The organism is Sulfidibacter corallicola (assembly GCF_017498545.1).
Lineage (GTDB): Bacteria > Acidobacteriota > Holophagae > Acanthopleuribacterales > Acanthopleuribacteraceae > Sulfidibacter > Sulfidibacter corallicola.
Window position 1 is genome coordinate 1,730,142 of the sequence record NZ_CP071793.1, and the last position, 115,343, is coordinate 1,845,484.

Annotated in this window: 71 protein-coding genes (2 of these 71 cut by a window edge); 49 read left to right on the forward strand and 22 right to left on the reverse strand. The window is 59.9% G+C overall.

What is annotated here, in order from left to right; translation table 11 throughout:
- The 3 genes in view from J3U87_RS04985 to J3U87_RS04995 are tightly spaced (at most 10 nt apart) and all read left to right on the forward strand, a layout consistent with a single transcriptional unit that may run on beyond the window.
- On the forward strand, positions 1-1,603 hold the 3' portion of the coding sequence (locus tag J3U87_RS04985; protein ID WP_237381931.1) for a prenyltransferase/squalene oxidase repeat-containing protein. It extends 482 nt beyond the left edge of the window; 1,603 of the gene's 2,085 nt are visible here — the last part of the coding sequence; its start codon lies beyond the left edge, outside the window; the stop codon is at positions 1,601-1,603.
- Positions 1,600-2,790, forward strand: coding sequence for a glycosyltransferase (locus tag J3U87_RS04990; protein ID WP_237381932.1), 1,191 nt, complete (start codon positions 1,600-1,602; stop codon positions 2,788-2,790). The genes J3U87_RS04985 and J3U87_RS04990 overlap by 4 nt, the downstream gene beginning before the upstream one ends.
- Positions 2,791-2,800: 10 nt before the next feature.
- A complete protein-coding gene (locus J3U87_RS04995; protein ID WP_237381933.1) occupies positions 2,801-4,069 on the forward strand; it encodes a zinc metalloprotease in 1,269 nt (422 codons plus the stop codon).
- Positions 4,070-4,151: 82 nt separating this feature from the next.
- Here J3U87_RS04995 and J3U87_RS05000 read toward each other — a convergent pair whose 3' ends face one another.
- The 4 genes from J3U87_RS05000 to J3U87_RS05015 all read right to left on the reverse strand — a co-directional run bounded on the left by J3U87_RS05000 (position 4,152) and on the right by J3U87_RS05015 (position 9,530).
- On the reverse strand, positions 4,152-4,700 hold the full coding sequence (locus J3U87_RS05000) for a hypothetical protein (protein WP_237381934.1): 549 nt from the start codon (positions 4,698-4,700) through the stop codon (positions 4,152-4,154).
- 964 nt (positions 4,701-5,664) lie between these two features.
- Positions 5,665-7,425, reverse strand: a complete 1,761-nt coding sequence (locus J3U87_RS05005; RefSeq protein ID WP_237381935.1) for a cytochrome-c peroxidase — start codon at positions 7,423-7,425, stop codon at positions 5,665-5,667.
- A gap of 275 nt (positions 7,426-7,700) precedes the next feature.
- On the reverse strand, positions 7,701-8,162 hold the full coding sequence (locus tag J3U87_RS05010; protein ID WP_337249571.1) for a LamG-like jellyroll fold domain-containing protein: 462 nt from the start codon (positions 8,160-8,162) through the stop codon (positions 7,701-7,703).
- 231 nt (positions 8,163-8,393) lie between these two features.
- Positions 8,394-9,530, reverse strand: a complete 1,137-nt coding sequence (locus tag J3U87_RS05015; RefSeq protein WP_237381936.1) for an IS1634 family transposase — start codon at positions 9,528-9,530, stop codon at positions 8,394-8,396.
- A 26-nt stretch (positions 9,531-9,556) separates the two neighbouring features.
- On the opposite strand from J3U87_RS05015, the gene J3U87_RS05020 reads away from it, so the two are divergent.
- The gene (locus J3U87_RS05020; RefSeq protein WP_237381937.1) at positions 9,557-10,297 is read left to right on the forward strand and encodes an ISL3 family transposase; all 741 of its coding nucleotides are present in this window, start codon (positions 9,557-9,559) and stop codon (positions 10,295-10,297) included.
- A 706-nt stretch (positions 10,298-11,003) separates the two neighbouring features.
- On the opposite strand, the gene J3U87_RS05025 is transcribed toward J3U87_RS05020, so the two are convergent.
- Complete coding sequence (locus tag J3U87_RS05025; RefSeq protein ID WP_237381938.1) at positions 11,004-12,296, reverse strand: hypothetical protein; 1,293 nt, start codon at positions 12,294-12,296, stop codon at positions 11,004-11,006.
- A gap of 900 nt (positions 12,297-13,196) precedes the next feature.
- Here J3U87_RS05025 and tnpA point away from each other — a divergent pair.
- The 3 genes from tnpA to tnpC all read left to right on the forward strand — a co-directional run bounded on the left by tnpA (position 13,197) and on the right by tnpC (position 15,494).
- Positions 13,197-13,475, forward strand: coding sequence for an IS66 family insertion sequence element accessory protein TnpA (gene tnpA / locus J3U87_RS05030; RefSeq protein ID WP_237381939.1), 279 nt, complete (start codon positions 13,197-13,199; stop codon positions 13,473-13,475).
- Positions 13,462-13,803: an IS66 family insertion sequence element accessory protein TnpB gene (gene tnpB / locus J3U87_RS05035; protein WP_237381940.1), complete on the forward strand. Its 342-nt coding sequence runs from the start codon at positions 13,462-13,464 to the stop codon at positions 13,801-13,803. The genes tnpA and tnpB overlap by 14 nt, the downstream gene beginning before the upstream one ends.
- Before the next feature lie 71 nt (positions 13,804-13,874).
- Positions 13,875-15,494: an IS66 family transposase gene (gene tnpC, locus J3U87_RS05040; RefSeq protein WP_237381941.1), complete on the forward strand. Its 1,620-nt coding sequence runs from the start codon at positions 13,875-13,877 to the stop codon at positions 15,492-15,494.
- A 165-nt stretch (positions 15,495-15,659) separates the two neighbouring features.
- Here the strand turns inward: tnpC and J3U87_RS05045 are convergent, their stop codons facing one another.
- Positions 15,660-16,277, reverse strand: a complete 618-nt coding sequence (locus J3U87_RS05045; RefSeq protein WP_237381942.1) for a TetR/AcrR family transcriptional regulator C-terminal domain-containing protein — start codon at positions 16,275-16,277, stop codon at positions 15,660-15,662.
- Between the two features lie 370 nt (positions 16,278-16,647).
- Between J3U87_RS05045 and J3U87_RS05050 the strand changes: the two genes are divergently transcribed.
- From J3U87_RS05050 to J3U87_RS05075, 6 genes are all read left to right on the forward strand, one after another.
- A complete protein-coding gene (locus J3U87_RS05050) occupies positions 16,648-17,733 on the forward strand; it encodes an MBL fold metallo-hydrolase (protein ID WP_237381943.1) in 1,086 nt (361 codons plus the stop codon).
- A gap of 189 nt (positions 17,734-17,922) precedes the next feature.
- Positions 17,923-20,892, forward strand: coding sequence for a sensor histidine kinase (locus tag J3U87_RS05055; RefSeq protein WP_237381944.1), 2,970 nt, complete (start codon positions 17,923-17,925; stop codon positions 20,890-20,892).
- Entirely contained in the window at positions 20,889-21,536 is a 648-nt protein-coding gene (locus J3U87_RS05060) for a response regulator transcription factor (RefSeq protein WP_237381945.1), read from the forward strand. The genes J3U87_RS05055 and J3U87_RS05060 overlap by 4 nt, the downstream gene beginning before the upstream one ends.
- A gap of 92 nt (positions 21,537-21,628) precedes the next feature.
- Positions 21,629-22,435, forward strand: a complete 807-nt coding sequence (locus tag J3U87_RS05065) for a carboxypeptidase-like regulatory domain-containing protein (protein ID WP_237381946.1) — start codon at positions 21,629-21,631, stop codon at positions 22,433-22,435.
- 186 nt (positions 22,436-22,621) lie between these two features.
- Positions 22,622-23,206: a hypothetical protein gene (locus J3U87_RS05070; RefSeq protein ID WP_237381947.1), complete on the forward strand. Its 585-nt coding sequence runs from the start codon at positions 22,622-22,624 to the stop codon at positions 23,204-23,206.
- A gap of 359 nt (positions 23,207-23,565) precedes the next feature.
- Entirely contained in the window at positions 23,566-25,923 is a 2,358-nt protein-coding gene (locus J3U87_RS05075) for an HzsA-related protein (RefSeq protein WP_237381948.1), read from the forward strand.
- 1,520 nt (positions 25,924-27,443) lie between these two features.
- Here J3U87_RS05075 and J3U87_RS05080 read toward each other — a convergent pair.
- From J3U87_RS05080 to J3U87_RS05090, 3 genes are all read right to left on the reverse strand, one after another.
- Positions 27,444-28,313: an ATP-binding cassette domain-containing protein gene (locus J3U87_RS05080; protein ID WP_237381949.1), complete on the reverse strand. Its 870-nt coding sequence runs from the start codon at positions 28,311-28,313 to the stop codon at positions 27,444-27,446.
- Between the two features lie 248 nt (positions 28,314-28,561).
- Positions 28,562-29,887 (reverse strand): hypothetical protein, encoded by a 1,326-nt coding sequence (locus tag J3U87_RS05085; protein WP_237381950.1) that lies wholly within the window; start codon positions 29,885-29,887, stop codon positions 28,562-28,564.
- 781 nt (positions 29,888-30,668) lie between these two features.
- Positions 30,669-32,768 carry a TonB-dependent receptor gene (locus J3U87_RS05090; protein WP_237381951.1) on the reverse strand — a complete coding sequence of 700 codons (2,100 nt, stop codon included), beginning with the start codon at positions 32,766-32,768 and terminating at the stop codon, positions 30,669-30,671.
- 376 nt (positions 32,769-33,144) lie between these two features.
- Here J3U87_RS05090 and J3U87_RS05095 point away from each other — a divergent pair, with 376 nt between their 5' ends.
- The 4 genes from J3U87_RS05095 to J3U87_RS05110 all read left to right on the forward strand — a co-directional run bounded on the left by J3U87_RS05095 (position 33,145) and on the right by J3U87_RS05110 (position 41,011).
- Positions 33,145-33,717, forward strand: a complete 573-nt coding sequence (locus J3U87_RS05095) for a hypothetical protein (RefSeq protein ID WP_237381952.1) — start codon at positions 33,145-33,147, stop codon at positions 33,715-33,717.
- A 512-nt stretch (positions 33,718-34,229) separates the two neighbouring features.
- Positions 34,230-36,494, forward strand: a complete 2,265-nt coding sequence (locus J3U87_RS05100) for a hypothetical protein (protein ID WP_237381953.1) — start codon at positions 34,230-34,232, stop codon at positions 36,492-36,494.
- A gap of 1,005 nt (positions 36,495-37,499) precedes the next feature.
- Positions 37,500-39,485, forward strand: coding sequence for a leucine-rich repeat domain-containing protein (locus J3U87_RS05105; protein ID WP_237381954.1), 1,986 nt, complete (start codon positions 37,500-37,502; stop codon positions 39,483-39,485).
- A gap of 65 nt (positions 39,486-39,550) precedes the next feature.
- The gene (locus tag J3U87_RS05110; RefSeq protein ID WP_237381955.1) at positions 39,551-41,011 is read left to right on the forward strand and encodes a hypothetical protein; all 1,461 of its coding nucleotides are present in this window, start codon (positions 39,551-39,553) and stop codon (positions 41,009-41,011) included.
- Between the two features lie 928 nt (positions 41,012-41,939).
- Here J3U87_RS05110 and J3U87_RS05115 read toward each other — a convergent pair.
- On the reverse strand, positions 41,940-43,319 hold the full coding sequence (locus J3U87_RS05115) for a condensation domain-containing protein (RefSeq protein ID WP_237381956.1): 1,380 nt from the start codon (positions 43,317-43,319) through the stop codon (positions 41,940-41,942).
- 587 nt (positions 43,320-43,906) lie between these two features.
- Here J3U87_RS05115 and J3U87_RS05120 point away from each other — a divergent pair.
- From J3U87_RS05120 to J3U87_RS05190, 16 genes are all read left to right on the forward strand, one after another.
- On the forward strand, positions 43,907-44,488 hold the full coding sequence (locus tag J3U87_RS05120) for a hypothetical protein (RefSeq protein ID WP_237381957.1): 582 nt from the start codon (positions 43,907-43,909) through the stop codon (positions 44,486-44,488).
- 960 nt (positions 44,489-45,448) lie between these two features.
- Positions 45,449-47,791 carry a TonB-dependent receptor gene (locus J3U87_RS05125; protein WP_237381958.1) on the forward strand — a complete coding sequence of 781 codons (2,343 nt, stop codon included), beginning with the start codon at positions 45,449-45,451 and terminating at the stop codon, positions 47,789-47,791.
- Positions 47,792-48,009: 218 nt separating this feature from the next.
- Positions 48,010-49,863, forward strand: a complete 1,854-nt coding sequence (locus J3U87_RS05130) for a sodium:solute symporter family protein (RefSeq protein ID WP_237381959.1) — start codon at positions 48,010-48,012, stop codon at positions 49,861-49,863.
- Positions 49,864-49,894: 31 nt separating this feature from the next.
- Positions 49,895-52,342, forward strand: coding sequence for a glycoside hydrolase family 94 protein (locus J3U87_RS05135; protein ID WP_420038282.1), 2,448 nt, complete (start codon positions 49,895-49,897; stop codon positions 52,340-52,342).
- Positions 52,339-54,111 carry a glycoside hydrolase family 9 protein gene (locus J3U87_RS05140; RefSeq protein ID WP_237381961.1) on the forward strand — a complete coding sequence of 591 codons (1,773 nt, stop codon included), beginning with the start codon at positions 52,339-52,341 and terminating at the stop codon, positions 54,109-54,111. Before J3U87_RS05135 ends, J3U87_RS05140 begins: the two co-directional genes overlap by 4 nt.
- Before the next feature lie 816 nt (positions 54,112-54,927).
- Complete coding sequence (locus tag J3U87_RS35195) at positions 54,928-55,059, forward strand: Ig-like domain-containing protein (protein WP_420038283.1); 132 nt, start codon at positions 54,928-54,930, stop codon at positions 55,057-55,059.
- A complete protein-coding gene (locus J3U87_RS05145; protein ID WP_237381962.1) occupies positions 55,056-55,349 on the forward strand; it encodes a cellulose binding domain-containing protein in 294 nt (97 codons plus the stop codon). Before J3U87_RS35195 ends, J3U87_RS05145 begins: the two co-directional genes overlap by 4 nt.
- Before the next feature lie 1,236 nt (positions 55,350-56,585).
- Positions 56,586-58,292, forward strand: a complete 1,707-nt coding sequence (locus tag J3U87_RS05150) for an ABC transporter substrate-binding protein (protein WP_237381963.1) — start codon at positions 56,586-56,588, stop codon at positions 58,290-58,292.
- A 137-nt stretch (positions 58,293-58,429) separates the two neighbouring features.
- Positions 58,430-59,227 carry a vWA domain-containing protein gene (locus J3U87_RS05155; RefSeq protein ID WP_237381964.1) on the forward strand — a complete coding sequence of 266 codons (798 nt, stop codon included), beginning with the start codon at positions 58,430-58,432 and terminating at the stop codon, positions 59,225-59,227.
- A 98-nt stretch (positions 59,228-59,325) separates the two neighbouring features.
- On the forward strand, positions 59,326-60,864 hold the full coding sequence (locus J3U87_RS05160) for a phosphate ABC transporter substrate-binding/OmpA family protein (RefSeq protein ID WP_237381965.1): 1,539 nt from the start codon (positions 59,326-59,328) through the stop codon (positions 60,862-60,864).
- A 228-nt stretch (positions 60,865-61,092) separates the two neighbouring features.
- Positions 61,093-62,016 carry a hypothetical protein gene (locus J3U87_RS05165; protein WP_237381966.1) on the forward strand — a complete coding sequence of 308 codons (924 nt, stop codon included), beginning with the start codon at positions 61,093-61,095 and terminating at the stop codon, positions 62,014-62,016.
- 150 nt (positions 62,017-62,166) lie between these two features.
- Positions 62,167-62,985 (forward strand): coiled-coil domain-containing protein, encoded by an 819-nt coding sequence (locus J3U87_RS05170; protein ID WP_237381967.1) that lies wholly within the window; start codon positions 62,167-62,169, stop codon positions 62,983-62,985.
- A gap of 232 nt (positions 62,986-63,217) precedes the next feature.
- Positions 63,218-64,291 (forward strand): putative urea ABC transporter substrate-binding protein, encoded by a 1,074-nt coding sequence (locus J3U87_RS05175; RefSeq protein WP_237381968.1) that lies wholly within the window; start codon positions 63,218-63,220, stop codon positions 64,289-64,291.
- A 67-nt stretch (positions 64,292-64,358) separates the two neighbouring features.
- Entirely contained in the window at positions 64,359-65,162 is an 804-nt protein-coding gene (locus J3U87_RS05180) for an ABC transporter permease (RefSeq protein ID WP_237381969.1), read from the forward strand.
- 20 nt (positions 65,163-65,182) lie between these two features.
- Positions 65,183-66,121 carry an ABC transporter ATP-binding protein gene (locus J3U87_RS05185; RefSeq protein WP_237381970.1) on the forward strand — a complete coding sequence of 313 codons (939 nt, stop codon included), beginning with the start codon at positions 65,183-65,185 and terminating at the stop codon, positions 66,119-66,121.
- Complete coding sequence (locus J3U87_RS05190) at positions 66,099-67,826, forward strand: AAA family ATPase (protein WP_237381971.1); 1,728 nt, start codon at positions 66,099-66,101, stop codon at positions 67,824-67,826. Before J3U87_RS05185 ends, J3U87_RS05190 begins: the two co-directional genes overlap by 23 nt.
- Before the next feature lie 75 nt (positions 67,827-67,901).
- Here J3U87_RS05190 and J3U87_RS05195 read toward each other — a convergent pair whose 3' ends face one another.
- The 4 genes from J3U87_RS05195 to J3U87_RS05205 all read right to left on the reverse strand — a co-directional run bounded on the left by J3U87_RS05195 (position 67,902) and on the right by J3U87_RS05205 (position 70,960).
- Complete coding sequence (locus J3U87_RS05195) at positions 67,902-69,095, reverse strand: putative manganese transporter (RefSeq protein WP_237381972.1); 1,194 nt, start codon at positions 69,093-69,095, stop codon at positions 67,902-67,904.
- 60 nt (positions 69,096-69,155) lie between these two features.
- Positions 69,156-69,731 carry a S26 family signal peptidase gene (locus J3U87_RS35200; protein ID WP_420038253.1) on the reverse strand — a complete coding sequence of 192 codons (576 nt, stop codon included), beginning with the start codon at positions 69,729-69,731 and terminating at the stop codon, positions 69,156-69,158.
- A 20-nt stretch (positions 69,732-69,751) separates the two neighbouring features.
- Positions 69,752-69,940, reverse strand: a complete 189-nt coding sequence (locus tag J3U87_RS05200; protein WP_237381973.1) for a hypothetical protein — start codon at positions 69,938-69,940, stop codon at positions 69,752-69,754.
- A gap of 552 nt (positions 69,941-70,492) precedes the next feature.
- Positions 70,493-70,960 (reverse strand): SRPBCC family protein, encoded by a 468-nt coding sequence (locus J3U87_RS05205; RefSeq protein WP_237381974.1) that lies wholly within the window; start codon positions 70,958-70,960, stop codon positions 70,493-70,495.
- Positions 70,961-71,080: 120 nt separating this feature from the next.
- On the opposite strand from J3U87_RS05205, the gene J3U87_RS05210 reads away from it, so the two are divergent.
- Together J3U87_RS05210 and J3U87_RS05215 are read left to right on the forward strand one after the other, a co-directional pair.
- Positions 71,081-71,998 (forward strand): LysR family transcriptional regulator, encoded by a 918-nt coding sequence (locus J3U87_RS05210; RefSeq protein ID WP_237381975.1) that lies wholly within the window; start codon positions 71,081-71,083, stop codon positions 71,996-71,998.
- 1,701 nt (positions 71,999-73,699) lie between these two features.
- Positions 73,700-74,761, forward strand: a complete 1,062-nt coding sequence (locus J3U87_RS05215; protein WP_237377302.1) for an IS110 family RNA-guided transposase — start codon at positions 73,700-73,702, stop codon at positions 74,759-74,761.
- 276 nt (positions 74,762-75,037) lie between these two features.
- Here J3U87_RS05215 and J3U87_RS05220 read toward each other — a convergent pair whose 3' ends face one another.
- Together J3U87_RS05220 and J3U87_RS05225 are read right to left on the reverse strand one after the other, a co-directional pair.
- The gene (locus tag J3U87_RS05220) at positions 75,038-75,427 is read right to left on the reverse strand and encodes a GFA family protein (protein WP_237381976.1); all 390 of its coding nucleotides are present in this window, start codon (positions 75,425-75,427) and stop codon (positions 75,038-75,040) included.
- Between the two features lie 196 nt (positions 75,428-75,623).
- Positions 75,624-76,973, reverse strand: a complete 1,350-nt coding sequence (locus J3U87_RS05225; RefSeq protein WP_237381977.1) for a sialidase family protein — start codon at positions 76,971-76,973, stop codon at positions 75,624-75,626.
- A 383-nt stretch (positions 76,974-77,356) separates the two neighbouring features.
- On the opposite strand from J3U87_RS05225, the gene J3U87_RS05230 reads away from it, so the two are divergent.
- The gene (locus tag J3U87_RS05230; protein ID WP_237381978.1) at positions 77,357-79,645 is read left to right on the forward strand and encodes a diguanylate cyclase; all 2,289 of its coding nucleotides are present in this window, start codon (positions 77,357-77,359) and stop codon (positions 79,643-79,645) included.
- Between the two features lie 75 nt (positions 79,646-79,720).
- Here the strand turns inward: J3U87_RS05230 and J3U87_RS05235 are convergent, their stop codons facing one another.
- A complete protein-coding gene (locus tag J3U87_RS05235; protein ID WP_237381979.1) occupies positions 79,721-82,612 on the reverse strand; it encodes a serine/threonine-protein kinase in 2,892 nt (963 codons plus the stop codon).
- Positions 82,613-83,039: 427 nt separating this feature from the next.
- Between J3U87_RS05235 and J3U87_RS05240 the strand changes: the two genes are divergently transcribed.
- Entirely contained in the window at positions 83,040-83,642 is a 603-nt protein-coding gene (locus J3U87_RS05240) for a sigma-70 family RNA polymerase sigma factor (RefSeq protein ID WP_237381980.1), read from the forward strand.
- Positions 83,643-84,062: 420 nt separating this feature from the next.
- Here J3U87_RS05240 and J3U87_RS05245 read toward each other — a convergent pair whose 3' ends face one another.
- Positions 84,063-85,499, reverse strand: a complete 1,437-nt coding sequence (locus J3U87_RS05245) for a flavin monoamine oxidase family protein (protein ID WP_237381981.1) — start codon at positions 85,497-85,499, stop codon at positions 84,063-84,065.
- 518 nt (positions 85,500-86,017) lie between these two features.
- Here J3U87_RS05245 and J3U87_RS05250 point away from each other — a divergent pair.
- From J3U87_RS05250 to J3U87_RS05275, 6 genes are all read left to right on the forward strand, one after another.
- Positions 86,018-86,872: a hypothetical protein gene (locus J3U87_RS05250; protein WP_237381982.1), complete on the forward strand. Its 855-nt coding sequence runs from the start codon at positions 86,018-86,020 to the stop codon at positions 86,870-86,872.
- Between the two features lie 141 nt (positions 86,873-87,013).
- Positions 87,014-88,417 (forward strand): ArsB/NhaD family transporter, encoded by a 1,404-nt coding sequence (locus J3U87_RS05255; protein WP_237381983.1) that lies wholly within the window; start codon positions 87,014-87,016, stop codon positions 88,415-88,417.
- Between the two features lie 357 nt (positions 88,418-88,774).
- On the forward strand, positions 88,775-89,080 hold the full coding sequence (locus J3U87_RS05260) for an RHS repeat domain-containing protein (RefSeq protein ID WP_237381984.1): 306 nt from the start codon (positions 88,775-88,777) through the stop codon (positions 89,078-89,080).
- Between the two features lie 10 nt (positions 89,081-89,090).
- On the forward strand, positions 89,091-94,271 hold the full coding sequence (locus J3U87_RS05265; protein ID WP_237381985.1) for an RHS repeat domain-containing protein: 5,181 nt from the start codon (positions 89,091-89,093) through the stop codon (positions 94,269-94,271).
- A gap of 156 nt (positions 94,272-94,427) precedes the next feature.
- Positions 94,428-97,478 carry a tetratricopeptide repeat protein gene (locus tag J3U87_RS05270; RefSeq protein ID WP_237381986.1) on the forward strand — a complete coding sequence of 1,017 codons (3,051 nt, stop codon included), beginning with the start codon at positions 94,428-94,430 and terminating at the stop codon, positions 97,476-97,478.
- Positions 97,479-97,763: 285 nt separating this feature from the next.
- Positions 97,764-99,938 carry a metallophosphoesterase gene (locus J3U87_RS05275; RefSeq protein WP_237381987.1) on the forward strand — a complete coding sequence of 725 codons (2,175 nt, stop codon included), beginning with the start codon at positions 97,764-97,766 and terminating at the stop codon, positions 99,936-99,938.
- Between the two features lie 1,574 nt (positions 99,939-101,512).
- Here the strand turns inward: J3U87_RS05275 and J3U87_RS05280 are convergent.
- Positions 101,513-102,124 (reverse strand): glutathione S-transferase family protein, encoded by a 612-nt coding sequence (locus tag J3U87_RS05280; protein WP_237381988.1) that lies wholly within the window; start codon positions 102,122-102,124, stop codon positions 101,513-101,515.
- A 112-nt stretch (positions 102,125-102,236) separates the two neighbouring features.
- Positions 102,237-102,767 carry a GNAT family N-acetyltransferase gene (locus tag J3U87_RS05285; RefSeq protein ID WP_237381989.1) on the reverse strand — a complete coding sequence of 177 codons (531 nt, stop codon included), beginning with the start codon at positions 102,765-102,767 and terminating at the stop codon, positions 102,237-102,239.
- A gap of 283 nt (positions 102,768-103,050) precedes the next feature.
- Between J3U87_RS05285 and J3U87_RS05290 the strand changes: the two genes are divergently transcribed.
- Complete coding sequence (locus tag J3U87_RS05290) at positions 103,051-103,590, forward strand: RNA polymerase sigma factor (RefSeq protein ID WP_237384481.1); 540 nt, start codon at positions 103,051-103,053, stop codon at positions 103,588-103,590.
- Positions 103,587-104,219, forward strand: a complete 633-nt coding sequence (locus tag J3U87_RS05295; protein ID WP_237381990.1) for a hypothetical protein — start codon at positions 103,587-103,589, stop codon at positions 104,217-104,219. Before J3U87_RS05290 ends, J3U87_RS05295 begins: the two co-directional genes overlap by 4 nt.
- A 254-nt stretch (positions 104,220-104,473) precedes the next feature.
- On the opposite strand, the gene J3U87_RS05300 is transcribed toward J3U87_RS05295, so the two are convergent.
- The gene (locus tag J3U87_RS05300) at positions 104,474-105,205 is read right to left on the reverse strand and encodes a hypothetical protein (protein ID WP_237381991.1); all 732 of its coding nucleotides are present in this window, start codon (positions 105,203-105,205) and stop codon (positions 104,474-104,476) included.
- A 426-nt stretch (positions 105,206-105,631) separates the two neighbouring features.
- Here J3U87_RS05300 and J3U87_RS05305 point away from each other — a divergent pair, with 426 nt between their 5' ends.
- The 4 genes from J3U87_RS05305 to J3U87_RS05320 all read left to right on the forward strand — a co-directional run bounded on the left by J3U87_RS05305 (position 105,632) and on the right by J3U87_RS05320 (position 114,585).
- The gene (locus J3U87_RS05305; protein ID WP_237381992.1) at positions 105,632-106,201 is read left to right on the forward strand and encodes an ECF-type sigma factor; all 570 of its coding nucleotides are present in this window, start codon (positions 105,632-105,634) and stop codon (positions 106,199-106,201) included.
- A 466-nt stretch (positions 106,202-106,667) separates the two neighbouring features.
- A complete protein-coding gene (locus J3U87_RS05310) occupies positions 106,668-109,175 on the forward strand; it encodes a serine/threonine-protein kinase (protein ID WP_237381993.1) in 2,508 nt (835 codons plus the stop codon).
- A gap of 925 nt (positions 109,176-110,100) precedes the next feature.
- Positions 110,101-111,099, forward strand: coding sequence for a hypothetical protein (locus J3U87_RS05315; protein ID WP_237381994.1), 999 nt, complete (start codon positions 110,101-110,103; stop codon positions 111,097-111,099).
- Positions 111,100-111,435: 336 nt separating this feature from the next.
- On the forward strand, positions 111,436-114,585 hold the full coding sequence (locus tag J3U87_RS05320; RefSeq protein WP_237381995.1) for a CHAT domain-containing protein: 3,150 nt from the start codon (positions 111,436-111,438) through the stop codon (positions 114,583-114,585).
- A 233-nt stretch (positions 114,586-114,818) separates the two neighbouring features.
- Here the strand turns inward: J3U87_RS05320 and J3U87_RS05325 are convergent, their stop codons facing one another.
- Positions 114,819-115,343, reverse strand: the end of a protein-coding gene (locus tag J3U87_RS05325) for a TlpA family protein disulfide reductase (protein ID WP_237381996.1). It continues 579 nt past the right edge of the window; 525 of the gene's 1,104 nt are visible here — the last part of the coding sequence; the start codon falls outside the window, past its right edge; it ends in the stop codon at positions 114,819-114,821.

Here is a 115,343-nt window from a genome sequence, read left to right on the forward strand (position 1 = left end):
TCGGCGCGTCATCGTCGATTACCTGGGCATGTCCCACATCGGGATCTGGGGATTGGCGGCGCTCACGGACCGCGAGGCGACGGCCGAAGCGGTGGTGGCCTCGGAACGGGCCTACCATCTGGCCCGCCAGCTTTGGGACGACCTGTGTGATTGGAAGCTGGACCTACAGCGCGGTTTTCCGACGATCCTGCTGAAAAGGGTCCTGCCCGAACAGCCCACCTGGCAGGACAAACGCGAACTGCAACGCCTGGTACACCGACTCGCCGGGAAGATCTACTACCAGGGTTACGCCGAAACGGCGATGTTGGAAATCCTGGCCTACCTGGACCAGGCCGAAACGGCCCTCGGCGCTTTGACCGTGCCGGTCTGGCGCGGGCTGATTCAAAAACTGCGCGGTGAGTGCACCCGGTTGCGGCGCGATATGAACCAACTGATCCAAACCAACGTGGACCGCTCCAAGGAAACCAAGGCATTCGATTTCGTGTTGGCCCCGCCGAGGAATCCGCTCGACCACATGATTCAGGCGGCCGCCACGTTCGTGGTCGGCCAATGGCAAAAGGGTTTGGGCGAAGTGCGCCACATCATGCTCCTGGCCGACGATGGCGACGCATCCCGCGGGGAGTCCTATCGTCACGGCGATGTGTTTCAGCGGGCCCTGATCGCCGATGCCCTGCAGGACGCCGATCGGATTTTGGACGGCGGCCTGAAACCGGTCATCGACGAGGAAGTCGTGTACCTTCTTTCACAGAGGCAAACCGAGGGCATGGGCGGCTGGAAATACGTGCCCGACATGGCGGAACTCCCGCCCGATACCGCCAACCTCGCCCAAATGATCCTGGTCCTGGTCGGCGCCGGTCGACGGGACGAGGTCGATCGACTGTGTCGACCCCTGATCGAGGTTCTCTTGCGCGACAACACCCGCGAGGACGGCGGCATCGAGACCTGGATCGTACCGGCTGGAGCGGATCTTTCGAAACAGGCGGATCGGCGCTGGCTCGACGCCTTCAAAGGGGGCGCCGGACCCGACGTCGAGATCGTGGCCAACATGGCCTACGCGCTTCTGCATTACGATCCCGAACACTACGAAGAACCCATCCGCAAGGCCGCACATTTTCTGGAAGGGCGCATCGAAGAGGCGGGCTGCTGGCGTTCGCCTTGGTGTTTCGGTCCCTTCTTTCCCACCTACTTGGCGCTCCGGCTGTTGACGCGGGTCCAGCCCCAATCTCCGGCGATCCTCGAGGCGAGGGACTTCCTGTTGGCGCGCCAACAGGAGGACGGGAGCTGGGGCCAGGGCGGGAAAAACGATCCGCTCGCCACCGCCCACGCGTTGCTCGCCCTCCGGGAACTCGAGGATGATGTGGCGCCGGAGCTGCTGCACACGCGGGTCCGGAACGGCCTGCGGGCGCTTTCGCGGACCCGTCGCTCCCAAAGCGGTTGGCCGGCGGTCCATTTCATCAAGTCCCGGTTTCAGCATCCCTACTCCAGCCAAACCGTCACCACGGCATTCGCCCTCAAGGCCGCCTCCGTCTGGCAGGCCTACTCCATGGACCACGACCAGGTGGTTTCCGGAAAGTGGCGGGCCGCGAAGGGAGAACATCGATGAAGGTACTGTTGACGACACCCGGAACACCGGGCTTCCTGTTTCCGACGATCGGCATCGCGCGGGCACTGGTGGCCAAAGGGCACGAAGTGGCGTTCGCCACCAGCCAAACGGCGGGCGACCTGCTGCGAAGTGCAGGTCTGGAACGCATTCCCCGCACCGAAAAAGACGGACACAGCTTCGAAATCTTCAATTGGTTCCATCCGACCGCGATCGGGCTCCAACTCAAACACATCCACTACGCCACCAAGCACTTCGGGCCGGATCTGTTGTTGGGGCATCCGCTGACCATGGGCACCTACCTGGCCGCCGAGCTGCTCGATTTGCCGCTCGCCGTGATCGGCTCCCCCAATTTCCTGTGGCCCGTGGCGGGTGATCGCGACCCCGAATCGATTCGGCGCCGTAAATGGCGCTGGCGGGACTTTCTCAAGTACTACAACCTGGCGCGTCAGGCGCTGGGCATCGATCGGGTCGATGTGTCCCAGGGCAACCCGTTCCTCGGCGATCTGTATTTGATGCGCAGCCTGGCCGAGGTGGAGCCGGAAGCGGCTCACTTTCCCGAGAAGGTGAAACTAGTCGGTGATTGCTTGTGGGAACCGCCCGAGACCAGCCGTGCCGTGGGCCGGCTGCTGCGGGAAGCCGAGGAAACGGGAAGGGAACTGTGGTTCGTGCAGGTCGGCCGGTCGTTTCAACGGACGTCCTATTTCCACTCCTTGGTGGCGATCGCCGAACGCAGGCATTGGCTGTTGGTGCTGTGCCGCGACCGCATGGATTTGGACCTCGACGGACTGCCGGAAAACATGCGCGTGTTCGATCACCTCCCGTTGGGTCAGCTCGCGCCCAGGCTGGGCGGCATGATCGCGGTGGGCGGGCCGACGGCCGTGCTGAGCGGATGGCGTCACGGCGTGCCCATGCTGATCATTCCAGGCGGCTCGGAGCAATGGGACAGCGCCGATCACGTGGTCGACGCCGGTGTGGGCACCTCGCTCGTGCCCGAGGAAGTGACGCCCGACTTGTTGCTGCGCACCGTGGAGGAGCTGGCGGCGGACGAGGGGATTCGCCGTCGTTGCGGCGAAGTGTCCCAGGTGTTTCGAGCCTTCGACGGTCACCGCTGCGTGGCCGATCACCTGGAAAACTGGGCCGATGAACGCTTGGGCATCGGTCAAATGGGCTATTCTGGAGTCAAATGAGGAAGGCCACATGATGGAAGCCAGCCGGCTGGAGTTCGATTCGGACCAGCCCATCGACAGCGCGGAGCGAAAGCGATCCTACCTGGTCAAGACGCCGGGCGGGAAATACCTCAAGGTGACACCTTCCGCCTACGAACTGCTCCAGTTGGCGCAGGAACACACGGATTACGGCAAGATCGCGGGTTGCCTGACGACCAAGTCCGGCGAGCCGGTGACCGCCGAATGGGTGGAGAAGGCCTACAACCACCTGATGGAAAAAATCGACCGCATCGAGAAGAAGGACAGCACCATCCGCAAGGGATTCTGGATTCGGCAGGAAATCCTGCCCGCCTCCTGGGTCAACCTGATGTCGGCACCCATGACCCTGGCCTTCAGCGCCACGGCGGCCTGGACGTCCCTGGCGCTGCTGGTCGTCACCTTCTTCGTTTCGCGGTCGACCTGGTCCACCTGGACGCTGGACCTGAGCTTCGCCAACCTCGCCTGGGGTTACGTGCTGTTGCTGGTTTCCCTGATCATGCACGAGTTCGGGCACGCCAGCGCCTGTCTTCGCTACGGCGCGGCGCCCAGCGGGATCGGCATCGGGGTCTACATGGTGTATCCCGTCTTCTACAGCGATGTCACCTCGGCCTGGTCGCTGAAGCGCTGGCAGCGGGGCGTGGTCGATCTGGGCGGGATGTACTTTCAGACTGTCTGCGGCTGCCTGTACCTGCTCCTGTTCTCGGCCACCGGCCTGCAGCCCTTTCTGATCGGCGCCATCCTGATCGGCAGCAACCTCATGTTCTCGCTCAATCCCGTGTTTCGGTTCGATGGCTACTGGGTCATTTCCGATTTTCTGGGGATACCCAACCTGAGCCAACAGAAGGAGCGGGTCGCCAAATTCGTGTTCGACTACTTGCGCGGCAAGCCGGTGGAGCCGTTGCCCTGGTCGCGGGGGCTCTCCATCTTCATGATCGCCTACAGCCTGGTGGGCTACCTCTTCTATGCCCTGTTTTTCTTCGTGATTCTGCCGCGCCATTTGGACCGCATCCTGGACTACCCCACCATCGCCGGCGACTTTTTCCGGAAACTGTTTCATCCGGACCAGATGCCCACCCAACCCGAGGTCATGACGTTCCTCGGCACCAGTTTCGGCGTCTTTTTGGCTGGATTCCTGTTGTGGCGATTCGGCAGTGCCTGGGTGCTCAAGGGTTGGCACGCCCTGCGTTCTTCCAAGCTGTTCGGCGCAGGACGAAACCGGCAAGGTGTCCCGAGCGGGCTGTCCCGCGAATCGAAGAAGTAGTCCTCTTGGGCGGCCGCGTGGCCGAGCGATCGGGTGGGGCCAACCGTGCCCATGCCGATGGGGTCACCAGCGGCAGGCACCTTCATTCGGAAGCGTTTCCGTCATCGCCGTTCCCTGATCCTTGCTGCATCTGTGATCGCGCGTATGACAGAAATGCCTCTTCGATCCATAAATCTCCGGGAAAGTAACAGGCCAATTCATCGCCGCCGGCAAACGGCGCGGGCGGGGTTTTCCCCGGCTCCGGCGTGGTGATGCGCCATGCGCAATCGACGATATCCACCCTGGCGTTGATTTCCAAGCGCCTTTGGTTCTCGAAAGTGATGACGATGTCGTCGGTTTCGGTGACGTAGGCATCGGCAATCGGTTGGCGCTTCAAACTGTAAATCATCGCGACTTGTGCGACCTCTTGCGGATCGGCTCCATTCAGAAGAGGGACGGGAGCCTTTGTCAAGAATTGGTTCAATGCTTCTTCTTCGGGAAAGGTGATTGCGTGAAAATTGAGGATGAACCCACCCGAAAACCTCATTTCCCACCAATCGGCGGAGGATGCTTCGACGATGAAATCCTCGACCATGAGGTGCTTCATGATTTTGGAGGCTTGATCGCTGTCGATTTTCGTCATTTGTCTCATGAGAATGCCTCCGACCATGCGGCGTCGCGTTTTTGGGATTTCGTACACCGTGAAAAATAACGGGGCGTGATCTGGTGACGCAAATCCGGTCCTGAAAGTATACCCTTGAAACGGAGGGTGACTCGCGGAGGTCGGTGTCATTCTCTGGATGTGATCCGCGCGAAGAATCCGAGGTCGATGTAGCCTTGGGGTTCGGGGCTTTCTCGAAACAAAGTCGCTCGGAGTTCCCGAATACTGAGAGATTCGTCGTGCCCGGTAGGTTCAGCAGGGGCGGTAAGCCCGCCGGCTGAACGATTCGAAGTGACCCATGCCAGGAGTTCCCTCCTGCTTTGAGGATCGGCATGGTGGTAGGTTGGGCCGCTGGCCCGACACTTCGAAGCGATCAAAGCTGCACGCACACGAAACACCAAAGAGCGGAGCGGATTCGTCGGTCCGCTAGATCTCTCGATGATCGAGTTCGATTTGTGCTTGATCACTTCGATTGATCGAGCAAGCTGGCAGGCCGGCCGTGCTCGACCTGTGGGCTTTACGTCTCTTGCGGGCATGCGGGCTCCCTTGGCCTGCTCACTTCGCGGTGTTTCTTTCTCGAAATCGAGCCGGGTGTGCCCGCTGGTCTGCGGCTCTCTAGAAACAAAATGGTACCTTTAATCTGAGCTGGGTCTTGCCGTCGTCGAACCAATATCGGGAAACCCGAAAAGTTCGCAACCAGGAAAAGCCAGGAAATGGTGTGCCACCAAGTGTCCAACCTTTCCTGGCTTCCGGAATTCCTGGTTACCTGCTTCATTTTTCAGGAGCATGGCCCATGGTCCTTCGCCAGAAACCAAGTGCGAAATTTCTTTCCCGAAATCGAGCGGGTGTGCCCGCTGGTGCGTGGCTCTCCTGAAAAAGCAGAAAGCCGATCCCTTACGAAAGACAGGACAGGTCTCACACGACGAAAGGGCTCGACATGTCACGAGCCAGGCCATCAATCACAGGCGGCCCAGCTCGATATGGCGCGCAACAGATCGACTTGATCCACCGAACCGCTCGCGTTCAAATCGCCGGCACAGGGAACGGGACAGTCGCCGGTTTCATTGACGAGGGTGGCGAAGTCCAACACGCTGGTTCTTAGATCCATATCGATATCGGCTCCGCACCAAGTTTCGTTTGCGGGACGAAACGTGTTGAATCGAAACGCCTTACTGATCGCAATCCCACCCGGAGCGGCTGGGTCCGAAACGTACCAGCGACCATAATAGGGACCGTTCGATGGACTGGCGCTTGGGTCGATCGTCAAGTTTACCGAAGCGTAACCCTGACCCTCGCCGGTACCCTGAAGGGTAACTTCGCGACGGGCGAAACCCGCTTGGGCGGGGATTTGCGCGGTCACGCCCGGATCCTGGTCGTCGACAACCAGGACGGCGGCGGCGCCGCCAAGTCCCTGGGCAATCGCGACCGTAAAGTTGTCACTGCCGGCGATGGGTGGCTCCAATGCGATCGGTCTCGGTTCGAATCCGCCGGAGCCGGCCAACCCGATGCCTTCGATTTGGGGGACCCGGTCCGATTGGCTGTATAGGATGACTGGATCGAACGGGGCCGAACCGGCTTCGACCCGTGGATCGATCAAGGGACGCTTCAGGAAGGCGATCAGTGCGGCCCGCTCTTCCGCGGTCACGTTGTTGCGCGGTCGAATGAACCCGGGCTTGTTCGGTGCGTCGAAATCACCGCCACGCAGGTAGAAATCGACGACGTCTTCGAGGGTTTCGAAGCGACCGGTATGGAAATAAGGTGGTCGCAGGGCTACATTGCGCAGGCTAGGGGTGCGAAACTCGCCCAAATGATCGGGGTTCCCGGTTTCGCCAAATCGGCCGACATCTTCATCCGGAGGACGAATACCGATGAAGCGAAAGCCGTTGTCGGTGAGTGGCCCGCCCTCGTGGCATGCGTGACAGTTGTTTTCCACGAACACCTCCAGGCCCAGTTGTTCCTGGGCGGTAAGCGGGGTGCCGCCCCGTAGGGCCACGTCCAGCGGGGTCTGGTCGGAGTACAGAATACGTTCATAGGTAGCGATGGCCATGGCGATGCGCGCGGAGGTCACTTCGGCGGTGCCGAAGGCTTCCGAGAAGAGTTCCGGATAGGTGCGGTCGCCGATCCATGAATGCAAGGCGGCTGGCACGGCTTCTGCCAACGCCAACGGTCGGGCCGCGGCAATCCGCGTCACCACCTCGCCCCATTCACGGTTGACGTGACCCATTTCCACATCGCTTACCGGAGGGCCCATGACCTGATTTTCCAGGGCGCCATTGCCCCGGATGAGGACTCTGCCGGTATCCGGATCGAAGAACCGGTTCCCGGCCCGTCCGTCCCAGAACAGGCTGTTGGCGTATGCGACATCGATGGACGGTGGTGTTTTTCGACCGGTGACTTGGGGTTCGCAACCGAAATGGGTGATGGTTCCGTAGGTCCCGTCGTCGAAGTGGAGCGAGACCCCGAGTGAGCCCACGACGTCGTCCTCGGTGCCCAAAAGATTGTCGGCGCCAGGATGGAAGGGTTTCGGAACGTCGCCGATCAGACGGGGATCGCAGCCACCCGCGGAGGGCAGGTGACAGGTTCCGCAGGCAACGGTTCCGTTGGAAGAGAGTTGTTCATCCCAAAACAGGGCTTTACCCAAATAGGCCTTGGCCGGCGTAACCGGGTTTTCCTCGGGTTGGGGTGGGGGTGACAGGGGTGCGGGGGGCTCGTTCACGACTTGAGCCCCGAGAAACGATACACAGACATTGAAAAGGAACAAAAACGAAACGGCTCGATGCATACAAGGACACTCCAAAGGAAAAAATGCCTTTCTTCCATGGCAGATCACCAAACACGGGATTTGGTTGAAACGAGAAATGTATCGATGGGCACATTCAACCAAGATTTCCCCGTAACCGACGTGACCGGAAACAAAAAAGCGTATCTTTCAGGAATATTTCGCCCGCGAGGGTCGAGACACTTGCGCGTCCGAAATCCTGTGTTTCGCGTTCAGGCTTGTCCGGGGCGGATCGCCTGTTGGTAGATGCGGACATCGCCGTTGCAGCCTTCGAAAAGGCCCGGCTCGTTCACGGTTTGGTAGCACCCGATTAGCAGATCCCACATATTGCCATCCGCCGGGATGTCGGGGATCTCGACCGTGTCTTTCTGCATGCCGTCGATGTAGAGCGTGTATCGGTTGCCTTCCCGGACGCCCACCTGGTGGTACCAGGTATCGGCCGTCATGCTCGATGCCAGATCGTAGGTGATACCGGACTGGGGGTTGCCACCGACATTGAAGCGGAGTTCCCGGTTCACGAATCCCAGGTATAACTGATCCGTTTGGAAGGGATTCCCCTTGGAGATCACCGCCTGATCCGCCCCGGCGGCGAGTGTGGACGCCGCCGGTTTGATCCGGACCGGTATGGTTATCCGCTTTGGGGTGCAGTTCCGCATCGTGAGCCACGGCGACATAGTCCTGGCCTGCGGCGCCACGGAACTGCCTTCCTTGAACCATTGGTCCGGTGCAGTCGATCGTTGCCAGGTCCCGATCGAAGAAACCTTCCGAGTAGCGACCGTTCAGATCACGAGGACCTCGATCGAGCGCGAGAGGAAGAGCCTGCGTTTTCCCCTTGTAGGCAAACGCATAGATATAAGCGCAATAATTCCTTCAGATTAGAAGAAATCTGAAAAACGCGCGTGTGCCTACAGGTCTGGTGTCGATCGGGCGCACTCTGATATCTTCAAAACCGTTGGGGGTAAACGGGTTGAGAGCTTCTCGAGGAGCTCTTTTACCTCGGGGACCACCCGATTTAATCGAAAAAAACGATGCGTTTTCGTCTCGCACTCAGTGGCTTGGACCTTCTCCAATTTATTCCGGATCTGAAACCAAGACTGGCCACTTTCACACTCGGCAACCCGCTCGATCAGCAGCGCCAGGACACAGATTTTGACGTGGGATTCGATCCGGTTGGGCAGCCAGTGGTAAAGTGGCGAGATTCGGATTTGGGATCGTTTCAACGATCGAAAACAACGCTCTATCGTCAACAGACTCTTGTATCCTTGTGCTGCTTCTTCCATGCTGAGGTGCTGGTCATTGGTCTGCAGGACCCACTTTCCGTCGTATCTCGCAGCTTCCCGGACCGCGCCCTTGTCGATGCGGAGGTTGTTCCGTGCATCGACAATGAGATAACGACCGTAACGTTGGGAAGCCCGCAGTTGGACCGCCCATTTGGCCACCGCGCTTTTGTTCTTGCGACCACCGAGCTTTTCCTCGAGGTCGGCCACCACTTCCGTACGGTGTGCGCGCTGGCGTTCGGCTTCTTTCGGGTTGTAGCAGACGATGTAACGATAATCCTGTATCCCGTCGCCGATCACTATTTCCTTGGCTTGGAGATTCTCGCTGATCACCTTGAACCGGCCGGGATGGGCGAGGACCTTCTTCTTGATTTCGGCGACGTTGGCCATGCGACAGGCCAGCAGGTACCGCCCACAGGCTCGGGCCAGGGTTTTTCGATTCTCCTCGGAGTTCATGCCGGCGTCGGCGACGAGAATCGCGCGACCCAAGTTCCACTGGCGGAGATCGGCTTTGATGGTTTCGAAGGTCGACACATCGGCGGTATTCCCTGGAAACACCCAACTTCGCACCGGGAACCCTTCACGAGTCACCGCAAGTGCCACGACGATCTGCGGGCTCCAATGACCCTCCTTGGACTTGCCGTACTTTGGAAACGCTAGGCTAAAAGGGGGTCTTCCGCAATTTTGGTGAACGGAAGGTAGATGATTCGCCTTCAGCACTTTGGCGTGACTTATGCCTCTATCTACTTTGTTTCTGAATGGCATACAGGTACTTTTGGAAGGTGGTCGTCATGATGCCCTTCTCCATTTTACCCACTGGAACCGATATTCGAGTGCTTTGTCTGTCCTATAGTGTTCGCGGTATCGAGATCCACTGCAAAAGCCCATGCACCGGCGACGCCTGCCCACGCTGCGGACGGGTTTCCCGTCGAATTCACAGTCGCTATGAGCGAATCGTTTGGGATGGTGCCTGGCAAGCCGTGGCAGTGGCGCTCATCCTTAAGGTTCGAAAGTTCTTTTGCGACAATCCCAAGTGCCCACGAATGGTCTTCTCTGATTCTTTTCCCGAAACTGCTCCGCCCTACTGTCGACGAACTCAAAGGTTAACCTCCCAGCTTCTCGACCTCGGTTTGGCCCTCGGTGGTGAAGCGGGATCTCGTCTCGCTCGAAAACTAGGGCTCGATTGGAGTGCAGACACATTGCTTCGTGTCATTCGCCATACTGAAATCCCGCCATTGGACAGGGTCCGCGTTCTTGGGGTCGATGATTTCGCATTTCGACGAGGACAGCGGTACGGTACGATTTTGGTCGACCTCGAACGACACAAACCTGTCGATCTTCTCGAGGATCGGGGAGCTGCCAACCTCAGCGATTGGCTTCAAACCCATCCCGGTGTCGAGATAATAAGCCGCGATCGCTGGCGTCCCTATGCGAACGCCGCCACTACAAGCGCTCCGAAAGCGATTCAAGTCGTCGACCGTTGGCACTTGCGGAAAAATCTTACCGAGTTGCTTGAAAGGCTGGTCCAATGATCGGGACAATCGCTTGCCGATGCTTTTCGGTCAAGAATCGGTCCGGTGTCCGGGTCGAGTCAGGAGCCACAGGGTAAAGACTCAGAGGTCCAATTGATAATGCCATCAAACGAACCAGAGAAGGTCGGCCGGCGCTTTCAAAATACCGAAAGACACTATCGTGACATCCAAGCCCTGAAAGCCAAAGGATTAGGCATCCGAGCAATTTGTCGGACCCAGCGCCTTGGTCGAAACACGGTAAGGAAGTATTTCTACATGGAGAACCCACCTGTGCGATCGGCAACCCGTACAGGGACATCTCTTTTGGACGGTTTCAAGGAGTACTTGTGGCAGCGATGGTTAGAGGGCTGCCACAATGCTTCAGCCCTCTGGAAAGAAATCACGGCCAGGGGCTTTCGTGGGTCTCGTGCAACAGTAAGGGCATATCTCACCCATTATTGAATTGGCGTGGAGCAATGGGCAGACGGAAGGTCAGGTGAATCGTCTGAAGAAAATCAAACGCGATATGTATGGAAGAGCGAAATTTGATTTGTTGCGAATTCGGGTACTGTCTGGCATTTGACCGGCGCAGAAACCACCAGATTCGCCAGGTCAAGGTCTGTCAGAAAATTTCCCCCAGAAGAAGCATGCCTGGGGAGCGTTCACCAAAATTGCGGAAGACCCCACTTAGGGAAGCGTCCACACACAACAGGCAAGTCACCATTTTTCACTTCACTACCTCCAACCCCAAGTACTCCTGAAACTCCTCCTCTGAGTGGGTTTCTATGAACACCAAAAAATTCGCATCCACCACAACAAGCTCGCCATTACTGAAATCGAAAATCAGAGGCTGCAGCTTATGTCGAAATTGAACCTTACCCACTTGATTAAGGGCTTGAAGGACATTATTGTGCTGAAGCGTTTCACTCGATGGATGCATGGCGCGGATACGGTGGAAAAGGTTGTTTGGACGAAGTCCCCGACGAAGTTCCTGAATAGGAGATGTAACTACTGTATAGCAAATCCACTTGTACATCTCTAACTGGGTTACACCTAGCCCTTCGGCAAACTTAGTAAGGAAATTTCGATAACGGGCAGCTTGCTCATCTGCAACTGACCGCAACATCGTTCGCACGTCCTCCTCGGTTCCGATCGATTCGTTCTCTTCCTGAGTTTTCCAGATTTTATGCTTCTCGCACAGGCGATAACAGATTTCTTGAAGCAACCCAATAGTACCTTGGCAACCCTTAACCAAAACCTCCTTCACTGGTTTCGGAAAGGTTACATTTAGCAAAGACTCGCCCTCCTCAATCACTTTGTGAAGGTAGCAAGCCTCCCAATGATCCGCATTAATGGTTGCGATACGCCCAGAAAGGTCTCCGTTGTAAATGGTTAGCTTATTCGTTTCAAGCCACACACCGACGATAATAAAAGTAAAATTAGATACTTCGTGGAATAGTTTGAGGTCAAATGCGATTGCTTGCTGTACGTTTTCATCTAGATAATGAAAGTCTTCGACAACAATGTACCGCTCGAATCCTGCAATTTCTAGTACACGAACCACGTCGTTGGCATCTTCCGGATCAATTTCAAAATCCGTTGTCTCCATTTTATTTTCACGAGTCTTCTCGTGTTCCCCCCCAGCACTCACCGACCCTTTGCTGAAAAAAGGTACTGAAACCCCTGCAGTGAGCTTCGCAAGTAGTTTTCGCTTACCACCAAGAGTGACTGAATTACTCACTTCGCACTTCACACCTGCATGTTTGAGAAGCATTTCATATAATGAGGCTTTCGTAGAATCACGCGATGACTGAATTACAATGTAGTCTTTCTCTTCAAGGTGGTATTTTCTTAAGCAGGTCTTTCCCTGTTTCGATGCACCATGAATAACGATATGTTTGTCACGAGTAATATCATTAAGGAATCGATCATCAATCCCTTCACGCTCGACATAGGTTTTTGGTACTTCCCGAGCCGTTCCAAATACGTTTTTAAGGTCATTGATTTGTTCAGCAGCCATCACTTACCTCCTATTGCACCCTTGACATATTCAGTTCGTACAAATCGTTTCAATCTAAACCTTGAAACAGTAACTTATGGATTCAAGATCGTTCCCATAATCGAAACTTTCTATAGGCTTTTTAGAATAACTGAGTTTCTACCCAAAATAAAGCAATAAATTGGATATGACTGATTATGAACTCTAATAAATATAGATAATCATAGTTATGCCTAACGAAAAACGATCTCGCATAGGTGTTCTCACCAAAGAAATTCCGTCCGGCATCAGGTTGCCAATTGGCCTAATAAAACGTGAGCAAATAAACTCAGACGGAACCATTTGTAGTGACGACCGGCAACCTACCCTACCCAATCGATTCTCAAAATTCACGACAACCACCGAAAAGAGCCACCAAACCAAACACTGGCCACAGTCCGAAGGTGGCTGTGTAGACCATCGAGCTCAGGAAATTTCCCAAGGAAAAAACCATCGATGCACAGAATCCTGGGCTCTCGGATAACTCATGACCTCTTGGATACGAATTGGTATTTCCTGCAGACAGTTTAAGTTTTGGCCCCTCTTCCTTTACTCGAATGGGACCCGACGCGCAGCCTCGTGTGGTGGTGACCGTTCCTGGTCAGTGGTAACTGGGTCGAGCCCCCTACCCTAATGTGAAAACACCTTGATTGCGGCTCAAACGCCCGCGATCGAGGTATTTTCACACTAGGGCGGAGGGTACGTCGTCGCCACCCAGATACGATGGACATCCGCGTAGTCAAAGAGGTCCGACATTGCGTCGTTGAACTCGACATTATTAATCACTTCGCCAAAAGCAAACAGTAAGCGCTTAATCCGTCGCGGGTAGGCACTGTGAAGCGGGATTGAGATAGTGAGGCATCTCAAAACGGAGGTGTTCCCATGCGTAATCTATCTGAAGCTCGTGCCCAGAAACGGGAGCTGTGGCAGGCACGCATTGAAGACTGGCAGGCGTCTGGATTAAATCAGTCGGCCTACTGCCGTCAACAGGGCTTGGCGCTGCCGCAATTTCAATATTGGAAGCGACGCATTTCTGAAACCGAGCCTCGTCGCGGACTTCGGCTCGTCCCCATCAAAATGGGAAAAGAATCCAGCGCCGCCTCGGAGAGTCGAGAACCCATCCGCCTCCACGCTCACGGCTACACCCTTGATACGCACTGACGCTCGCGTGTTTCTGGCGCTGGATGCCGCCGATATGCGCAAAGCGATCAACGGGCTTGCCCTGTTGGTCGAGCAGGAGCTCGGGGGACAGCTCTTTTCCGGTGATCTATTCGTGTTCAGCAACCGCAGTCGCACGCTCGTGAAGATTCTCTACTGGTCGCCCTCTGGCTTTTGCCTGTGGATGAAGCGGCTGGAAGCTCAGCGGTTTCGTTGGCCCGCCAACGAACTCGAGGTCCTTCAAATCGGCCAGCGCGAACTCACCTGGCTGCTGGAGGGTTTGGATATCCACCAGGCCCACGAAACCTTGCAGTATACGACATGCACCTAATCCGGAGATCAAGGCCTTGGATCACCAACGTAGCCTACTGGTTTTTAGTAGGTTGTGCTAGGCTAAGGATCATGAACAATGCCGCCGTATCGCTCGCAGAGCAAAACGAAGCACTCCAACAGGCGCTCGCCCGCAAGGACGCGCAAATCGCGGCGTTGGACCAGCATATCGGACTTCTGGAAGAGCAGCTAAGGTTGTTGAAGGCCAAGGCGTTTGGGCCCAAGAGCGAACGCATGAGCCAGTTGGTCGGCCAGCAGGCGTTGTTCGACCTGGATGCGCTTGAAGCTGACGAGAAGCCCGCCGACGCCGAGTCTGCCTCGGATGATGATGTGCGCGAGACGATCACCTACAAGCGTCGCAAAAAGCGCGGGCCACAACCCTTCCCGGACCACCTGCCGCGGGAAATTCACAAGCACGAACTCCCACCGGAAGACCGGCAGTGCGCCTGCTGCGGCGAAGAAATGACCGTGATCGGCAAGGATGTCACGTGCGAGCTGGAGTACGAGCCTGCGGTCGCCAAAGTCGTCGAACACCATCACTACAGCTATGGCTGTGCGCCCTGCAAGCAGGCCGACGAGGTCCTGGAGGCTCCGATCAGGTCTGCGCCGCGCGCGCCGCGCCTGATTCCCGGCAGTATGGCAGGACCCGGCCTGCTGGCCTTCGTGATCGCCTCCAAATTTGTGGACGGCCTGCCGTTCTACCGGGTGGAACGTCTCATGGGTCGGTTGGGTGTGAAGCTGGGGCGAGCAACCATGTGTAACTGGGCGCGCCATGTAGGCAACCGCTTGGAACGGATGTGGGAACTGCTGCTTGCCCAGGCAAGGCAGCACACCTGGCTCCAAATGGATGAAACCACGGTTCAAGTCCTCAACGAACCCGGCAAAGAGAACACCACGAAGTCGTTCATGTGGGTGATTCGCGGTGGACCACCGGATACACCCATCGTTTTGTTTCATTATGATCCAAGTCGATCGGGCTCAGTGGCGGCCCGATTGCTGGAGGGATTTCAAGGCACGGTCCAAACCGATGGCTATGCCGGCTACGACTTTTTGGGTCGCGCACCTGGGGTGGTGCATGCCGGCGATTGGGACCATGTTCGCCGCAAGTTCGCGGACTTCCGCAAAGCCTTGGGACGAAAAGGCAAAGGTGGGAAAACAGGCAAAGCGGATGAAGCCCTGAAGCTCATTGGCGAGATGTACGAACTCGAACGGGAGGCCAGGGAGAAGGGCTACTCGGCCACAGAGCTGCTGGTCATGCGCGATCAAAAGTTGCGACCGAAGATTGGCGGGTTCAAAGCTTGGTTGGATCATTTAGCAGGCCGCGTCCCACCCAAGAGCCTCCTGGGAAAGGCGATTCATTATGCGCTGGGTCAATGGCACAAACTGGACCTGTTCTTGGACCGCGCGGAGGTCCCCATGAGCACGGCTTTGGTAGAAAACGCCATTCGCCCCTACGTGATTGGCCGAAAAGCGTGGCTATTCAGCGGCAGCCCGGAAGGGGCTCAGGCGAGCTCGCGGATATATAGCATCGTCGAGACGGCAAAATTAAATGGTTGGGAGCCGTACGCCTATTTAAAGCAATTGTTCGAGCGCCTGCCTACCGCCGAAACCGACGCAGATATCGCACGCCTCTTGCCAACATGCGCTCCAGAACCCAACACGAGCCCTGCAGAGCCCGACGCGACGCAATAAGCGCTTACCTTGAAACCCGGTGGCCGGTGTGCCGGACGATCGGCAAACCGACCACCGGCAATCCGTGGTCCGCTTATCCCGGCCCCCGGCCTGGCGGCGACTCAGTGGTAAAAATGGTGTTTCGTCCTCAAAACCATGCCGGGATAAACTCCCAGACCTCAATCCTCAATCTCGGGCGTAGTGCTTCAAAAACATCGCGATCGAATCATCGATGATCGCCTCCACCTTCTCCGGAGCGGGCAGGGGCTCGCCCATCAGGAACTTCGGCCAGAACAGGAACGCCTTCACCAATGCGACCAGTTGGGTGGCGGCGTAGTCGGGATCGACCGGCACGAGGCGCCCGTCGGCGATCGCCGCGCCGATCAAATCCGCGAAGCCCCGGTTGTGGCCTTCGAAGCGTTCGAGGATCGCGTCGGAGATCTCCCCATCCTTCAGGAACTCCGCGACCAGGATCCGCGAGAGCGTCATGTAGGCATCCGAACTGATTTTGGTGAAGTAGGCTTCCAACGCCGCTTTGAGTTGGACCTCGATCGGTACGCCCGCATCGTAGACGATTCGGCCGGCGGTTTGATGCTCGGCGATCGTCAGGTCGATGATCGCGTAGAAAAGTGCTTCCTTGCTTTCGTAGTGCTTGTAAAGCGTTCGTTTCGAGACATGTGCGCGTTCGGCGATGCGGTTGATGCGGGCCCCCGCGAAGCCGGTTTCGCGGAACTCTTCGATGGCCGCCGCCAGGATGTCGGCCTGCTTTCGATCGCGTAACTTGAGCTTGGCTGAAGGGATCACGGGCACTCCAGGAAAAAAAGTAAACAATCTGGTGTACCATCCCGTAGACGGGTGATATGGTAAACATTCTTGTTTACTTTTCTGCCGCGGGTCAAGTGGATTTCTTCGACCTTCATCGCGTGACCCGGCGGGGAAGAGCTTCTACAAGCCTTTCATTTTACTTTGTGACCACCGATGTGCGTCGCAACACCTGTCGAGGTACCGCATGAAAGAGGATCGAGGTCAGGGGCGTCACCCCGTCAACCAGCCAACGCGGAAACGGCGCACGTTTCGTTTTTTGGGATTTTTCCTTTTGGCCATCACGAGTTTGGGAGGTGTCATCGTGTTTCATATGTGGCGAGCAATGGGTTCGAAACCGACGGGGGACAGGTTGGCACGCATCCAACTGTCGCCAAACCACCGAGATGGCGTGTTCCACAACCGTCTCGCCAATCGAGATGACATCGTGGGCGCCATCGGCCAGATGTTTCGCGGCAGCCGCCAGCGCACCCCCGACGCACCGCTCCCCGTGGTGCCTCGTGCCAAACAGGATTTCGACACGCCGCCCGCCGACGGCCTGCGGGTGACCTGGTTCGGTCACAGCAGCATTTTGATCGAAATCGACGGAAAACGATTTCTGACCGATCCCGTTTGGGGTCCGCGCACCTCTCCTTCACCTCACTTCGGACCCAAGCGATTCCACCCCATGCCGCTCTCTCTCGAAGAACTGCCGCCACTGGATGCGGTCCTCATTTCCCACGATCACTACGACCACTTGGATTTTCCCACCATCGAAAAACTGGCCCGCACCCAAGTTCCCTTTTACGTGCCCCTGGGGGTCGGCGCGCACCTGGCCTATTGGGGCATCGAAGAGCACCGCATCGTCGAAATGGACTGGTGGCAGGAAGCGGTGCTCGGCCCGGTGCACCTGGTGCTGACCCCCGCCCGCCACTTTTCCGGCCGCGGCCTCAAACGCGACCAGACCCTGTGGGGTAGCTGGGCCTTGGTGGGCCCGCAACACCGCGTCTATTTCAGCGGCGATTCCGGTATGTTCCCCGGCTTCAAGGAGATCGGCGATCGCCTGGGCCCGTTCGACATCACCCTCATGGAGTCCGGCGCCTACAACGGGTCCTGGCCGGACGTCCACATGGGACCGGAGCAGGCGGTGCAAGCCCACCGCATGGTGCAGGGCCGATTGCTGATTCCCGTACATTGGGGAACCTTCAGTCTGGCGGCCCACTCCTGGACCGAACCGGCCGAGCGGATCCTGGTCGCGGCAGAAAAGAAGGGGGTCGAGGTCTATATCCCCCGTCAGGGCGAGTTCGTGGTGCCAGGGCAGATCCCACCGCAACAGCGTTGGTGGCCCGGCATCGATTGGGAGACCGCGGACCAGGCGCCGGTTCTCTCGACCTCCTTGCCCGAACCCCTGCGCGTGGAACTGGTGTCCGATTTCTCGGCGGGCGCCACCTCCGAGTGAGGGGCCTTTCGCTCGAATCGATCGACCTCACCATTTACAGAAGGATCCGAGCCCTCCGGGAATTCTGGTTTTTCAAGGAGCCCCGCTTGACAAGAAGGACTTCTCCGGCTTTGATCGAGCTGTGTTTATTGAGGTTCTGTTCCTGAGTCCGAGCTGGGGGGATCGCCGATGGTCGGGTGGTGCTTGTGGATGCCGCTGCTGCTTTTTTCCGCCGCACCCGTACCGCTCCACGATCAGCCCGTTACCTTCGAGCACCTCGGTACCAGCAGCGACCGTTTTCCCGACGATCGGATCCACGTTGTTTTGCGCGATGTCTACGGACTGGTCTGGTTGGGCACCGAGCGTGGCCTGATTCGGTTCGACGGCCATCGTGCCCGGTGGTACCGCCACGATCCGACCGACGACGGGAGCATTGCACCAGGATCCGTGACCGCCCTCGCCGAAGACGGACAGGGCACTTTTTGGGTGGGTACGGCCGGTGGGTTGGCCCGCATGGACCGCAAGACCGGCCGGTTCGAGACCTTTTCACTGCCTGGCAGCGATCACGTCTGGAGCCTGGCCGTTGGCGGAGATCGACTTTGGATCGGGACCAGCGACGGGCTGTTCTCCTGGTCCGATCGAGTTCATACCACCGCCGACATGAACGGGATCGGCGTCACCGAGCTGGCGGTGGATTCCCGGGGACGCCTGTGGGCCGGCACCGACCGCAAGGGCTTGTTCGTTCAGGGTCGGGACGGAAGCCTTCGACACCACCCTGCCTTCGATGAAGAGGCCTCCATCGGCTCCCTGTTCGCCGGGCCCGACCAAGTCTGGGCCGGATCGCTCGGTGGCGTGATCGTCGCCCTCGGGAACGAGGAGTTCACGCGTTTCGCAGCACCTGGCGCGGTAACGTCACTGGCCGTCGATGGGAAACGGCGGTTGTGGGTGGGCACCAAGACCGGGCTCTGGCGCCGAGAGGAAGGCACGTTCGAAAGGATCACCGGCGAGGGGCCGGGACGGCTGCGGGGCGAGACGGTGTTCCGCGTCCACGCCGATCGCGCCAACCTGCTTTGGGTCGCCACCGATCACGGCGGCTTGGCCCTGCTCGACATGAACAAGGAGCGTTTCCGTTTTTTCGATTTCGCCGGCAAGGAAGTGCGCACGCTGTTTTTCGACGAGGCGCTTTGGCTGGGGACCAAATACGGGGGACTCGCTCGCATGGACCCGGCCGGTGGCGCACCCGAGTGGTTCTTGCCGGACGAAACGATCCGCGACATCCATCGCCGATCGCGGGCGGACCGGCTCTGGGTGGCGACCGACCGTGGTTTGGTGGCCTTCGACGAGGCGAACGAGCCACGGACCTGGTTTGCCGGTGAGCGCATCTGGCGCGTGACGGGGGAACGGGATCTTTGGTTGGGCACCGACGATGGCGCCGTTCGCTTCGATCCCGAAGGCGATCGTTTCCAGCGTTATCCGGCAGGGGAGGGAACCGGTCACCTTTCCGCACCCATCGTCACCTCGATCGTGGCCGACCACGAGGTATGGCTGGGCACCTATGGCGGCGGGTTGAACCGCATCGATCCAAATGGGGAAGTCCACCGTTACGGCAAGGACGACAGCGGTCTGCACGCCGAGGACCTGTTGCACGTGATGCGGAGCCGCGACGGCGCGCTTTGGATCGGAACCCAAAGCGGTGGCCTGCACCGGTTCGATGCCGAACGCGATCATTGGACCGGCTGGAGCACGCGAGACGGGTTTCCCGACAACAGCGTGTCGGCGATCGTCGAGGACGGCCGCGGCGTGATATGGGCGGCCACCGGCAGTGGGCTGGTTCGACTCCTTCCGGGCGATTCGTCATACCAAACCTATCGCCATGCCGACGGCGTGCTTCTCGGTGCCGCGGTTCCGGGCGCGACCCTGGTTCACGAGCCCAGCGGATTTCTCTATTTCGGCGGGACCAGTGGGCTGATCGCCTTCGACCCGGACATGCAGGAACCCGAGACCCGGTTGCTCTTCACCGGCATCGCGGTGGGCGGCCGCGAAATCCGCCATTTGGCGCTCCCCGGCGACATCGTGCCCCTCCTGCAGGGCGACAACAGTTTTTCCCTTTCCTATACCCTGGCCGATCCACGCGCACCGGAGCGCCAGACCTTTGCCTTTCGGCGACACGGCATCGATCGGGAATGGATGCCGGGCAACGACATGCGCTCGGTGGCCTATACGCGCTACCTGAGCATGAGTGGCGACGCCGCGTTGACCGTGCGGGCGCGCGATGCCCGCGGCCGCGAACGGGAAGCCGAAATCACCGTTTCGATTCCGCCCCCGCTTTGGCTGCAATGGTCCCCGCTTTGGGGACTGCTGTTGGCGCTGGCGCTCGTTTGGTCGATCCACGGCGTGATTTCCCGCCGCGAAACGCGGCGTCGGCTCGCTCTCGAGGAGAAGGCTCGAATCGCCGAGCAGGAACGCGGCCTGGCCCTCGATCGCGCCGAGCTGGCCGAACAGCGCAACGCACTGGCCGAGCGGGCCCGGCAACGGCAGGAAGAACACGCCCGCATCGTTCAAGAGCACTTGGAACAGGTCTCCACCGAGATCGCAGGCGAGCTGCACGACGGGCCCCTGGGCGCCCTCACCGGCGTCATCTACCGGCTGCGCGGATGGGTCGAAGCCCCCGATCCCGTCACCCTGGACGACATCACCCAGCGCCAACTCCCCGACATCTGCGCCGATCTGCGGGGCTTCTGCGGCGACCTGCTGCTGCCCTCGTTCCGTTACGGGTTGATTGCGGAATTGGACGCTTATTGCGACCTGATCGCCGACCAGCATCCGGACCTCGACATCCAACGGCAGTTTCAGGCCGAGGCCGAACCCGACGCATTGGAAACCAGGGCGGGTCTCTACCGAATTTTTCGCACCCTGCTGCGCAACGTGGGGAAACATGCCGAGGCCAGGACGGTGCGGGTCGCGCTCTACCGCGAGCGGGATCTGGTCATGGCGGTCGAGGACGACGGGATCGGTTTCGAAGTCCCCGCGAGCTGGGACACCTTCAAACGCGAAAGACACTACGGCCTCTACATGGCCGCGGCCTTCGCCAAGACCGTCGGCGCCACCATGGCGGTGCGCTCGCGGCCCGGTGAAGGGACCAAGATCGACGTGATCGTCTCCGGGGAGGACAAGGCATGAAGATTCGAATCCTGGTGGTCGAGGATGAATTCTATACACGCCAGGGGATCTGTAGCGAACTGGCCAAGGAACCCGATTTCGAGGTGCTTCCCCCCGCCGACCACGGCGAGGCCGCCCTGGCCCGAGCGGCGGCGGATCGACCCGACGTGTTGCTGCTGGATATCCGAATGCCGGGCATCGATGGCCTGGAGGTGCTGCGGCGGCTGCGGGCCGAAGGCCATCCCGTCAAGGTAATCGCCCTGACCAACGAAAAACGCCTGATCAAAGCGGTCGAGATCGAGGGCGGCGACGGCTATGTTCCCAAGGAAAAGTACGCCCTCCTCGCCACGGTCGTGCGTTGTGTCGTCCAGAGTGGCTCGCCGGTGTTCGTCAACCCGGAAATGGGCGATGCCTATCGGGTTTGTCGTGAGCGGGTGGCCGCGGCGGAACTCAGCGCTTTGGAATTGGATGTCTGGCGCCTGATCGGTTTCAAGAACGAGGAAATCGGGCGACGGCTCCACAAGAGTCCGGGCCATATTCGCAACCTCGTGGCCGAACTCTACTTCAAGTTGGGCATCGTCGACGACGGCAAGGTCAACCAGCGCATGCAGGCCCTGGAGATGGCGCGCCTCTACGGCATCCTGACCGCGGAGGAACCGATCTGACATATGTCACGGAAATCCCTGACGGCGGACAACTGGGCACGCGTGGCGCGGCTGCCTATACTGATCCCATCCAAAGGCGAGAGGGAAGGACGATGAAAGGATTGTGGCTGCTGGCGTTGGGGTGGTGTTTGACGGTACCGGCGCGGAGTGGGGAGATTTCCGGTCAGGTGACCGATACCGAAGGAAAACCGCTCCAGGTGACGGTCTACATGGTTCACGACGAGACCGGCGAGGCGTTCGAGGCGCTCGCGGATGAGTTCGGATATTTCGAGCTCGGCGGTCTCCAGGCGGGGCGGTACCTCGTTTTTCCGGAAGTGCCTATCGGCTACCACGTGGCCGAGCCCGAATGCGGATGGTACTTCATCCCGCTGGCCACGGCCGGTCACGTCTTCGTCAGCTACCGCCTGCGCGAGGGTGGCGTTTCCGTGGATTTCGGCAAGCCCGTGGGCAAACCCGACGATCCTCCCGATCCCTTCGGCGCCGGTATCGGCCCCTCTGGCCGCGGTTTCCACCTGAACGTGTACGCCGCCAATTTCGCCGAGCTCTACCCCGCCTACCCCAATCGCATCACCATTCGCGGGGTGTGGGTCGACGCGATGGGCCCGGTGGATATCGACGTCGCCGATGGATCCATTGCGGGGCTTTACCGGAATCGAGCCTACCTGGAGATCGAACAGGGACCGGGATTTCATACCGAGGCCCGGATTCTCCTGGAAGAGGTGCCCGGATTCTCCCAGAACGGCCTGCTCGCCCGGCTGTGGTTTCAAGTGCCCTGGAACTGGCCCGACAGCCGCCGGCCCACCCTGTGTTTCTGCGCCGAAGTCACGCTCGAAGGTCTCGATGGGGACAGGCTGAAGATCTTGAAACGGGTTTGGTGCGGCGAGCCGGACCTCGACTGAATCGCGGTCGATGAGCGCCGGGCGGAGGTCCCGGCCCGATCGACCGCCAACCAAACGATCAACGACGAGCCGGACCGTGCGGCGGTCCCTGGGATCGCTGTGCCCGGAGCCGGCTCGACCAAACGCGGCCCCGCAGGGGAATCGGTCTGGTGCCGATCGCCGGGCGGTGCCCACATGGAGGAAGTGATGAGAAAGCTGTGTATCTTGATGATGACTCTTCTGGCGGCCGGTCCGCTGTTCGCCGGTCTGAGATGCGAAGGAAGATGGATCCTGGTGCAATCGGGGACCATCACCCTGGCCGATCTCCAAACGGTGCCCCAACAAACGCCGACCGGTGCCTGGCTGAGCACCTGGGACCGCGCCGCCTTGGTTGCCGAAAACATCCGCTTGGCCTACCAAGGCAGTCAGAACATCCTGACCAAGGTCCAGACCAGACCGAGCATGATGCGCGATCCGCTCAACCCCTATAATTGGATTCCCAATCCCGGCGGGCCCTGGACTTACAAGATCCTGCGTTGCTACGGCCGCGGCGAGTTCCCCATGTATCCCCACGAAAAGAGCACCGACTTCGCCCGGGAAGTGATGAAAGGCGCCGTCGGGGCCATTGGCGGCGGCATCGGTCATACCGATGGCCGAGTCGTCAGCGCCGAAGGGATCGAAGGTTCCAAGTTCTACCTCGTCGCCGACCTGGTCGACGAGGGTGGCAACACCAAGGGTTCGATCACGGTGGACATGGAGTTCATGGAAGTCACCGAACTGATCATGGAATGATGCGCGCCTGATCCCTCGAAAGTCCGGAATCCTCGATTCCGGACTTTTTGGCGTGTAGGGGGCGATTCGTTCTGGGAGGTGATCCGCTTTCGCATTACACGAAAAGAAGGTCGATTATGCGGCCGAATGCCGTCCGGCGCTGGTGTGTGATCGTGCGATTCCTTACAGATGCACTGTGACATATGGCTCGGCGACGGATCTTTGCCTGTGTTCAACCACGTCTCGGTAGCGAGCATCACTTTTTTGGCTTCTTGGCGAACCTATAATGTGCCTCGGCTTTTCTCAATCATATTTCCGATCCCTTCCGGGCCTTAACAAGCGTCAAGTACCAAGCAATGTCTATAAAAAGGATCGAACCCATGTTTCGTTTCTCGATGCTCTGCCTTCTGGCGTTCTTTGCCGTGAACGCCGGTGCCGGGACTTCTTCCGAGCCCTCCTCCGAGCGCAAGCGAGGCGGCCTCTCGCTGGAGAACCCCATCCTCTTCGTGACCCAGGTGCCGATACCCGCCGATTTCACGACCATCGGCTCCACTTTCGGCAATCACCTGGCCCGGCTCGCCGTGGCCGGGCGCGGCGGCGACCTCTACATTCGTTATCCCGACGGGACCCTGAAGAACCTCACCCAGGCGGCTGGTTTCGGTCAGGATGGTCATCAGGGTGAAAGTGCTATCGGGGTTCGCGATCCCCACGTGCATTGGGATGGTCAGAAGGCCCTGTTCAGCATGACCGTCGGCGCGCCCGAGCAATTCGAAGTCCAAGAATATTATTGGCAGCTCTACGAGATCACCGGGTTGGGTCCCGACGACACGCCCGTCATCACCAAGGTTCCCAATCAGCCGGATCGCTACAACAACATCCAGCCCATCTACGGATTGGACGACGACATCATTTTCGTGTCCGATCGACCGCGCGACGGCCTGCGCCACCTGTACCCGCTCCTGGACGAATACGAGGAAGCCCCGACCCCTACGGGTCTTTGGCGGCTCGACCCCGCGAACGGGAACCTCCATTTGATGAACCACACGCCGTCCGGCGCCTTCTACCCGTTCATCGACAGTGACGGCCGGGTGGTGTTCACCCGCTGGGACCACCTGCAGCGGGATCAGCAGGCCGACGCGGACGAGACCAGCGACGACGGGCCCGTCTACGGGACCTTCAACTACGCCGACGAGAGCGAAAACGCGGCGCGGTTGGACAACCGCGAGGAGTTTTTTCCCGAACCGCGCAGGGCGCGGACCGACCTGCTCGAGGGCACCAATTTGGAGGGCCACAGTTTCAACCGTTTCTTCATCTGGCAAATCAACACCGACGGCACGGCCGAAGAGGTGTTGAACCACCTGGGTCGCCACGAGATGGTGGGTTACTTCAACCGCGTGTTCAACGACGACGGCAGTCTGAGGGAGTTCATTTCCTCCGTTTCGGGTCGCTTCAACACCAACGACATCCGCAACCTGTTCCGGGCGCGCGAAGACCCTACTCGGCCAGGCACTTTCTTCGCGGTGGACGCGCCCGAATTCCAGTCTCACACCTCGGGGCAGGTCGTGTCGTTTCATGCCCCGGCCGGCCACAATCCCGACCAGACCGGATTCGACTACGTCACCCACCGCGACACCGCCAACGTGAGCGACACGCCATCACCGGACCACTCGGGTCTCTATCGCGACGTGGCGCCGCTGAACGACGGTCAGGTCCTGGTCGTCCACACGGCCGAAACGCGCGCCGACCGCAATGACGGAACGCGGGCCCAACCCACGAGCCGCTACGACTACCGCATCAAGGTCCTGGCCCCAACCGGCCAGCACATGGCCGCCGGCCAACCCATCACGGCGGGCATCGACAAGACCCTGTCCTACTACGATCCCGATGTCCTGGTCAGCTACAGCGGGCCGATGTGGGAGCTGAGTCCGGTTGAGGTCGTCGCCCGGGTCAAACCGCAAGCGCACACCGATCCCGTTCCGGACATCGAGAGCCGCGTCATCGACGAGGAAGGCGTCGACCTCGATGCGCTGCGCCAATGGATGCGGGACCGCGACCTTGCCTTGGTGGTCAGCCGCGACGTGACCACGCGCGACGCCAACGATCGCCAGCAGCCGTTCAATTTGCAGATTTCCGGTTCCCAGACCCAGACGCTAGGCGACGACGGACCCGTCTACGACCTGAAGTACCTGCAGTTTTTCCAGGCCGACCGGATTCGCGGGATCGGCGGGCTGGATTCACCGCGTGCCGGCCGCCGGGTCCTGGCCCAGCCGATGCACGATACTTCGGACGCCAACCCCGCCAATGCCTCGGGTCCTGCCGGGAGTGTGGTGTTGGGTTCGGACGGGTCGATGGCGGCATTCGTTCCCGCACGCCGGGCCATGAGTTGGCAGTTGACCGACGACGGTGGCGTGCCGGTGGTACGCGAGCGTTACTGGGTCACCTTCCAGCCGGGTGAGGTGCGCGTGTGTGCCTCGTGCCACGGGGTCAACACGACCGACCAGGCGGGCAATCCTCCCCCGGAAAACGAGCCGTTGGCGTTGCGCGATCTTCTGGATCACTGGAAAAGCACCCAGAGTTGTACCTCGGGCGAGTCGGACCTCGACGACAGTGGCTCGGTGAACGTGCTCGATGGCATCGTCCTGACCAACGCCTTCGGCACCGACAACGCCGACGCCGACCAAAACTGTGACGGCGTGGTGAACGTCAGCGACATTCGTCGCTGGACCGGGTACTGGTAGAGCCTGCACGGATGGGATCGCCAATCCCATCCGTTTCCGATTTGCAGGTCCTGTATTCGCTTCAGAAACCCAGATAGTCATCCCTTATTCATCGGTGATGGCCAAAAAGATCGTTTTCCATTCCGATCAGCCGTGTTTGTCGGTTTTTTCACCACGGAGTCGTCGCCCAGGCCGGGGGCCGGATTGCCGGTGTTCCGGCACACCGGCCACTGGGTCTTCAAGTGGGTAACTAATCGAAGCGAATCGCTGGGGAGTTCCCGCATTCATGAGAGGGGCGACGTTGCAGTAAGTGCCGGGCCATACCGGCCGTACCCACCCAGGGCGCCGGGCCGACATTTTTCGAAGAACTCCCCGCACATCCGCCTTTTTAGGTTTTTATCTTTATCTTCGAGCTTTACAGAGTTTGTTACATAAAGAGTCCTCGCTCAGGCCGGAGGCCGGTTTGCCGGTGTTCCGGCACACCGGCCACTGGGTTTTCAAGTGGGTAACTAATCGAAGCGAATCGCTGGGGAGTTCCCGCATTCATGAGAGGGGCGACGTTGCAGTAAGTGCCGGGCCCACCCAGGGCGCTGGGCCGACATTTTGGCGAAATTTTCGAGAAATACCCTACCTGGTTTCTGGCGAAGGGCCATGGGTTATTCATTCAAAAAATTAAGCAGGAATTCATGAAGATTGGAAACCAGGAAAGGATCGGCCTTGGTGACATTTTATGGTCCTGCTCTTCCTGACTTCGATCATTCCTGCCTTCCTGATCAAGATTTGACGACGGCAAGATCCAGCTCAGGATGAAGGCACCAATGTGTTTTCAAGAGAGCCCCGGATCAGCGGACAAACCTAGCTCGATTTCGAGAAAGAAACACCGCGATGTGAGCGGGCCAAGGGAGCCCCCATGCCCGCAAGAGGCGTAAAGCCTACAGGTTGAGCACGGCCGGTATGGCAGCTTGTTCAATCAATCGAAGTGATCAAGCACAAATCGAAATCGATCATTGAGAGATCTAGCGGACCGACGAATCCGCTCCGCTCTTTGGTGTTTTGTGTGTGTGCAGCTTTGATCGCTTCGAAGTGTCGGGCCAGCGGCCCAACCTACCACCATGCCGATCATCAAAGCAGGCGGGAACTCCTTACATGGGTTACTTCGAAAAGTTCAGCCGGCGGGCTTACCGCCCCTTGAACCTACCGGGCACGACGAATCTCTCGACTTTAGGGCACTCCAGACGGATTTATTTTAAGAGAGTCGCCGCTCGGGCCTGAGGCCGGAGCTTCAGGTTAGAAGAAAATCGAAGCGATTCGCTTGGGAGTTCCCGCATTCATGAGAGGGGCGACGTTGCAGTAAATGCCGGGCTCGCCCTGGGCGCTTGGCCGACTTTTTCTGTGTGTCCACTGAAACCCTTGGTTGTCTGTTGGGTTTGCCAAAGGCGCTGATATAGGCCTCCAGCTCCAACCAACTGTGCGTGAGTGCCGGTCTCGACCACCTTTCCTCGATCAAGCACGGCGATTTGGGAGGCCCGTTGAATCGTGCGTCAACGGTGGGCGATCACGATGACCGTTTTACCCCTGACCAATTTATCGACCGCGCGCTGGATGGCCGCCTCGGCAGCCGGGTCGACGCTGGCGGTTGCCTCATCGAGCAAGACCACATCGGCTTCCTCGAGGAGTGCCCGTGCGATGGATATGCGTTGCCGCTCACCACCGGAAAGCTTGCCTCCCCCTTCACCGATGGGCGTGTCATAGCCCAATGGCAGCGCCATGATGAATTCGCGGGCCTGAGCGCGTTTGGCGGCGGCGATGACCGCATCGTCCGAGGCATCGGCTTTCCCGATGCGAATATTCTCGGCCACGGTCCCGGAGAACAGCACGACGTCCTGGAAGACCATGGCAATTCGGGTGTGCAAATCGGCCAAGGTCATCTTGCGAATGTCCACACCGCCCAGTTGGATGGAGCCGTCTTCCACATCCCAAAGTCGGGCGATCAAGTGCACGAGGGTGGTTTTGCCGCTCCCGGAGGGGCCGACGATGGCGCTCAGAGATCGCGCGGGCAAGCGCAGGGTGACGCCATCGAGTGCGGGGGAATCGGCAAAAACCCCGAGCAGATGGCGCGCCGATCGGGAGAGGAAACCGAGAGAGAGGCCCAACAGCAAAAAGGCCCACGGCAAGGCGGCCATCATGACCAGTCCCAGGCGGAAATCGATAAACATCAGAAACATGCCCACACAGATCGCTAGGGCGGCACCGCCGGAGAGATACGCGATGAAGTGGCTCCATATTTCGGAGACCATATTGAGGTCGTTGGTGAGAACACCGAGAGTGGACCCGCTGCGCTGTTTGGTGAACCAACCCATCGGCAATTTGCGAATGTGATCCGCGATCCGCAATCGGGCGGCGCCGAACAAGAGCGATTTCAACCATTCGGAGTTTGCCCTGACCCGGACCTTTCAATGGTTCACTCCGGGATTTCAGGGATCGCGGTTGGTCGGGTTCTCGTTTTTCACTTGGCGAAGGTCCCATGTCGGATCGAGGATCGTCATTTCCCGATGCCCGAAACCAAAAACGGCGAGGAAACCGGGGATGGTCTCCTCGCCGTATCGTGCTGTTCGGATGAGGGGTCCTGTACCTCATCCGCATGCGGTGTCGTCGCGAGTCATTCCAGAACGTCGTCGTCGGCGTTCGGGTTTTTCAGGTAGGCCTCGCAGGTACAGATGGCCCGGTTACCGAATCCGTCGATGGCCGTCATGGAGCCGAAGAGGTAGGTCTCCGGTTGGTCATGGCTGAGCCGGAGGGTGAAGTCGTGCGGACCCGAACCGGAACGGAGGGATCGATCGCTGAAGCGCCACTCGTAGCCGACGATAGGGGCGCCACTGCGGCTGTTGGCGCTGCCCGAGAACGAGGTGTTCATGCTCAGGCCGATGCCGAAGTTGGGATAGGCCCCGCATTGGACCTCGGGCGGCAGGGTTTCGATGTAATCATCGATGATGGGATCGCCCACGTTGACCAAGTGGTCGAGCGCTTGATCGATCACCGCCTCGTTTCTGGCGATGCCCACATGGCCCAGGTTGTACCACTGGTGGCGGTACCACCCGAGGTTGACCACCGTGCCACCGATCAGACCGGCTTCCCGGTCGACCATGGCGCGCACCGAACTCTTGATCGTAATGACCTTGGCTCCCGAGATGAAGTTGAAAATGGCCAAGTTGGTTCGTTGGGGGAACAGCTCTTGGAAATCGGCCAGATAGGCGTAGGAGGCACCGTCGAGGGGGTTGGGTACATGGCTGATGCTGGACGCCAGCTCGAGCTGATTGATGTTGGGCACGGCGTCGAACAGGTGCAGAATCACGGGAAGCCCCGGATAGTATTCCTTGAATTTCTTGGCCAAGTGGGTGACCAGGGCGCCGCCGCGGCTGTGGCCGGCGAGATAGATCGAGCGAATGTTGGTTCCGTAGTATTTGGATCGCAACCAGTCGAAATAGGCGTTGACGATTTCGCGCTTGTTTTCGCCAGTGAATCCCCAGTTGAAACGCGCGTCGAAGGCCATGGCGGCGAAGGTGTCACTCGGATCCCGGACCCCCTCCTCGAACATGCGCACCGGCAACGAATCGGCATCGATGGTCTTCCACTCGGCCGCATCGGTATTGGAAAAACTGTCGGCGAATCCCTCCGGTTGACCCGTGACCAGGCTGGCGTGGGGATCGCCGGCGATCTCTTCGCGCTGACCGGCGGAGATAAAGACCAGGTGCGACACGTTCCCGATCTCGGGCTCGTTGTACCGCGTGATGAAGGTGCGCTTCTGCTTCTCCTTCGCCACGTCGTGGTGCTCCCAGTGACGGTATTCGTGGGGGGTGGTCCCGTTGCACCAGCCGATGCCAAAGCGGCAGTAACGTACTTTTTCCAAAAGGACTTGAGTGCCCTGTGCAAAGCCAGCCTGGGTCGCGAGGGACATGAGCGTCAAACAAAAAATCATGCGTTTCATAAAAGAGGTCCTCAAATAAGTTCAGATTCGGAGACCGAGGTTTCCAGCCGTGTGAAAAAACGGCCGACACGCGCACAAACCTCGGAGGTGCCTATTGGTTACTAGGTGAACCGCACTTAGAAAGGGACAGCGTTTTTTCGGTTTTTGGAAAATATCCCGAAGGTGCCACTCTTGGTGCCGCGGCGCACCGCCGGGAGTTGGCCCTGCCGATTCGGTGTGTTTCGCGAAGGGAGATCTCGGGCTCTCTTGAACTTAAAGGGTGCTGGCGACCCGGAATCGGTCTTGCCGTCGTCGAAACGAAATCAGAAAACCTGGAAATGATAAAACCAGGAAAAGAGCCTCGTGGTTTGCAGCTCACGGGGTTCCTTTTCCTGGCTTCCGGGTTCATTTTTCCGGCAATTGGGCCATGACCCTTCGACAGAAACCGGGATGGGTGTTCCTTCCTCGAAATCGAGCGCGGTATGTCTTATGAATCGAATCCGCTTGGTGCCCCCGAATGCCGAGAGATTCGTGGTGCCCGACGCCCCGCTCACGATGCGGGGCCGTGGGCTTTTCAACTTCGTTGGGGCGCGGCGAGAGAGGTGATCGGCACCGCTCTTCAGTGTAACCACCTTTCGCTAAAAGTGTTACTTCCACGCGTCGGCCCGGCGGGCTTACCGCCCTGCTCAACGTACTGGCCTTGTGCCACGCTTTGGATGCGGGACCTGCCGACGGACGCTCTTCGAGAAGTCGGCCCGGCACACCGTCCACTGGCATGCCACCCATGGGCCTGAGCCCCGGCTCATAGCTTCATGTGGAAGCTCAGCTCGAAGGTTCTCGGTGCGCCGATCGCCAATTGGTTCGGGTAAAAAATATCGCCCCACGGGATGTAGTCGGTGTCGAACAGATTGCGGACGTTGAGCGCGATGCGGTACTTCTTCATCTGGTAGGCGGCGAACATGTTGACCAGGGTGTAGGACTTCAGGGTGATGGTGTTGTCGAAGTTGGCGAAGCGATCACCGACGTAACGGAGCCCCACGCCGACATCGACCGGCAGGCCGATCGGCTTGCTGCTGCTCACCCAGGCGCTGGCCACCCACTTGGGCACGTTGTGGGGGCGGTTCCCGGTGGCATTGACCCCGAAATCCGGGTCGACGAACTCGCCGTACTCGGCATCCGTGAAGGCCAGGGTTCCGCCGATGCGATCCGTTTCGCTCAATTGCGCCATGCCGGCCAGCTCGATGCCGCGGGCCGATTGACTGCCCACGTTGCTCACGGTGTTGTTGTGGGTCACCTGCAACAGGATGTCGTCGCGCTGGGAATCGAAGAGCGCGAGGGTGTACTGATAGGTGCCGTCCTTGCCGGCGACCTTCAGGCCGATTTCGGTTTGGGTGATGTCGGTGAGATCGAAATTCTCGTTGGCGTTCACCAACAAGATGTTGGAACCCACCGGATCGTGACCGGTGCTCCAATTCCCGTAGATGGTTCCGCCGGGTGAGAAGCGGTAGACCGAGCCCAGGCGGAAGGAAAACGGGTTGAAGTCGCGCTCGAAGCTGTCCTCGGCCAGGAAAGTGCCTTCCGGATCGAAATTGTCGCGATTCAGGTCGATGTCGTCGTAGCGTGCCCCGAAGAAGAGGCGCCACCGCGCCGAGACCTGCACCGCGTCTTCGAAGATCCCGGCGAGGGTGGTGATTTGGGTGGGGCTGGACCAGCGCACCTGGGGGCCGAACAGCCCGGGTTCGGGCGCCAGCGGATCCACCTGATCCCCGTCGGGAAAGCCACGCACCCTGGAGAAGTCGATGCGGCTGTAATCCAGGCCGAGGACCATTCGGTTTTCCCGGCCGTTCCAATTGGCCACGTGGATCACGTCCAACTGGTTGCCGTAGAGCTCCTGATCGTGAAACACGAAAAAGCGATCCCGGTCGATGCGCGCGACGTCCTCGTCGAAGACGTAGTTTTCCGCGTTTCGCCAGGCGCGATCGGCCTCGAAGTAGAACAGGGTGTTGGTGATGTTCCAGCCGAGCGCGGGAAGCCATTCGGCGGTCGCGCGGGCCCACAGGTGTTCCGACTCGGAAAGCTGATCGGTGACGTTGTAGTTGGTGAACCTCAGGCGTTCGTCCAGCACTCGGCCGTCGTTGGTTTCCACTACGCCGTCGATGGGGTCTTCGGCGAAGGATTCGGAGATCAGCGGCGTGCCCCAGTAGGCCGGCAGGTCGTCGTTCAGGTAATCGGCACTCAGCGTGAGATCCAATTGGTTACCCAGGCGCCAAAGCAGGGAGGCCGTGAGGTTCAGCGATTCCGAATCGGTCTCGTCCACCCAGCCGCTGGATTGGGTGTGGTTCACGTCGATTCGGTAGGCCGCGTCGTCGCCCATGGGTCCCCCGGCGCCGAACCCCACGTCGTAGGTGTCGTAGCGTCCCAAAGAGGCGAAGAGCTCATAGGTTTGCGGTAACTGCAGCACGGGTTTGCGGGTCACCATGTTGATGGCGCCACCGGCGGTGCTGGGTCCGTGGTGCAGCGATCCCGGCCCCTTGTAAATTTCGATGCGTTCCAAGTTGAACACGTTCTGGGGTCTCATCGTCATGGTCGACGGGCCGGCGCGGATACCGTCGCGCAGGATGGCGATCGAATCGCGGGTGTAACCCCGTATCGAGAAGCTGGAGGGTTCGGCCGGCGATTCGCCCGACAACACGCCCACCAGGTTTTCGGCCGCTTCCGTCACGCTCTTCAAACCCCGGGCACGCGTCGTGTCCTTGGCGATGATGTCCACCGAGACCGGCATCTCCATCGCGTTCAAACCCAGTCTGCTGCCCGTTTTCGGGATGTGGTCCAGACCCAACTCGCGCACGGCGACCTCGGTCACCCGTAGCTCCAACAGATCCTGCAGGGAGAGTTCGGTCATGTCCTCTTCCTCGGGAGGTTCTTCGCCGCCCCTGAGCGAAACCATGGCTAACGCGAGAGCCACCACCAGAAAAGTGTACTTGGGCGGGCACACAGGTCCGTTCCCTCCTTCGAGCATCGATTGCTTACCTTGTGAGCAGACGTGTTCATTAAAAGCATTCGGTCGGGTGCGCAAAAAAGTCAAGTACCGAAGTTTTTGGCCCGGATCAAGGAGTCGGCAAGGCGCCAGCCAAAGTTCCCGTGATCGGGAAATCCAAAAAAATCGACCATCTTCCCGGATACCGGCGTGTAAGGGAATGAAACCTATTTTTTTAACGAGGCCCCGTCATTAATGTGGCGAGACCGACGGTGTCACCCAAGACACGAGGAGTATCGATATGCTGAGACCGACCGCGTCGAATGGCGGCAAAGTACAAAAATCCGGTGGGACCGGAGGGGGCGAAGCCTCCAAGGAGGTCTCCGGAAAAAAAAGCGAGGCATTGGGTGTGGTGGCCAAGGCCAAGAAAATGCTCTTTTCCAAGTCCGAGGGCGGCGTCAAAAGTTCCAAGGAGCCTCTGGAGAATCAGCCCAAGACCTTGGAGAAAATGGGCTCCGGCGTCGATCTGGAAACGGAGGAGACGGGCCGCAAGTACTCTTCGGAATCCGAGGGGTGGGACAGCGATCTGGAAGACGGTGCACATCGCTTATTTCGCGTGTTCGGACCAAAACCGGGTGAATCGGTCGAGGAGAGCATGAAGGTCAATTCCCGCAAGCAGGACCCCAGCACTGCGGGCGCAAAAGAGGCGGAATACGCCGAGTTGGCTAAAGAAAAGCCCCAAAAACTGACCGGCATCGCCCGCGAACACATGATTTCTTCCGATGGCAGTCCGCTGATGTCCTTCGTGCTCGATCCCATGACGCCGACATCGTTTGGCGGCTTTGGAGGGGTTTCTCCCGCCATGTTTGCCTGATACCCCGTACCTCTCTCTTCTGGAAGGGAAGATCCGTCGGATGGCGGATCGACCCGTTGGATTGCAACCGGTTCGCCTGGCGTTGTCGCGGCCGGAACGAACCGAGGCCTTGAATGCGATCGATCTCATCGATACCTGGACGGGCGATTCCAGGCCATCCGCGTCACCACTTCGGGCGAACCGACGCCAACGGGTTTCGGTTTCGCCATTTTTTTGCGCCGAGTGCCATGACCGGGTGGCGTGTATGACCCAATGGCCTCGTTCTCCAACATTTTCCAACCGTTCATGTCGGCGAAGAAAAACCTCGATCACCATTTTTTCTCCACGATTGAGCTGCAATATGGGGGAGAGGGCCGTGCGTTCGACGTGCAATTCGCCGCGTTCGAACCGCCATCGATGACGCCCTCGGTCCTGTCGTCGTTCTCGATCGATCGGGTACGCGGCGCCGGTGCGCCACCCACCGCACCTTACGCCGTGAACCTTTTGCACGCCATCATCGCACGGAGGAATTCATGTCGACCAACGTCTCCCAATACAACCGGCAATCCATGCTGAGAACCCAGCAAGTTGGCCATCCCCTCGGCACCCAGCAGAAGGGCCTACAGGGTCAAAAGGGATCGGGAGCTTCGACGCTCGACAAGGATTTGATGACACTGGCCAAATTGAAATCGGCCAATTCCCCGACGGTCGGCAGCGGTCTGGGTGCCCTCAAGCCCCAGGAGCACCATTTGGCCGGCGCCTTGGGTGGTTTCGACACCGAAATTAAGGGCAGCCAAACCAAGAATGTGATGAACGCCAACACGGCGGCCAGCGAGTTCGGCGTCCAGTTGGGCCGAAACCTTCACCAAGACGCCCTGCTCGACCTGATGGCGGGCCGCAAGGAAGCGGCCATCGTGCGGGATTACGAGCAGTCCGGCCAGTCACAGGAGTTTTTGATCAAAAACGTGTCCGACGACCTGTCCAAACCGGAACTGCGGCTGTTCCAGTTGAAACAGGGCCAGGTGGTCGAGGTCGCCAATACCGCCGACATCCCGGTGGACGAACTGTTCGGCAACGGCGGTCGGTTGATTCTGGGCAACAAGGTCGTCAATCCGCAAAGCCCCAGCCCCAAGGATTTCGAGGGGGGCAACACCCTTCACGCGCTCAACAAGTTCCTGGGCGGCAACCAGGTCACCAAGCAGGAACTGGCCGGCAAGGCCGCCGAGCATTACGAACACATGAGCTCCAGCGATCGAACCTTCAGCGGCGTCGCGGACGGCGACGTCTACCAAAAGGGGAAGATGGATCTCAGCCAGGACAAGTGGGTCAGCGATCCCAAGATCGTTCAGAAACTGCTGAGCGATCGGGCCAAGGCCAAAGGATTGCCGGAACCGCGCTTCGATCGCGTGCCCGACGGCGGATCCATGATGGACCGTCAAAAACTCGAGCAACACATCGACAGGCTCGGTCAGAGCTGGGACGGTGCCGACAAACTGCTGATGATGGCCTACAACCAGACCACCAAGCAGTACGAGGCCATCAATTTCTACAAGGACGACAACCAGCAGTGGCACCGCGCCGACGCCAACGGCGATCCACTACAGACGCCGGCCGACTACATGCGCGGTATTTTCGGGCTGCCGGCCAAGGATGCGCCCAAACAGCAGCAGCCCGTCCACAAGGATGTTTCCGAAGTTCATGTCATGTCCCAACAGAAACAGCGTGGCGTCGGCAATTCGGACGTTCATCCCCAGTCACAGCCCCAGCGCAAGGAGTCCCACACCGAAAGCGAACTGTCGTTCGATCCGTCACTTCTTTCCCGTAAAAGCTTTCGCCAACCGAGCTTCGACGAATTCTCTCAACTCAATCGAGAAGACACGGAGCTGTCCATGCTGCGCCGAGAGGATACGGAAAGCCTGGATCTCGACGAATCCCAATACTTCGGCGATTTGGATTTCGAAGACAGTGAACACAACGTGACCGATTTCAGCCGGATGTCCAGTTTCGACGAATTCGACGAATACGAATTCAGCCGTTTGCAGAGCCGGCTGGACCACGAAATGGACAAGATGGAAGTCGCCCAAGATATGATCGATGAGGCGTTCGATGTAGACGATGAGGAAGTCAATCTGGTGATGCGCCAAGTCCTGGGTGATTCACACGGTAAACGAAGCGTGGAATCGTTCGACTTGGATCGTGAGTTCTCGGAGACCTACGATACGTTCTCGGACACGTACGATACCGATTTGGATGATCTCGCCGAATTCGAGAGCGAACTTCGGGATATGGAGACCCAACAGAACCTGGTCGGTGGGGATCACCAGTTGAAACGTGAGCCGCGATTGCGAGGCGACAAACTGCTCGACCCTCAGAACCACAGTTCCGTGGATTCGCATCAATCGAACCCCAAACGGGTTCGGAGCGAGCCCAAGAGAACGGACGTCTCGGGGCTCAATCCACTGAAATCGAAGTATACCCAGCAACAGAAGGACCTCTTCAAAGGGCAGATCAAAGTGTTGGATACCATCATCCAACAAAACGAGATGGGCCGTGACCAAGCTGCCACGAAAATGGAAAAGCTGTCTGCCAAAATTAGGGAATCGAGAAAGAAACGAGGCGCTGGTCAAAACCTCAAGAGGCCCAAATTCAGCCCCCAAATTACCAGCAGGATGAAACAGCAAGAGGTGAAATGGTTCAAGGAGGTCAAGGTTCTTCGCGCCCAAATCCAGCAGTTCGATGTGACGCTGCAACAACAGGATCGGAAGCGTCAATCCTTTCTGAATGCGCTGATGGATTGACCCGTGGTCCATGTCCATCGAGAGGGTCCGCCTTCGTAGATATTCCCGTGTCTGGATGGGCACTCATACCTGTCGGGATTCACCGGGTGCCTCGCGGTTGAGGCCGCCGTCGGCGGATATCGCTCTGAACGCGTACCTGGCTCGAAATTCCCTGTTTCAACCCTCGATCGATGGATTGTTCTCGTTTGGGTCCAACCCATCTTCGAGAACCAGCCCTCTTGAATCCAGTCACTTGACTTCGCTGTACCGCCACACTCTTTCGAGAACGTGGTTCTGGCCCGATCTGCGTCCCGACGGACTCGCCGGCGTGAGTTTCGACCCGGCCGCCGATGTTCCCGCGGCCCTTCGCGCGAAGCACGGCATCCAGGCTTGTTCGACCGCTCGTCGTCGAGACCGACCTGGCGGTGATCGCCGCGATCAGCCGTCCTAACGAGGCGATTCGTCACGAGCCGTCGGCTTCCCGGGAGATCGCGGTGCCCGCGGACATGGGCGTGTTGGAACAGGGTGAACCGTCGTTCGCCCGTCGCTCGGAGTTGTGAGGCGAGAGGTGTCTATCTTTCGGAAGGCCCAGCCGGCATTCGTGGATGGGCCAGGTTTTGGCGCTGGATCGCAAGCGCGTTCAGGAGGCGGCCGCGGCTGCGCGTTCTCGAGTGAAAAAACGTGTGTTTTCGAGATTTTTTGGCGGTTTTCAGCAGTGGATGGGACTGACAAATTGGTTCAGTGATGGGGCGTCGGCGTCTCGCGAGAGGTCATCCTTGCCGCGAACGCGACCGTCCACATTTCTCGATCCATCCACCGGGGGCGCCTAGTCCGCTTTCGGTAACGAGAATCAACAAAGGTGCTTAGATGTGGCGCTCGGAGTATGGGACCGCTTCGGACGGGGTATTGCGGCTCCACGAACGCGCCACGGGAATATCCCTTTTCGCGAACCGATTTCGCGTGTCCTTCACCACCGAGCGATCCTGGATTCGCCAACCACATTTCCATTCAAGAGGAACACGACACATGGATTTCAAGTTATCAGATGCCTTCGGCTTGTCTTCACTCGCCGCTGCCGTTTTGGCTCTGTTTTGCCCGGCCTTCGCCGGGATCGAGGTCGGCACACAAACGCCCTCTCTCTATGCGGACAATCCGCACAATACCGCTTCCTCACTGACGCTGACGGTGACCGGCGACGACTTCGCCGGCGCCAGTGCCGCACAACCGATCTACTTGCGCATCGGACTGGGACAGGGGGCGGTGCTGCAACATACCTTGGTCGATATCGACGATCTGGGGAACGGGCGCGTTCACGAACCGATTTTCTTGCCGATGCGTCTGGTTCGAGGATTTACCGGAGACCGTATCGGCGCGCCTGCCGAAACCCTCGCGATCGTGCGCTGGGTTGCGGGCGAGGGCGCCATCTGGCTGCGCATTCAATCGTCTTCCAGCGCATGGATCGCCTACGACGGCGGAACCGATGCCCCCAGTTCCCTCGGGCCGATCGCGTTCGACTTGGGGCTTCCCGCCTCCACTCATTGGCTGGTGAACGAGACCTATTTCGCCATTTCGCGGGCGAATCTTCAGGCTCCGTTCCGCGACGTCCAAGCCTCCGGTGAGTCCGAATCGTTTTCGACCTTGATCTGCCTCGATCTGCAGGGCGGATCGCTGGCCGTCGACCCGGCACCCACCGGCGAGACCCGCCAAACCGTGGAAATTCTGCCCTACGATCACCAAACGACCGGCATCACCAGCGGTTCCTCCGAGGGCGACATCACCCTGGGAGCCCTGTTGTCCATCGACATCACCGGATCGATGTCCGTGGGTCGGCTGCGTCACGCGACCTCGGCGGGTTCGGTCGGTACCAGCGATGCCAACGGCACCATTACCGAAACCTGCCCCGAAAACCAGGACCCCGACGGCTTGGTTTCGATCGACGCCCAGGCGAACCTGACCTTCGCGGGTTCTGCCGCTTGGGGCTTCCACCGCGACTCCCGCTTGTTGGCCCGCGTTCCCGAGAGCGCGATGTACGGGTTCCGGGTCCTGCTCGACGATCAGGATCAACCTGTCGATGGGGCCTCGGTTTCGGGTCGGGCAGGAACGGTGCTGCTGGCATCCTCGGCATTCGCGTCGGACGCCGATACGTCGCAAGCCTTCGCGCCGGCCGATGCGGTGTTCGACATCCAAGGTGTGCCGTTCAGCCGCAGCGCCGAACTTCGTTACCAAGGTGCCGGCGCCGAAGGCGGGTTCGCCACTTCGGTGAGTGCCCAACTATGGTCGGCGGAGGTGTCCGAAGACACGGCGGCCGAGATCGGGTTCGCGGTTCGTGCCGCGGCTCGCGATGCGTTGCTCGACCCCGATCCCCGCTTTCAAGGCGAACATCAGCACGCCTGGTGCGGGCCTCAAATCGCCAGGGTGGTCGAGGACGCCATGCAGGGTGCCGGCAGTTTCGCGGTCTGCACCAATGTGACGATCGCCGACCCGGTCTTGCGCACCCTTCTCCTGGCCGTCGCCGATCAGAACGAGGACGGCAGCATCGATCAGGATGAGGCCCTGACCGTGACGTCCCTCGATATCAGCGACGCCGGGGTGCGCGACCTCGGGGGGCTTTCGCATTTCGCGAACCTCGAGACGCTGCGCGCCGCGGGGAACGCCATTTCCGATCTCGTTGAGCTTTCCGAGCTCACTTCCTTGAAGGAAGTCGTGCTGACCGGCAATCGGATCGAGAGTCTGGCCGCGTTGGTCGCCAACGGGTTCCTCGGGACCGCCGCCAATCACGCGATAGTCGTCGATGACAACTACCTGACCGCTGAAGTCTGCGCCGATTTGGATGCACTCCAACAACGAACCACCCCTTCGGGCGCCACGCTGACCTTCCTTCACCAGGGCGACCGTCCCTTCATCGCCGCGCTGGCCGGCTGGTCGGAACGGGAGACGAGCGTGCTGGACATGGTCACCCACCAGAACGACGGTGCCTGGCTGAGTCCCGGTTACCAACTGGAGTGTCTTTGATCATGGCTACATCGTTCAAAAACCAACATGGTCCATCATCTACCGCCAAAGGGAGTGCCTCATTCATGACGAACCAGACGATTCGGTTATCCAAATACCTCATGGCCCTGTTTTGTTGCTCGCTGGTCGGCATGCCGAGTGTCTTCGCCAAGATCGACGTGACGACCGACGCTTTTCCGGTTTCCACCTCCGGGAATTGTGAACAGGGTGCCTTGATCTTTCTAGAGATCAGCGGCAACCATTTCCCCATGGCCAGTCCCGAGACGCCGGTCTACCTCAAGCTTCAATTGGACAAGGAAGTGAAGCTGGGAACGACGCTGGTCAACGTGGCCCAGTCCGAGGCTCTGGGTTTGGATCTAGGGCCTATCTTCCTGCCGCTGTACATGCCCGAGAATTCGGGAGCGATATTCGACACCCTGGGCGCGCCCGCGGACACCCTGAGTATCGTTCGCTGGGTGGCTGGCGAGGACAGCATCTGGTTGCGCGTGCAACGGCCCACCACGACCTGGATCGATACAGGCGGGGGTACCGAAGCGCCCACCTCCTCTACACCGGTCCGGACCATGTTCTCCGCGGAGGCAAGCAGGAGTTGGGAGACCCTGAGCGGCTTCCACACGGAAGGGCGCGCCAATCTCCCGTTCTCGACTCGGGATCTATCGGCCGGCGCCAACACCTTCTCGGCCGCCATCTCGACCCTGCTGTGTCTGGATATGCGTGAGTCCGGTGTGCGGCCCCAGCCGGCTCCATCGGACGAGAGCATCGTCAACATCGAACTCACGCTGTGGCGAGGGCCCCTCGATGGATTGACGAGCGAGGCCGATGCGGTCGAGTTCCCCCAAGGCCTGATGGTGCCCGCCACAGTTACCGGCGATACCGAGGTGGCTTCCGTCGTCGATATCCAGTGCAGCGGCAACTGGCCACTGAGGGATCCCGTCGTCACCGGCCCCTCCACCTGCGGCGATCCCGGCGGCTGGGTCGAGCAGACTCAGGAATTTGGCTTCAACGTGTTCTGCGGCTCCAATCGCGGGGTGCACCACGGGTCGCGCTTCATCCTGACATGGCCGGAAGAGGAGCCTCTGTACTTCGAGGTCGCCGTCGATGGCGAAGGCAATCCTATCGACGCCTCGGACGTTTCCGGTCGGGCCGACACGGTTCGCCTGGCCGACGCCGTGTTCGGTGGCACCACGACCAGCGACGGACAGTTCACCGCGCCCTACGCCGAGCGGGATCACCTGCGGCAGGTCAATGGTCGGTGGATGGCCAAAGGGGCTGAAATCATGTACCAGGGTGTCGGTGAATCGGTCGAGATAAGTGCCGACTATTCCTTTACCGTCAGTCATCCGACCAACGGGGAAACCACCGATGTCGTTGGGAACATGCAGGTTCTGGCAACCGGTTGGGACAGCAGCCTGGATACCGATCCGAGGTTTTCGCTACCGCAGCAAGCGATTCGCTGTCCACCGTCCTATATCGAGGCGTTCAACGGCCACACCGGAGACTTGGCCGTCTTCCAAGGCTGTGAGTGAGGTGGTGGCCTGTGGAGGAAGGCCCGCGAGACCTGTTTCGCTGAGGTCTGAATCCTGAAATTCGATGCCGTGCTCATCCAGCCGGGTCACCTCGCAAGTCGCGAGGTTTCCGGCTCTGGATGGGCGCGCCCTACACGTGGGCAAACCCATTGGCTTCGGCCACGATCGGCGGTGGCTTCAGCGGTTCACCACGAAGTCGCCGCTCAGGCCGGGGGCCGGATTGCCGGACCACGGACTGCCGGACCACGGACTGCCGGACCACGGACTGCCGGACCACGGACTGCCGGACCACGGATTGCCAGTGGTTGGATTGCCGATGGTCCGGCATACCCACACACCGGGCACCGGGTTCTCTCGTGGGTAACCAATCGAAGCGAATCGCTAGGACGTTCCCGCATTTTGTGAGCGTGGTATCGTTGCAGTAGGTACCGGGCCATACCGGCCGTACCCGCCCAGGGCTACGGACCGACAATTTTCAGCGAACTCCCCGTGTATCCGTTGTTTAAGGTTTTTGTCTTTATCTTCGAGCTTTGCGAGTATATTCCCATGAAAGCTCAGGACTAACGGGCAAACTTGCTCGATTTCAAGAAAGAAGCAACGCGAAGCGAGCTGGCTCGGGGAGCCCGCACGCGCGTAAGAAACGTAAATCCTGTAGGTTGAGCACGGCGGGTATGGCAGCCTGCCCAACCAATCGAAGCGAGCTGGCAAAGATCGAAATTGATCATCGAGAGATGTGGCGGCTCGACTTATCTGCTTCGCTCTTTTACCACTCGACCTTGCGAAACCTGGGTCGCTCCGAAGTGTCGGGCTGGCAGCCCAACCTACTGCACCGCCGACCCTCCAAGCATGCGGGAACTCCTCACATGGGTCACTTCGACATGTTCATCCGGGGTGCGTTCCGCCTCCTGATGGGCCACCCGACCATTGTTCAATTGGCGCGCTGAAAACCCGCCGGGATCCCTTCCTCCATGCGTTTGCTGGGCAAATCCTCCGCCTGTTCGGTTAGGGGACGGCCTGGTCCTTCCAACGCTCTTTCCAGCAATTCGATGAGGATGTCGTTGATGTCGCGGATGTCGCCCTCGGACAACACCTCGGGGTCGTAGTTGAAAACCAACGAGCGTCCACGTCCATTGTCGATCTCGAGGCAAGCCACTTCCAGCGGATGGGTGAAGTGCTGGAACGGTAGGTATTTGATCGTGGCCTTTTCGCCATCGAAGAGGTAATCGAAGTTCGGCACCATCAAGGCGTTGAAACTGACGTCGAACAACGGGCGATTGCCGGTCTTCCCGTTGTGGCATTCCTCGGCGAGATCGGACAGGACACAGGCTCCGGCGCGGTAGTCACCCCGCAGGTCTCGTCCCATTTCCTTCAAGAGCTCATGCAGCGAAAGGCCGGGTTCATATCGCCAGGGGAAGGGCCGGCAGGAAGCGAATTGACCCGACATGTTTTTTTGTTTTCGATTGACACGATTGCTCGAAGGCAGGCCCATCACCCAATCCCGCTTGCCGAAGTAATGGCTCAGCGCGGTGCCCAACAACGCCTGAACGACGCGCACGGGGTGGTTCTTATTCTCGCGACCGAACGATGCCATCCGCTCGATCATGGCTTCGGACCATTCGAAACAAAACTCCCGGCGTTTCGATGTTCCCTTGCCAGGTAGGGCGTCGAACAGCGATTCCCTCTTTTTCGGAAGCCGGTTACGCCAGTAGAGACTGCCATCTTTCCGTTCGGTAAATTCCCCTTGGCGCGCCCATGCCACAAAGGAGGGGCGCTCGGGTTTGGCGGCTTCTCCGTCGAGCAGACCCCGATAGGTGCGCATCACGTCATTGACGAACAGCGCCATGGACCAACCGTCGCAAACCATGTGATGGCACACAAAGGTCCAGGCCGTGCAGTTCGGTCCCAAAATATAGAGCTTGGAGCGGTAGAGCGGACCGGCGAAAGGGTTCAAGGGGCCATCGGCAAGATGGGTGGCGTCTTGAACCGCCCAATCGTATGGATCGACCGCGCGAGAGCAGTCCCGGATTTCGATGACGGGTACCACGTGCCGTTGTTTTTGACGAACGGTGGCACCGTCGCCGCCTCGAACCATCACCATCGAGAGCGCATCGTGGGCGGCAAGAGAGATGCGATACGCTTGAAAAAACAGCGGCAGTTCCACGGCAGCCGGGATCTTGATCAAGGATCCGATGTTCACGGCCGGCATTTCAGATTTTTCCACCAGGTCAGTCCAAAAAAAGCGTTGATTGGGGACCAGATCGATCGACGTGTTTTTGGGTTCCGCGTACACGGGGAGATTGGCAGACATGCTTGCTCCTTTTCGTAAATGAGCCCACCTGAGAAAGCGAGGCACCATGGTTAAGACGCGTTGCCATGGATTCCTGAAAACGAAGAGCCCCTGCGGAGGCGTTCGCGAAGAAAGAGGTCAACCCCGGGGTGAGCTTCCTGTGGCGCATGCCATTCAACGGAATGGGCTTCAATCAGTCGACGCCTCTCTGTACCGGCCAGGTCCAGCCGATCACGGTTGCTCAGGGAATGTCGGGAATCGCGAAGAGGGGGTTCGAAAAACATGGAAATGCTCTTGTTTCGGTTTTTATCGATGGTGAGAAAAATTTCAAGATCTAGAAACTAGATTGGCAAAATGTGGAGACATTATGGAGATTGTGAAGAAAGTGTGGAGATTAAACTGTTTAATATCAGATAGTTAGAACGAATTCGTTCTGCGATGGGACACAATATACCCAAGTGCTTCCAAAAGGGAAGTAAAATTGGTAACAAAAGTGAGAAAGTCCTCTGGGGGATTGGGAATATTCGTCTTGTCGAAATAGGTGAGAAAAAATGGAAGTGAGGGCGTCGTCAACCGCGTTTCGTCTCGCTCGAAAAGGAGGGGCCGCCGTGCTTCGTCCGATGTTGGTTCTGCTCGTCGTCGCGTCATTGGTCGCATGTTCGCCATCGACCCCGCCGCCCCCGCCTGCCTACACCCCCGCGGTGAGTGGCATCACCCACTACGAATTCGATCCCGCGCCACAAGACGTCAGCCCGAAAATGCACAATTGGATCGTGGTGCTCGACAAGGCCGACAGCGCCGGCGGTGCCTACGAGATCGTTCAGGAAACGGCGCCGCTCTCCGCGGACGGTGAGGTCGGCCCAGTGGTTTCGGAGGTGTTGATCGAGACCAAGTGGATCGCGGTGAATGCGAAGGGGCTCATCCACTTTCGGTTGCACGTCGGCAACGCGGTGCCCACGGCGAACATGCTCGCGCCGGGCAATGCCGGCCATCCGGTGGTGTTTTCGGGCATCGGCACGGGCAAGGGGGCGTCGAGCTGGGTGGTGTTGCCAGGCGGGGAGTTCGAGCGCGTTACGCCGACCACGACCGAAACCGCACTGGTCGGCGGGGCCTGTACCTTCATTCGGTACCTGGTCAAGAACGGGGCGGGGGAGCGGTTCCAGGCCGACGTGGTCCTGCGCCGTAAATGATCCACGAACCGGTCCACGAAATCTGTCCACGAAAACTGTCCACTAAAAACTGTCCACTAAAAACACGAAAAAACACGAAAAAGACACGACTAAGAAAAGGCCCAACTGGGTCGGTTCCTCCCCGCGGTGGATCGCGATCGACATTTTCTGTTTGCCCACGAATCACTCGGATTGACACGGATAGACAGGACCCATGGGTGGCTCACGACAGGTGTTTTGAGAAGAGAATGGGATTAACATTATAAATATCAAGTGTTTATGTGGATTTAGTTGCCGTTTTGAGCCATCGGGTTTGTGTTCGGTCCCGGAAAAAACAACGGGATAGGCCTCGAACGGAATGACAGAGGTCGTATTCGTGTGATCCGTGTGATCCGTGGACAAGTCATCAAATGTCGCGTGTGACGTGTCGCCCACCCAGGAACCGAACCCGTCGGCGTTTTGCGCAGCGTTCTCGATCACAGATCTAACATGCTGGTAAACAAGGGTATGCGTTCCTGAAACCCATCGAAGCAGCGATCGGCTCGCCGAGCAGGCAATGTCGGAAACATCGTTTTCGTGTTTTTTCGTGGATTTCGTGGACAAAAGGAGAAATGTCTATTGACAGCGTTGTCATTTGACGTTAGGTTATCCTCAACAATTCATCCGATCCATGCTCGACGCGGGTTCGCGCCGCTGGGTATCGTCATCTCTCTCCTCGACTTACGCCCGCTTTCGCGACGTACTCGGCCCGCGTCCCCCTGCATCCGACTCCCGTGGAGCACCCGTTCCGGTCTCCTTGTCCTTTTTTGTCGTGGATGCCTCTCCTGGGGCCGTGCATCCACCCATTGCGGCCGGAACCCTTCGCTCTCTCTGTCCTTTGACGTCTTACCGCGCACGCGGAACCAGCCATACCGGGCTCGATCCCGTCGGTTCTCCGATGGGGCGCTCCGCGTGCGCCCATTTTTTCTCAAGGAGGGACATATGACCATCTTCTCCCCCTCGAAACGGTTCTTCAGTCTCGTCTTCCCGTTGCTGGCCGGTCTCCTGCTGGCCCAGAGCGACGCACAGCCGGAAAACGAACGAGACAAAGCCGAAAAGGAATTGGAAACCGTTCAAAGTATTGTCGTTACCGCTCAAAAACGAGAGACCGACCTGCAGAAGACCGCCATCGCCGTGACCGTACTGGACCAGGAACAGGTTTCGATGAAGGGGTCCCAGGACATTCGCGTCCTGGCCGAAACGGTGCCGTTCGTACACGTGGGTGTCCAGGAAGGGAATTTCGAACTGAACATTCGTGGTATCGGCAGCTCCAACAACACCGAGCTGGGCGATCCCGCGGCCGCGCTCCACATGGACGGCGTCTACATCCCGCGACCGCGGGGCTCCGGGGCCATGTTCTTCGACCTGGAACGGGTCGAAGTGCTGCGCGGTCCCCAGGGAACCCTCTACGGCCGCAACGCCACGGCGGGTACCATGAACCTGATCAGCAACAAACCGCGCCTGCAGGAGTTCGAGGCGGGCGTCGAGGTTTCGCTGGGTAACTACAACCATATCAACAGCAAAGCCATGGCCAACATCCCCATCAACCACGCTGCCGCCATTCGCGTTGCCGGCATGATGGACCGCCACGATCCCTATCTGGAAAACAGCGGCAACGCGGTCACCAACATCACCGGAACCGAGGACGCCGACGACCGGGCCGTGCGCGCCCAATGGCTGTGGCAGTTCAACGATCGCGGCACGCTCACGCTGGGCTTCGACCAGGTCCAGCAAAAGGGCAACGGCTATTCGGGGATCAACGAGTTCGGGGGGAGGGCGGAGGACCCACGCGAAACCAATTACTTCGATCAATTGGTTCACGAATCGGAGAACTCCGGTTACTTCGCCACCCTCGAGTGGCGCCTGACGCCGGAGCTCCAGTTGGTGGCGCAATTGGGACATCGCGCCGTGGACTACCTCCAGGAAACCGGGGCCAACAGCGCGACCGCCACCACGCTCGACTATTCGAAAACCTTCTGGGATGCGGCATCCGATTCGGACACGCTGGAAGTTCGCTTGATGGGGCAGTCGGATCGATTGCGCTGGACCTTCGGGGGCTTCGCCTTCGAGGAAGAACAGGACGTGTTTCTCGGCAGCACCGCCGATCGCGCCGTGGTCTTCGCCGGCACGGTGTTCGATCAGCCCGTCGTCGAAACCGACTCGCAGGCCGCCTTCGGCGAGCTCACCTACGCCTTCGACGAGCGCCACTCCCTGACGATCGGGGCGCGCCACACGCGCGATTCCAAGTTCCGCGAGGGAACCGGTCACATCCTGCTGTTCCAGTACAACGACGGTTCGGCCTACGACACCGGCCATCGCTTCGGTACGCCGGGCTTCCGCTGGTCGGGCGACGGGCGTGAAGTGGCCCAATACGGCCAAATGGACACACTGCCAGGCCTGATCGGGGACGACCAATCCAACGACTTCGTCAACTTCGGTGAAGCCGATTGGGACCACACGGATTACAAGGTCTCCTACGAGTTCCAAATGGATGACGCGCACCTGTTCTACATCACCACCCAAACCGGGTACAAGGCCGGCGGTTTCAACGACGGCGACCAGCGCCAAGCCGACAGCGACGTGGTGCAAAACGGCCTGTTCTCCTATGACCCGGAGGAACTCACCTCCTACGAAATCGGTTCCAAGAGCCTGTTCCGCGACCGTCGGCTGCGCGTCAATCTAGCGCTGTTCCGCTACGACTACGAGAACCAACAGTTCTCCACCGTGCGCGAGACGCCAGCGGGCGGGCGCCTCCTGTTGACCACCAACGCGGCCGATGCGGTGACTACCGGTTTCGAGTGGGAAACCACCTGGTTCATGGTGCACGGCTTCCGCGCCGACTTCAGCGGGATCTTCATGAATGCCGAGTTCGATACCTTCGACACCTTCGATACGCGGGTCGGCTTCAACCCCGATGACCTGCCGGAAATCGACCTGGCCGGCAACCAATTGCCGAAGGCCCCCGACTTCACGTCGCGCCTGGGTCTGAGCCAGCGTCAGGTAGATCGAGCCGGCGGTGTATGGAGCTGGCGCTGTTCGGCTTATGCGCGGGATAAGCACTACCTGAACATCTTCAACGATCCCGAGGACGAAGTCGACGGCTACCTGTTGGTGGATGCCGGGCTGGGCTACACCACACCCAACGGCAAGCTCGAGTTCAACCTGTTCGGCGCCAACCTGGCCGACGAAACCTTCCGCACCAGCCTGATCCAAACACCCTCCCTGCTTCTGGGGTTCTACAACGTGCCGCGGACCTACGGCCTGCGGTTGAAGGTCAGCCTGTAATTCACTGGTCCCGTGACCCTCCGTTCCCGGGAAAAGCGAATGCCGCGTTGTCTCCTGGACCTCCTCCCGAACACGAGGCCGACGTCTCCCCCCCAAACCCGCCCGTGTTCGACCCGCGTTTCCTCGATCCGCCGGCACCCTCCGGCGGATCGAGGGGACGAGGGCCAGGAACGGTTCGACACGACGCACCGCCCATCCGACACCGCAAAGGACATCCCATGCAACTAAGTGCCATCGATCTATCCATCATCGCCGCCTACCTTCTCTCCACGGTGGTGATCGGGCTCTGGGTTCGACGTCGCGCCGCAAAGGACCTGGACGCCTATTACCTCGGCGGTCGGACCTTGCCCTGGTACATGCTCAGTCTTTCCAACGCCTCGGGCATGTTCGACATCTCCGGAACCATGTGGTTGGTGACGCTCGGCTTCGTGTACGGCCTGAAGAGTATCTGGATCCCCTGGATCTGGCCGGTCTTCAACCAGGTGTTCCTGATGGTCTACCTCTCGGCCTGGCTGCGGCGCTCCAACGTGTTGACCGGCGCCGAGTGGATCACCACCCGGTTTGGCGACGGGCCGGGTGCCCGCGCCAGTCACATGGTGGTGGTGATCTTCGCCGTCTGCAGCGTGATCGGCTTTCTGACCTACGGCTTCGTGGGCATCGGCAAATTCATCGAGGTCTTCGTTCCCTGGGAGACGGTGGCGCCCTACCTGCCCTTCACCATCGCCGCGGAACACGGACCTCACGTCTACGGGATCCTGTTCACGTCCATCGCCACCTTCTACGTGATGATGGGCGGCATGCTGGGCGTGGTGTGGACGGATCTGATCCAGTTCCTGATCATGACGCTGGCCGCGCTGATCATCGGCCTGATCGCCATGAACAGCGTGCCCGATGCGATGCTCCAGGCGGCCTTGCCCGAAGGTTGGGATTCGCCCTTCTTCGGCTGGCGCCTCGATCTGGATTGGTCGCAGACCATCGCCGAGGTCAACGCCAAGATGGCCAGCGACGGCTACGGGCTGTTTGGTGCGCTGGTCATGATGATGCTGTTCAAGGGCGTCCTCGTCAGCGCCGCCGGACCCGCACCCAACTACGACATGCAGAAAATCCTGGCGACCCGCTCACCGCGCGAGGCGGCCCTCATGAGCGGATTCGTGTCGGTGGTCCTGATGCCCATCCGCTACTTCATGGTGGCCGGGTTTTGCGTGCTGGCCCTGGTCTACTTCGACCGTCTCGACTTGATGGTGGGCGGGACCTTGGACTTCGAGAACATCCTGCCCGCCGCCATCGTGGAATTCGTGCCCCTGGGCGTGACCGGCCTGCTGTTGGCCGGCCTGATCGCGGCCTTCATGTCCACCTTCGCCTCGACCGTCAACGCCGCGCCGGCCTACCTGGTCAACGATCTCTACCGGCGTTACATCAATCCCAACGCGAGCACCAAGCGCTTGATCTACGCCAGTTATGCGGTGTCGGCCGGCGTGGTGCTGCTCAGCACCATGATCGGGCTCTACGTCGAAAGCATCAACAGCGTGCTGCAGTGGCTGGTTTCGGGACTCTGGGGCGGCTATGCGGCCGCCAACGTGCTCAAGTGGTATTGGTGGCGTTTCAACGGCTATGGCTTCTTCGGGGGGATGGCGAGCGGCATCGTCTGCGCGCTGGCCTTTCCGCCGCTGCTGGGCCCGCTGTTCCCCTCGGTGGCTTCCGACATCCTGCCCCTGTACCTGTTTCCGCTGTTGCTCCTGGTCTCCGGGGGGACCAGCATCGCCATCAGCCTGCTCACCGAACCCGACGACCTGGCGACCCTGACCCAGTTCTACAAGACTGTTCGACCTTGGGGCTTTTGGGCGCCGATCCACCGACTGGTGGTGGCGCAGGAGCCCGAATTCCAGCGAAACCAGGCCTTCCGGCGGGACATGATGAACGTCTTGCTCGGCATCATCGCCCAAACCGCGCTGGTCGCGCTTCCCATTTTCATCGTGATCAAGGAGGAATTCTCGGTGGCTCTGACCTTGGTGCTGATTGCACTCTGTCTCGGAGTCCTGAAGAAGACATGGTATGACAAACTCGAATGTTGATTGCTACACCAAACCCGCGGACCTCACCCGCGTGCATTTCGGCCATTTCGACGATCCCGCCCGTGAATACGTCATTCGCACCCCGCGGACACCCTACCCGTGGATCAACTACCTCGGCAACGATCGTTTTCTGGGGCTGATCTCCAACACCGGCGGCGGTTACGCCTTTTATCGCGATGCCAAGCTGCGACGCCTCACGCGCTATCGGTACAACGGGATTCCGCTGGATCAGGGCGGCCGCTACTTCTACCTGCGGGAGGGCGCCGATATCTGGTCGCCGGGCTGGCAACCGGTTCGCGTCGACTTGGACAGTTACACCTGTCGCCATGGCCTGGGCTACACCCGCATCGAGGGCGTGCGCCGCGATATCTCGGCGGAACTGCTGTGCTTCGTGCCCCTGGACGCCTCGGTGGAGATCCAGGCGTTGACCCTGCGCAACCAGAGCGATCGACCACGTCGGCTCCAACTCTTCTCCTTCTTGGAATGGTGCCTCTGGAACGCCTTGGACGACAGCACCAATTTCCAGCGCAACTTCTCGACGGGCGAGGTCTGGGTGGAGGGCTCGATCCTGTGTCACACCACCGAATACCGCGAACGCCGCAACCATTTCGCCTTTTATTCGGTGAATCGCGCCATCGACGGCTTCGACACCGATCGCGATGCTTTTCTGGGCGCCTACGGTGGGCTGGACGCACCGGCCGTGGTCGTTGCCGGCAGCCCGCGCAACTCGATCGCCTGTGGCTGGTCGCCGGTGGCCTCCCACGCCATCACCGTGGAGCTCGAACCCGGCGAGAGTCAGGAGTTGGTCTTCCTGTTGGGGTACGTGGAGAACCCACCCGAGCGCAAATGGACCGCCGAGGGCGAGATCGATTTGAGCGAAGTGCACCGGCTGAAGGCGCGCTACGCCCACAGCGAGGCGGTGGCGGAGGCCTTCGAGGCGTTGCGCCGGCACTGGCAAGCGCAGTTGGGCCGGTTCGAACTGCGGTCCGAAGATTCGCGCCTGAACCGACTGGCCAACACCTGGGCGCCCTACCAATGTGCCGTGACGTTCCACGTTTCCCGCAGTGCCTCGCTGTTCGAATCGGGGATCTCGCGCGGCATCGGGTTTCGCGATTCGAACCAGGACCTCCTGGGTTCGGTTCACGCGGTTCCCGACTTGGCGAGATCGCGCATTTTGGACCTGGCCGCGGTCCAGTTCCGCGACGGCGGCGCCTTTCACCAGTACCAACCGCTGACCAAGCGGGGCAACAGCTCGATCGGCAGCGGTTTCAACGACGATCCGCTCTGGCTGATTCTGTCGACGGCGGCCTACTTGCGCGAAACCGGTGATTTTGCCGTCCTGGAGGCTTCGACGCCCTTCGCGGATGCGCCCGACCAACCGGCGACCCTGTTCGATCACCTCCATGCGTCGTTCCGGCATGTCGTCGAGCATCTGGGGCCGCATGGGTTGCCGCTGATCGGGCGCGCCGATTGGAACGACTGCATGAACCTCAACAGTTTCTCCAAGGACCCGGACGAGTCGTTCCAGACCGGGGCCATTCGCGGGCAGGGCGTCGCCGAGTCGTTGATGATCGCCGGCCTCTTTCTCTACACCGGTCGCGATTTCGTGGAGATGTGCCGGCGCACGGGGCGTTGCGAGCTCGCCGAATGGGCCCGCGGCCGATTGGCCGACATGCGACGTGCGGTGGATCGCCACGGCTGGGACGGGCGTTGGTTCCTCCGCGCCTACCGTCACGACGGCCAGAAGGTGGGTTCGAGTGAAAACCGCGAGGGGCAGATCTTCATCGAACCGCAGGGATGGTGCATCATGGGCGGTATCGGCCTGGAGGACGGCCGCGCCGAACGGGCCCTCGACGCGGTGGGTGCCCTGCTGGACAGCGAGCACGGCATCGTCCTGTTGTATCCGGCCTATTCGCGTTACGACGCGGCGCTCGGCGAAATTTCGTCCTATCCCCAAGGTTACAAGGAAAACGGCGCGGTGTTCTGTCACACCAATCCCTGGATCGTGATCGCCGAGACCCTGCTGGGTCGCGGCGATCGGGCCTACGCGTACTTCTGCAAGACGGCGCCGCCGTGGCGGGAAGCCCACGCCGAGCGCCACAAAACGGAACCCTACGTCTACGCCCAGATGATCGCGGGCAAGGAGGCCGCCAGGGCAGGTGAGGCCAAGAACTCCTGGCTGACGGGGACCGCGGCCTGGAGTTACTACGCCATGACCCAGTTCATTTTGGGGATTCGCCCCGATTTCGACGGCCTGCGCATCGACCCGTGCATTCCGCGAAGGTGGTCCGGATTCCAGGTGACCCGCGAATTCCGCGGTGCCACCTACCACATCGACATCCTCAACCCGTCGCGCGTCAGCAAGGGCGTCGCCGCCATCACGGTGGACGGCGAGTCGGTGTCGGGCAACCTGCTTCCCGTGTTCGCGGCCGGCTCCGTGCACCGGGTCCAGGTCACCATGGGGAGGGACGGGTCATGAGTCCGCGACTCGTCGGTTTGCTGGTGATCCTGGGTTTCGTATCCGGGGTGTCGGTCTTGGGTATGGACCGATCTGGTGGGGGAGATCTTGCACGTATCTTCCTCAATCAAATCGGTTTCCATCCCGAAGGCGAGAAGCGGGCACTCGCGATCGGTGCGGAACGGGAGCCGTTCCGGGTGGTCGATGAATCCGGCCGCGTCGTGTTCGAAGGCATGTTGGGGGCCGCGTCCTTTTGGCCGTACTCCGGGCAACACATGCGTTGCGCCGATTTCAGTGCGGTCACCAAATCGGGTCGCTACCGCCTGAAACTGAAAAGCGGAACCACCTCCCATCCGTTTCGGATCGCTGAGGACATCTTCCGGCCGGTGCTGACCGCGGCCATCAAAGCCTACTACTTCAACCGCAGCGGTACGGCCGTTTCCACCGCGCTCGGCGGTGCCTGGGCTCGGGCCGCGGGTCATCCCGACACCCGCGTGGTGGTTCATGCAAGCGCTGCCGAACCACACCGACCGGCGGGCACGGTCCTGGCCTCGTCAGGTGGTTGGTACGACGCCGGCGATTACAACAAGTACACGGTCAACTCGGCCTTCGCGATGGCGGTCCTGCTGCTGGCGCTGGAACGCGATCCGCACTTCTACGCCGATTTGGAGGTCGCGATTCCCGAGCGTGACAACGAACTGCCCGATCTGCTGGACGAGGTACTGTACAACCTGGATTGGCTTCTGACCATGCAGGATCCGACCGACGGCGGCGTCTACCACAAGCTGAGCGTCACCCATTTCGAAGGCGTCGTGATGCCGCGCGATGCGGTCAAGACCCGTTACCTGTTTGCCAAGAATACGGGCGCGGCGCTCACTTTCGCGGCGGTGACGGCGTTGGCTTCGCGCGTGTTGGCATCCTATCCCGGCGAGGCGACACGGGTTCGGCGATGTCGCGCCGCCGCTCGAGCCGCCTGGCGCTGGGCCCGAACGCATCCCGACCGACCCTTCGTCCAACCGGAGGGCGTCATCACCGGACCTTACATCTACGACCACGAGGATTTTCGCGACGAGTGGGCCTGGGCCGCCGCGGAACTGTTTCTCGCGGAAGGGGATCGCGCCTATCTGGACGCGGTCTCGTGGTCGGAGACCGACGGCGGCGTGCCCTCCTGGGACTACGTGGCACCGCTGGCCTGGTTGTCGCTGGCCTTCGCCGAAGAGGTGCCCTCCGAATTGGCCGCGCTGGCCGCCTCGCGCCTGTTGGCCAGTGGTGAGCGCCTGCGCGATCAGGCGCATCACTCGGCCGCGCGCGTGGCCATGGGTGCCTACGCCTGTCGCTTCGAGGAGGGCGCCGGCGAGGCGGATTTCAGTTGGGGCAGCAACGGCATGGCCGGGGCGCAGGGCATGGTCCTGATGGCCGCGTTGCGCCTGACGGGCGATCCATCCTTTCGCGAGGCCGCGCTGGCCAACCTCGACTACCTCCTGGGCCGCAACTCGCTCGACCTGTGTTTCGTGACCGGGTTCGGCACGCGTTCGCCTCGGCAGATCCATCACCGACCTTCACAGGCCGACGACGTGGAGGCCCCGGTGCCGGGCTTCCTGGTGGGCGGACCCCACGCCGGCCGTCAGGACCTCGTGCATTGCCCGGTACCCTATCCCTCGGCCTTGCCCGCCTTGGCCTATCTGGACCACGAATGCAGCTACGCCACCAACGAGGTCACGATCAACTGGAACGCGACCTTCATTTTCCTCGCGGGTGCGCTGGAGGCCGATCACCGGATGGGTCTTTGATTCGGAGGCCCCCGAGTGACAGTGGGCCTAAAACGTGGTTATTCTCAATGATAGCGTTGTCTTGAGCTGGTAATTTTTCACTATGAGTAGTGTTGGAGTTTGAGCATAGAATGATTGTTGATTGGGGTGAGTTTATTTTTTTCCACAGAGTCGCCGCCCAGGCCGGGGGCCCGGGTTTCAGGTGGGTAACTAATCGAAGCGAATTGTTTGGGAGTTCCCGGATTTGTGAGAGGGGCGTCGTTGCAGTAAGTTGGCCCGCCGGGCCGACATTTTTCGAAGAACTCCCCGCACATCCGCCTTTTTAGGTTTTTATCTTTATCTTCGAGTTTTACAGAGTTTGTTACATAAGAGGGCTCGGAGTTCACGGAGAGCTTAAGAGATTTCCATCGAATGATTGCCTACTTCCTTACCGTAGCTTGGCTATGAGGGGCTGAGTGAGTCATGATCAAATGATCCTGAAGCCTTGAGTACGCATGGCGTATTCAGTTAAAAAAACAGTGATCACAATTCCGACTCGCGCTGCCGCAGAACGCCGCGATCGATTGGGACAACGGCAATGATTACAGCTACGAGGGGATCGCCAGTGGCGGTGGTAACGACGGAGTCAAAACGCCGCGAATCCCGGTCTATCGCGGTGGCGAGAAGATCGCGGGCACCGAGCCAGGCCTTCCCTGTGACGGCAATTGCCCACCCGTGGCAGAGGATCTGGCGGTCACGACCTACGAAGGATTCCCGGTCGCGATCGCGTTGGCCGGCAGCGATCCGGACGGTGCGATCGCCGGATACAGGGTGCTTTCCCAGTAGACCCAAGGTAGCCTGAGCGGCGCCCCACCGGCCATGACCTACACGCCGGCGGCCGATGCCCGCGGTGCGGACGGCTTCACCTACCGCGTGGTCGACGACAGCGGCCTCGAATCCGCGCCGGTGGCGGAAACTGCGCCTACGTGATCCAAGACGTTTGGAACACCGGGTTTGTCGCGAATGTCGAGATCACCAACAATGGCGACACGCCGATCACCGGTTGGTCGGTGAGCTGGCAATTCACACGGGATCGGATCGAGCATGCGTGGAACGCGCAGATCGAGGGCAGTGGCCCTGGAGCCGTCACCGCATCGAACCTGGATTGGAACCGCGTGATTCTGCCAGGCGAGAAGGTGGTCTTCGGCTTCGTGGGTGCTTTGGGCGCGCCCAACGGCGAACCCGAGATGCCCGCGATCACCGGCACGCCCTGCCAGTAGACACTCAGAAGTGCCCGCATGCACGAAAGATGGGCCATGGCGGTAGGTTGGTCAGGGGCGGTAAGCCTGCTAGGCCGACTTTTCGAAGCGAGCCAATCGCGCAGTAGCCGCAAGCCGAGAGGGTCGTCGTGCAGGGCCGGTAAGGCCAGGTAGGTCCATCGGCCCGATTGGGTGCTTTGGGCGCGCCCAACGGCGAACCCGAGATGCCCGCGATCACCGGCACGCCCTGCCAGTAGACACTCAGGAGTGCCCGCATGCACGAAAGAAGGGCCATGGCGGTAGGTTGGCCTGCTAGGCCGACTTTTCGAAGCGAGCCAATCGCGCAGTAACCGCAAGCCGAGAGGGTCGTCGTGCAGGGCCGGTAAGGCCAGGTAGGTCCATCGGCCCGATGGACTTTCCGAAGGGAGCCAATCGCGCAGTAGCCGCAAGCCGAGAGGGTCGTCGTGCAGGGCCGGTAAGGCCAGGTAGGTCCATCGGCCCGATGAACATTTCGAAGGGAGCCAATCGCGCAGTAGCCGCAAGCCGAGAGGGTCGTCGTGCAGGGCCGGTAAGGCCAGGTAGGTCCATCGGCCCGATGGACTTTCCGAAGCCACCCGAACCCACAATGCACATGAACAACAAAACGGAGCCGCTTTTTCCCCAACATCGTTGTAGGGCAAGGATCGGCTCCGTTTTTGGGGTTAATGTTTTTCCTAGCCAAGTCGCTTCGGTAAGTTCAGCGGGCCGGCTTATCGCCACTGCTGAACCTGCCTGGCTGCTCGGCTCTCTCAGATGTCGGGAACGCCAAGTCCGCGTTGCTTCGGCTTGGCGCCCTTCTGCGTCAGAATTAGCTTCGCTCTTTAGATTTATGCTTGATTGCAACTGAGTCGCTTCGAAAAGTCGGCCCAGCGGGCTTACCGCCCCTGACCAACCTACAGCAATGGCAACCCTTGCCAGGATACGGGAACTCCTTGATGACGAGCTTCAATTGACGGTTTGTGTGTCCCGTCGCCGCGATTTTCGCGCCTTATCGATTGAGTGGCTGACATAGGTCGTTCGGGTACCGGCCCCGAGCACGACTCCCGAAGAGCCCGCCGGCATGGACCGCGGGCATAGCGCGCAAGTTGCGCCTCGGGTCATTTCAGAACATCGCCACGACAGGCCGGAACCCAACATGCCCGAGCCGTGACCGCGGAACCGTGCGAGGACTCCGTGCGCGTCCGGCTCGATGACACAGGCTCTGTGAGGAGGCTTTCTTTGTCCAAATATATGATCTCTCTGTTCCTGCTCGTGACGACTTGGACAGTTCACGCCCAATCGCTCCGAACCCAGGAGGCCAAACCCCTGGCGGACGTGATTTCGGCCCGCGTCAAAAAGGTGTCCTCGGGCAAGACCCGGGTGCCCCTGATTACCTGGGGCGGCGATGTGGCCACCATCTATGCCGAACAGAACGGCATCTTTCGCCGCAACGGCCTCGATGTGACCCTGTCTCTCGAGAACCATTTCCCCAGCCAGGTGGCCCGCTGCCTGGAAGGTGACACGCCCTATCTGCGCGGCACCATGGGCATGATCAACGCCGCCGCGGAAGTCTTCGAGAAAAAGGGCGTCGACCTGGTGGTGATCTACCAGTTGACCTGGTCCAACGGAGGCGACGCCTTGGTGGTGCGACCCAACATCAAAACGCCGAAACGGTTGAAGGGCAAGACGATCGCCCTCCAGCTCTACGGGCCCCACATGGACTACCTGCTCAACATTCTGGATACCGCCGGCGTCCCGCCCAACAAGGTGGACCTGAAATGGTTCTCGGAATTGACCCTGCCGACCTTCGATACCAAGGGCGAGATTCTCGATCCGGTCAACGCCTTCCTGGAAGACAAGCACATCGATGCGGCCATGTGCATCATTCCCGATGCACTCAGCCTGACCTCCGGTGGTCGCGGCGGCTCCGGTGCCGCAGGCTCGGTCAAAGGCGCCAAGATCATGCTTTCCACCAAAACCGCGTCGCGCGTCATCGCCGACGTCTACGCCGTGCGCAGCGACTACCTGGAACAGAACCGCGGCAAGGTGGAGGCCTTCGTCAAGTCACTGATGGAAGGCGAGGAAGGCCTGCGCGACCTGATGGCCAACAAGGCCTCGCAACGGTCGCGATACCAACAGACCGTGAGCCGCGCGGCCGATTTGCTGCTGGGTGCGCCCCAAGCGGTGCCCGATGTGGAAGGTCTGCTGGCCGATTGCGAATTCGTGGGTTACGACGGCAACGTGGCGTTCTTCACCGGCAAGGGCACGCGTCGCACCTTGGCGACCCTGACTCGGGAAATCCAGTCCGGCTTCCTTCAAGTGGGGCTGATTCACGGCAAGACCAAGCTTGCCGATGCCGAATGGAATTACGCTGCGCTGGCGAAGAACCTCAAATACGCCAACGCGGTGCCCAAACCCAAGAAGAAGTTCGATACCCAAAAGGTCGTCAAGAAGATCGAAAAACGGATCTCGGTGGAACCCAACGCCTGGGCCGAGGACGGCACCCTGTTCCAAGTGGAAATCAACTTCCAGCCGAATCAGAGCCAGTTCAGTGAATCGCAATACGCCGAAGATTTCTCCAAGGCGCTGGACATTTCGCAAACCTACGGCGGTTCGCTGATCGTGGTCGAAGGCCATTCGGATCCGTTGGGCATCGCGCGTGCCAGACAGAAGGGCACCCCCTCCGTGGAAATCGCGCAAATGGAGCAGCAGGCCAAGAACCTCTCGCTCGAGCGTTCACGCGCGGTGCGTCGCAGCTTCCTGAAGTTCGCCACTGCGCGCGGCATCGAGGTCGATGGCAGCCAATTCATCGCCGTCGGGTTGGGTGTGGCCGCGCCCAAGTTCAACCCGCCCCGCACCAAGCAGGAATGGGCCGCCAACCGCCGCGTGGTGTTTCGCATCAAGCAAGTCGAAGCGGAGTTGAGCGAATTCGTGCCCCTGGATTGAGGGCGGCGCCTTCAAACCCGCTGTTCCTCACCGTTTTACGCCATTCGATCACATCAATCACGCGTACCCATCCAGTCGGGCCGTTTCGGTAGCTTCGATGATCCCGTTGCTGGATGGGCACTCACCAGGAGGCGAACGTGTTCCCATTTTCTTTGCGAAGCCGTGGCTTGCGCACCTCGTTGTGGTTGCTGGCCGCCGTGATCGCCAGCTCCGCCTGTCAGGAGCGGTCCCACGCCAAACGCGCGACCGTACCAACCAATACCAAACCCGCGCCCGTGAAGTCCACGGACAGGGCTTGGGTCGATTTGGACCGGGTCGAAATCCCCATCGAAGCCCGGGACGGGGCGGAAGTGGCCCTGACCCGCAATTTCTATTTCATTTTCGACGGCTCGGGCAGCATGAACGAAAAGGTCAGCGGCGCCTGCGGCCCGAGCGATCGCTTTTCGTCGAAGCTGGACGGTGCGGTATGGGCCGTCGAACAGTTCATGACCTCGGTGCCGGAAAGCGTCAACCTCGGCCTCTACACCTTCGATGCGAGCGGTCAGGGGGAGCGGTTGGCCCTGCGCAGTGGCCAGAAGGCGAGGTTCCTGGACAAGGTCCGGATGATCCGAGCCGGCGGAAAAACTCCGCTGGCCGAAGCGATCGGCATTGCGACCGATCGCCTGGTATCCCAGTACAAACACCAATTGGGCTACGGCGAGTTCCGCATCGTGGTGGTCACCGATGGTGAGGCCGAGGACCTGGACCGCGCCGCCAAATATGCGGCCGCCTACGGCATCCCCATCTACACGATCGGGCTCTGTGTCGGTGCGTCCCATCCGCTGCGGCAGTACTCGGTATCGTACCGTTCCGCGGACAACTTCGAGGATCTGAAACGCGGGCTGGAAGCGACCCTGGCCGAATTGCCGGACTTCGATGTGGCCGCGTTCGAATGAACCCGCCGTCGGGGTTCGATGCCCCTACGACCGAAGGCCGCCGGCACGAACCGCCATCGCGTGCTGTCGGTGCGAACTCGTTGTGATTGGAGTGATTTATGAAAAAGTCTACGATTGGTTTCGTGCTCCTTCTCCTTGTGGGAGGCGCCGCGATCTTCGCCTGGAAGTACGTCGACGAGTTGTTGGCGCGCCAGACTTCGGTGCGGGTCAGCCGCAGCCTGCGCATCGGTGGCGACAATTACCTGGGCTATTGGTTCATCAACTCGCCGGAGATGCGCAAGCAGAGCGTTCAGAAGGATTTCAGCGTCGAGTTCCACGACGACGGCGGCGCCTACGGGGAACGCCTGGCGAAATTCGCGGCCGGTGAGTACGACTGCATCGTGCTGCCCGTCAACACCTACCTCGAACAGGGACGCCAGCACGACTATCCCGGCGTGGTGGTGGCCGCAATCAGTGAATCCAAGGGGGCCGACGGCATCGTCGCTCGCGCCGATCGGCTCGACGGCGACAAGATCAACGCGCTCGACGATCCCGGTTTGAACGTGGTCTACACCGCGGACTCGCCTAGCTCCTTCCTGCTCGATCTGACCATCGCCGATTTCGATCTGGCCAGGCTGCGGGACAGCGACGGATGGCGCCAACGGGCCGGCAGTTCCGAGGAAGTGCTGGAACGGGCTCGCAAGGGCGACGGCGATGTCTTTGTCCTGTGGGAGCCGGATCTCTCCAAAGCGCTGGCCTTGGACGGGATGAACTACCTCTGGGGCTCCGACGACTTTTCCGGCTACATCGTGGACGTCTTCGTGTTCCACCGCGATGTGCTGCGCCGCGACCGCAAGTTGGTCCACGATTTCCTGGCCACCTATTTCCAGACCCAGGCGGTCTATGCCAACGACCGCGAACGGATGGTCGCGGAAATGGCGCGCTCGGCGGGTCTCAAGAAACCGGTCGTCGCCGAAATGATCCCGAAGATCGACTGGCTCGACCTGCGCGAGAACTGTAGCGATCAATTCGGGATCGCTGGCGACCGGGCCGACGCCCAGAGCACCGAGGGCTTGGTCAATACCATCATCGCCTGCACCGACGTCTTGCTGCGCACCAAACAATTGGACAGGGATCCGCTGGAAGGCAACCCCTACCAGATCACCAATCGCAGCTTCCTGGAGGAACTGGCGCGCGACGATGTCCTTGCCTCCCGCGCCGCCACGGCCCGACCGCCCAAGTCCGGCTACGCGGCCCTGGACGCCGAGGCCTGGTCCGAATTGCGTGTCGTCGGGACCTTCCGACTGGAGCCGATCACCTTCCAGAGCTGGAACAACCTGTTGGCCGAGGAGGGCAAGGCGCGCGTCGACCGAATCGCCGCCACCCTGACCAACAACTATCCCCAATACCGCATCATCATCCGTGGCCACACCGGGCCGGGCGGCGACGAGGCCGAGAATCGCAAACTCTCGCTCGAACGGGCCCAGGTCGTGCGCCAATACCTGCTGGCCGTCCACGGTATGGACGCCAATCGCCTGCTCGCCCAGGGAATCGGCTCCAGCCAACCGCTGCCACGCAAAGCGAACGAGTCCCAGCGCGCCTGGCGTTACCGTCTGCCGCGCGTGGAGTTCGTGGCCGTCGAAGGGAATGTACTCTGACTCGTGCCCATCCAGGAACGGAATGGTCGCCACGCCCCGGGTGGTCTGGCTGGATGGGCACGGTATCAGGTATCAGGAATCAGGAATCAGGTATCAGGTATCAGCAAGGTCCTTGTTCGTAGGTAATGAGCTGACACCTGAGACCTGACTGCTGATACCAGTTGGCGTTGGCAACCCTGCCGATTCAGAGGCGCATTTTCGGAAAAACCCTGTTTCTGGATGGATACTATGGCACATCGTGAATCTCGAGATGAATGGAACGCGGGCAAGGTCGCCCGGGCGGTCTTTTGGGAGGCCGTCCAGCATCCGACCACGCTCTATCCGGCGGCGGTTTCGGTGTTGTGCGGCGTCTACATGAGCGCCTTCGGCGTGTCGGCGGGGCCGATCAAAGGTGCGCTGGCCGGGGCTTTCGCGTCTTTGGGTTCCTGGGTCTTCCACTACTTCGTTCGCGGCGAGAAGCTGGCGGCCCGCATGGTCCAAAAGCAGTTGGCCGCGCGGGAGGATCGGGCCACCAAGGATTTCGAGGCCGAGTTGGCGCGTTTCGCGTCGATCGGATTCGCGGAGGGTCGCCAGGCCCTGCTGGAACTTCGCGAGGCCTTCGAAAAGTTGGACGGGTACCTGCGCCGTCAGGGGGCCAACCGCGACCACGGCACCATCGTACGCTTCCAGATGTTGGCCGCCGACTGTTACCGCGAGGGCCAGGTCCTGTTGCGCCAGGCGCGCGATATCCAAACCGCGTTGGTCCACGTCGATGCAGCCAAGCTCGTCGGCGAGATCACGAGCTGGGAACGCCAGCTCCAACGTCGTACCGCGGACGATGCCGCCGCCGGCGCCTTGCGCACGCGGATCGAGAGCCATCGGCGCCGTCTCGAGCAGGTCCGCCAACGCCAAGGCGCCGTCGCCGAGCTGCTGGCCGAGGTGGAAATCCTGGAGGCCGCGCTGGAAACCGCCTATTTGGAAGTCGTTGACCTTGTTGGCGGCAAATTCACGCCTGTAAGGACAGGAGAACACACGGCCGCGAGTTTGGAAAACGCGGTCAGCGCGGCTCGCCGAGTGGAAGACCGACTCCGCGGTTTGGAGCGGGGTCCGGACGAGGCCGCGGATGAAGCATATCTAGCCGCGGGGAAACACCAATCCCCACGGGACGGATGAGGCGCACGCGCCGGCACCGTCGACCCAAGGGGGCGATCTCGAATCGCCGGCGATCGGCACCGCTGTGTTCGAATGTGCCGCGGCGCTTGGGACGGGTGTCCGCGCGGCCCGCGAAAGAGAACAAAGAGCCAAGAGAGGTGGAGGACTGACATGTCGACCGAGCAAGTAGGAATCTTTCGAGCGATTTTTCGATACTTCAGATACTGGAACTGGAAGAAGGCCCGCGGCATCATCGACGCCGCCGACAAGCAGTTCACCGGTTCGGTGGACGGCATCGGCGCCGCATTCGACATGCACCAGGACAAGGTGGTGCGCCAGTATCAGGAGCTGCGCGACGCGATTTCCGAGGTCGAGGCGGTCTTGGAAGACAAACGCCATCGGCTGGAGCAACTGAACCACGAAGAGGAAGACCTGTTGCAGAAGCGCGACGGGGCCCTGAACCTCGCCGAGCGGGCTCAGGCCAGCGGTGACGACAAGGGATATGACCAACACGCCAGCGCCTTCGAGCGGTTCCAGGTGCGCATCGAGGAAATCGAGCAGACCCAGGAGCGGTTGAAGCAGGAAGTCGGCGAAACCTCGAAGACGATGGATCGCTACATGTTGCGGCTCCAAGACATGCAGAACGAAATCCAGAAGTTGCCGACGCAGAAGGCCGAGGCGGTCGCCGAGTTCGTGTCCGCCCAGCGGATCGTGGAACTCAACGACCGGCTGCAGGGTCTCGAGAGCAGCATCGACCGCGGACCGATTTCGGCCGTGCTGGAAGCCAACCGCAACCTGACCGCCAAGGCCCGCATTTCGGAGAAACTGGCGGGCACGGACATTCGCGTTCAGGACCGCGCCTACGAGAGTGCGGGCCGGGTATCGACCGCGCGTTCGAAGATGGAAGAAATGATGGCCGCGCGCAGGGCCGAGAAGCAGGCCGCGGTGGCGGAGCCCGGCGTCGAGCAACAGGAGCGACCGCGAATCTGACGACCCGACACCCGAAAGGGGATGTGCCGGTCAGGCGACCGAACCGCGGGGGCCGGCACCGACGGCGTGGGGCGGGCCTCGCGCCCGCGAATCCTGGGCGCAGGTCGCAGTGGGTTTTCCTTCGCCGTGACGAGAACGCCGGCCGCCGCGGTGGCGCGGCCCGGCATTCCTGCGCGATCCCGCCGGTCGGGATCGCCAATCGCAATCGAACACAATCGAAAAGGAGAATGGTATGTTTGCCAATCGTGGCTTATATGGTTTTGCCAAATGTTTGACACTGCTGGTCTTGGGTTCCTTGGCCCTGACTCCGGCCATGGCCCGTGAAAAGTACGAGGTCGCCTGGTCGATCTACGTGGGCTGGATGCCCTGGCCCTATGCCGAGGAGTCCGGCATTCTGAAAAAGTGGGCCGACAAGTACGACATCGAAATCGAACTGGTCCAGATGGATTACGTGGCCTCGATCGAAGCCTACGTGGCCGGTCAGGTCGATGCCTGCGTCATGACCAACATGGAATGCCTCAACATGCCGGCCGCATCCGGCATCGACAGCACGGCCTTGATCATCGGCGACTACTCCAACGGCAACGACGCCATTCTGGTACGCGACAACATCGACGCCAAGTCCATCAAGGGCCGGGAAATCAGCCTGGTGGAATTGACCGTGTCGCATTATCTGCTGAACCGCTACCTGGAGAAGCAGGGCATGTCCGAGCGCGACGTGCGCATCCTGAACACCTCCGACAGCGACATCGGCCCCATCTTCCTGGCCGACAAGAGCCAGAAAGTGGTGGTGACCTGGAACCCGATCGTCATGCAGATCGAGCAACATCCCGGCATTTCCAAACTGTTCACCTCGGCCGACATTCCCGGCGAGATCATCGACATGATGGTGGTCAACACCAAGACCTTGAGCGAGAACCCCGCGTTGGGCAAGGCGCTCACGGGTGCCTGGTACGAAGTGATGCAGGTCATGTCGCAGCGCGGCGCCGCCGCCAACAAGGCCCTGGCCCAGATGGCCGGGCGCGCCGAGTGCTCGCCGATCGAGTTCAAGAACCAGCTCAAGACGACCGCCATGTTCTATACCCCCAAGGCCGCCATCGACTACGCGGGTGGCGAGGAGATCAAACGCAACATGGACTACGTGCGCGACTTCTGTTTCCAGCAGGGTCTTTTGGGTGAGGACGCACCGTCGGCCGACGTGGTAGGCATTCGCTTCCCGGACGGTTCGGTGCGCGGCGACAAGGGCAACGTCAAGTTCCGCTTCGACACGACCTATTTGAAAATGGCGGCTGCCGGCAAGCTGTAAACCCCGCGAAGCCCAGTGTTTCGCCACGCCCGCCACACCCAAGCGACCAATCAAAGGAAATCACGCCATGTTCAATATGTATTGGAAGCCGAGTCCGCTTCAGTCGGCGCTGCTCTCGTCCGCCTTGTTCCTGATCTGTATCGGGGCCTACCTCTTCGTGTCGCACCAGCGCCACCAGGAGAATCCCAGCGACAAGATCATGCCCACCGTTTCGAAGATCGCGGACGGCGTGCAACGCACCGCCTTCGAGACCGACCGCAAAGGCGAGTACCGCCTTTGGATCGATACCTGGGCGAGCTTCAAGCGGTTCGGCATCAGTCTGGGCTTGATGGGGTTCGCCATTCTGTTGGGTCTGTATATGGGGCTGTTTCCCGTCGTCGAGGCCCTGTTCTATCGCTTCATGCTGTTCTTCGACAAGGTGCCGGCCCTGGCGTTGCTGCCGATCCTGTTCATCGTGTTCGGGTTGGGCGAGGTCTCGAAGGTCAGCCTGATCGTGCTGGGCGTGTTCCCCACCATCGCGCTGGACACCTACCTGCGAGCCAAGGCGGTGCCCGGCGAGCAATTGATCAAGGCGCGCACGCTGGGGGCCTCCAACCTGGGCATCACCTTTCGGGTCGTCTTGCCGCAAATCATGCCGGACGTCTTGAACACGATTCGGTTGAATTTCAAGGCGATGGTGTTGTTCCTGATCGCCGGCGAGTCCCTGGCCGCCTCGGTCGGCCTGGGCTACCGCATCTTCGTGGTGCGGCGCTACATCGCGATGGACATCATCATCCCCTACGTGTTGTGGATGAGCCTGCTGGCGTTCACCGCCGATCTGCTGGTACGGCTTTGGATCAAGAAGGGTTACGCGTGGCATCGCGCGCATTGAACGAGGGGAGGGAAGTGCCGATGAGTGGCAAGACCATGCTTCACATGGAAGATGTGTACGTCAGTTACCAAGACCGCCAGAAACGCGAGAACCTGATCCTCAACGACATCGATTTCAAGGTCAGCGAGGGCGAGTTCATCACCGTCGTCGGCCCCAGCGGCTGCGGTAAGTCCACCTTGCTGCGCTTGATCCTGGGCGCCGAACGGCCCACCCGCGGCAAGGTCCTGCTGGACGATCGCGAGATCGAAACGCCCGACCGGCATCGCGGTATCGTGTTTCAGAAGTACTCGCTGTTTCCCCACCTGACCGTGCTGGAGAACATCGTTTTCGGCCTGAATGCACGGGATCCGAGCTTGCTGCGGCGCTTCTGGCGGCCGTTCAGGTTTCGGGAGCGACGGGCCCGCCACCTGGACGAGGCGCGCAGCTATCTGGATCGCATCGGCCTCGCCGGTTCGGCCCACAAGTTCCCGCACGAACTGTCGGGTGGTATGCGGCAACGGGTGGCGATCGCCCAATCGCTGATCATGAAGCCGCGCATCCTGTTGATGGACGAGCCTTTCGGTGCGCTGGACCACGCGACGCGAATGGAAATGCAGCTCTTCATTCTGGAGCAATGGGAAGCCCACGGCATGACGATCTTCTTCGTGACGCACGACTTGGAGGAAGCCTGTTTCCTGGGCTCCCGGGTGGTGGTCCTGAGCCAGTACTATCAGACCGATGCGGGACCGGGGCAGGGCGCCAAGATCGTCGGTGACCTCGCGGTGCCGGGCGCCCATCCCAAACCCACCGATTTCCTCTACTCACCCGAGATGGGACAACTGGTGGCCCGCATTCGCGAAGAAGGTCTCGATCCCGATTATCTCCAGCACATTCGCGATTTCAATCTCACCCATCGCGACGCGTTTCGAACCGTGAACGAAAGGGAGTGGAAGCAAGATGCCTGTGAAAAACCAGCCTAAGTCGGGCCGACCGGCCTTTCTCGATCGCTTGAACGAGGCCTACGGTTTCCGCCGCAAGAACCTGGTGGTCCTGACCGGCGATACCTACGGCCTGTTCTGGAGCCCCGCGCGTCAGGCCTTCGTCTCGTTGGAACAGTTGGTGTTCGCCGAACTGGGATCCAAGTTCAACGCGGTTCGAATGGACATCGCTTCCGGTTTGAGTTTTCCCGACAAACGCACCGAGGCCGAAGTCTTTAGGGTCTGCGAATCCAAGGACGGGGTCTTCATTCCCTCCCATCGCATCAAATCCCTGCGCCGGATGCTGGAGAGCAGCACCCACAACCCCCTGCAGGCACTGGTGTTGTTGCAGGGCATCGGCGAGGCGTTTCAGCGCGTGCGCAGCCTGGAACCGGAGCTTCGGCCACTCTGTGCCGTGCTTCAGTTCAGTGGCGCCCTGTTTCCGACCGGAAACTTCGATCGGCTTTCGGAGCTGGATCGCCAGCGCCTGGTCTACTTTCTCAATTGGATGTCCGGTCCCGACTTTCAGGGCAGTCCCGAGCTGGTGCTTCTGGTGAACCACACCAAAGCCGAGATCAACCCCAAGATTTTGGCGCTGCCCAACGTGGCCCACCTCGAGATCAGCCTGCCGACCCGTGCCGAACGGGCCCACTTCGTCGATCACTTCGTCAAGAACCACACGACGCCGCGCATTGCCGGGGGACGTAAGGCGTTCGTCGAGGATACGGCGGGCCTGACCTTGAGCGACCTCGACGACCTGTTGCGCGTGGCCGAGGCGACGGGCAAGCGCATTACCCGCGATCAGGTGGTCGGCGAGGTGAACCGCATCGTGCAAACCCAGCTCGGCGAGATCGTGCGGGTCAAGTACCCGACCCAAACGCGCGCCGACATCATCGGCAATCACGAGACCACCCGCATTTTCGGCGAGTTGTTCCAGCGATGCGAGGATGTGGAAACGGCGGTGCCGGCATTCATCGTGTCCGGCCCCAACGGATCCGGCAAGACCTTCCAATTGGAGTGTTTCGCGGCCGATTCGGGTCGGGTGGTGATCGAGCTGTCGGGCATTCGGGGCTCCTACTTCGGCGAAACGGATCGCTTTTTCGAGCTGTTGCGGTGGCACCTGCTGACGCTGGGCAAGATTCTGATCCTGGTGGACGAGGCCCACACGGCCTTCGGGTCGATCCACGGCGGAAGCACCCACCAGACCGAAAAGCGGTTGGCGGGCAACGTGATCAAGATGATGAGCGACTCGCGGTTCTTCGGCAAGGTGGTTTGGGGCCTGATGACCTCGCGTCCCGACCTGCTGGATCCCGACATCAAGAGCCGGGCCCCCGTTCAGGTACCGATCTTCGATCCCGAAGGCGAGGTGCGCCAGGCCTTTCTGGCCGAGATGCTGGATCGCAAGAACATCGCGGTGCCGGAATCGCAGTGGCCGGACCTCATGGCGCGAACCGCCTACTACTCCGCTCGCGATTACCGCAACCTGACCACCGAGATCCTGGCCCAGCGACGGCATCGTCCGGAGCTGACACCGCTTGATGTGCTGAGTGGATGGAGCGCCAGCCGCAGCATCACCAAGCAGCGCGAACTGCAGTCCTTGATCGCGGCGCGGCACTGCAGCTATCCAGCGCTGCTTCCGGAACGTTACCGAAGCCTGGGCGATGCCGAGATGGTCCAGCGCATCGAGGCCATGCGGCACCTGCACTGACGGAGCTCTCCGGCTTCGTGCTCATCCGGAAAGGATCGCTTTGCAGCCGGAACTGGTTGCAAGCTTGGCGCTGGTCTAGTAACCCATCGAAAGGGCGCCGTAGCCGATGAGAAATGCGGGGATCGCGCTGTAGATGGTCGCTTTGATGGCGACTCGGGGCGCGAGGGCAATGGCCGGAAACAGTGCATCTCCGTCGTTGCTGATGGCATTGGCGAGCTGAGCCGACAGCGGAACGACACCGTTGATGTATAGGGTTGTCACCACGATCTGTGGACCACATCCCGGGATGAAGCCAATCACGATGGCCAGTAAAATACCGTATTGTCCGAGTTCCACGAAGTGGGCGTGTAAATCGAGGCCGGTAAAATACACCAGAAATTCATAAGATAAAAAACCAAATATGACCCACACCGACACGAAGCTCGTTTCGGCTACGATGGTTTCCTTGAGGTACTTTATTTCAGAATGATCGGCAAATCGTGCGGACCACGAGTCCAAAGGTTGGCAGATCCAGACGATGATACACAACAAGGCACCGAAGAATCCCAACCACTTCACGGGCTCCAGGTGAGCCCAAGTTCCGAATAGTGGGTTCAGATCGAATTGACAGGCCTCGAGGATACCGATCAAACTGGCGGGGGCCAACAATGCGAGAAAGGACATCACCATCCACGAGGTGAGACGTGGAAAGTCTTTCGGGCCATCGCCAAGGGAGCAAGGCTCCGATTTCATGTAGTCGCGGCCGTGCAACCAGTTGATGGCGATCCCGAAAACAATGCCGGCAGCCAAACTGATACCGTATACCAACAGGGCAATGTCGGGTTTTCTGGAGATTAACAAAAAGGCCGCATCACCCATCGTGGAAATCAGTACCGCGACCAGTGCCCCAAAACTCAATCCCCCATTCACGAACTGGGTTACTACGATAATCGCGCCACCGCACCCGGGTAACGCACCCAAAAACGCGGCCAAGGGTACCTGGACCGCACTGGAACCGTTCAAAAACCGGGTCAGATCCGACTTCAAATAGCGATCCAACGAATAAAAACCGGCCAGGGTAAGGGCGACGAAAATACTGACACCTATATATGCGTCACTCAAGGTGTTCACGATCATGTTGAACATGGCCGGGTCATAGCGCTGGACGAAGAACAATAGGACCAACAGCACACAAAAAAGGGAAATGCCGTTGGGATAGGATTCCGGCACGGTGTCCAGTATGGGAAAGGCTTTGGACGCGTTTATTTTTCTCAATATCCAGGTGGTCATTGAGTGATTGTCCTTTTCGCTCCGAATGTCGATCGAACTCTTTGGCCCAAGCCGAACCCGTTACCTCTCTGCGTCTTCGACCGCGTCCGACACGAGGTCTACCTGACCCAGCGTCGTCATGTGTCTGTCGAACCCATCATCCGCGAGATCGCGACGTGTTGGCGTCACATCGGGCCTACCGTGGCGTAACCCGCAAATAGTGAACCCGTGGCCCGGAGCAATTCGCCCGCGGGTCTTCTGTCGTTTGATAGTAGGACTTGGTTTGGAGAATATCATTGTGATGCCACTATGAAAAAGACAGCGGGCGGTGATGGCACTTCGGACAATCAGCCCCATGTCGCAGAGGGCCCTGGATAGTTTTCCATCACCGCCAATTAGAACCGTGTCCCCGTTTTTCGCGACTATGCGTTTTAGGAATTGCCCATAAACTCGATGTGTCGAAATAACGATACTGGCTTTTTGAGGAGCGGAATGGTTGGAGATTTTTTGGGCGCATACGAGTTGGTCATCTCGCAATATCGGGGGCATGTTGTGCCCTCGAACGCGATAAAACTTGAGGCCTAACAGGTTACTACAGCGGATACACCACTCCCAAAGATTGTGGATAGGGACACTCGCCCTGTTTCGTCTGAACATTCTTGGTTGCCCAAATGTTTTCAAGAGAATTGGTTGAGTGATTTAGCCCCAAAAAACGCGGCCACGACCGCCAGGATCGCCACGGAGAGAATGACGAAACCAACATTGTGGTGTGGGCTTCCTTGTGGATCATGTCCTGGATGAGCCAAAACCTCAGTTGCAAAGAAAAACACAGATGCCAACGCACTTAGATAGTGTGTAAAACGCATAGGGCCTCCTTTAATTTTTCCAAACTTCTCATAAACACCAGAAGCTGTCAATGATTTTGAGACGCTGTATCAAAAAGATCTGGAGCGCCTACCCGAGGCATGTGCCCTGGCCGCCTGGCAGGTTTCGAAAAATATTGGTAAGATGTTATAAATGAGTTACTTGTGAGGTTTTGGTGTCGCCCCGGTTGAGTGAGTCCAGCAAACCTTCGGGCAGGTGCGAATCCGGAATTTGACGAAACATGCAGGTCAACATCTTGGATGCGCGGCGAACGAAAGTACCATCGGTCATTCGAGAAATCGGGAATACGGGATCCGAGGACGGTTCAACCATTCGTGTCAATCTGTGTGATCCGTGGACAGACTTTATAGCCAAAGATGAGCCAGAAAGGGATGGCTTCTTGGAAGTGAACCACGGCGATGCTTATCCTGGCTTCCGGAATTCCTGTTTTCCCGATTTCTTTTGCGACGGCAAGGCCGATCCCGGGTTGAAACACCACTATGTTTCGAGGTCGAGATGCTCTCCGAGATGACGGCCGGCAGGGAGCCATGGGGTCAAGCGACGGGCTCGGAACTGTTTTCGTGCCTGGCCTTTAGGCGTTGCAGCGCGGTTTCGGCGCGTGCACTCATGACCGGTCCGAACAGGTTCACCATCCTGTCGCGGATCTCGGGATCGGTGGCCCGGGTTTCCATGGCCCAGGTCAACCGCACGGTTTCGGGAGTGACGGGTTCCAGTTCGATGGTCATTCTGGGCCGCAAGGGCTCGAAGGCGCCCTCGGTCGTGAAGGACTGGTTCAGTTCACAGCGCACAACTTCGATTACGATGTCCGCGGTTTCGGACGGCGGCACCCGGACCGTTTCCAGGTAGGTTTTGCCCACGTCGCCGTGGTTCCGATCGTTGTGGGAACGGATGGTGACCACTTCGGGAAACCACTCACCGAAGTGCTCCATGTTGATCACGTAGGTGAACAGGGGGGCGATAGGGCATTGTATTTCGATGCTTTGGCGGGCAAGTAGGGACATGTGGCGAACACCTCGAAGAGTGGAATGCCGGAGGCCGCGTGAGCTCCCGGTGGGCCTTCATGTTACTTAATTGAAAAAAGTAGAAAAATGATCTGTAAATGAAATGATTCTTCAAATAATATGAAGAATATGGATGTGATCAAGTCGATGAGGGTCTTCCGCGAGGTGGTGCGCCAAGGAAGCATGACCGGCGCCGCCCATGCGCTGAACCTGGTGCCCTCGGCGGTGAGCCGGCACGTTCAGGAATTGGAGGCCCGCTACGGCCGGCAACTCCTGTTGCGGACCACGCGGTCGATGAGCCTCACCGAGGCCGGGCGCCGATTTGCCGACGAGTGCGATGCGATTCTTGCCCGTATCGAGGCGCTGGACCGGGAGACCGCCAATCGGAACGACGAGATCACGGGTCAACTCCGGGTGACGACGCCGGTCGTGTTGGGGCGTCACTACCTGGCCCCACTTTTCGGGCGTTTCCTACGACGCCATCCCGGGCTGAAGCTGTCCTGGCTGTTGGTCGACCGCTACGTGAACCTGGTCGAGGAAGGTTTCGACCTTTCGGTTCGGGTGGGCAGCCTGACCGATTCAAGCCTGCGGTCGCGCCGATTGGGCGAGATGCGGGTGAGGGTCGTGGCAAACCCGACGTACCTCGAAAACCAGGATGGGCCCAAACATCCCAAGGGTTTGCGGGAGCACGTCTGCATTTCCAAGAGTTCCACGCGCAGTCCCCGGCGCTGGGCCTTCCAGGGACCGGAAGGCGTCTTTCACGTCACCATCCAACCGGCATTGGAAGCCAACGACGGCCAGACGGTGTGCGACTTGGCACGTGCGGGAACGGGGATCGCCCGCTTGCCGGATTTTCTGGCGGACGAGCACCTCGCAAGCGGCGAGTTGGTGGCGTTGCTGGAGGACTTCGAGATCAAACCCCAACCCATTGCGCTGGTGTACCCCCACGACCGTTTCATCACGCCGGCCCTGAGTGCCTTCATCGAGCACCTGGCCGCGCATTTCCCGGATCGCGGAAACCCCGACCGAAAGCGGTGAACCCGCTCCGTTGCCAACCCGGCTTCGTGGGGAATCAGCGGATTTTTCTCTTGTGAAACGAAGTTGCACGGAGTGCCCGAATGCAGAGAGATTCGTCGTGCTCGGTAGGTTCATCCGCCGGATGAACTTTTCGAAGCGAGCCAATCGCGCAGTAACCGCAAGCCGAGAGGGTCGTCGTGCAGGGCCGGTAAGGCCAGGTAGGTCCATCGGCCGGATGAACTTTTCGAAGTGACCCATGTGAGGAGTTCCGGCATGCTTTGAGGGTCGGCGCAGCGGTAAGTTGGGCACGGCCGGTAGGGCACGGCCGGTAGGGCCGCTGGCCCGACACTTCGAAGCGATCAAGGCTTCGCAAGGTCAAGTGGTAAAAGAGCGAAGCAGATAAGTGGGGCGTCTAGATCTCCCGATGATCGATTTTGATCTGTGTTAGGTCGCTTCGATTGGTGGAGCAGGGCCTTACGCCCCTCTCACGTTGCGGCGACTGTGGAATTTGTGACTTCGGATTGGGCCCGTGGGGGAGATTCGGTGCTCCGCTCTTTGGCGTAATTGGTTGTTGTTGCTTGGGTTGCTTCGACGCGTCGGCCCAGCGGGCCAACCTACAGGCACGACGCCTCTCTCACGATGCGGGAACTGGCTACCGAACCCCTCCGATGTGTTGGCCAGCCTGGTCGGACGGAAGCATGCAGTTCCCGTATTTTCGTAAGTGGTTCCAGGCCTGTAGGTTGAGCAGCCTGCTCAACCATTCGAAGCGACTTGTTTTCGGCGCGAGGCTAGAATCGAGGGAGTTGGGTTCTTCGTTAAGGTTTGCTCGCTTGAGTGGGTCGCTACGCTCTTTTGCTCGATTTCAGCTCGGAACTGCCGTCGCTTCGATTGGTGGAGCAAGCTGTTCCACCTACAGGCACCTCGACTCCCTCTCAATGCGGGGACTGCCTACCGAACCCCTCCGATGTGTTGGCCAGCCTGGTCGGACGGAAGCATGCAGTTCCCGTATTTTCGTAAGTGGTTCCAGGCCTGTAGGTTGAGCAGCCTGCTCAACCATTCGAAGCGACTTGCTTTCGCCGCGAGGCTAGAATCGAGGGGGTTGGGTTCTTCGTTAAGGCTTGCTCGCTTGAGTGGGTCGCTACGCTCTTTTGCTCGATTTCAGCTCGGAACTGCCGTCGCTTCGATTGGTGGCGCAAGCTGGCCTGAGCGGCCCTCTCCTCCTACAGGCACGACGCCTCTCTCACGATGCGGGGACTGTGGAATTTGTGACTTCGGATTTGGCCCGTGGGGGAGATTCGGTGCTTCGTTCTTTGGCGTAATACACTTCCGTTTCAAGGGTTGCTTCGACGTGTCGGCCCAGCGGGCCAACCTGTACCATAGAGTTCAAGCTCTATGGTTAATATTCAGTTCGTCACAGCCGTAGCCTTTTTCTTTTTTTGCTTCTTTTTTTCTTTTTGTGGAAACTGTGAATCTTGTGGAAAACTTTTTAGGTAGACGGTTAGGCGACTCCGGCCGGCCGACCAGAGTCGCCGGGTGAGATGAAGCCTTCGACCAACCTGAGCGCCCTGGTGGGTAGCTCGTCTGTAGGATTTTGCTCATCTCACCCTTTCCACACCGTTGAAAACCGCAGACTATCTGGGATTCTTCAAGTCCGTGTTTTTGCAGGTTTGGCTTTTGCGGTGTGTACCGTCCTTCACCTCTTCGGCATTGTGGAGGCTCTTCATGACCAAGACCCTAACCGCCTGGACCGGCATTGACGTTAGCAAAAACACCTTCGATATCGCTTATGTTTCCACCGAGAAAGGCGTCCCATTCGAGAAAGACATCCCATTTCACCGCATTCCCGCTCGTAAATTCCCAAGGACTCTCACAGGGGCAGAAGATGCCTTGACCTGGCTTGATGAGGCTCTTGGGTTTCCCGAACCTTTCAAAGAGCATGTCTGGGTCGTGATGGAGGACTGTGGAAGATACGCCGAGGAATTACGTTTGTGGCTGTCGATGAACAAGGGGCCATCCATCTGTATGATCACCCCCTCGCTCACGGCCGCTTACGCAAAAAGCCGAGGTCTTCGAAATAAAACCGATCGGGTGGATGCTCGATTGCTTGCCCTTTTCGGTCAAGAACGCAAACCTAAAATTCAAACGATTCCGAGTCGGACCTATCAGATTCTCAAGGACTTGTGGCGATGCAGGCAGGAGTATGTCGAACTCCAGGTAGCCGAGGGGAATCGGGCAGGTCAGCCGCTGCAAATCGAAGCGGTTCAGAAGATTCGAAAAAAACATCTCAAGGAGCTACAAGACCATATCGATCGGGTCGAGAAGGAAATCAAAAAGCTTCTCAACCGGACCCCAAAACTCAAGAAGGATGTGGACTTGTTATGCACGATAAAAGGGATCGGTTTCCTCACTGCTGTAATGGTCATCGCTGAAATGGGAGATCTCCGAAGATTTGCGCGAAGCCGCCAAGTCGGTGCATTTGCAGGGTTAAACCCGTCAAAGTTCGAATCGGGGACCTCGGTGAAAAAAACGACGATTATAAGTCGCAAAGGCTCAGCGGTACTGCGAGCGGGGCTTTACATGCCTGCGCTGACAGCCTGCCGTTTTAACGAACAAATGAAAACATTCTACGAGCGGTTGATACGCAAAGGAAAGTCGAAAAAGGCCGCTGTCGTGGCGGTCATGCGCAAATTGTTGGTGCTCATGCGGGCAATTCTAAAAACAGGAGTTCCGTACCAGGAGGATTTTCAAAAGTGTGCGTCTGCGGAAAAGATGTGCAAAACCTGACAAGATTTCCGCATTCCTCCCCCAATTTTAGGGTTGACACACAACAGACTATCCTACAGGCACGACGACCCTCTCACGATGCGGGAACCTTGGACCTTGTGGCTTTCGATGGGGGTCGTGAGGGAAAAGGGCGGCTTCGCTCTTTGGCGTAATACACTTCCGTTTGATGGGTTGCTTCGACGCGTCGGCCCAGCGGGCCAACCTACAGGCACGACGTCTCTCTCTGTATGCGGGAACTCCGCTTCTACCTGAATTTTTGACCCGAGACCCAGCGGTTCAGGGGTAGGTTTCGTGTTGCGGCAGGTCGTCGTGGATGCGGCACCAGGTCGGTTTGGATTGCGTGAAAATATGCATCTCCGGTGCCGGGATGTCGCCATCGTCGAGAACCCCGAGTGGGATCGCCACGATTTCGGCGTGTTCGATCGATTCGAACCAAACGGGACAGCCGCAAGTGGTGCAGAAGCAGCGAAGGCCCCTGCCGGAATTGAACTTTTGGATATCACCTTGGCCGTGAACCTCGAGCGTGGCGCTCTCGGCCATGGCCCAGGAGGCGGGGGAGGTGCCCGCGTACTTGGTGCAATGAACGCAGTAACAGAATCGAGATGCGCGCAACGCGCCGTGAATGGTGAATTGAATCGATTTGCACAAACACGAGCCGTGAATCATGTGATGACCCCCAATCGCCGGATGGTGGTGTTTGCCGCAGGGTTTCGATGTTTCCGGTTTCTTGTTCAGGGACAAGGTATCGCGTTTCCTGTCGTGGAATCAAGGCAGCCGAGGATCCAAACCCATGTGCCGAATCGGTGGCTTGGGCGAACCTGGTGGTCTTGCAGGCTTCTTCTGAACACCGTGCTCGATCGCGCTACAGGCAACTGGCCGTCCGGACCAACATGAACAGGTCGCTTTCGCGGTCGGACCACATGCCGGCGAGGGTCGTGAGATCGGCCATCGTGATGCCCGTCGGGTCTGCCACGTCCAGGTCCTCACAGTCCTCGCGGCGCGTGTAGTAGATCGCGAAGGGGTCCTGGTTGTCGTTTTCGCTGTAGGAATAGGTGCAGTGGACCGTGCCCTCCTGATCGATGACGAAGGCCGGGAAGCGCACGTCGAAATCGCCCTTGTCCGTCACGAAGCGGAGGCTGCTCCAGGAGTCGCCTCCGTCTTCCGAGTACTTTCCGGCCAGGTCCGCTTCCGGGTTGCCGTTGTCCGTGTTGAAGTCGCGCTCGTCCTTCCAGAACAGCCAGATCAGGTCTTTGGGCCGGTTGTACACATAAAACGAAAAGCGGCTGCGTTCGCCCTCGGACAAGATCTGGCCCTCGGTCCAGTTCTGGCCGGTATCCGTGGACTTGATCCACCAGATGTCGACGACGAAGGGATCGCCGAATTGAGCCTGCATCCAGGAGACGTGGAAATCGCCGTCCCGGGTCACCAGTGACATGGGATCCCACTGATCGCCGTTGCCGCCCGCCACCAGGACCTCGGTCCAGTTGGCGCCGCCGTCGTTGGAAATCACGCCGTAGGTGTCCCAGTGCACTTGCGGGCGATTGTCGCGCCACACGATGATCAGGTCGTCGCCGTCGGTGCCGGTGAAATCCGCTCGGGGAAAGGCCGAATTGAGGTTGTCGTCCAGACTGAGCATCGTCGGGTTGTCGAAAGTGATGCCGTTGTCCGGCGACCGGTTGTACCAGGCCTCGGCCGGCATGCCCTCCTCCTCGGGGTGACCGTCGTGCCACATGATGTGCACCCGGTTCTGGCGATCCACCGTGATGATGGGCGAGTTGAATTGGTGACGCACCGCCGCCGAAACGACCTGGGGCTTGCTCCAGGTTTCGGCGCCGTCGTCGGAATAGGCGTGCCTCACCGTGTCGGTGGGGATCCGCTGCAGCCAGGCTACGTGAATGCGGTCGTTGCGGTCGACCACCACCACCGGGCTCACCGCGCCGTCGGTGGCCGGTTCGAAAAAGACCGGTTCGGACCAGGTGGCGCCCTCGTCTTCCGATTTTGAGAGGTACAGGTCGAAATTCAGGCCCAGCAGAATGAAAAAGAACGAGTAGATGGTGCCGTCGGAAGTGACACCCATGTTGGTGCCGACGCCGCCGCTCGATGAACCCCCGAGATTCGGAACCAAGGTTTCCTGGGTCCAGTAGGGGCTGGTTCCTTGTTGCGCAAAGACCGTCAGAACACAGAAACATCCACCGATAAGCATGCGGACCATGAACGACCTCCCAGTTGTCGATTTTTCCTGTGGACAGGTCAGGGCAGAAATCTGTTGAACGTGTCGGGTATTTCTCTGTGCCGATTAATTTGGGACGGGGCTATTTTTGAAAGGGGCTCGGTGGGTAGTCAGCGAAGCCGCGGTCGTGCTTTTTACGACACACGCATGAGGTCGAGTGTGGCTTCGTGAAAAGTAAAGTTCTCGAATATGTACTAGTGCTAGAAAATTTGAACATCGAATCTTTCGTGAAGTTGGGTTTGGTTTTTGGTTGATCGGTGAACCTAACTGCTCGCTTGTAAAAAGCGCGAGTGTTAAAATGTTTATCACCTCTTTTTCGCAACATCGGTTCACCCTCTCCCACCCGATCCCGTGGAAGGTCCAAGGTGAAGAAAAAGCGTACAGCGTTGTTGGGCGCCACCATAGGTCTTTTATTCGCCGTAGGTTGGATTGGCTTTGCAGTGGTCTTCCAGTCCTGGGGCCAGTCCGTCCGGCTCTCGAAGGGAGAGAAGCGGTGGCTCGAGGCCCACAAGGACCGCATCCTGGTGGCGCCCGACCCGATGGCGCCGCCCATCGATATGTTCGATGAAAACGGCACCCACACGGGCCTTTCCGCCGACTATCTGGCCATCATTCAGGAACGCCTGGAATCCCGGTTCGACATCGTGCGCCTGCCCACCTGGCATCATGTCTTGGAGGAGGCCAGGGCCCGGCGCGTATCGGTCGTCTCGGTGGCGGTCGTGACGCCGGAGCGGCGGGAGTACCTCGATTTCACCGTGCCGATCGTCACCATTCCCAACGTCATCATCACCAACAAGGCCAACACCGAAGATCTCGACCTGACGAAACTCGAAGGCCGGCTGGTTTCCGTGCCCGAGGGTTATGCCGTGCAGGAGTTTTTGACCCGCAATTATCCCCGCATCGAGATCGCCCCGGTCGCGAACAGTCTCGAAGGCCTTCGCAGTGTTTCCTTCGGCGAATCCGAAGCCATGGTGCTGGACCTGACCCAGGCCTCCTATCTCATCCAGGAACACGCCATCACCAACCTGCGGGTGGCGGGCGAGGTCGATTACGAACTCAACCTGTGTTTTGCGGTGCGCAAGGACTGGCCCCAACTGGTGAACATCCTCAACAAGGCGATCTCCTCCATCGACCACGAGACGCGCGACGACATTTTCCAGAAATGGATCAGCTTGACGAACATTCCCTGGTGGCAGACGCCCCGGTTCTGGAAGAAAGTATTTTCGTCCCTGATCCTGGTGTTCACGCCCATGCTGCTCATCCTTCTGTGGAACCTCACGTTGAGAAGGAAAATCAAGCGAAGGACCAGTGCGCTTCAAAAGGAATTGGAGCGGCGCCGCGAAGCCGAAGAACAATTGAAGATCCACAAGCAGGATCTGCGCACGATCGTGGCCGTCCGAACCGAAGAACTGCAAAGCCTGAATCGGGTCGCCAGCGTGACCGAAAAGCAATCGTGGCTCGGCGATCTGATCGACCTGATCCTGGAACAGGCATTGGCCCTGTTCGAACCCGCCGAAAAGGCGACGTTCTTCCTCAAGGACCTGTCCACGGGGCATTTCTTCATCGCCGCCGCCAAGGGGTATCCCCGCGATCAGTGGGAAGGCGTCTCGGTGACCAAGGAAGCCCTGGTGGCGCGATACACCGCGGAAAACTACATGCTGTGCGAAGGGATCTATCTGGTCCATCACACCCTGGGCATCTCGGGTGACGAGACCCTGCGGGGTTTCGACCGACCCCAGGCGATTCTGTCGATGAGTGTCGCCCACCGCCCCGACCTGGACGGCTTTCTGGTGCTGGACAATTTCGTCGATTCCCGTGCCTTCGACGATATCGACGCCCACAAGTTGTCATGGTTCCGCGAGCACGTGATCACCGCGGTCGTCAAAGCCCGGCTGCTGGAAAAAATCAACGATCGCACCATGGAGCTGGAACAGAAGAACCGCCAATTGGAGGACGCCACGCGCCAGTTGGAAGAGTTGTGCGTGACCGATGCACTCACCAAGTTGCGGAACCGGCGCTATCTGGAACAGACCATGGACGTGGATATCGCGCAGTCGATTCGGGCCTATGCCGGCGGTTCCCCGAAGGCCAACGGCGAGCGCCCCAAAAACGCCGACATCAGCTTTTTGATGTTGGACGTGGACCATTTCAAGTCGGTCAACGATACCTACGGACACGAAAGCGGTGACCGGGTTCTGGTCCAGATCAGCGAGTTGATGAAAAGGGTCTGTCGCGGAAGCGACTCGGTGATTCGTTGGGGCGGGGAGGAGTTCCTGATCGTGGCGCGCTCGGTTCATCGAGAGCAGATGGCGGTATTGGCCGAGCGCCTGCGCGGCGCCGTGGAACACCACGATTTCAATCTGGGCAACGGCCAGGTCATTCGACGCACCTGTTCGATCGGGTTCGCCTCGTTTCCGTTCCTGGTCTCCTGCCCCGAAATCTTTTCTTGGGAACAGGTGGTCAGCCTGGCGGACAAGGCGCTCTACATCGCCAAAAAAAGCCAGCGCAACGCCTGGGTGGGTGTACACCCCATGGGCGATGTGGAGCCGAAAGCCTTTCTCGCCGGCCTGGTCAATCTCCAGGAAATGGTGTCCCAAGGAGGATTGGCCCTGGAGACATCGATCGCCGAGCGCTCGCGCCTCGTGTTCGTCTAGTCCGAGGGTCATCGGCCGAGTAACTGCTTGATTTGAAAGGCCCGCCGTTTCAGTATGAGGGAGTCTCCCGCCGGCTCATCGGACCGATGGGGAGCCCGTTATTTCCCCTGCCCGCTCGGATTCCAGGTCCGCGAGGCGTCGCAGGACCAGGTACAGGTCGTTGTCGTGGAAGGCCGTTTTCGTCCGAAAGCCCCGCTCTGCCACCTGGAATTTTTCTCGTGCGTCCGCGATCCTGCCGGCCGCCGCGTCGATGGCGCCGCGATGACTCAGAATGCGCAGGAAGACTTCGTGGTCCCCGTCGAAAAACCGCCGCAGCATCCGCTCGGCATTGGCGAGTAACGCGTTCGCTTCGCCGGGGCGATCGAGGGCGATGGCGGTCGCCGCCAAATCCACCCGTAAAAAAGCACCCCAGACCTGCTCCCACATGCCGAAGCGCTCCATCAGGTCGCGGGCCTGCTCCTGCAGGCGTCGTGCTTCCTCGAAATCGGCCAGGTGATAGGCCACGCGCCCGGCCAGGCGCAGGTAGAGGGCGGCGTTGGGATCCCCGGTGTTCGGGCCCTCCGGCATCTCGTTCAAGATTTCCTTGGCCAAGGAGGCCTGGCCGCGGCGCAACTGACACTCCGCCAGGGCCAGTCGCGTGTGTTCGGTGTAGTCGCCGCTCGGATCCAGGTTCTGGGCGCGCTCGAACAGGGAGAGCGCGATGTCGAATTCGCCGCGCCACATCGCCAACATGGCGCGCCGGGTCAACGGGTACACCCTCATGATATGGTCTTGGTTTCCAAACAGTTGATCCACCATCGACTGCTCGCGTTCGATGTAGGTCTCGGCCTCGGCCATTTGGTCGCGCAGCAGCAAAATGCCGCTCAATCCCTCGCAGACGGCGATCTTCGAAAAATGCGGATGGTCACCGGTTTGGCTCTGGAAGTGTCGCCATGCTTGGCGGTATTGTTCTTCGGCTTCGCGAATCTGGCCCTGCAGGATCAGCATATTCCCGTGATTGGTGAGAAGCGTGTAGTAGACCAGCGGATTGCTGTCGTGGATCTGGCAAAAGTTGTCCAAGGCCAATTCCATGAAGCCTTTCTGGTTCAGGAAGTCATTGGCGTTGTAGGCGATCCGCGAGAGGCCGTTGTAGGCGGCGCCGCGCTGCATGTTGTGTTCGGGCAAACCTTCCATCAGCTCGATCGCCCGGTGGAAGGCGATCTCCGCTTCCGGGAACCATCCCATGGACACCAGGGTTTGGCCGTACTCGGTGTTCCACCGGGCTTCGTCCTTCTTGTGATAGACCGGAAGGCGCTTGCGGGTCTCGTCCGCACGCTGGAGCATGTCCAGGGCCTCGTCCTCCTTGCCGTTTTCGCGCAGGGCCACCGCCAGTTGGCGCTTCAGGTGGAAGAGCAACCGATCCGGGTCCCGATCCAGCGATTCACGCAGCTCGAGCCCTCGCGCGAAGAGCTCCTCGGCCCGCTGGATATGGCCGAAACCGAGGTAGGTCTCACCCATGCCGAAATAAAGGCGGGCGCCGATCCAGGGGTAATCGCGCATGTCGGTCTCGATTCGGGCGATGCCTCGGTCGAGCATCTCCAAAACGGTCAGCGGTTTGTCGCGATTGAGCTTGGGGTCGGCATCGCGGAACATGCGGTTCAGGAATTCGGTGACGTTCATCGTCGCCTTGCGCTCGAGTTCCGCGATGTCGCGTTCGCGAATCGCTTCGGCGCGTTGTTGCAGGGCCGTCAAGGCCAGACCGGAAACGAGCAACATGATGGCGATCTGCATGCGATTGCGTTTGAGGAAGCGTTGCAGCACGTAGCCGAATCCCGCTTTCCTGGCGCTGACCACCTGGTTCTGTTGGAACCGTTTCAGGTCGCGGGTGAGCTGTTCCGCCGAACCGTAGCGTTCCTCCGTGGATTTGGCCATCGCCTTGGCGGTGATCGCGTCCAGGTCGGCCGGAATGCGCCGCCATGTCGGTAGCCAGCCCCACCGGTCCGATGTGGGCTCGGCCCGCTTTCGTTTCAGCATCAGGCTCGGTTTGATCGGGTTCACCGTGCAGATCTTTTCCTGCCACTCGTTGGGGTTGGTGGTCTTGAAGCGAAAGGGCAGGCAACCGGTCAGCATTTCGTAGAGAATGACCCCCAGGGAATACACGTCCGTGGCGGCGGTCAACCGTTCGCCGGAAACCTGCTCGGGGCTGGCGTATTCGGGCGTCATCCGTCCCTTTTCATCGAAGGTCTTGACCACCGGGGCGCGGGTTTGGGCGTCCAGAAAGGCGGCGATCCCGAAATCCAGCAGTTTGGGTTCCCCGTCGCGCGTGATCATGACGTTCGAGGATTTCAGGTCTCGGTGAATGATCAGTTTCTGATGGGCGAAGGACACCGCGCGGCAGATCTTGCCGAACAACTTCAGGCTGTCGTTCAGGTCGAGCCGGGCTTCGCGGCAATAGGTGCTCAGCGGGGTGCCGTCCACGTACTCCATGACCAGGTAGGGGCGGCCGTCTTCGGTGGTGCCGCCGTCGTGGAGTTGGGCGATACAGGGATGTTGGAGGGTGGCCAGGATTTGACGTTCCTGGTGAAACGCGCGCAACAGGCGGTCGGAGTCGAGCCCGGGTTTGACCAGTTTGACGGCCACGCGCATCTGGAAGTCGTCCTCGCGGGTGGCGAGGTAGACGACACCCATGCCGCCGCGACCCAATTCGCGTTCGATGCGGTAGGGACCCACGTGGGTGCGTGGCGGCTCTTCGAATTCGGGGTCGCCGGGGCCGGTCTCGAACGACTCGGCCTCGGCCAAGCGGCTGATCAGCGTGTTCAGGTATTCGGATCGATCGCCGCAGGCTGCCTCGATGAAGGGACGACGCTGGGGACGGTTCCTGGACATGGCTTGCATCAAAATGCGGTGCATCCATTTTTCGCGAGCGATTTCATCACCCAATAGGTCGCAGGAATCGTCGTCCCGGTCCGTGGATTGGTCCGGGGCCATGTGGCCTCCTTGAAAACTTCATAAAGTGGAAAATCATATGGCGGATACGAATAGATAAAAACGGCTAATTGGAGAGTTAGCCGAAAACGGTTAAACTCTATTTTACCTCAATTGTGTGAATAAGGGATCCCGCTCTCCAGGGGATCGAAACCCGCAATCCGTTGAATCACAACCGTCCGTAAACCCGAACCGTCCTGTGGCTCAAGTTTGGTTCGCTTTTTCAAACGGTTTCGCTTCAGTAAATTGACATGGCATCGCTCCACTGTGGCGTCCACCTGAATTCTGAACGATTTAGGCCGTCATATCCCGTTGTCGCAATATCTCCAATTTTCGCGAGGTGTGCGACAGGTCACGTACCCTGTTCTCAAAAGTAACAAGAGTTGATAGATTGCATCAACGGATGAGTAGGGCAATGGAGAGCCGTAGGATGAACGATCAGGATAACGAAGCGCTCACGCGCATGCTGAACGATTGGGGCGATGGCGATACCCGATACGTGGACGAGCTGTGGCCCCAACTGGCCGAGTCGTTGCAAAACATTTCGCGGAAAGTATTGAGAGAGTTCGTGTTCGCCCAGGGGCGCGGTGCCAGTTTGACGTCGCTCGACCTGCTGCACGAAGCCTATCCCAAGCTGGTGCGACATGGCGCCAACCCTTCGCGGGAGTGGCAGAACCGCAAGGAGTTTTTCGCGCTCGCCAAGAAGATCATGCTGTGCGCGTTGTTGGACTACAACCGGCGAATGCAGCGACGCGAGGGCAAGGACGACCCGGACTATCCTCTGGAAGACCTGCCGTACGACGCCAAGGCGGTGACGGCCGAGCACGTGATGAGCTTGGAGAAGTCCCTGGAAATGTTGGCCGAAATTTCGCCGCGACAGACCCAGATCATCAAGTTGCGTTTTTTCGAGGATTACACCATCGACAGCATCATGGAAGAGCTGGACATGAGCAAATACAAGGTGCAGGTCGAATTGAAGGTGGGGCTGGGATTTCTGCGGCGTAAAATGGCGCTGCCGGGAAAACCCGCGTAGCGCGTGGCCATCCAGCGGTCAGGTATCAGGTATCAGGTATCGGCTAATTGCGTGTGAATATGTGTCTTACTGTGGTTTGGCACCTGAAGCCCGATAACGTGCCCCTCCACCCAAACCACCTTGGGCGTTGCGGCCATTCCGCTTCTGGATTGGTACTAGCCGAACCCCTTGCCGATTTTGAAGCCATCCGACTGAAGACTGAGAGCTGACGGTGTGGCCGTCCAGCCGAAAAAACCCGGTGCCCGGGCTGGTTGGCAAGGCGTTCAAGGCTCCGATGGGACTTGTTCTAAGGTCCATGGCGAGAAGCCAAAGGCGACGAAGAGATGGGCCGACCTACCTGAAGCCTGAAAGCTGACAGCGTGGCCATCCAACCGAGAACTTCCGGTGCGAGGAAATCGCCCGATGTTGGATGGCCACCCATTACATGGTGGGGATGAGGGCGGTGATGCGATCGGCCTCGCGAATGCCCGACAGGTAAGCGCCGTGGACCGTGGCCGGGTAATCGGGGTGGGTTGCCTCGCCCGCGAAAAAGAGTTTGTCGCTCACGGGCGTGGCCAGGACGATTCGATCCTCGCGATCGCTTCCCGGGGGCAGGTACGAATAGGAGCCGCGCGTGTGTGGATTGGCGGCCCATCGCGTGACCAGCCAGCCGCGGGGCTCGGGAAAATCGGTCCCGTAGGCGGCCCGTAGGGAGCGCATCACGCGCGCCACCTGGCGGCGGTCGGGTTCGTCCTCCATATGGCGGGCGGTATCGGCGGCGACGAACGCCATCAGGGTCCGCGTGCCGGTGGCCGGGAACAAGTTGACGATGGCCAGGCCGCCACCGACGTCGTGTGAGAGAAAACCGAGGCCCTCGCGCTCGATCGGCCAAGGCCCGGTCAGGTCGAAGTCGAGCACGATCTTGTTGAGCAGGCCCATGCGCATGCGTTCGATGCTGCGCCGTTTCTCGGCGGGCAGGGGAGGGTTGAAGGCGATGTTTCCGGCTTGGAGCACGCCCAGGGAGACCGTGACGATTGCGAAATCGGCCTGAACCTCGGTGCGATCGGTGGTGACGGTGACGCCGTGGCCCATGTACCGGATGCCGGTGACGCGCTGGCTCGTGCGGATGTCGAGGCCCTCCGCCAGGATGTGGACCAGTTGGTCGTAGCCCTCGGGAAACACCACGTCGCTGCCGCGAAAGCTGCCGCCGTCCAGGAGACTGGCGAGCGAGAGTTCGTCGGGTTCGGCGGCGGCGTCGCCCCTGACGGTGGTGGTCAGCATGAAGTCCAGCACCCGTTTTTCGAGACTGGTCAACTGTTCCCCGGCCAAGACGCGATCCAGCGCCTCTTGGAACGAGATATCGCGTTCCAGTCTTTCGGCCAGGTAGTAGATCTCGCGCAGCAGGCCCTGCCATTCGCGGGCGTAGAGGCGCATGTCCCTTCGTGTCAGGGCGAACCCGTCCACGTCGAACAGTTCCATGTTCTCCTCGCTGGTGGCGTAGAGCTCGATCCCGTGCCTTTTCGCGAGTCGGGTCAGGGGATTGCCCTTGGGACCGTGGATCCACGACGCGCCCAGGTCCACCGGCATGCCCAGGGCGCGGTTGGTGAACACGCGGCCGCCGATGCGATCGGAGGCCTCGAATACCGTGACCCGCACGCCGCGATCCCGTAGGGTTCGCGCGGCGGCCAGGCCGGCCATGCCGGCACCGACCACCACCACGTGGCTGTCGCGCAGGCGGGTGGGCTCTTCCGCGACCCTTGGCGAACGATCGAGCGCGGTTGGGGCGCAACCCAAGGTCCATGTCAGGATGAGTAGGAGCCGGAAGGGTTCGAAATACCAACGCCGGCCCCGGTGCTGTACGTGCGAATGGAAAAACACGGTCGCCTCCTGGTGTTGTCGTTCGGCCGATCCATGGGGCTCAGGGTGGATCGTCTTCGGCCATACGTCGGCCGCACCCGTCGAAGCGACCAACGGCGCAACCCTGGAGGACCGGAGGCGGTCGCACGCGTATCGCGGTCATGGCGCCTCGAGCTGCGGGCGCGGATGCTGGGTGACGACCGTGGACGGCACCACCCGATGGGCGGAGATGCGTTGTCCCATGGTACCGCAGGACCGCGAATCTCGGGCGACAAGAATGGACGATGAGGATTCGCGCGACGCGGGGCCCCTTTTCCTGGCATAATGGGGCTCTACCCATCTCGAACGATCCACAATCAGGTCTCTTCTTGCGAACCGCAATGGTTCCATATCGTTCCATCGTTCGCTCCGGGAGCGGGCGACCGAACCGCCGATGACCGCCCGCCTCCAAACCGGGCCACGCGTGTCGCACGGCCCTGTTCGTTTTGGGTTTCGGTGCCCGACTCGTTCGGTGCCTCACTTTTTGGGAGTTCCCTGCCATGACGCAAATCGATCAGTTTGAAAGCGTGTTCCGCGCCGCCTACAAGGAACAGTTCCAGTTACGTGACATCGATATCCGCAAGGTGCTGGTCGTCTCGGATCTGGAGGGCGACGCGATTGCGACCTTCACCAAGGAGGCGCGCTCCTTCCTCTCGGTCTTGGAGGAGCGCGATCAACCGGAGTTCATTCCCTGCCCGGGGGCCTCCTACGACCGGACCACCGCTCTCCTGGAGCGGGTGGCCCAGATGAAACCGGACCTGATCTGCACCTACCGGAACTTGAAATCGGAGGCCTGGCAGTTCCCGCACAGTTTGGGCGAGTACCTCGACGTTCTGGCCCAAAAGACCGAAGTTCCGGTACTGGTGCTGCCTCACCCCCGAGGCGAGGACGGTCGCATTCCCGGCGATACCAACGAAGTCATGGCGATGACGGACAACCTTGCCGGCGAACATCGGCTCGTCAACTACGCCGCCCATTTCACCGCGCAAAACGGGACCCTGTTCCTCGCCCACATCGAGGACGAGAGCTATTTCGAGCGGTTCCTGGGCGTCATCTCCAAGATTCCCGAGATACCGACCGACGTGGCCCGGGAACGCATCCTCCAACAGCTCCTGAAGGAACCCCGCGATTACATCGCCTCCTGCACCAAGGTGCTGGGCGACGCCAAGGAGCACATCAAGGTCGAACCCATGGTTTCGCTCGGACATCGACTCAACCATTACCGCGAGGCCGTCGCCGCCCACGACGTGGACCTGGTCGTGATGAACACCAAGCACGACGATCACTACGCCATGCACGGCATGGCCTATCCGCTGGCGGTCGAACTCCGCGGTACGCCGTTGCTCATGCTGTAAGGAGCCCCGCCGCCCGTTCGCTTTCCCTGTTTCCCTGTCTCTCGAACCAACCATCGATCGCTGTCCCTCCGCGCCTCGTGCGAACCCTTTTTCGCGGTTCGCGATCGGGTGCGGGTGGAAGCTGTTTCAGGAGCCGAATCCATGCTCGCCGTACTCGCCACCGACCCTTCCGGACATGGGGCCCACGCGGTTTCCCAGAACATCACCTACGGGTTCACGGGAATCCTGATCGCCATGATCCTCTGCCTGGCCCTCGAGGAGAAACTGCACGCCAAGAAATCGCTGATCGTGGGCCTTTTTGCCGGCGTCTGCATGCTGCTCGGCGGCATCCTGCACATCATTCCGTTCGGGCAGGTTACGCTGCCCAACGGGCACCACGTTTCGATGCCCGTCTACATTCCCGCCGTCGATTGGGGGGTGATCGCGATCATCCTGGGATCCGGTATCTTCGTGGACGTCACGTCCCGTTCCGGTCTGTTCACGTGGATCGCGATCAAGCTGACCAAAGCCTCGGGCGGGGATTTGATGCGCCTGCTCTGGTATTACGGCCTGATGACGGTGATCTTCTCGGCCGTTCTCAACAACGTGACCGCCATGATCATCGTCGGTTCGCTCACGGGGGTTTCGCTCAAGCGCTTGGAGCAGAGTGACAAGTTATTGGGGTTCCTGCTCATCGAGGCCTTGCTGACGAATATCGGTGGCCTGTTGACGCTGATCAGTTCGGTCCCCAACATCATCGTCGGTCAAACGGCGGGTATCAGCTTCATGGCCTTTTTCTTCAAGGCCGCCCCTTTCGTGGTCATCGCCACGATCGTGACCGTCCTGATGGGCGCCAAGGTGTTCGGCATACAGAAGTTGATCGATGACGAAGAGAAAGAGAAGGCATCCAGCCTGGTCGCCGGATTCGATGAGAACGACGGTATCGACAGCCCTGGATTCTTCAAGTTCGGCGCGATCATGCTGATTGCCTTCATCGTCGTCATCGCCTCCACTTCGGTATTGCCGGTGGTCAAGGACCTGGGCATGGGTTTCGTGGCCTTGTTTTTCGCCTCCCTGATGTTGATTCGCTACAAGCACGAGGTGGACGAGTTCTACCGTGCGGTCGACTGGGACCTGTTGGGGTTCTTCGTGGCCTTGTTCGTCGTTATCAACGTGATGGAACACGCGCTGGTCTTGGACCTGATCGGTCAAGGGGTGACTGCCATGGTCGGTTCGGAGGAAGGTCCGCGCGGCACCAGCATCCTGTTGGTTGCCGCGGCCGGGTTCAGCTCGGTCACCGACAACATTCCCTTGGCGGCCATGCTCGCCAAGATCCTCGCATCCACCGGCACGGCGGGCGATTCGTCGCTCTGGTGGTCGGTCATTTTCGGCGCCAACCTGGGTGGCAATCTGACGCCGATCGGTTCCGCTTCCACGCTGGTGGCCGTGACCCTGATCTCCAAGTACAAGCTCAATCTCAGCTTCGCGGGGTTCGTCAAGAAAGCGGTGCCCTTCGCCTTCGTTCAGATCGTGCTGGCGATCGGGTATTTGCTCCTCTTCGGGTAGGGGAGGGGTTTTCTTGGTCGGGCATTTCGGTTGGGGGAGATTTTTTTCTACCACAAAGGTCGCGGAGGACACGGAGGATCGGATTATGGGTCATTATGGGTGGGGGATTTTTTTGCCATAGCGTGTGTAGAGCGATCGCTTTTTCTATTGACAAGATTAGCTGCCTGTAGAGATTTTTTCGAAACGGCCTATTTCGCCATACCGTTGTGATCGCGTGGAATCTGCTGGAACAAAAGCATTTCAGAATATTTCAGAAAGCTTCAGAAAAAATCCGGAGACTTCGCTTCATCTCGTGGCCTAGATTCGCTTTACGCCACTGAAGCCGTGTACCACGCGATGATGTATTAGGAGTGTTCCATGCTTTTTTTTCGTGGAGTGGGTTTCGTCTGCCTGCTTCTCTCCGGGCTCTGGTTCGTTCGCGCGGGCGAACCGGTCAGTCTCGTCTACCGCTACGACGTCGCCGGCCGCCTTCACGCGGTGACCTACCCCAACGGGGTCTCCGTCTACTACAGCTACGACCGCAACGGCAACATCACGGGGACCCGTCCCGATGCGCCCATTTGCTACGACGAAGCCGCCTTTTTGGCCGCATTGCCGGACTGGCCGGAACAGACGGTGTTGGATTTGATACCCAGGGTCGAATGTCCCGAGAACCTGCGATAGGGAGCGTGGCATGAAAAGCCTGACAACGATGTGCCTCGTGCTGATGGTCGCGATGCCGGTCGGAGCCGGCACCCTTTCCTGGCAGACGCTGAACCTCCCCACCTCCGAGCAACTCAACGGGGTTTGGCTCAATCGAACCGCGACGGCCGGCATCGCCGTGGGCAACGCCGGCACGGTGCTCTTTTTCGACGGCGCCGATTGGACGCTCCAAGACGCCGGAACCACCCAGGACCTGTTCGACTGCTGGGGCACGGAGGACGGCCAGTTCGCCGTGGGTGGCCGTGACCTGTTGCTGCATTGGGATGGCCAGGACTGGAATCCCCTCATCGAATCCTTTGGCGGCCTCGCGTTCGCCCCCGTGTACATGCCGCCCCAGGGTGGACACGTCTATTACGGACGACCCGGATTCGCCGATTTCTTCGGGTTCTGGAATCTCGACACCCACTCCGGGCTCGCGGTGCCTGTGGACGCACTGCCGCTGGCATTTTGCGGCGACCAGGAGCGCTTGACCATGGTCCTGCGCAACGGCGATGTCGTTCGCTTCGATGGAGAGACCCTTTCCATCCTTCACGACGATCCCGGCGGCATGAATTTCAATGGGGCCTGGATTCCGGAAGGCCACCCGGAGATCCTCTATGCCGCGACCGAGAACCAGGTCTTCGAGTACCGGGCCGGGACCTGGACCGATCTTGGCCTGCAAACCGCGGACACGCTGTTGGCCGTGGGCGGCTTCTCTCGCTTCGAATTGACCGCGGTGGGCTTCGATGCCGGCAACAACGGGGTCGTCTGGACTTTTGACGGCACGGATTGGCACGAGGAGACGATCCCGTCGGTTGGTGGATTGATCGACGTGTCGGTGCGCGCCCGGCCAACCGGCGCGCGCGGTGGCGGTTCCTCGAGCGAGCGCACGGTGCACTCGGTGGGTGAACAGGGTGGTGCCGTGAGTGCGACGGGAACCTTCGCCGGAACCGACCTTCGCATCACCAAGAGTGTCGCGGACCCTGTCGCCGACTCCGGTGAAACCTTGATCTACACCCTCCACGTGAGTAATGTCGGGACGAAATCCGCCCAAAACGTTTTGACCTCCCAGACGCTGATACCCTCGGACGGCGTCGACACGGGACCTCCCGCCATTCTGAATGGCGATTGCACCGTCGTGAACAATGGCCGAACGATCACCTGTTCCATCCCGGAACTGGGGCCAGGAATGACGGAGCGGATCGATATCACCGTCCAGGTGACCGGATCGGGAATCCTCGAGAGCACGGCATTGCTGATCGGTGCCGGGCTTCCTGATCACCACGATGGGAACGACCGCGTGACCTGTCCGGTACATGTGGCGCCGGCGACCGAGACGAACTCCAGTTGTAACCGCATCAATTCCCGCGAGCACGGCGATCCCGTCAATACCGCCAATGGGGAGTTGGTGTTGCGCGAGCCGGGTGACGATCGGCTCGAGTTGAGCGGTGAGTTGGATCTGGGCGGGCCTTTTCCGCTGTTTTTTCGCCGAACCTACGGCAGTGCACTGGGTCGCGACGGTTTCTTGCCCATGCCGCTCGGTCCCAACTGGAGCCATAACTTCAACTGGCGCCTGCTGCGGAACGGCGATCGGGTTTTCGTCGTCACCGGCGGCGGCATGCTCGTCTCGTTCACTCGAGCCGGTGAATCCCCATGGACACTCGAGGTGCCTCGATCCCTGGGTTACCAACTCGTGGAGCATCAGGAGGGCATGGACCTGGGCGAACCCAACACCGGCCGCGTGTTCCGCTTCGACGCCTCGGGTCGGCTCGTCCGCATTTTCGACCTCCACGGCGGCAGCCACACCATCGAGTATGCAGACGGTGACCAGAGGCCCGCCCTGGTATTCGACGGCTTGGGTCGCACCCTGTTCTTCGCCTACAACGACGATGGCTTTTTGGCACGGGTCACGGATGGATCGCGATCTCTGAGCTTTTCCTACACCGATGGGTTGCTCACCGAGGCGACCGACGTACTGGGCAACGTCACCGTCTACGACTACGACACCAACCACGCCGTAACCGGCCTGCTGACCGCGCGTCACGAGCCCATGAGCAACACGCCCTGGACCCAGACCTTCGACGCCGAGGGCCGCGTGGCGACGCAGACCGATGCCTTCGGGAATCTGCACGGTTTCGCTTACGACGGCACGACCACCACGGTCACCGACCCGTTGGGCCTGACCACCGAATACGTTCACGATGCGGGTGGCAACCTGCTCTCCTTCAGCGATGCCAGCGGCGCGACGGTGAGCTTCGCCTACGATGCCTTCGACCGCCGGACCTCGCTGACCAGTGCCCGGGGCAAGGTGCGCACCTTTTCGTACCACGCCGATCACCGTCTCGCGGAAGTGACCGACGCTTCGGGGCATCGCACCGCGTTCACCTACCAGAACCTGGACTTCCTGGGCATGACCTTCCCCCGAGTTGCGACCATCACCTATCCCGACGACAGGGTGGAGCGACGGACCTACGATGACGACGGCAACCTCGTCGAGCGCGTGGATCCCGCCCAAAACACGACCACCTACCTCTACGGATCGCGCGGCCTGGTTACGCGCAGGACGGCTCCGGACGGAACCCAAACCAACTATTTCTATAATCCGAATGGGACGCTGAACCGAGTCACCGTGCCTTCCGGCGCCAATACCGACTTTGCCCACGACACCTTTCGCCGCCTGTCGACGGTCACCCGGGGCAACGAGAGCCGGGCCTTCGATTACGACGCCAAAAACCGGCGTATCGGCATGACCGACGAATCGGGCAACAGCGTCAGTCGCACCTACGACGCCAACGATCGGCTCACGGGCTTCCTGGATTCGTTGGGCAACGGCGCCGGCTACGAATACGACGGCATGAACCGGTTGACCGGCGTGCGCGATGCCGAGAACCAGCTCACCTCGTTCGATTACGACGAACGGGGCCTGTTGCGCGGCAAAACCGCCCGTGACGGGACGTCCATCGTGTTGGGCCACGATGACGCCGGTAATTTGGATCGGTACCAGGACGAAATCGGTGAGGTTTGGACATTGGACTGGGACGGCGATCTACGACTCACGGCCGTGACGGACCCGCTCGGTCAGGTCACGGAATTCGGTTACGACGATCGCGGCCACCTCGCCACCCGGCGCTCGCCGAGCGGGGCCCTGTTCCGCGTCGAGGTCGATGGCAGCGGTGGGCTGGGCAATCTCGTCGATCCCCTGGGCGGGACCTTCACCTGGCAGTACGACGACAGCGGCTTCGTTTCGGAAATCCACGCGCCAGGCGGCCGCCGCGCGCAATTTCATCGCGATTCGCGCAACCACTTGATCGGGATCACCGATCCCGAGGGGCACCGCTGGGACCTTCCCGTGGACGGTGAGGGACGCCGCACCGGGTGGCGCGACCCGTTGGGCAACGAAGCGACCATCGAGCGCGACAACCGAAACCTGGTGTCGCGCATCACCCTGCCGGGTGGCATGGGTTCGATCGACTACACTTATACCGCCAGCGGCTTGCCTACCGGCATCGACCATTCCGACGGGACTTCGCTGTTCCACGTCTACGACGCCACAGGCCGCCCCTTCCTTGGAACCGGCTACGAAATGGCCTACGATACGCGCCACGACCTGATCGGCAGCAACGGGCTGGAGATCGGTCGCGACGTGGAGGAACGCATTCAATCCGTCACCTACGCACCCGGGAAGGTGGTGACCTACACCTACGGCGACCGCGGGCTGCTGACCGGCGTGAGCGATTGGAACGGCGGTTCGATCACCTTCACCCACGACGCTGCCGGCCGGCGAACCAGTGCCGTCCGCTCGAACGGGACGACCACCACCTGGGGATTCGATGCGGATGGCCGGGTGACTTCGATCGACGACGGCGCCTTGGCCTCGCAGACCCTGACGCGAAACGGGTTGGGCCATGTCACCAACATCGTTCTGGATGTGCCGCAGCCACCGCAAGGAACGGTGCTGAACGAGCAATTCGGTTTCGATGCGGCCGGTCAGGTGGTCGCCTACGATTACGACGCCCTCGGTCGGGTCCTGAGCGACGGCACCCGCAGCTACACGTGGGACCTGGCCGGCAGGCTCACCGAGTTCACGGAGGGATCGACGGTCTCTTTCACCTACGATGCCTTCGGCATGGTGCTCGGCCGCACGGAAGCCGGAAACACCCGCGAATTCGTGTGGAACTACGCCATGGGCCGGCCCGTGGTCGGCGTGGTCCGAGAAGGGAATGCCGACGTGCGCTACTTCGTGCACGATCCAGCGGGACATCTGCTCTACAGCATCGAGGCCGATGGAACCCAGCGACGCTTCCATCACTACGATCACGCCGGCAACACGCTGTTTCTGACCGATGACGGCGGGCTCGTGACCGACAGCTACAGTTACACCCCGTTCGGTCGCGTGATCGCCCGTTCCGGGCTGACGGACAATCCCTTCACCTTCGGCGGTGAATTCGGGGTCATGGAACAGAGCGAAAGCGGGCTCTACTCGATGCGGCGACGCTTTTACGACGCGGGCTCCCGGCGTTTCCTGTCGCGCGATCCCGAGCCCAACCGTTTCCTTCCCGACGACACCAATCCCTACCAGTATGCCCGCAACAATCCCTTGTTTTTCGCGGATCCCTCGGGGCTGTTTCCCGAGCCGGTCGGTACCTCCGGTGCGCGCATGAACGACACCGCCCTGGGGATTCCCGGTGAGCCCGTGACCATAATGATCGAACCCACTCCGATGCTCCCTGGGCCCCTGATTCAACCGACGGATCGAAGACCATCCAGACCCCCCGTGTTGTTCAGGCAGGACAAGGATCCCGGCGAGAATCGAGAGGTGCGAAGCCGAGGCCCGATCCTGATCGATCCCTTGACCGGGGATCCCGATATCTCCGGTCCACGTGAGGATCTTCTACTTTGGACCAAGGTACAGGCCAGAAGCGGTGAGATCAGCCAACAGAGGCGCCGTTGGTTGATGCGGGAACTCCAGGATTCCCATTTGGAACGAGCCGAGAACGCCAATCGGGTGACGATCGGCGACGACTGGCGGAGTATCTACGAATCGGACGGCAGCATCTTGCCGCCACCCGGGCTTCCGGAGTTGGCGTGGCCTACGCCCATGCAGCCCCCACTCGGTCATCCGGTGGGGATTCTGGAGGGCTCCCGGCTGCAGAGGGAGGATCGCCCCAACTGAGCCTGCAAAAAATCGCGTTGGCGCCTTCGCCGGTAATCCGTGCATTTCCAGCGAAGGTACCCACCTGGAGCGAGATGCGGGAACGACCGGAGTCGGCGTGCGTGATTCGGCCGTGATATAACCTTAACTAGGACATCCGACATCCTAGGGGGTTATGTGACCACGCCGCTCATGGCCGAAGGCCCTCGGCTCATGAAGGTTTTCCATTTCGCCGAGTGCGCCTTTTCCACCCGGACGCTGACGCTCTCTCACCGCGGCGAACCGCTGAAGCTGCGTCCGAAGACGGCCGAGCTGCTGTTTTTTCTGTTGGAGCACCGCGACATCGTGTTGGACAAGGAGACCCTGATTCGCGAGGTCTGGCGCGGTACCGCGGTGACGGAGGACGTGGTTTTCCAGGGCATTCGCGAGTTGCGCGCGGTGTTGAAACCCTGCTTCGATGCATCGCCCATCAAGACGTTCCCCAAGCGCGGCTATCAATGGGTGGTTCCGGCCACCTGGGTCGACGATGCGGAGGACCCGTCGCGTTCGGCGCCCACCTCCGCTGATTCCGTTTCTTCGAACTCGTCGATATCCGAACCAGCAGTGGACTCACCGGACATCCCGGCGGAACCGGCCGCCTTGCCGAACCAAAATGCCGTGGCTCGGCGGATACCGCGCCCGCTCATGGCGGCCGTGGCGGTAGTCGCCGTGCTTGCGGTCGGGGCCCTGTGGTTCCGCGGTTTGGAGCGCAAGCCCGAACCGCGCACGCTCGCCGTGCTCTCCTTCAGCAACCTGGACGGTCGAGCCGATGCCGATTGGCTGCGCGTCGCCATCCCCGAAATGTTGCGGGCCGAGCTGAGTCAACCGGACCATATCCGAGCCGTATCGGGAGAGCTCGCCGCGCGAGGGAGCCGCGAATGGATGTCGGAGGAGCAGGGCGCCGCGCCGCGCCAGATTCGCCAAGTGGGCCGCCTGACCGCGAGCGACCTGGTCGTCGGCGGCAGTTACCTTCATCAGGGCGACGCCTTGCGCATCAACGCCGACCTATACGACCCAATTTCCGGTAAAGCGCTGTTCACGAAGTCCACCACGGGGGACCCCGATCGCTTTTTGGACATGATTCGCGAGCTGGGCGCGGCCTTGGCCGAAGATTTGGGTGCCGACCCTGAACGCGGCGGTCCTGGTGACGAACCGGATTCGCTTCCCGACACCCGCGAGGCGGCCGAGCATTACGCGCGCGGCCTGGATTTTCTGCATCGCGGCATGCCCCGAGCTGCGGTGGCAACTTTGGAAAAGGCCGTCTCGCTCGCGCCGCGGTTTCCGATGGCCCACGCTCGCTTGGCGGAGGCCCTGGAGGTCATGGGGCGCGATCAGGCGGCCCGGGACGCCGCCAACCGGGCGTTCCTCTATCTCGACGATCTGAATCCGGAAGCACGGCAACGGGTCGAAGGGATGCTGTACACTTCGCTGGGAGATCACGACGCCGCCATCACCACCTACCAAAGGCTCCACGAACGATTTCCCGACGATACGGAGTTGCGTCACAAGCTGGCGCGCGCGCTCATCCGGGCCGGTCGACCCGCCGAGGTGGCACCGTTCCTGACCGGCACCGAGCGCGATTCCGCGACGCTCATGTTCGCCGATCTGCTGCGCGCCGAGGCGGGTTGGGCTCTTTCCGATTTCAAGGCGATGAAACGCTTTGCCAACCATGCCACCGTCAAGGCACAACTGGTGGACACGCGCTACTACCTCGGCAAGGGGATGCTGTTGCGTTCGATCGCCGCGCGCAATCTCGGGGAGCTCGACGAGGCCGATACCGATGCCGTCGGAGCCGAGGCGCTGTTCACCGAGCTGGCCGACGAGGGCGGCAAGGCCCTGGCGATCCTCCAGCGGGCCAACGTGCTGTTGGCACGGCGGCAGTACCACGAAGCCGATCCGCTGTACGTCGCGGCGGCCGAGATGCTGGATCGGATCGGCTACAAGCGCGAACTGGGTTCGGCCTACAACAATCGGGGCAATATCGCCCAGAAACTGCGCGATCTATCCGCGGCAAAAAACCACTACCAACGGGCGCTCGCCCTCTATCGCGAAACCGGCCAGAAGAAGCGTCAGGCCAACGTCCTGACCAATTTGGCGGCCCTGGCTCGCGTCGAGGGCGCCAACGAAACGGCCCACGATCGCTATGACGAGGCCGTGTACCTCTACAAATTGGTGAACGACATGGGCGGCCTCGCCAACGCCCGCGCCAATCAGGGGATATTGTGGGTGCGCATGGGGCGTTTCCCTCAAGCGCGGGAGGCGCTCGAGGAGGCGGTGACCCATGCGGCCGCCTCGGGGAAACAGGACGCGCTCGGCAATTACCTCTCCAACTTGGCCACGATATGCCGCATGCGGAACGATTTGTTGGCCTCGACCTCCTATTTGGAACGTGCGGTCGAAACCTACGCCGATCAGGGGAATTCCCGAGCCCTGGCCAAAACCCTGTTACGGTTGGGCGATTTGAGGAACGAGATGGGGGCGCTCGACGGGGCCCAAACGGCGATCGACCGCGCCCTGGCGATTTACCGCGACGAGAAGATCGCGCTGGGAGTCGCCCTGTCGCACATGCGGCTCGCCGAAACCGCGCTGTTACGCGGCGACTTCACCCGTTGCCAAACCCTGGTTCGCGAGGTCGAAGCGAGTTTGGCCGCGGAGCCGGAATACAAACCGGGCTCCATCGAGTTGCAGTTCCTGGTGACGCGGTTGGCCCTCGCAATGGGACGGGACGGCCTGGCGCCCGCCCAGCGAGCGGCCTCGTTGGCCGCCGAACAGAAAAAGAAGGCCTACGTGATTCAGTCCCTGGATGCGCTGCGCGCCGCCTACCTCCGGGCCGAGCGATTCGGAGACGCCTTCGCCGTGCAGCGACGACTCGTCGGGCTGCTTCGTGCCGAGAAGGATCAGTTCCTGGAGCTCGAGACCGAACTCGGTCGAGCCGAACTCCTGTACGAACGGGGAGACCACGAGACCGCCCTGGGCCTGTTGACGCAAAACCTCCTGGAGGCGAACCGGGCGGGTCGGCTTCCCCTAGCCATCGAATTGGAACTCGTGAAGGGGCGCATTCAAGCCGAACTCGGTGATCGGAACGAGGCCGAGGGCGCTTGGCGACGCGCGCTGGCCAAGGCCGAGCATGCCGGGTTGGCCGGCCATGCCGAACGGGCCCGTCAAGCCTTGGCGACCCTCGTCGATTGAAGATCGGTCGCTCGCAGACTTCTGTTAGCCGACCGCTCGAAACGGCGGTTTATGAGATTTTTGTGAGCTAGACCTCGGTTTGTTTGACCGAGGCCTGCCATCATGGGCTACATGCCTGATAACCAAAGGTAATCCGACCTCTCGGGTCGAACGCGCTTTGTCCCAATGCTGGCTCTTAATTGTAACCTATTGAATATAAAACCCTTGTTGGTCGACTGCGTCGCCTGCCCATTCCCAGGGGGTAGCGGCTGGTCACGTCGCCACGGGGATTTGGGGAGGATCATCGTGCTGCAACGATTTTTCGTGCTCTGGTTCATCGGCTGCGGATGGGCGGTACATGCCGGCGATACGGCTTCGCCGGAACGCGGGTCCGATTCGTTCTCCTTCGTCGTGTTCGGCGATTTGAATGGCGGTGGCTGTGACCGCAACGATCGAGTGACTCGGTTGGTGGCCGAGATGGCGGCCGAGCCGGATGTCGCCTTCTTCGTGGGAACCGGGGATTTCATCGACGGGTACGCCAGCGGCGACGGCTCCAACATCTGTTTCGGGGTCGATCCGGTCTCGCGGAACGTCGGCGAAGCCTGCCCGGGCGACACCCCGGACGGCAACGTCTCCGCGATGTTGGGTCCGATCAAGGATCGCACGCCGCAGTCGGGCCTGGTCGCCTCCTTCTATCCCGTCATCGGCAACCACGACGACAACTGGGGAAGCGGCTGGTATCCCGATCCCTGCCAGGGGGGGATCTGCGACCTGTTGGCACCCAACGATCCCGAGGACTTCCTGAATCACGATCACGGGGACATCTGCACCATGGATCAGGGGCAATCGGCCCATTCCTCCCATTTCTACTACTCGTTTGGCTATCGAAACAGCCTGTTCATCGTGCTGCGCCAGAACAACGACTACTTCGGCATGTTGTCGTGCAACGGTCATCCGGGCTACCCCGATTGCGGTTCCTACTGCTCCGATGAATCACTGCGTGACGATCCCCAGCGCAACGGCTACTGCTACGCCGTGCAGCAATTCGATTGGTTGCGTGCGGAACTCCAGCAGGCGCAAGGCGTTTACGAGCACATCTTCGTCTTCGCGCACGCCCCGCTGCTCAACAGCGGCACGGGTCACGGACCCACCAGCGGCGCGGTTCACATTCGGGGCCTGTTGGAGGAGTACGGCGTGAAGTTCTTCTTCAACGGCCACAACCACGCCTACGAGCGCACCTACCCGGTCAATGGCCAAGACGTCGACCGCAACGGCGTCACCTACGTCACGGTCGGCACGGCGGGCGGTTTGAGCGATGGGGTCAACGGCGATTGGTTCACCGCGGCCACCTACCAGAACTGGACCCATTACGGCGACAGCGGGTATCACGACAAGATGACGACCTATTTGAAGATGACCGTGACGGACGATGCCATCCAGGGTGACGTCTACAGCCTGGGCATGGACCAGGTCGTGGATAGCTTCGCCTGGACGTCGTCCTTTCAGGAGATGGCGGCGCGTTGGCGCGAGTCCCTGCCGCACGGTTCCGCGGAGGATACCAACGGCAACGGGGTGCTCGACGTGGCGGACCTCGTCGCGCTCATCAACGGCGATGTGGTTCCCGGTGACGACGGCCCCACGCTCGCGGGCTGCCCGGTCCTGCCGGCGGACAATTGGTGGAACACGCCGATCGACGAAACGCCGCTTCATCCCAACAGCGCCGCCTACATCGCCCACGTCGGTCCCGATACGTACCTTCATCCGGACTTCGGCACCGTGTGGCAGGGGATCGGTATCGGGATTCCCTACAACGTCGTGCCGAATGATCAACCCCAACAGTTCGTCACCTTTCGATGGCCCGAGGAAAGCGATCCCGGTCCCTATCCGATTCCCGACGAGCCAATCATCGAGGGCGGCAGCGATCACCACATGCTCATCATGCGTCAGGACGCCTGCCTCCTGTACGAGATGTTCGACGTGGCCCAGAACCAGGACGGAACCTGGACGGCCGGCAGCGGTGCCATTTGGGACATGAGCCAAAATCAGGTTCGCCCGCAAGGATGGACCAGCGCCGATGCCGCGGGTCTGCCGATCCTGCCCGGACTGGTTCGCTACGACGAGGTACACGAGCTGGGCGAAATCAATCACGCCCTGCGGGTGACGTTCTCCCAAATTCAGCGCGGCTACATTCTGCCGGCGACGCACTCCGACGGCCAGGCCGGCAACGATCCCAACGCCCCGCCGATGGGCCTGCGGTTGCGGCTCAGGGCCGATTTCGACATCTCGGGATTCGACGAGCCGATTCAGGTCATTCTGCGCGCGCTGAAAAAGTACGGCCTGTTCGTGGCCGACACGGGCGCGAACCTCTTCCTTTCCGGGGTTCACGACATGCGTTGGGACGACGACCAACTGCGGCAGTTGCGCCAGGTCAAGATGTCCGATTTCGAAGCGGTCTACACCGGCGACGTAATTCCCTACTAGTGCCCATCCAGAAACGAAAAGAACCTGAATACCCAGCGCCCATCCAGAAACGAGGGATCCTAACATTCGAGCTGGTTCGTCTGGATGGGCACGGTATCAGCTCTCAGGATTCAGGTGTCAGCAAGTTATTCAAGACGCGCGGATGAGCTGGAACCTGAGAGCTGATTGCCGATATCCGTTTGCATTCAGGACCGGGCAGGTTCAGCAGGGGCGGTAAGCCCGCCGGCTGAACTTGTCGAAGTGATCCCTGCGAGGAGTTCCCGCATGCTTTGAGAGTCGTTACCGCCGTAGGTTGGCCGGCCCGGCCGACACATCGAAGTGATCCGCGCTTCGCAAGATCGAGTGGTAAAAGAGCGAAGCGGATAAGTCGGGCCTCTAGATCTCTCGATGATCGATTTTGAACCATTCTAGGTCGCTTCGATTGGTTGGTCACGGCCGAGTCCGCTTTGACGGTTGTCTTCTTCGATACCTGGTCGCTTCGATGTGTCGGCCCAGCGGGCCAACTTACCGGGCATGACGCCGCTCTCGGTATGCGAGAACTCCCGGGATGGATCGCTTCTACATGTCGGCCCAGCGCCCAGGGACCACTCGCTTCGCGTTGTTTCTTTCTCGAAATCGAGTTGGGCACACGCCGCGTTTGTGCGGGGCTCTCTTGAAACAAAGTTGTTCGGAGTGCCCGGATGCAGAGAGATTCGTCGTGCCTGGTAGGTTGGGCCGCTGGCCCGACACATCGAAGCGATCCGCGCTTCGCAAGATCGAGTGGTAAAAGAGCGAAGCGAAAAAGTCGGGCCTCTAGATCTCTCGATGATCGATTTTGATCCATTCTAGGTCGCTTCGATTGGTTGAGCAAGCTGCTCAACCTACAGGCCTTACGATCCCCTCAAGATGCGGGTACTCTGGACTTCACGGCTTTTAATTGGGGTCTTGAGGGAAATGATCGACTTCGCTCTTTGGCTCAATTGATTGTTGTTACTTGGGTTGCTTCGACGCGTCGGCCCAGCGGGCCAACCTACAGGCTTTACGTCGCTTGCGCGCAGGCGGGTTTCCCGAGCTGGCTCGCTTCGCGTTGTTTCTTTCCCGCAATCGAGCGGGTTTGCCCGCTGGTTCGCGGCTCTTATGAAACAAGGTGATGCATTCAACCTGAGATGAGTCTTGCCGTCGTCGAATCTGTATCAGGAAGCCAGAAAAAATCGAAACCATGAAACACAAGACCATGGTGTATCGCCAGTTGCGCATTATTTCCTGGCTTTCGATTTTCAGGGGTTCCTGATTCATTTTTCAGAGGAATGACCCATGGCCCTTCGCCAGAAACTAGGTACGGCGTTTCTTTCCCGCAATCGAGCGGGTTTGCCCGCTGGTGCGACGTTCTTGTGTGGCAACCTATGTAAAGTACAAAGGTAAAGATAAAAAAGGTCGATGTACGAAGCTGGCGTCAAAAAAGTCGGCCCAGCGCCTTGAGTGGGCCCGGCACCCACAGCGACGACGCCCCTCTCGTGAATGCGGGAACACCGATGCGATTCGATTTGAAACCCTCCGGCCTGAGCGGCGACTTTGCCGCACACCGCGACGGGTATTCAATGACGTATCAGCGTACAGTGCGCTCGCGACAACAACCGTTCCATATACGCCTCGATGTTGGGGCTTTCGGTAAGAAGTTCCTGCTCCTGGCCCCAACTCAACGTGTACCCAACGAAAATATCCGTCACCGAAAACCGGTCTTCTACGAGGTAATCGTGATGTTTGAAGTGAGACTCCAAGGCCGTTGCGGCTTTCCGATACATCATCGAGTTTTGGGCGATGATATCGGGCACGTGTTGATGCTTGGGAATGATGAAGTCGATGGAATTGATTTCCGTGCTGTTGACGTAAGGTTCCAATTCACTGAGCGCAAAACAGACCCATTGGTAGTGGAGATTGCGCGCCCAGGTGCCAGGCTTTGCGATGAGCGCTTTTTCCGGAACCAGGTCCGCGATGGCCGTGACGATCGCGGCGGACTCGAACAGGGGCTGGCCATCGATGAGCGCGGCCGGCAATTTGCCGAGCGGGTGAACCTTTCGCAGCTCCTCGCTTTTGAAAATATCCACCCCCCGTTCAATGGACTCGTACTCGAGCGCCGCTTCCAGGAGGGTCCAGCGCACGCGCGCCGAACGGGTGGGGCCTAACTCAAAGAGTTTGATCGCTGGCATGAGACGTTCCTTTCCACCATCCGCCGTGGTGACACATGATGTCGATACGGGTAACACGGTACACCAGTGGCGGGCAGATAAACAACCGAAGGACACGACGCGACTCGCGCCTTCAGCGCTCCAGCAGGTAGGAGGGGTGCATGAGACCGGTCGGCGGATAGAGTTCCTCGTGCGTGTATGCGAAACCCAGCTTTTCCAACAGCAGGCGCGAGCCCGCGTTCCTGGGGTTGTGGCCCGCGAACAGGCCCGCGGCGCCCAGGTTCGCGAATGCGTGGTGCATCACCGCACGGGCCGCTTCGCCGGCGTAGCCCCGGCGCCAGTGAGCGGAACGAATGTGAAACCCGATTTCCAGGATGTAGGGTTGCGGCTTGTAGGGTCGCAGCCCGCAGCAGCCCAGGTGCGCACCCGTTTCCCGCAAGAAGATGGGCCAGTACTGGATGCCGTGGGTTTGGCCGCACAGGATCTCGGCGTCGAGGCGGGCCTGGATTTCGGCATCGCTCAGCCGGCCGGAAGCGGTGATGAATTCGGTCACGCGAGGATCGCCCCACAGGCCCCGGGCCAGGTCGAGATCGGCCTCGGTCCAGAATCGGAACCCCAGCCGATCCGTGGTCACGAAATAGGCAGCGGTGTCTGCGGTGGCCATCGTGCGCTCCTGCATCGAATTTCTCTCGATTCTTCCTCGCGAGACGCGTCTAGGCAAGCGAAATGCGCCGAAAGCGATTCAAGGAAACGGGCATTTCACCGCCACTTGAAAAGCCTGAAAATCGCCTTAATTACCGTAGATGGCCTTTTGGCTCCAAATCTGGATAGGATATGTCTCACCATTGGCTCAGGGGGCTTGTGTGAAATGGTTCGATCAGGTCGTTCGATTTCTGAATGCGAAGGAACCTCGCTCGGAGCTGAAATCTCTCGATGATGTGTCGCTGATGGCGTGCGTGCGCCGAGGTGGTCGCGTTCGCGACGAGGCTTTCGAAATCCTGTACGACCGATATCGCGAAGAGCTTTGGCGCTTCATTCGTTCCCGCAACGTGTCCGAGCACGACGGGGAAGACGTGTTGCAGCGGGTGATGATGGGATTGCTCAAGTATCTCGAAAAAGAAACACCCTCTCGGTTTCTGCCGATTGCGATCCAAAAAACCAAATGGGAGATCGCCACGCACTTCGAACAGTACCAGAAGCGCGACTGGGGGCGTTTGTCTCTCGAACAAATGTCGGCGCAACGAATCGAACCCATGGTTCCGGCGCCCTCCGGCGAACCGGGCGATCTCGTTTCGTTTCGCGCCCTTGCCGCGGGCGCCGGGTTGAGTGATGTGCAGGAGGAAGCCCTGATTTTGCACTATTTTGTTGGATTCAGCGTCAAGGAAGTGGCGTTGATTACCGAGGTCAGCGAGAATGTGGTAAAAGGACGGATGCGTCTTGCCAAGCTCAAACTTCGGGGCATTTCGGGAAAGGAGGATGCGCAATGAGTTATCTGTCGCGAAATGACATCCTCCAACTTATGGAAACCATGGAGCCGCAAGAGATTCGCCGCGATCACCGAACGCGCTTGGATGAAGCCGGACTGAGCTTTTTAGATCGCGTGGAAGCGGAGTTGGAAGCCGCCGACGATTATTTGGAATCGGCCGGGCGCCATTTTCGCGAGGCCCATCCGGCCGGCGACAGGCCCTTGCCTCAGCCCTCGCCCGACGCTTCGGCGGCATGGACGGGCAAGTGGTTCCCCAATTGGGCGGTGTTGCTTTTGGTCGTGCTGTTCCTGTCGGTTTCGCTGGTGTACCGAACGGGATGGGGCGGACACGAACACCTTTCGGGATGGAACGTCCATCGCGGCGCGAACGAGCGGGTTCCCCAGCTCGCCGAGAAAAACGAGGCTCTGGCCCGAGCGCTGGTGGAACGGGGCGAAACCCTTCTGGCGGCCGCCAACCAACAAGGGGATCGGGAGCTGTTGAACGCGGCGCTCGCCGATTTCCTTTTGGCTTACGAGCTGAACCCGCGCTCCAAAACGCTGTTGGGGCATTTGGCGCGCACCTACGAGTTGCTGGGTAAACCGGACAAAGCGGCTCACTATTTGAACCTTTGGGAAACCTTCGAGGAATGACCGACCCGGGCATCGAAGCCCGAGCCGTTCTTCCGGAATGGGTGCATGCCCATCCAGGGACGGAGAGATCCTTACAGCCAAGGCGGCTCGCCTGGATGGGCACGGTCACGGCGCTCAGGTGTCGGGTTTACTTCTCTTCGTGCGATGAGCCGAAACCAATGGCCGATTGTCGATATGAGATCATCTTGGGGGCCTGGCCGATTTCCAGGGACCCTTTCCAAAACCCTGTTCCTGGATCGGCACCAGCCAGCGGGTCAGCCATCCGTGGGGTCGATCGGTGAGCCTTTGGTATCTTCCACCGTGGGCTGGTCGGGACCCCTGCCGGCGTCGGGAAAGGGAAGGCGGTCGGTCGGCTCTACCAGATGGGTTTCGCGATCCAGGTTGACGGCAGGCTGGGGGTCGAGCGCTCGGGGGGAAATGGCGATGCGGAAGCGATCGCGCCGGTATCCGCCGTGCCATACCGGTTCTCCGGCCTCGATGAGAATCGCGGTGCCGTGAACGGCGTACTGTCCGCCGGCGGTGCCCCAGCTCGTCAGTTCGCCCGTTTCCACGGAGAACACCGCGTAAAAGCCATTGGATTCTCCCAGTCCGCCTACGGCGTGACCCTCCAACTCCAAAACGGTGCCATAGGTGCCGGATACCAGGATCCACGATTGCCAGCGGGTGACCGACTCCACTTGGATGTCGCCCCAAACCATGCGTTCCCAAACGACCGCTCCGTCGCGGTCGATTCGTCGCAATCCGGTGGGAAGCGAGAGGTGGGCGTCTGCTTCGAGCGGCCGCGCGGTGCGGCATTCGATGCGATCGCCGAAATCGTCGATCAGGCTGAAGGACATGTTGGCTCGGGTCGAGAAGGCCAGCGCGGAGGTATCGATCAGGCAAATGAGCGCGATGGCGGTAAGGATTTGGGTACCGAACCGGTTCTTCGGCCGGTGGTTGAGGTTCGGGTGGTCAATTTTTTTCCTTCTTGAAGTTCGTATAAACATGTCATCTCCAAACTCGATGTATGGGCCAACCGGTCTCGGGATAGACCGGGGCCGTTCCAGAAGTGGCAAGGACTCTGGCTTCATTCACACAAGCTGGGTGGACAGCGGTTCAGTGTTTCCCTCTCCCTGACACGGGCTTCCGCGCCAACGTGAAAACCATTGCCGATCCATGCAGGTGCCTACAAACGAGGGTGCCTTTGGAGAATGTACAACTGTCGTGTTTTCAGTGGCTTGTGGGGAATCACTCGTGATCTTCATGGGTAGTGTTGGGGAGAAAAATACGCTGATTCAGGATGTTCCTGTACCGCGTTCCCAGCTCACACTCTATTCATCAGGCCGGTTTGCGAAAATGGGTCAATCGAGGTGAAAAAAAACTGACCCGTGTCATTCGAGAGGGGTTATGCTTGAATTTTGGAGAGGACGCGTATGGAACCGAGCGAAACCGAATCCCAGATCACGCATTTGTTGCAGGAATGGAAAAAGGGTGACGACGATGCCTTGGATGTTCTTCTACCGATGGTGTTCCATCAACTCCAGGCCATGGCCCGCAAGCACCTTCGCGGTGAGCGCGCCGATCACACCTTCTCGACCATGGATTTGGTCAACGAGGCATACTGCAAGTTGTTCTCGCGCCAAAAAAGCGATTGGAACGACCGGGTCCACTTTTTCGCGGTGGCCGGTAAGGCCATGCGCAACATCTTGATCACCCATGCCGTCAGACGCGGGACCCAAAAGCGCGGTGCGGGCCAGATTCAGTGGGTGCCCGTGGACCTGCAGATCGTCGGCGAGAAATCGGAAGAGGACTTGCGCGGTTTGGACGAAGCCCTCGACGCCCTGGCCAAGAAGAATCGCGAAGCGGCCTTGATCGTGGAGCTCCATTTTTTCTGTGGTTGTACCCTGGAAGAAATCGGTCGCATGTTGGAGGTGTCGCAGGCCACCGTCAAGCGTCGCATGAAATTGGCCAAGGCCTGGCTGGGTCGCTATTTGGAAAATTGACCCTCGCCCCGCTCGCGTTCGGAACATTTCGCTTCCTCGGCTTCCAGACCATGCGGGGGTTTGCATCGGCAGATTCTTTTTTTGAATGATGCCCCCGCAAGTTGCAGATAGGATTCGAGTTCCGCTTCGTTCCAATTCGAAGGGATGATGGTTTTAGGTTGAGGCCGCAAAGCATACTCCTCGTGGTGGCTTCGCCGTGGTTGAGAGATCGGATAACTAGACTGTCATTGTCCCAAGCCAGCTCCTCGCGGAAACGGGATCAAAAAAATGCCGAGGTCTCGCCTTTTTCTCGAAGGAACGTTCCGGAATTGGGCTCGGGATGATCGCAAACGGCAGGATCGGCTCGGGTAAAATAAAGAAAACCCGGCCGAGCCGAATCTTGGGATGAGGGTCTGCGGTTCTCGCGTCGATGGCCCCGGTCCCTCGCCGCACATCCCGGCCGAGGTCCTCACCGATGGGAGCGCACGTGTCTGAAGCGGAATTTAGGAAGCGGGACGATTCTTGGGAACTGTTGGAAGACCTCTTTATCGAAGGCCTCGACTTGGAACCCGAGGCCCGCGCGGATTTTCTGGATGCGCGCGGTGTCAGTGCCGACCTCCGCCGGGAGTTGGCGGAGCTCTGGCGACAAGACGAGCAGCACGAACCCGTCCTGACCTCCTTGTTGGAAATGTCGCGCACGATTTGGAATCACTCGATGGATATCGACCAGATCGGCGAATACCGGTTGTCCGAGGTTCTGGGCCAGGGGGGAATGGGCGTGGTGTACCGGGCCGAACAACCGTCCATCGATCGGCAGGTCGCGATCAAGGTGCTCCCGCCCCACCTCTTGGAATGGGAGAGCTTCCGCCTGAACTTCCAACGAGAACAACGGGCCCTGGGCTCGATGAACCATCCCAACATCGCCACGGTTCACGACGCGGGCATTTTCGAAGGCCAGCCCTACCTGGTCATGGAGCTGTTGGAATGTGAGTCCATCACCGCCTATGCCGATCGCCACCGATTGGGCATCCGGGCCCGGGTAGACCTGTTCCTTGACTTTCTCGGCGGTCTGCAACACGCCCATCACAAGCCGGTGATCCATTGCGACATCAAGCCGTCCAACGTGCTGGTGTTGGAAACGGAAGGTCGGGCGGTTCCCAAGATCATCGATTTCGGAATCGCCAAAGCCGGGAGAGGGGACCGCGAGGAAGAAGCGGCCGCGCTCGGGACCCCGGCCTACATGAGTCCCGAGCAGGCGAGTTTGCGGATGGACGAACTTTCGATCGCCAGCGACATATACTCCGCCGGGGTCTTGCTGTTCGAACTGCTGTTGGGAGAAACGCCTTTCGCGCGCCAGTTGAAGGCATGTGCGACCTTGGCGGAAAAACGGGCGGTGATCCAAAATGGGGAGCTGCCCGTTCCCTCGGAACTCATCGCCGAAGATCCCCATCGCTTCGAGGATGCCGCCCGGGCTCGGGCCACCACGCCGAAGAAGTTGGCCCATGTCGTCAAATGCGAATTGAGTTGGATCCTTCAGCGTGCCTTGGCCAAAGACCCAGATAAGCGCTACGACGGCTGTGCGGCGTTCGCGCAGGATTTGCGGCGGTATCGACAACAGGAGCCGGTTTCGGCGGCGCCCGATCAGATCTGGTACCCACGATTGAAGTGGTTGGGCAATCACAAGGGCCTGGTCGCGGTCCTGCTCGCCGTGCCCTTGTTTCTGACCTTCCATTTGGTCCAGACCCGGGCCGCCCTGATCGAAACCCGTGCGGCCGAGGCCGAGATGCAAGGCGTGCACGAGTTCATGTTGAACATCTTCTCCTGGGCCAGCCCCTATCGAGAAGGCCCGAACATGAAGGTTCGCGATTTGATCGATCGGGCCGCCGCCCAAGTGGCGACCACCAACTTCTCGGAGCGTCCCGAACACGAGGCGGAACTGCACAAACTGCTGGGCCAACTCTACCTGGAGCTCGGCAAGCACGATCTGGCGAGGCACCATTTCAGCCATGCCCTGGGCACCTACGAAACCCTTTTGGGCGAGACCGACAAACGCAGTCTCGAGGTGTTGCAGAAAGCGGCCTATACCTATTACCTACAGGGTGACCGAGAGAAATCCACCGAGTTGTTCAGCAAAGCGCTGGCGCTGACCGTCGCCCAGTACGGCGAGGACCATGCCTTGACCGCGCAACTACGGGGTGGGTTGGCCATGCCGCTGGCCGCGTTGGGGAAAACCGAGGAGGCGGAAGCCAACTTTCAAAAGGCGTTGACCTATGCGCGCGGCCATCTCGACCACGGCAGCAACCGGCTTTTGGTCACACTGAACAACTACGGCGATCACCTGGTCGAACTGAACCTGTTGAAGAAGGCCGAAAAGGTGTTTCTGAAGATTCTGGCGGTCTATGCCGACCTCCCCGACATTCACCCGATCGACCTGACCAACGTGAAACACAATTTGGCGCACGTGTACCACAAGCAGGGAAACTACGAGGCGGCCGTGCGCACGGGTCGCGAAACCTACGAGGAGCGGCGTCGGCTCCTGGGTGTCCATCACCCCGAGACGCTTTCGACATTGAACAACTACGCCGCGTCCCTGGCCAAATTCCGCTCCCCGGTCGAAGCCGCGGACCTGCTGCGAACCAGCCTCATCGGCATTTCACCCCAATCGGCCGATCCGCGCGTCTTGCTCAGGCTTTACCACGGTCTCGGCAACGCCCTGGTGCAGGCCGGGAAGCCCGAGGAGGCGGAGCCGATCTTGTTGGACACCTGGCAACAGCGGGTCGCCCTGTTCGGCGAATCCGATCGGTCCACCATGAAGACACGGGCCACTTTGGGCGAGGCGCTTCAGGCCATGGGCCGCCTGGTTGAAGCCGAACGGGTGTATTTGGAGGTATGGACCCTCGCCGCGGCGGATTTGGGAAAAGATCACCGGGAAACCAGGATGTATCGCCGATTGCTCGACGATTGCCGCGTTGCACGGCGCTCCGAAGCCAAATAAGGGCTTCGAGAGGCGATCTACAGGAGGCGCGAGAACTTCAGGAGAATTATGGTTTGAAAAATGTAAACATATAAAATTGAATAGTTTACGATTGGGATGATGTGGCTCCGTTTCCTCTGCGATCTCTTGAAACAAAGTGGTGCGTTCAACCTGAGATGGGCCTTGCCGTCGTCAAATCAATATCTGGAAGCCAGGAAAATTCGAAGCCAGGAAAAGCATGGCCATGGTATGCCACCCAATGCAGATCCTTTCCTGGTTTCCGATGTTCATGGGTACCTGCTAAATTTATCGGATGAACGACCCATGGCCCCATCCGAGAAACCAGGTGGTCTGTTTCTTTCTCGAAATCGAGCTGGGTATGCCCGCTGGTTCGCGGCTCCGTGGTAGAAATCCGAGGTAACCCCGGGCTGGGATGTAAAACCACCGTTTTGGTTCACGTCTGAGCCGTCGGGGGAAATGGACCTTCGTCGTCGCTGGGCCTCGCCTTCGAACCCGATTTTCCTGCCCCCTGATGTAATGACAAAAATGAGTGTTGCCGCGGCCTGAGCCTGCATGTAATGCGGAATGGACAAATTTTTTTCTTTTTTTTGACCCCCTACTCGCAACATTCTGGCTTGAACCCATGAACGGACAGGGAGCACTGAAACACGACAGTTGTGATAGCGGTGCTCCATGGTTTGTTCATCTACACATCCATAGTGTGTGATTCGAGCACCCCATCGCGGCGAAATATTGAAGCGACATAGTTAGCTAAACATGATCGCTGGCACGTCCTAGGTGCATTTAATAGTGGGTCTGGCATTTGTTGGGTCGTTGATGCCCATGGTGTTGGTTTGAGGATGACCAACCGTCACCAGCTCGCGAGAATCGCATGATTCAGATACTAAACTATTTCACTACATTAAAGAAATACCACGAGGAAAAAATGAAAAAAAATCTCATGCTCGCTCTACTGATGGCCCTTATGACCTGCGGATTCGCCATGGCGTCCCAGCCCCCTTACCGCGAAGACCTTACCTTGAAAGAGTATCTAACCCAGATTGACTATTTGGAAACCTCCTACGACGATCAAACTAGATTCAAGGGCGATGCCTGCGACTTCGACGATTGGGACATGGATACGGTCACCGACTGTATCACCGACAGCTTGGAAGATTATCTCTTGGGAGAAATCGGATCTTTTCTGAAGGAGTTGATCTTCGGTTCCGACGGTCCCAGTTATGTCAATCTCACCCAAGAGAGTTTGGACAAAATTCAAGCGATCATGAACCAGGAATTGGTCAATATGGTCAAGTACGACATGATCGCCGATCTGGCCTCTCTCGAAACGGGCATCAAACAGTATCACGCCAGCTTGAATTCCACCCCGGACACCATTCTGCTCGCCCTGATCGATACTGAAGCCAGAAACCTCGTCAATCACCAGGTTTTCAATACGTCCTACCACCCCGATGCAAAAATGTTGACGGGGCACTTGGCCTTCGCGACATCTCTGCGTCTGGCGATTTTGGTGGAAAAAGAGCACTTGGGGCTGACCACGGAAGCGTTCGTTCGCTCGGAAGGTCAGAATTTAGCCGACAAGCTGAGCGCCTTGGGTTCCGCCGCCGATAGCCACATCAATTCCAGGGTCTACCTGCAGCACACCGGTGGAAGCACCATCGGTTGCCAGATTTACAAAAATGCCGACGCCGAGCCGGAAACCGTTGCGGGCATCCTCGATGTCCAAGAAAAGTGGGGTAATTGCCCCCGAGCACTCGTTTACGATCTCTTCGGTGGCCGCACCAAAGTGTACCAATACACCGTTTATGGTCAACTGTACTATCGCCTCGCCCTGAATTATCGCGATCAGTTGCGTACCGAGTATCGTGCCAACGTCAAAGGCCCCAATTACGATAGCATTCTGGCCGACCTGCGGGGCCTGTAATCGAACGGGTCTTCATGTGACCCTGCTGTTCGTTCCGTTTTGACCTATTGGAGGCAGGGTGCCTCCACGATCGGGTCCTTTTGTATGACCCGTGCCGTGAAAGAAATCGCGGCCACAACGGCATCCCTAATTCCCGGTGGAGGGTTTCCTTGCCCTCCACCGGGATTTTGTCACGTTTAGAGGGGGGGTGCTGCGATTTGTTCGGTTTTATAGTATGTTCTGCCTGGTGCGCGAGGTTACCTCTCGACATTCGCTTGCAGCCAGGGGGGCCAGATGAAGCATGTTCCTGCTCGAATCCTTTTGGCGAGTATGCTCCTGGCGGTATCTTGGTGTTGCATGGCCCTTGCCCCGCAGGCCGAAGAGCCTGAACGACCCGGGGTGGTCATCGAAAGCCTCCTGAAAGATTCCGTATTGCGGCGGGTTGGTGTTCGGCCCGGCGACGTGTTTTTTCGGTGGGAACGGTTGCCCAACCCGCCCGCCAACCCCCAGGGCGCAAGCGGCACCTTTGCATCGCCCTTCGATTGGGAGCTGATGGAACGGGCCCAGTCGCCGCGCGGAGACGTGCAACTCTTCGGCGCCCGGGACGGTGTCGAACAAGTGTTCCGCATCCCCAGGGGGGTGTGGATGGCAAGTGTTCGGCCGCATCTGAGCGCCGCCGCGGAATCGACCTACCTCGAAGGAAAGCGATTGGTCGACGAGGGACAAACCCAGGCCGGGTTGCGTCTCTGGTCGCGGCTTCCCCAGCGCGCCTGGTTCGCCTATCGTGCGGGCCAAACACGGGCGGGCCTGCAAGAGTGGGAGGAAGCCGAAGCGGCCTATCGAAGTGCGCTCGATGCACTGGGCAAGGATCACCCCCATGCCTTCCTCGTTCGCTACGAAGCGGGTTGGATGGAGGAGGACCGTAGCCGGTGGGACCAAGCCGAGAAACATTTTCGAGCGGCTTTGGAGGAGCTGGAGCGCCGGCATCGGGACGAACTCTTGAAGGCGCACTTCTTGAGAAAATTAGGGATCTTGGCGTGGAAGCGTGGCGAACTGGCGAAGGCCAAACAATTTTTCGGTCAAGACCTGGAAATCAAACGAAAGTTGGCCCCGGGGACCGTCGAGCTCACGAACAGCCTGAACGCTCTGGGTGGCGTCGCCTGGAAACAAGGCGCCTGGGTAGAGGCCGAACGCTTCTTCCTGCAGGCCTCGAAGAACCAGGAAGCGTTGGCCCCGGAGAGCATCGAATTGGCCGCCATCCTCAACAACCTGGGTGTCTTGGCATTGGAACGACAGGAATGGAAAAAGGCGGAACGCTTTTACCTGCGAGCCCTGACCATTTATCGGAAAGGATATTCAGACGCACCCAAAATAACGGCCACCCTGAACAACTTGGGAATCGTCGCCCTGAGACAGGGAGACAAAAAAAAGGCCGTGGACTACTACCGGCAGGGGTTGGAAATTCAGGAGAAGTTGGCGCCCGACAGCCTCGATGTGGCCGTCATTCTGAACAACATCGGTGAATTGCAGGCAGAACGAGGCGAGTGGGAAGAAGCGGAGCGGTACCATCGGAGGGCGATCGCCATTCAGGAAAAACTGGCGCCGAACAGCCTCGATCTGGCATCCAACTTTTCCAACCTGGGCGGGCTTGCGGTCGAGCGCGGGCAGTGGGAAGAGGCGGAGGACCATTACCTACGCGCCTTGAGCATCCGCGAAGTGCTGGTGCCGGGCAGTACCGTCTTGGCGATGACGCTCCATCGCCTGGGCAATGTGGCTTTGAAGCGGGGAAAACCCGAGCTGGCGATGGACCGGTATCGCCGTGCGATCGAGTCTTTCGAAGACCAGATGGCCCATCTCGGGGGCACCGTGGAGGTCAGGGCTCGATATCGCGGCAACCATCAGGCGCATTACAAGAACCTGTTGGCGCTGCTGATCGATCAGGGACGGCAGCAAGCCGCTTTTGACCTTTTGGAACGCTATCGTGCCCAGACCGTTCTCGAAATGATGGCCGAGCGCGAGTTCGGTGTGTCGGTACGGGACATCCCGGCCGAACTGATCGAAGCTCGAAACCAGGTGGGCTTTCGCTACCAAAAAACCAAAGCGGAACTGGCGAAACTCGGGGCGGATCATGCCAGGGTCGATGAACTGCGCGTCAGGCTGTTCGATATCCGCGGCGAGTACGATGCCGTTCTCGCCCAAATACGGCAGCGATTTCCGCGAGCGGCACCGTCCACGCCGCGATCGCTGAAGCAGGTGCAGCAATCTCTCGATCCCGCGACCTTGATGCTCTCCTACGGTGTGCTCGAGGATCGGACGGTCTTGTTTGCGGTACGCAGGCAGGCGCCGCTCCAGGTCTTCACGATCCCAAAGGGCGAAACCTACCTGCAGGAGAAGGTGCATCGGGTGCTTCAAGCACTGCAGCGGGACGCCGAACTCGGGACGACCCCGGTGGCGATCCGCATGCTTCGCGCCGAATGCGGGCCGCTTTTCGAGCTGCTCGTCGGGCCCGTGATGGCGGATGCCGAATCCGTCGACCGGCTCGTGGTCGTGCCGGACGGTCCCCTCCAAAAACTCCCCTTTGCGGTGCTCTTCGACAAGGCCTCCCAGCAATACCTGATCGAAAAAAAGCCCTTGTCCACTGTGGTTTCCGCCACGGTCCACGCCGAACTGAAGCAGCGGCCAAGAAAGGCCCATGCGCACATCGTGGCCATGGGCGATCCGGTTTATCCAGATGAAGACCCGAATTCCGAGTCGGTTTCCGTCGAGCTTCACTCCGGGGCCGAGCGCGGCCCGGCCCCCGATCGGATTCCGACATCGGCGCCGGCGGCCCTGCAAGTGGATCCAATCGTCCGCTCTCAAATGGAGCGAAGCGGCTCCTGGCCACGGCTGCCGCAGACGGCCCAGGAAGTTCATCGCATTGCGGCTCTCTACGGCGACAAGGTGCACACCTATTTGCGGCAGGAGGCTACCGAGGACAACCTCAAGGCGATTGGCAGCGAGGTCGATATCCTCCACATTGCCGCGCATGCCTTCACCAACGACGAACGTGCCCTGGACTCCGGTCTGGTGCTGACCATCAATCGAGATTTCAAGGAAGGCGAGGAGAACGGGATCCTCCATGCCTGGGAGATCATCGAGCGCATGCGGTTGGACGCCGATCTGGTGGTGCTTTCCGCCTGCCAGACCGGGCTGGGCAAGGAAGCCGGCGGCGAGGGATTGATCGGGTTGACCCACGCCTTTCAATTCGCCGGGGCGCGTTCGATGATCGCCTCCTACTGGAACGTGCACGACATCACGGCGGCCGTCATCATGGACCGGTTCTACGGCTATCTCAAAGGCGGCGATGACAAGACCACCGCGCTGCAAAAGGCCCAAATCGACCTGATCCGTTTTCCGATCACGGTTCAGGCCGACGGCTGGCTCGACCGTTTCCTTCCTGGCAAGAAGTTAGACGCTTCCCATCCTTATTATTGGGCCGGTTTCCAATTGATCGGCCCCTGGGATTGACCGAGGCCTGGTTTCGAGCTGATGCCGGCAGCCCGTGTCGAGGTGCCCGATGGAGTGAGGGGCGGGTGCTCGCCGGTGCTCATCCAGCAACGAAAGGGCGGGACCTGCCGTTGGGCATCCCGTCGGTTCCGAGGAACTCATTCGGGAGAACCCCGTTTCTGGCTGGGCCCCATCGCCCGATCATCGGGAAGGCCGGGATCCGGCCTCCCGGTTCACCCGCCGGGGTTGCCCGGTCACCGGTCCTTTTCGAGCAATTCGGACAACAAGTCGGGCAGAATGTCCTCGGCGCCACGGGGATCCCTGATGAAATCCACCAACTGTCCTTCCGGTGAGATGAGGTAGATGACGGGCAGCCCGCTTTCCTCGAGACGGTAGGCTTCGGCGATGGGATCACCCACGAGGATGGGATAGGTGCCGCCGCGTTTTCGCAGGATGGCCGCCGCGTTGCCCTGCTCCTTCCACGTCACGCCGAAGAACTTCACGCCCTTTTTGCGATAGCGTTGGTGGAGCTTTTCGATCGCCGGAATGCCTTTCAGACAGGGCGGACACCACTCCGCCCAGAAGTCCATGACCACCCAATGCCCACGAAGGTCTTCGAGTGAGACTCGATCACCGTTCGGGGCCGCCAAATCCCAGGTTGGCGCCGGTTTCCCCACTTGCGGGAAGTTCCCCGAATAAGGTTTGACTTCGAAGTCCACGGGAAAGGGTCGGCCCTCGCGAGCACAGTGCTCATCGATGCGGATGTTGTTGATCTCGAG

Coding starts and splice junctions, on each gene's coding strand:
- J3U87_RS04990 (WP_237381932.1), top strand. CDS start 1,600: ATGAAGGTACTGTTGACGACACCCGGAACACCGGGCTTCCTGTTTCCG.
- J3U87_RS04995 (WP_237381933.1), top strand. CDS start 2,801: ATGATGGAAGCCAGCCGGCTGGAGTTCGATTCGGACCAGCCCATCGAC.
- J3U87_RS05000 (WP_237381934.1), bottom strand. CDS start 4,700: ATGAGACAAATGACGAAAATCGACAGCGATCAAGCCTCCAAAATCATG.
- J3U87_RS05010 (WP_337249571.1), bottom strand. CDS start 8,162: ATGTCGCCGTGGCTCACGATGCGGAACTGCACCCCAAAGCGGATAACC.
- J3U87_RS05015 (WP_237381936.1), bottom strand. CDS start 9,530: ATGCCATTCAGAAACAAAGTAGATAGAGGCATAAGTCACGCCAAAGTG.
- J3U87_RS05020 (WP_237381937.1), top strand. CDS start 9,557: ATGATGCCCTTCTCCATTTTACCCACTGGAACCGATATTCGAGTGCTT.
- J3U87_RS05025 (WP_237381938.1), bottom strand. CDS start 12,296: ATGGCTGCTGAACAAATCAATGACCTTAAAAACGTATTTGGAACGGCT.
- tnpA (WP_237381939.1), top strand. CDS start 13,197: ATGCGTAATCTATCTGAAGCTCGTGCCCAGAAACGGGAGCTGTGGCAG.
- tnpC (WP_237381941.1), top strand. CDS start 13,875: ATGAACAATGCCGCCGTATCGCTCGCAGAGCAAAACGAAGCACTCCAA.
- J3U87_RS05055 (WP_237381944.1), top strand. CDS start 17,923: ATGCCGCTGCTGCTTTTTTCCGCCGCACCCGTACCGCTCCACGATCAG.
- J3U87_RS05060 (WP_237381945.1), top strand. CDS start 20,889: ATGAAGATTCGAATCCTGGTGGTCGAGGATGAATTCTATACACGCCAG.
- J3U87_RS05065 (WP_237381946.1), top strand. CDS start 21,629: ATGAAAGGATTGTGGCTGCTGGCGTTGGGGTGGTGTTTGACGGTACCG.
- J3U87_RS05070 (WP_237381947.1), top strand. CDS start 22,622: ATGAGAAAGCTGTGTATCTTGATGATGACTCTTCTGGCGGCCGGTCCG.
- J3U87_RS05075 (WP_237381948.1), top strand. CDS start 23,566: ATGTTTCGTTTCTCGATGCTCTGCCTTCTGGCGTTCTTTGCCGTGAAC.
- J3U87_RS05085 (WP_237381950.1), bottom strand. CDS start 29,887: ATGAAACGCATGATTTTTTGTTTGACGCTCATGTCCCTCGCGACCCAG.
- J3U87_RS05090 (WP_237381951.1), bottom strand. CDS start 32,768: ATGACCGAACTCTCCCTGCAGGATCTGTTGGAGCTACGGGTGACCGAG.
- J3U87_RS05095 (WP_237381952.1), top strand. CDS start 33,145: ATGCTGAGACCGACCGCGTCGAATGGCGGCAAAGTACAAAAATCCGGT.
- J3U87_RS05100 (WP_237381953.1), top strand. CDS start 34,230: ATGTCGACCAACGTCTCCCAATACAACCGGCAATCCATGCTGAGAACC.
- J3U87_RS05105 (WP_237381954.1), top strand. CDS start 37,500: ATGGATTTCAAGTTATCAGATGCCTTCGGCTTGTCTTCACTCGCCGCT.
- J3U87_RS05110 (WP_237381955.1), top strand. CDS start 39,551: ATGACGAACCAGACGATTCGGTTATCCAAATACCTCATGGCCCTGTTT.
- J3U87_RS05115 (WP_237381956.1), bottom strand. CDS start 43,319: ATGTCTGCCAATCTCCCCGTGTACGCGGAACCCAAAAACACGTCGATC.
- J3U87_RS05125 (WP_237381958.1), top strand. CDS start 45,449: ATGACCATCTTCTCCCCCTCGAAACGGTTCTTCAGTCTCGTCTTCCCG.
- J3U87_RS05130 (WP_237381959.1), top strand. CDS start 48,010: ATGCAACTAAGTGCCATCGATCTATCCATCATCGCCGCCTACCTTCTC.
- J3U87_RS05140 (WP_237381961.1), top strand. CDS start 52,339: ATGAGTCCGCGACTCGTCGGTTTGCTGGTGATCCTGGGTTTCGTATCC.
- J3U87_RS05160 (WP_237381965.1), top strand. CDS start 59,326: ATGAAAAAGTCTACGATTGGTTTCGTGCTCCTTCTCCTTGTGGGAGGC.
- J3U87_RS05165 (WP_237381966.1), top strand. CDS start 61,093: ATGGCACATCGTGAATCTCGAGATGAATGGAACGCGGGCAAGGTCGCC.
- J3U87_RS05170 (WP_237381967.1), top strand. CDS start 62,167: ATGTCGACCGAGCAAGTAGGAATCTTTCGAGCGATTTTTCGATACTTC.
- J3U87_RS05175 (WP_237381968.1), top strand. CDS start 63,218: ATGTTTGCCAATCGTGGCTTATATGGTTTTGCCAAATGTTTGACACTG.
- J3U87_RS05180 (WP_237381969.1), top strand. CDS start 64,359: ATGTTCAATATGTATTGGAAGCCGAGTCCGCTTCAGTCGGCGCTGCTC.
- J3U87_RS05185 (WP_237381970.1), top strand. CDS start 65,183: ATGAGTGGCAAGACCATGCTTCACATGGAAGATGTGTACGTCAGTTAC.
- J3U87_RS05190 (WP_237381971.1), top strand. CDS start 66,099: ATGCCTGTGAAAAACCAGCCTAAGTCGGGCCGACCGGCCTTTCTCGAT.
- J3U87_RS05195 (WP_237381972.1), bottom strand. CDS start 69,095: ATGACCACCTGGATATTGAGAAAAATAAACGCGTCCAAAGCCTTTCCC.
- J3U87_RS35200 (WP_420038253.1), bottom strand. CDS start 69,731: ATGTTCAGACGAAACAGGGCGAGTGTCCCTATCCACAATCTTTGGGAG.
- J3U87_RS05200 (WP_237381973.1), bottom strand. CDS start 69,940: ATGCGTTTTACACACTATCTAAGTGCGTTGGCATCTGTGTTTTTCTTT.
- J3U87_RS05205 (WP_237381974.1), bottom strand. CDS start 70,960: ATGTCCCTACTTGCCCGCCAAAGCATCGAAATACAATGCCCTATCGCC.
- J3U87_RS05210 (WP_237381975.1), top strand. CDS start 71,081: ATGAAGAATATGGATGTGATCAAGTCGATGAGGGTCTTCCGCGAGGTG.
- J3U87_RS05215 (WP_237377302.1), top strand. CDS start 73,700: ATGACCAAGACCCTAACCGCCTGGACCGGCATTGACGTTAGCAAAAAC.
- J3U87_RS05220 (WP_237381976.1), bottom strand. CDS start 75,427: ATGATTCACGGCTCGTGTTTGTGCAAATCGATTCAATTCACCATTCAC.
- J3U87_RS05225 (WP_237381977.1), bottom strand. CDS start 76,973: ATGGTCCGCATGCTTATCGGTGGATGTTTCTGTGTTCTGACGGTCTTT.
- J3U87_RS05235 (WP_237381979.1), bottom strand. CDS start 82,612: ATGGCCCCGGACCAATCCACGGACCGGGACGACGATTCCTGCGACCTA.
- J3U87_RS05240 (WP_237381980.1), top strand. CDS start 83,040: ATGAACGATCAGGATAACGAAGCGCTCACGCGCATGCTGAACGATTGG.
- J3U87_RS05250 (WP_237381982.1), top strand. CDS start 86,018: ATGACGCAAATCGATCAGTTTGAAAGCGTGTTCCGCGCCGCCTACAAG.
- J3U87_RS05255 (WP_237381983.1), top strand. CDS start 87,014: ATGCTCGCCGTACTCGCCACCGACCCTTCCGGACATGGGGCCCACGCG.
- J3U87_RS05260 (WP_237381984.1), top strand. CDS start 88,775: ATGCTTTTTTTTCGTGGAGTGGGTTTCGTCTGCCTGCTTCTCTCCGGG.
- J3U87_RS05265 (WP_237381985.1), top strand. CDS start 89,091: ATGAAAAGCCTGACAACGATGTGCCTCGTGCTGATGGTCGCGATGCCG.
- J3U87_RS05280 (WP_237381988.1), bottom strand. CDS start 102,124: ATGCCAGCGATCAAACTCTTTGAGTTAGGCCCCACCCGTTCGGCGCGC.
- J3U87_RS05285 (WP_237381989.1), bottom strand. CDS start 102,767: ATGGCCACCGCAGACACCGCTGCCTATTTCGTGACCACGGATCGGCTG.
- J3U87_RS05290 (WP_237384481.1), top strand. CDS start 103,051: ATGGCGTGCGTGCGCCGAGGTGGTCGCGTTCGCGACGAGGCTTTCGAA.
- J3U87_RS05295 (WP_237381990.1), top strand. CDS start 103,587: ATGAGTTATCTGTCGCGAAATGACATCCTCCAACTTATGGAAACCATG.
- J3U87_RS05300 (WP_237381991.1), bottom strand. CDS start 105,205: ATGTTTATACGAACTTCAAGAAGGAAAAAAATTGACCACCCGAACCTC.
- J3U87_RS05305 (WP_237381992.1), top strand. CDS start 105,632: ATGGAACCGAGCGAAACCGAATCCCAGATCACGCATTTGTTGCAGGAA.
- J3U87_RS05315 (WP_237381994.1), top strand. CDS start 110,101: ATGAAAAAAAATCTCATGCTCGCTCTACTGATGGCCCTTATGACCTGC.
- J3U87_RS05320 (WP_237381995.1), top strand. CDS start 111,436: ATGGCCCTTGCCCCGCAGGCCGAAGAGCCTGAACGACCCGGGGTGGTC.